Raw genomic sequence first — 91,132 nt, 5'->3', positions numbered from 1 at the left:
CTTGCCGCAATCAGCTTAATCATGTTACCACGGTGTTGCCTTTGTGTCAACACTTTTTTACTTTCAGTTTTTGGTAATTTATTATTACCGCAAACTTGTTAAAGTGTTGCCATCAGAGACAGCTTAGTTATGTTAACACGCCATTACTTTTGTGTCAACACTCAATTTCAATCCAATTTGAGGTAAATAATAATACCTTGTTGAAATTAAACTGAGGTGCCGTTTGAGACAGCTTGGTTAGTATATCACCGCCATACTTCCTTATCAACACACAACTTTGTCCAAGATAAGCCTTGAATTTAATTTACCCACTTTATTCTATATTATTCATTAGTATGCTATTTGTCACACCTAAATGCATCTACTCCGATTTTGATTTAGAATATATGCTTGTCAAAACTTGTAATTAGCAGGTAATTATTCTATAATTTGTATATCGTACAGTTTATATCTATTGAAACGGAGAAATTTATATGAAGAAGTTTATGTCTTTCATTGTTGTTTGTTTTACACTTACTTTTGTACTTAATCTGAATGTTATTGCCACTACATATATTAAGGTCTATGTTTATGAAGATTTACTGACTTTACCCGTTCAGCCTATCTCTAAAAGCAGTAACATTTTAGTTCCCTTAAAAAATATTTCGGACGCTCTCGGACTTAAATACTCTTGGGATAATAAATTGAAAAAGGCTACTGTAAAAAACAATAAGTCTAATATTTCCGTTACTGTAAGCAGCAAAAAGGCATATGTAAACGGTAAACCCAAGACTCTTGATATAGCGCCGTTAATGGCTAAAAATGTTGTGATGATTCCTTATAAATTTATACCGCAAGCCTTGGGGATTAGCGTAAAGTGGGACTCCTTAAATTCCCGTATTCTCATTGGAAAATCAGAACTTTCAAGTGATATTCATTTGAGCTATAATGGTACACCTGTAGATATTAATAATTTATATAGTGTCAATGGTACGAGTAAATATAAGGGATACCGTCAGTTGAAGGGGTATCCCTATGAATCTAAATTCTTAATCTATTTTAAGGATAGCTCAAAAGGACAAATTGTATCTTTTGAAACAGTAACTGTAGATAAAGCAAATCTTAATCAGATTATTACATGGAAGTATAACGGTAAAACTTTTAAAAACAAAAGAGCTGATATATATAATTTCTTTTCTGGTACCTCAAGATTAAGCAGTTTGGTAAATGACGGCAGTTATTCTTTAGATTGGCTGTCCAAGACCTTTGGAAAGGTTTATTACGACTGGTTATTTTATCAGAGTGTGTCCCAGGATGCATCCAAAATTGTAGAAAAATTCATTGATAAGGAAAGAGGCATTACAAATACTTTTAATACTGACGAAATTAAGATAATTGGTGAACCACCCGAAACTGAGCCGATAGACCTTGATGGGATTACAGAATACACAGAAGGACCGTTAGATAGTTCTAACGAGAAACCAAATGATAGTAATAATCAAGGCAAACAAGATTCTAATGATAATTATTCAAAATTCAGAGAGCAGTGGATAAGTGAAGATGATTTAAGTGATGAATACAATATTACTACGTGGTGGAATGGTAAAACTATTGAATTGACTCAACGCATTACCGGATTAAAATATACTGTTGATAACTCCCCTTCTTCATCTTTTGAATCAGAAAAAATATATCAGTCATCAGCCGGTATACAATTTCAGTATATAAAAACTATTGAATTTGACGGTAACAGCGTATCACTAAATAAAATTGTATTTGACAGAAAGGCTTTAGAAGCCACTTTACAATCAAAAGGCTTTAAAAAGATTAACCATTAAAAAGTACGGCTCTCTATAATTGTAGTGAACCGTACTTTTTTTGCCTTAGTATTCAGTAAGCTGTTTACACAATTTTTCCAATTTTCCATTTTTAAGCCATTCTTCAATTAAGTTAATACTAAGGAGTTTCAGTTCATGTATATTTTCCTCACTGGCATCATCCATCGCATCGCTCCCAAGCTGTGCAAGACTGGCCTGCATTCTGTAGTACCTGTCATCAGTTAATATCTGGCTGAGTTGGAAATCAACCGTTTCACTCACCCCGCTAAATACTGTACTCAGAATTGGCTTTGCCCATTTCATAAGGCCCCAGTCCTTTGCTTCATCGTACGGAATACAGCGGTTAAGTTCCCCGGTTCCAAGTGAAAGCATTAGTATATCCGGCGTATCCTTATAAAGTACTCTCGTCTCTGCATAAGCACACATGCCCGGATTGTTGGCAAAAACGCCACCGTCAATCAAGGTATAATAATCTGCACCATCCTTTTGGCCGATTTCAAGCTTATATGGCTCAAAGTATGTAGGTGCCGCGGATGTAGCTCTTGCTACCTGCCACATGTAAAAATCCTTATTTACCTTACTTACATCCTTTGCATGTACACTTTTAAAGAAGTACGGAGCCCTCAGACTCAGTTCATATGAAGGAACAATTATATCTGTCAAAGCTTCAGAGAGTTTTACATCACCAAAGTATTCCTTTAAAACAGACTCTATTCCAGTAGCAGGATATTTTTCTTCTGATATACCATCCATAGAAATAATTTTATGAAAAATACTACTGGAGAATATCTTCTTGCCATTTTCAGTATATAGCTTGATAAGGTCATTTGCTGTGTAAGCAGGCTTACCGTTATTCTCCTTTGATGGTACTGTTAGCATAAGTGACAGTATTCCCCCTGTTGAGGTTCCTGCAATTAAGTCAAACATCTCGCAAATTGGCTTAGCAGTCATTTCCTCAACCTTGGCAAGAATCATGGCAGGTATTATTCCCCTTATGCCGCCCCCATCGATTGAAAGCACCTTAATGGTTCTCATGGTAAAACAACCCCTTTATTTGTTAATAATTCATTTTACCATTATATTACTTTTCAGTCGATACCTGTTATTTTAATGAATTGCCCGTTTCTTGTGCTTTCCTCCCATTACTTCAGACACATCGTTTATAGTAACAAAAGCATTTTCATCTTTATCATATATAATTGATTTAAGCTTTGAAACCTCCAGCCTTGTTACAACTGAGTACAGTATTGTTTTTTCATTTTTTGAAAAACCGCCTTTTCCATCAAGAAATGTAACTCCTCTTCCAAGCCGGGCTGTAATTGCTTTAGCAATTTCTTCACCACTTTCGGATATAATAATCGCTGCTTTTGTTTCATCAAGCCCTTCTATTATAATATCAATGACTTTATAAGCAATGAAGTAGGCAATAAGAGAATACATTGCATGGTTCCAACCAAATACAAGACCGGCACTGCTTAAAATAAACACATTAAAAAACATAACCATTTCACCTACGGAAAAGGATGTACGTTTATTAATAATTATTGCCACCATTTCTGTACCGTCAAGAGAACCACCATACCGTATTATTATACCTACTCCAATTCCCAGAACTATACCTCCGAAAACCGAAGCAAGTAAAATATCACTTGTAAGCACAGGTATCGGATGGAATACTTGCACCCAGAAGGAAAATGATACAACTGAGAATAATGATGAAAGAACAAAAGTTTTTCCTATCTGTTTATATCCCAGAAACAGAAATGGAATATTTAATACAATTATAAATAGACTGACCGGCAGTTTGGTTAGATAACTTGTAATTATTGATATACCTACAATACCACCGTCTATGATGTTATTTGGTATCAGGAATATTTCCAATCCTGTTGCTGCTAAAACTGACCCGATAAATAGAAATATATATCTTACTATTTCTCTTTTAATATGATTTTTTCTTGTCATTGACTCACCCCTATAGTTGATTTTTATATTATGTTAACTCTGTATATAAGGATGTTTATTGTTACTCCCGTGAAAAAAATTGGGAATTGTCTGCCTTATGCTTTTTCTATGGTCAAATGGCTTGTCATTTTGTAAGGGTTTTGTAATCGAATAGTCAGAAAACATTATAATATTATTATTTAAGTTACTGACCCTAAGTGAATTTTTTGGATTTGAATAATTCTCATGCCTTTTATTAATTATATGATTAGAGATATAAAGGTTTTTAGGTAATAATTGATTATGAGAATGGAACGGAAATTTTTTATTTATGTAAATAACATTAGGAATTATTTGTAATATGAAACTTATAATTAGTATAATTAAAGCAGTTCTCCCGGCTCCCTTTTTCACCAAATAATTATCCTTTCATTTGTTTCTAATTTTATTTTCATATATTGAAACCTTTATTATTATATCATAATTATTCTATATAATTTTTAAATTATTTTTAAATTATTAAAACTTTACTCTTAAACTTATTCAAATTTAATTTTACTTATGCCAAGAGCATGGTTACTCCAAAATACATTTTTCACCATGTCGGACTTGTCTTCCCCGCATTTGATGATTAGAACAACTTCTGTAGATTTTTTACCTTCAGGTCTATTTGTATATTTTTTAGTAATAACCAACTTTATTATAAGGCCTGATATAAAACCTGCTACCAGACCTATCAACCCCCAAATTATTGGACCCCATTTGAGTAAAAATCCATAAATTGTACCCATGAGCATAAATATGGTGCCCAGTATGGCACCCAAGTCAATCAAACTAAGTCCGTCTGACTCGTGCAAAGAATCAAACACCTTTCTCTTTTCGTCCCTTTTATCCATTGGTACTGCAAGTATGTCTTCTTTTGGAACTCCACGCATTTCAATTTCCGTAATTGCTTTTTCCAGATATATAGAATGTTCAAATGTAGCAATAATGTGCATAATGTCACCCCTGAAACACCTTTTTTTACTAGGCATATTAAAATTATTACTCTGATATTCTCTTTGTACAAACTTTGATTGCTCCCAATCAAACAGCTTATTATTTTCTACAGTGTTTGTATACGCGTCATACATTGAGTACAGGTAAACTGATGAGATATTTAAAGCCCAATGAGGATCAATTGCCGGCTTTACCTTCTCAAAATCTCCCGTAAAAGTATAATGTATAGCCGGAAGTATATTTGATAAATATATAATGGCTATCCACCAAGTAATTAAAAATGCTGCCATAACAATACGGTGAATGTAAAGCTGACCCGTGCCGGGCATAAGCAGGGACCATATTGCCGAAACTATCGGTGACCTTTTATCCAGATAATTGAATTCCAAACAGCCGAGTTTGAAGCTACTAATTTGAGAATCTTCTCTTGCTGCAAGAATATAATTGTTATTGATATCAACAGTAGTACGGTAACTGTCCCAAACTGCAAATATATATAATGAGCAGTAAAGAATTAACCATCTTTTATCTAAAATACCCTTTGCTAACTCAAACCTTCCTGTAAATGAGTAAAATATAGCTGTATTGATATGAGCTTTTAGGTTTACTGTAATCTCCAATATAAACAGCAGGAACCCTCGAAGGTATTTTGATAGCAGTAAATGACCCGTGCCCGGGAATGCCACTGACCACCAGGCTATTATATATGGATTTCTTAAATGAAGCTGCGTTGTACCAAGTACACTTATATGTGCTACCTGGCGTCTGGAATTTTTTCCAATCATAGTAACTCCTTTGGTATTTCATACATTTATATAATTCCTAAGAAATTATTTTTAATTCCACATATCCATTATTTGTTTACTTAATTTCCGAATTCTAAATGGATTCATGGTTAAAATATAATTTGTCGAAGGCGAGGTGATAATAATGACTGTACAAAGCGATTTACAGAAAGCAGTTGCTGCTTGCGAATCAGCAAAAGGAACTTATAAGGTAATGGCTCAGTCTACTCAGGACCAATCTGCAAAACAGATGTATGATGAGATGAGCGGCGACCTTGAAAAGCATCTTCAATATTTAAATAGCAGATTGAATTATATAAGCCAGAGTAATGAATTAAATCAGCAGCAGTAATTTAAGCAAAAAACTCCTTTTTATAGCTGAATTATCAACCGTAAAAAGGAGTTTTTCGATTTATAAGTTTGTAATCTTGCCTAACAAATACTGTTTTAAAATTGATAAATCTAATGCATCTACTGTATTATCATGGTTTACGTCAGCAGATCTCAATGCATCTACGGATAAATTATTCAAACCTAATATATACTGTTTTAGCAGAGCATAATCAATAGCATCAACTTTTGCATCCATATTTATATCTCCGAATAGTGCATCAGGAGTATCAGATATGTCAAGTGATGCAGCCAGAGCATAAATCAATGCACCATTCCAATTAATCGCAATCTCATTGGTCTGATAACTTTCCTGTTCATCCTTCCAATCTTTGGCTCCTGGCCAACCTCCACCCACTAAATATCCGGGCCAGGGATCTGTCAGGGAATCGCCACCTGAACGTCTGTCATGAGGGTACATTGGAGGGTTTAGTCCCAGCCCTGTAACAAAGGAACGATCGTAATAGTTTCTGCCAAACAGGAAGTTCAATGCATCAAGAGATGTATTAATATACTCAGACTTTGGTGATAATTTATTTGCAATATTAAGAATCATGGTCTGGCGTGCCACGGTACCATTGCAGCCCCAGTAATAGGTAGCTCCCAATGGCCTTCCATAGCCGTGACCGTCAGCAGTAGTAACGATACTGTCTGCTGCTGAAATCAATGCACTCTTAATTGTATTATACAGTGAAGTGTTTTTTCCGCTCTTTTCAGATAACAGGTATGTAAACATTCCAAGATTATTTACATTTCCCCAATCAAAATCAACGTCAATTTTCTTTGTAAAGCTGTTTGCACTGGCTTCGAAATCTGCCAGATAACTGCTGTCACCAAGCGTTTCCCACATTTCCGCAGCCGCCCAAAGTCTGTCGTCGGTATCTGTGGTATCATAATCACCTGTACTAAAGCCGTTCAGATTAGGCTTTGTATTTCCCGGATTCGCTTTTAAACAAGCATAGCTAACTTTTGCAGCAGCAATACATTTGTCGGCATATGCTGCATCATAAGGGCGGAAAGCCCTTGAAGCCATTGCCAGCATAGCCACAAAGTCTGCTGTTGCAGCACTTCCCCATGGAGTGAAAAACCTGTCGGCAGTTTCTTTTTCAGGTAGCACAAATCCACCAAAGTCTTTTGTAGAAAGCTTATGGCTTACCTTCCCGCTTCCATCGGGATATTGCATGGTTAAAAGCCAATCCGTTTCATATTTGAGTTCATCCAAATAATCTGGCATTGAATTGTTACTCTCAGGCATTGTCAAGGAAATATCTTGTATCTGATCTTTAAACTGCTCCCAAGCAAAAAACATGGAACCTACTGTAATGCCGGCATTAACAACATATTTATTATAATCCCCGGCATCGTGCCAGCCTTTTCCGCCATCTTTTATGTTATGCTGTCCATTAATATAGTCTGTATATGCGTCTTTGGTATGACAAGCCTCATGAGAGAAAACCTTGCCGTTATATGTTGCGGAAACTGACGTTCCGCAGCGCCACAGATACATTCCAAGCATTGTTGTTTTAAAGGGATTTAAGTAAATATTCGGATCGATTTTAAAGGTTACACTCTTTCCTATTCCCGGCACAAGCAAGGTGTAGCTTCCTTCCGACCTTACCTGTGAAAAATCAGCAATACTAACCTGTTCATTGGTATCAGAATCATTAACTGTAGTAGTTTTACCCGAGAGAACTGCAGTTCCGCTTGAATTTACTATAATAAAATCACTGGATACGGCTGCAATTGTTGCTTTTTTCTCGGCTTCGGGAAGATAACCTATAGAGTTGAGACGTATGCGGGAATCCTGCTGATAATCTCCGGGAGATGTACTTGCCGCAGACACATTTTGATTGAAATTTCCAGGAATAATACCCCCGGAAGTTGCAAGAATTCCACTTATGACAAAGCATGAAATTCCTGCTTTTATTTTACGCCTTCTTTCATAACTTTTTAAACTCATTTAACCTACCTCCTAAATTGTTTTATACTGTTGTTACCTCTTGAAAGTAAAACAGCCTAAATTAAGTAAAAGCAAAGGGAGCTTCCTTAGCTACTTTTCAGTAGTTATGCAAACTCCCTTTTACATTTTTTAGTTATAATGCTTGTGTCAATATAATTTTCTTCAACTGAACATAATCAATAGCATCAACTGTACCGCTAGCATCTATATCTGCCGCTTTCAGCGCATCTCCTGCAAGAACTTTGATTCCCAACAAATGCATTTTTAACAATGTCAAATCCAAAGCATCTATAGCTTTATCACTATTTAGGTCACCCGGTTTAATTGTCGGCTCAGGAGTATTTCCTCCCGGTGTAGTTCCATCAGGCTCAACACCACCGACTAGAACGCCATTGTCATAAACACAGATATTGTCTGCCTTTTCAGGTGTACCTTTCCAGCTGTCCTCAACAACTTTTAAGCCCTGATGGCTCCAGTCATCAGTAGGATTCCAGTAATTTTGCCAAGCATATGTACCTATAGCAAACTGATATTTCTTGTTGGAATTTGCAATTACATAATTAGGCCATTTTACTTCTATATAATAAATTTTATCTTTATAGAGGTGTGGCCCTGAAATTTCAGCTGCATAATCTGTTTCTGCAGCCGTCTGGTCATACAACTGTCTCATTTCAATTTTGTTAGGGTCAAGTGATGTCATTCCTGTAGAATCGAAGTAGTATCTTACAGAAATATTTTTTGAAGTTTTAGAAACATTGGATTTTACATATAAAGTAACTTCAGTTGCTTTTGGTCCGTCAGATTGAGCTACATCCACACAGAAACCTTCCACCCAATATGCGGAACCGGAAGGGTCTTCAGGATTGTCTTCGGCTGGTGGTGGTGGGAAATTAGGTGTAACCTGCATTGTTGAGTTTCCGAAGTATCTGTAAATACCTGCACTAGCTCCGACAAAGGCAGCATTATAGTCTATAGTTACTTCATTGTACACGTAGTCTGAGGTAATATCCTTATGTTGGTCACTGGCATCAGGGCCTCCAACCAATGCACCATAAAGAACATATTTCTGAGGGCCGGTTCCTTCGGCAGTAGCATATCCAGATGCAGCCCTGTGGTGAGGATATTTTACGGAATTATCACTGTATCCTACTACATAACAGCGATTTAACGGATTGTTTCCTAACAGGTAATCCATCTGTGACTTAGCCCATTGGCTGTATTTTGATGGAGTATCGCCATGATTCTTATCATAAACAAGTGCTAGCAGCTGGGTAGCTGTATTATATCTTGCAGAACCCCATTGATTCAGGAAAGCGTATCCGGCAGGTGATATTGTAACATTTTTACCTGACATCCAACCATCTACTGTCTTTGCTATCTGACTCCAAAAATTAATTTCTTCATATGGGCTCTTATTTGTAGCAGTTTTGTATCTGTCTTCCAATACTTGTCCGTTTTTATCAATTAAGTCATCTATTTCAGCAATAATACATGCTGTACCTGCCCAAACATCGTTCCAGCAATGTGTCCAGCATGAAGGTGCATAGTAATCAAAGTTCTTTAGAGTTTCGTCAAGGTAATGGTCATCCTTTGTTGCCAAATACAGCCATGATGCAGCCCAGCAGTAATCATCCTGCCATTTTGATGATGTGTAATAGCCTTTAGGTCCGTCTGTGTTTACTGATTTGCTGGGACATCTTTCTGCAAATTGGAATAAGGCTTTAGCATATTTAAGGGATTTTTCTGCATATGCTGGGTCTTCGTCCTTAAAATTCATGTAATTAACTGCAAGTGAAGCAGCTGCTGCTGACACACAATCGGTTGAAGGCATTGCATCAGTTGCAAACCAGCCTCTTCTGAACATTTCATCAACTTCAGGTGCTTGCCAGTATGCATGGTCTACATCCCCGTCTCCAACCTGGTAGCAGAATGCTATAGCCTTACCGGTAGAATCAAGGAAAGTGCTTTTCATAAAGTAATCATTGAAATATCTTAATATTGTTTTAATATGGCTGTCTTGTCCTGTTGTAACATATTGATTCCTGAATTCATAAAATCCCCATCCGAGGGTTGAACCGGAGTATGCTTCAGGCATACCGAATTTTACGTGGTCACCTGCATCATGAAAACCACCGGAAACATCCACCATTCCGTCTCCGTCAGGGTCAAGTACACTCTTATTTTGGCTTATAAAGCTATCTGTCATATTTGTATTTTTTGAATCTAGCGGTAGTTTTGCATCGTAAATATGGCAATCATTTCGCCAAGTGTATTGGTTTTTTTCGCTAACTTCGGTACCGCACATATTTGCATCGTAAAAATATTGTGAGTACTGTAATAATTTTGCATAGTTGTAGTCTGTACCTGCTGCACTTACATTCATAACGGTGAATGAAGTTACAAGCATAGCAAGGATAACAATGCTCATTATAGAAGCTCTTGTTACCTTTAAAATCGATCCTTTTTTCATATTATATCTTCCTTTCTTTAAATAACAAAAAAATCAATTACTTTCCACTTGCGGGAAAGCTGGAAATTTCACCTGTCAGAAATTTCTTCATATATACAAAATCTATAGCATCTACAGAACCGTTACCGTCAACATCCGCTGACTTTATACTCTGATTGTTGTCTAATATACATTTTTTTAATAAAGCAAGATCAATTGCATCGATTAGTTTATCTCCATTCAAATCACCGTACATGATTGTCGGAGTATCCCCGCCTGACGGGAATGGGTAAGTTTCAAGATCAGGAAGCTCGTCCAGTGTGATACAGTAATCGCTGGTATACATTTGTTTTAGCCAATCAACCGGATTATTTTGCTCTCCTGTAAGATACCATCCGTACCAAGGGCAGAAATACAACCAGCCGGCCATCTCATTTGTAAGGTTAGAAACCTGCGGAATTGTATCATTTTCACTCATGGTCACAAGCTTCTTACCATTGGTGAGTTTAACCATATTATAGAAGGTTGAAGAAATAGCACTTCCGTTTGGCAGTCCATCCTTGGCATTGTATTTGTCATAACCAAGAATATCAACTACATCATCACCAGGATACCATTTTGAAGATGTGTCATATGTATAGGATGTCCAAACCCATATGATATTGTTTAAATGATATTCATTTGTAAATTTGTCGTATAACAGCCTGTACAGCTTAACACAATTCTCAGGGCCTTCGGCACCCCACCAGAACCATCCACCTTCTGCCTCATGGAGTGGTCTGAAAAGTACAGGTACACCTGCATTCTGAAGCTGTTTGAATTTTCCTGCCATAAATTCAATATCGTTAAGCAGCGCGGTATTTTCGGCAGTTCCCGATGTCAGAGCCTTTGATATACTGAAAGTTGTGCTTTCTGTATAGAAGTTGTTATCAGCTTTTTTGCCGATATTTCCGGGTGAAAACCAGTGCCAGCAAACTGTTGGTATACCGCCTTTATTTTTGTACCAGTCAATGACACGTTCGGCACAAAGATCATCCCATAACAAGCCATTGCCTCTGTAGTTCATAAAGTCAAACCCTCTTAATGCTGGCAGCTTACCTGTCTTGTCCTTAATATAGGTAAACTCTGCCTCTGAGCCGTCATAGTTATGAGACCCGCAAAGTTCCTGCTGTCCTGAGATGATATGCTTTCCATAAACGTCAACAAGATAGCTCATAAGTGCTTTTGCTTCTTTTGTAGCATCAGGGTTAACCAGCTTTTTTTCAACTTTCAGACCCGTAATACTTTCATCTGCAGGCTTAACAATAAGGTAGTCAAAAAAAGTGTATCCCCAGTAACTTTCAAATTCAATATTGTTAGTACCCTTGTTGAGCTTGACAATTCCTGCAGACATTTCCTTCCAACTCAGAGTGTACGGAAAGCTAACCTCTCCCTGATTGGAATCGTTGACATTGAGATACTGCACCTTCTTGGTCTTGTCATATGGTTGTGCATAGCGGACAACCAATTCGTAAAGTCCTGCCTGGTCAATGTCAACATTAACAGAAGTGCTTGTTCCCTTTTGTCCGATAAAACTACAAGTTGCACCACTTAGGTCGAATGTCAGGCCATCATCGGTTTTCCCAATATAGTCCGTATGAATTTCAGCATTATTCTGAACGCCGTTTTCAAATTCATACTTTACACCTTCTGCTGACATGGCACTTGCAGGAACATTTGCAACTGACATTAATGGTATCAGTGCTGTCAATCCCAATACTAAGAAAACCTTTAAAAAGAATTTTTTATCCATGTTTAATCCCCTCCTTTCAATAATTTAATTTTAACTACATTATGTCATTTTACATAAATGTCATAAAATAGCTTTATATACATATATTATTACATTTTCGTGCTTCTTACAATTGATTAAAAAAAGTAATTTTTTATAATAAATTAGAGGATTTTGGAAGCTAGGTGTTTAATTATATATAGTGGGTTTTTTTAACATTAAATTTTTGCCGCATAGCGGTCAAAACAGGAGGTAAAAAATGTATAGGAAGTTTGTTAATGCACTTGTTGTTGTTGCATTAGTATTAACGTCGGTGATTCCGGCCGCAAATACTTTTGCAGCGACTACAAAGACAGCCACTCCGGAAACATATGTTGCAAAGGTGGGAACTGAAAAGATTTCAAAGGAAGAATACAACTTTTTTCTTAAAGATGCCATTTCAATGATACAAAGCTATTTTAATTCATATAATGTTGATTGGAATGCAAGTATTAACAATATGAAAGCATCTGAATATGCGAAAAAACTAGCTCTTGATAACATCGTAGATTTTAAAATTCAGCTTTCAAAGGCTAATGCTACAAAAACAACATTAACTAAAAAGGAAACGGATGAATTCAACTCTAATATGAGTTCGTATCTAAGTTCTCTTGCATCAACAGCCGTAGATCAAGAAAAGGTTATTAAAAATGAGACAGGATTTACCCTTTCTCAATTCAAAAGTTTTTATAACAACGCCTACATAGTAAGAAAATTTGCATCAGAGACTCAAAATAAGTATAAATGCACCGATACTGAGCTTAAAAATTTTTATAATAGCAACAAAGATAAGTTTTACAAGGTAATTGTAGGACATATACTGTTCCTGACCACAGACGAAAACAATCAATCCACTCCCGAAAAAGACGCCGAAGCAAGAAAAAAAGCAGAAGACACCTTATTAAAAATTAATGATCCCAAATCGGATTTTGCAGCACTTGTAAAAGAGCTTTCAGAAGATCCGGGTTCCAAAGAAACAGGCGGAAAATACACCGTAATGAAAAACGACCAGTTTGTACCGGAATTTCAGAACTGGGCAATAGATACGGCAAAGAAAGTCGGAGATACGGGTATTGTTAAAACCTCATATGGCTATCATGTAATGAAGCTAATGAAAATTTACTCATTTACGCAATTAAAAGATGATATAAAAAGCAGCTATATTACCAAAAAATATGATGATGATTTAAACGCTTGGAGAAAAGACAAAAAATATAAAGTAGTAAAAAATGAATCGGTATTAAATGCAATAAAAGTGCCTTAAAGAATTCAAAAAATGGATTGTTGAAAAACAATCCATTTTTTAGTCTATTTTTTTAGTCTATCTAGTTAGTTCAGCCATGCAAATCCAAATCATCAGCATTACTATCGGAAAAACACAAATGTTGTCTGGTATCAAAGCCTAATTTATGAATCTCTGAACAGACAAAGTCAATGCGAGTTGGTGTTATTTTAATAAGGTACAAGGTGGTTGGAAGCTTTTTCAGTTTCTGGGCGGAAATATTCTTCAAAGCCAACAGCTCCATGTATTCACTTGTCCAGGGTTCCACAAGTTCTGCCACACCGTTTACCTGCATACCGCCCAAATGATCGAGCCCTGTATACTCATCGTAGATGACAAGGCAGACATTTTTATTTCCCTCCAGCCCCCTAAATTTCAGACCACCCTCAGAAAGCAGCCAGAATGTACCGTCTTTATAGGTGTATTCGATTGGCGTGCAACGGACAAAATCACTGAAGCCTGTTGCTAAGGCACAAGTATTATGTGTCATAATAAACTCCTCTACCCTTGTCAAAAGTTCATCACGGTTCATCTGAAACGCCTTTTCTTCCTTTTCGGTCCAATAGGAAGCCGCCTTATTATAATCCATAAAAACACACTCCTTATTTTATTACCCTTAATTAGCTCCTACAGCTAGAGTAACACATAAAATCTGTCAACTCAACAGCTATATGGTATTTATTTCCTTGACCCGGGCAGACATAAAGCCCCTTACCATGCTCACTAAAAAGGAGCATCGCTTACCTCTTTTAAGGTACGATGCTCCTTTTTGTTTATAGCACAGTACTACTTCATCTTAGAAAGTAGTTATTATACCTAATATAAACTTTTTCATTAAAGCGAAATCGAGAGCGTCTACTTGACCATCTCCGTTAACGTCAGCATTAGTAAGAGCTGTTCCTGAAAGTTTTGTAGCTCCTACTAAATGTGATTTTAGTGCTGCAAAGTCTAAAGCATTGATACTTCCATCAGCATTTAAATCACCTTTTACTACAGGCTGAGTTCCGCCGCCAACGTTAAGTGACATAGTAGTAATGTCCGCTTTACCGCTGCTTTGGTATCCTTCTACAACGAGTGAAACTTCATACATCTTACCCATTGTCATACCCATCTTTTCCCATGCTTTGAAGTGTTCACTTACGGATATTGTTCCGCTTGTACGTTTCGATGTCCTAACACTCCAATACTGCTCAAAAGTTGCAGTACCTTTAATTGAAGGTTGGTTTACACGAGTAGTCTCGTATACGTCATATGTAGCGCCATCAACAGTAATGGTTCCCTTTGATGTAGCTCCAGGTGGCCTCCAGCTGCCCCAGCTATCGATGATGTAATACTCTACAAGTGGGCTGCTTGTCCAACCATAGACAGCCAAGTATGAATTTCCTGATGGTTGATAGTTTGCTGCGTAATCCAATGAGATGGTTCCAAGTTGCTGATGTGTCTGAGTCTCATTGTACTTTTTACCAGTACGGAATAATGCATTATTGATATTACTCCACTGGCAGCTGAACTTGCCGCCACCATTTAAAGTCATACTTGTAGTACCATTATCCTTCCACAACTCGTAATTGTATCCGTCAATGGTTCCGGTTTGATTTTCAGTAATCGTTGTTGCTGCCTGTACATTTAAAGCAAAGGTACAACATGCGATTGATAAGCCCAAAGTCAGGGCCTTCATTATTTTCTTTTTCATTTAATATCCTCCTTTCTTATAAATTTTTTGTTACTTTTCCAATTATATCATAATTTACAATCATTATCTACTATTTGGTGCAATTTCCACAAATAAAGTTAAAAATTTTCCGTAATGTTTATGAATATTTACCATTTAATCCCACAGCTTATACGATCCTTAAATTACATTTCCATAAGTAGTTTAATATCAGCATCTACTGTTCCAATCCCTCCAATGCCAAAGTTATCTACAAGAAATTTTGTAACGTTTGGAGATAAGAATGCCGGCAGTGTAGGGCCAAGATGAATGTTCCTGACACCCAAATACAGCAAGGCAAGAAGAACTAATACTGCTTTTTGTTCATACCATGATAAATTATATACAATTGGAAGGTCGTTAATATCCTGAAGTTCCAATACTTCTTTTAATTTCATTGCAATCATTACAAGTGAATATGAATCATTACACTGACCTGCATCTAGCACTCTGGGAATTCCTCCGATGTCTCCAAGGTCTAATTTGTTATAACGGTATTTAGCACACCCGGCTGTAAGAATAACGGTATCCTTTGGAAGTTTTTTTGCGAATCGGGTGTAATACTCTCTGCTTTCCATTCTTCCGTCACATCCTGCCATTACAAAAAACTTTTTTATGGCTCCGGTTTTTACTGCATCTACTACTTTATCAGACAAAGCAAAAACTTGATTATGTGCGAATCCACCTACTATATTTCCTGCTTCAATCTCTACAGGTGGTTTCAGAGTTTTTGCAAGTTCTATTATTTTAGAAAAGTCTTTTTTACCGTCAGAATCAGTATCAATATGGATACAGCCCGGAAAGCCCGAAATTCCTGTAGTAAAGATTCTTGACTTTACTTCTTCGTTAATTGGCGGGACTATGCAGTTTGTGGTAAAAAGAATTGGCCCGTTAAAGGAAACGAACTCGTCTTCTTGCTTCCACCATGCATTGCCGTAATTTCCGGCTAGATTACTATATTTCTTAAATGCCGGATAATAATGTGACGGCAGCATTTCACTATGAGTGTAAACATCAACCCCTGTTCCCTGAGTTTGTTCAAGAAGCTGTTCCAGGTCGGTCAAATCATGGCCGGATATAAGAATACCGGGATTTTTCCTTACTCCTATATTAACTTTTGTTATTTCCGGATTACCGTACTTGGAAGTATTTGCCTCATCTAAAAGTGCCATTGCGTTAACACCTGCCTCACCCGCCTTCATGGCGAGGGTAACAAGGTATTCAATTGTAAGGTCTGTTTTCAGTGTTGCTTCCAGTGCTTCATAGATAAAAGCGTAGAGAGTTTCAAGTTCCCTCCCGAGATTCAATGCATGATAAGTATATGCAGCCAGCCCCTTTATCCCAAATAAAATAAGGTGTTTCAGAGACCTGACATCCTCATTATCCTTGGGTATCATACCGACATATGACGCTTTATACACCATATCGTTTGCGGTTGCTATTTCAAATGTGGCCGCATCATTTAGATTTTCTACAGATACTTTACTTCTTAATTCATTTCTGATACAAAGCATTTGATTAATTTTTCTTATAATAATATCATCATCAAAATTAGCATTTGTTATTGTCATAAACAAACTTTTTATAACTTCATAGTTTACATAAGATATGCTTTTAATGTCAAGCTTTCCTATTATTATAATTTCTGAAATTCCTTTAAGAGTATATATTAAAAGATCCTGCAAATCTGCAAGGTCTTCACTTTTGCCGCAAACACCACCAAATTCACAGCCTTTGTTTCTCCCAGTTTCCTGACATTGGTAGCAAAACATGCCCATGACAAATCCTCCTGAATAATAGTCTCTTGGCTTTAATACTATAATCATACAAGAAAACTATTTTCAGAGTTGTTGCAAATGCAACAAGGTCTATGATTTTGGCATTACAGATTATATACGTAATCTAATCCATTCCAATATATCTCTTATAACCTCTTGGCGTGATACCTCTCTTAAAATACTGTGCCGCAGATTTTCATATATCTTATATCGTAAATTTTTTATGCCAATAGCCGTCAACTGAGTATATTTTTCCTTTATGCTTCGGCCATATTGGCTCATGGCATCCATTCCACCACTTAAAAGTAAAATTGAACAGGAACTTGAAATATTATGCCAGTTTGCAGTTTCATTGGTTTCTTTTACAGATTTAAAAAAATCGCGATAAAACTCATTGCTAAACAAAACAAAAGTGGACGGCAACGCAAGTGATTCTTTTACCATATTTTCATCACTTGTTATCCAGTCCAAATCTGTTTTAACAGGCTCAAAGGGTTTATTAATACCTGAAAATAAAGTTTGAAATGCATCTGTACAAGGTGCTTTGAGTCCTCTTGATTCAATCTCCCTATTTACAATAGCAAGCAATTCATTAATATTGTCCAGATAAGGAATACCTGTAAGAACAAGGCCAATAAGCTGTTCACTATATTTTATAGCAAATAATTGTGCTACCAGAGAGCCTAAACTATGCCCCAGCAATACTACTTTGTTGTAAGAATTATCTCTTTTGACGGCTTGAAGTAGTTCATTTAAATCTTCCACCATATTATGCATACTGTCTTTACCGGGATTGCCACCCTTTTCTCCAGCCGTTTTACCGTGTCCTCTGGCCTCAGGAATAACCACATCAAACCCATAGCCTATTGCTTCAGTACAAAAATCATCATAATAATCTGCTGTTTCTCCAAGGCCGTGTGCTATCAGTATAAGTCCTTTTTTCTGACTTTTTATAGAATACCAGTGCTTTACATATAATGTGGTTCCATCAAAGGAAGAAAAATAAAAACTTTGTGAGTTTCCCATTGATGCATTACCTCCCTATCAAACAAAATGACAACTGACATGATGCTTTAAAGAATCGTTTCCTTCAATACATTTTAATTCAGGGACCTCTCTTTTGCATTTTTCCTTGGCTCCAGGGCAACGGCTGTAAAACACGCAGCCTTTTTCTAAAATATCTTTATCTACTTTTTCATTTAGCTCTGCTTCTTTATCCATACGTGAAAAAACAGTTGCACCTGACATTTCAGGAACAGACGAAAGCAAAACCCTTGTATACGGGTGCAAAGGCAATCTGTAAATTTCTTCTGCTTTTGCAAGTTCAACTATTCGGCCGGAATACATTACTGCTACTCTGTCACACAGATAGTAAATTACATTCAGGTCATGAGAAATAAATAAAAATGATAACTGCAGACTATCGTGCAGGTTTTTTAAGAGATTAAGTATTTGAGACTGTATAGAGACATCAAGTGCTGAAACAGGTTCATCTGCAATAATCAGCCTGGGTTTAAGCATCAGGGCACAGGCTATACTTACACGCTGTCTCTGTCCTCCACTTAGCTCTCTGGGATATCGTTCATAGTATGATGAATCAAGACCCACAATCTCCAGTATTTGGACTACTTCGTTCTTCCTTTCTCTTTTACTGCCAATTTTATGGATCCTGAGAGGCTCTTCAAGTATCCAGCCTACCTTTTTGCACGGGTTTAAGGAACTTAATGGGTCTTGAAAAATCATTTGCACTTTTTTGCATAATGTCATACTTCTTTTTTTACCTACAATTTCTCCATCAATTGCAATGGTGCCGTCTGTTTCCACTAGCCCTGCTATTGACCTGCCAAGTGTTGATTTTCCACAGCCGCTTTCTCCTACAAGACCAAAAATTTCACCATGTCTGATATTAAATGAGACATTTTTCAGAACCTTTAGTTTTGCTTTATTATAATAATTACTGAGATTATTAATTTCTAAGATGTAGTTAGATTTTTCAGTCATTTTATTCACCTGTTTCCCCAGCTAAAAAACAGCTCACCTTATGGTTATGGGTTATTAAAGTATATTCCGGCTTAGTTTTAAAACATCTTTCTTTGGCCTTTGTACAACGCTTTGCAAAATAGCAGCCTTCCTTTTTTTCAGTTATGCCGGGAACCTTACCCGGTATATTTACAAGGCTAAGACCTTTTTTGTCCTTTGTGGGAATAGAGTCAATCAGTCCTTTTGTATATTGGTGTTGGGGTTTGGAAAAAACACTCTTTGTGTCTCCTTCTTCAATTATGTTTCCGAAGTACATCACAGCTACTCTGTCGCAAATACGGCTTATAACACCTAAATCATGTGAAATAAATATAATTGCACAGCCATAGGTTTTATTTATGTCCTGCAATAAATTCAAAATCTGTGACTGTATTGTAACGTCCAGCGCAGTTGTAGGCTCATCTGCAATAACCAGTTTCGGCTTGCAGATTATTGCAGATGCTATCATAATTCGCTGCCTCATTCCTCCCGATAATTGGTGAGGATAACAGTTTACCAATTCTTCCGGATTATTAAGGCCTACTTTTTTTAATATATTAAGAGTTTCTTTTTGTATTTCATTCTCTGTTAAATCAGTGTGTATTTTTAGATTCTCAGAAACCTGCCTGCCTATCTTCATTAATGGATTCAATGAAGTCAAAGGTTCCTGAAAAACCATGGAAATATCTTTTCCCTTCATTTTTCGGAATTCCTTTTTATTTAAATTCAACAGATTAACTCCGTCAAACATTATTCTTCCACTTGAAATTTTAACGTTTTCCGGCAGAAGACCTGCTATTGAATGTGCAAGCAAGCTCTTACCACAACCGGATTCTCCAACGATTCCATAAATTTCACCTTTTTTCACACTAAAATTTATACCATCAACAAAGGTTAAGTTCGTATTTTGATTTTTTATGTCTATAGCTAGATTTTCCGCTTCCAGTAATATATCCGACATTGTCCCTCCAGTATGATATTTATCAATTAAGTCTTTTACGAATACCTTCTCCAAGAAAATTAAAGCCCAGTACAGTAATGATTATAAACATCCCGGGTACAAATGCGCTGAGAGGTGAATGGAACAAATGAGTTTGTGCTTCGTATAGCATACGTCCCCAACTTGGTATAGGTGGTTGAATTCCAAGTCCCAAATAGCTCATTCCCGATTCAGCCAATATAGCGTTGGACAGACCTACCACAATTGCCGAAAGCAGCGTAGGATAAAGATTTGGCAGAATATGAACAAACATAATTCGTAATGGTGATGCACCTATTACCTGAGCAAGCTTTACAAATTCATTATTTTTATATTGTAGCGTGCCGCTTCTTACGATTCTTGTAAAACTTGGTACAAACAGTATGCACAATGCTACAATAATAGTGTATTTACCCTGATTAAGGACAGTTACCATAACTAACGCAAGTAAAATGGCAGGGAATGAGTTTATGGCGTCAATAATCCTCATAATGATTTCGTCGGCCACACCTCCCAAATAACCGGCTGTAAGTCCTAAAATTATTCCGAACAATGTTCCAGACGATACAGTACATATTGCAACAAAAAGTGTAAACCGGGCCCCTGTTATTACACGGCTGAAAATATCCCTTCCGAAGTTGTCAGTACCAAGTAAATGTTTGATTGACACCCCGTTAAATCTATGTGATATATCCATTGTGTATGGGTCATAAGGTGTATAAAAAAAGCTGCTAACAGCTAGAGAAATTACTATACCTATTATAAAAAAGCCAAGTTTCATATCAAAATCATTTTTTTTATTCATGCCTATGTCCTTACTTTATTTTTATCCTCGGGTCAATTAACTGTAATGCTATATCAACTGCAAAATTAATAAATACTACAATAAAAGCAATATAGATGGCAAGTGATTCGATTACAGGTAAATCCCGGAAGGTTATTGATGAAATCAGTAAACGACCTATACCCGGTAATGCAAACACCTGCTCTATTACTATGCTGCCTGACAAGATTTCAACAATTATCATGCCGAATAAAGTCATTAAAGGTGCTAAAGCATTTCTGAAAACATGTCTGCACAGGACAGCAATGTCCCCGTTGCCTTTACTGTAGGCAGTTCTGACATAGTCTGCATTCATTTGACCTATAAGAGATGTCCTTAAAAATTTTACCGATATTCCTATATTTGGTATTGCAATTGCCAATGCAGGGAATATCAAATAATTCAAAAAGCCTATAAAATTTTCATGATAATCCACATATCTTCCCGGTGAAAACAATTTAAAAACAATTCCGAACAGCCATATGAAAATGACTCCCAGAAAGAAATTTGGAACTGATACACTAAACATTGTTACCGTGCTGATAATCTTATCAATTAATTTGTTTTTCCACTTTGCCGCAAATATACCAAGGGGTATTGAAAAAAGCACAATAAGTGAAAATGATATAAAAGTCAGCCATGCAGTTACGGGAAAGCTGTTGGAAATCAGCGAATTAACCGGTCTTGAATACTGAATTGAGTTTCCGGCATTAAACTTTAATAATCCTGATAACCAGTCAAAATATCTGACGGGCAAGCTTTCATTTAATCCTAACTGCGTTCTTAAAGCCGTTATTCTTTCCGGTGATGCCTGTGTTCCCAGAATTAATTCCACAGGATCACCGGGAATAATATCAAATGCTATAAAGGTTAAAACCGATACTAAAAACAGGGTCAAAAGTAGAGTTACAAATCTTCTGAGTATGTATTTCATTTTGATTCACTAGTATAATACAGGGTTGAAGCATCAAAGACATATAACGGGTATGGTGTAAATCCTGATATATTTTTTCTTAGTGCAGTCAATGCCGCAATATCCTGAATATACACACTTGCAGCATCTTTGGATAACATTTGCTGTGCCTCCTTGTACAATTCTACCCTTTTTGAAGCATCCGATTCATCTTTTGCTTTCTTGTAAATTGAATCAAACTCTGAACTCTTATAGTTTATAAAATTTGATGCATTGGTTGAAACATATCTTTCCAAGTAACTTCTGGGGGATACATTGATTCCATCTACAGAAATAATAGTAGCTTCGTATTGTCTTTCCTTATAGACCTTACTTAACCAGGTAGCCCAATCCACCTGTTTTATAGAAGCAGTAATACCAATACTTTTCAGCTGATTTACGATTACTTGTGCTGAATCCACATGAACCTGGTAATTTGATGGTACAGAGATTGTAAAGCTAAAACCGTTGGGATAACCAGCATCACTTAACAATTGTTTTGCCTTTTCTAAGTCCTTTTTATATGCATTAGTCAGGCTTGAATCAAAGTAAGTCCTTAAACCCGGTATTACCGGTGTTCCGACTCTTGTACCTTTTCCATATACCACAGTTTCTATTATTTCGTCAGGGTCCACTGCATAACTGATTGCCTGACGTACTTTAATATTGTCAAAAGGCTTTACGGCATTATTTAGATTTAATTGCTGTACCGAATTGGAATTTGCCTGTTCAATCTTAAAGGTATTGGGATCAAGCTGCTTGGACAGGGTCTGATCATTATAAACTGTTGACCCGTCTATGCTCCCTGCTTGTAATTCCAACAACAAAGCATTTGTATCAGATGCAATTTTAAAAGTTACTTTATCAAGATGAGGTAATTCTTTCTGCCAGTAATTGGGGTTTTTCTTTAATATTAAGGATTGTTGAGGTGTAAAAGAATCAAATACAAATGGGCCTGTTCCTATTGGATGGACATCGCCATCTGAATAATCCTTTGGTACAATGGAAATAGTCAGGTATGGTAAAAAATCACTATCGGCACTCTTCAGATTAACCTTTATAGTAGAAGCATCGGGTGCATCCACTGACTTAACATTATCCATACCTGCCACCGATAAGCTCATAGCCTTTTCCAGAGAATATTTAACATCGGCAGAAGTAACATCACTTCCATTATGGAATTTTAATAATTTTCTTATCTTAAAGCTATATGTAAGAGAGTCCTTGGAAACCTCATAGCTTTCAGCTACCGCAGGGATAATATTCCCATCCTTATCGGATTTGACAAGACCTTCAAAAATATTAAAAAGAATCTCACGTGTCTCTGCAGCCGATGCAAGATATGGATCAAGATGATCCGGCTCAGTTGTTATACCAAATATAAAGTTTCCTCCGTTCTTCACAGTACCTTCCGTGTTGGTGTTGGTTATCGGAGAAGGATTATTGCTGCTGCATCCTGTAACTCCTAAAAGGAAAGAAAGGGATAAAACCAAAACTAATGTACCCTTTAACTTTTTTGCTAAATACATTTTATGTTCCTCCTTTAACTTTTTTATTCTTAGCTGTTTATCCTTCAATTTTCTGCAAAAGTTCGGGTAATTCCATTAAATCGTATATTATATAATCTGGCGTGGATTGTTTAATCCATTTCGTCTTCAGACGGTTAATCCAACAGGTTTTTATTCCTACATTCTTTGCTCCGATTACATCAGAGGGACTGTCTCCGATATGCAATATTTCCTGTCTTTCAATACACGTTTCTGAAAGTACCTTTTTAAAAAATCTGTCTTTTTTATCCTGCTTATATGCTTTTAAATCCTCAGATATAAATTTCTTGTCAAATTCTATTTTAGATAACAATGGGTCAATCATTATATGATCCGCATCACTTGATATCCATAACTGACAAGAATGATTCCACTGGTTTAAAAATTCAGAAGCATCATTAAAGAAACACGCCTTTGAGTGTTCTTCCATCAAAATGTCAGCTGCTTCTTCAGCTAAATAATTGTAGTTGTTAGTATGTTTTATAAGTAAAAATACATTTGTAAAAATTGTTCTCAAGTTGATAAATTCATTTCTCTCATAAACCTTTCCCATTACTTTACTTAAAAATATGTAATAATCCTGTATGTATTTTTTTATTGAATCCGGATGGTATTCTTCTCCTAATATCGCCATCCAGATATTTTCAGCTCTTTTATCCACATTGATTAGTGTTTGAAACATATCAATGCTAATAGCAGATATTCTCATTTATATTAAGCTCCCCTTTTAACGGATATCGGCCAAATTTTCTGGCTGATTCAAGCAACGCATAAATATTTTCTTCCGGCGTATCGATTGGCATACCGCAACCAAGACCCAGTACAAATCCTTTCGGATTATCATAAGCTTTTTGTATGCATTTTTTCGCCTCAATACAAATTTCAAGAGGAGATCCTGACAACATTACCTTAGTAGGACTTATATTTCCATACAATGCAATCTTAGTGCCTATTTCATTTTTAGCAGCTTCCATATCCACCTTTTCATCAAGACTGATTATCCCTGCTCCCGTGTCTGCAATCTGTCCCAGCAATTTTGTAGTGTTTCCGCAGATATGTAATAATGGAGTTTCTTTTGTCAAATTTACGACATTTTGTACTAGTTCTTTTAGAAACGGAAATTCAAATTCTTGAAAAAACGAATCACCTATAAGAGATGCCACAGGGTCTGAAATACTAAATTCAACCCCTAGTTTTGAGGCTTCATTCATATATTCAACAGTACACCTTAATGAAAATTCAATTATTTCCTTTGCAAACTCCGGATTTTCATATAAATCAATCATTAAATTCTCTATTCCCCTCAAATTGGATGCAGTTGTCAACGGACCGGGAATTTCAGATACAATAGGAAGTTCGTTTCCCAAACATTCCAAGAGTTCCTCAAGTGCTTCTAATATAATATTTAATCTTCCGCTTTTTCGGGGTTCGGGAATCTCCAACCTCTTATAATCACCGTAATCATTAATGATATGTTCAGATATGTAAGGTGTGTCATGTTTAGGATAAATTACTTTACAGCCCACCGCTTCGGCTATACCGTTTACTACTGGTCCGGTACCGGCAGACTGTATTTCATAAACTTGTCGAGCCTGAATTTGGGATTTTACAATTTGTTTGGAAGATAAATATAAATCAGAAACACTGTCTCCCACCAATTTATATATATAATCTCCAGGACAAAGACCGCAAGGTATTCTGTCAATAGCCTGCTGATGTTTAAATGCGTACATTCTTTCCCTTGGTGTCATTTGATCCACACACACTACTCATTCCTCCCGTTTCCAATAAAATCCCTTCAACAAAAAGCAATGAACATCAGCTGATATTCTAATTTCTACATAATTAGATTTACTTTTTATAAATATTTTGTAATTATTATCCTAATTATACTTTAATTGGTTGATGATGTCAATCTGCGTCCCATACCGCTAATACAGTAACAAAAAGCCGCAAAAAACATCAAAAGATGAATTTTGCGGCTATGAATTATTTATATTTACATGATTTCTAAATTACTCTTTTTGCTCCAATATAAGTACCCCTGTATTCAGACAGCTTTTGTACACGGACTTTGCCGTTTGATGAAGATGCATGAATAAAGGTATCACCACCAATATAAATTCCGGCGTGGTCTATTTGTCCTGATGCTTTTCTACTTGAAGCATCAAAAAACAAGATATCTCCTGCCTTTAACTGAGCCTTTGATACCTTAACTCCGTTGGAATACATACCTTGTGCCGACCTGTTAAGATTGACATCGAACTTTTTGTATACGTAGCCTACAAAACCCGAACAATCAAAACCAGTCTGTGGATTCGTCCCGCCATAAACATATCTGACCCCTTCAAACTCACGGGCATACGCAATTAGTTTGCTGTTTACGGAGCCATCGTCCTCAATGGCAGCAAATGCAACTACACTTGCCGATCTGGAAGTTTTTGTGCTGGCAGATGAAATATTCACAAATTTAGATGATACATAGCCCACCTTTGAACCTATCTTAACCTTGTTCCAACCCTTTACAACACCGAGAATCTGTACGGAAGTACTCTTTTTAAGCGAGCTTATAACCTTGCCAGAAGTTCCGGCACTTTTCCTGAAATTGACACCATTTGCATTTATAACTCCATTTACAGGCTGCAACTTAACATAATTACCGTTAACCCAGCCGGTTTTCTTGTTATACGAAACCTTGTACCAGCCTTTTGAGAAGTCGGTGACAGTTACTTTTGCATTTGTCAATTTGGTAACAATTGAGGAAGATGTTGTTTGTGCCTTTCTCATTTTTACGTTTGTACCTGTTACTTTTGCAGGCATTGTAGCGGCCATTACAGCCGTAGATGCAAATGCAAAAATCAGGGCAATAATACATCCTGCAAGTGCCTTAGTAATCTTTTGTTTCATTATTCCTCCTATAGTGTGCTTCCGAAGTTAGCTGCCGGGTTCGGGTAATAGGATCACCCTACCATATAAAATGGATTAACCCCCTTTTTCTTGGTTCCTCCGTACTTCGCCATCTATAACGAAGATTCAGCAAATTTTTTTGACTGCTTCTATATAAAATAGATTTCCTTACCACCTCCTTTAATTAAGTCAAAAAATACAAGCAGTCAATATATAATTCGAATTATTGATAAGACTTTGCGGGGTCAAAGCTCTGGTAATATATGTTTATTGCTTTTTCCCCGTTTTCCACTCCTGTTCCTGCCATTCCTCAACAGTATCAAACTTACGGTTATCCATTGGCTCATAACCCTTCAGGCTCAATGAATTCGTTACTACCGATACAGAGCTGAAGGCCATAGCCCCTCCTGCAATCATTGGATTAAGTAATCCCAGTGCTGCGAATGGTATACCTATAATATTGTAGAAAAACGCCCAGAATAGGTTTTGTTTTATTTTGGTCATTGTTTTTCTTGATAGTCTTATGGCAGCTGGAATGGTTCTTAAATCCCCCCTCATAAGGGTAATATCTGCTGCTTCAATGGCAACATCCGTACCTGTGCCTATTGCCAAGCCAATGTCTGCAGTAGCTAAAGCCGGAGCATCGTTTATTCCGTCACCAACCATTGCAACTATTTTGCCTTGTGCTTTTAGCTTCTCTACTTCCTCTGCCTTGTTTTCAGGAAGCACCTCCGCCAGTACATTAGTTATTCCTACAAGCTTTGCAATAGCATTAGCAGTCCTTTCATTGTCACCTGTAATCATATATACGTCAATGCCAATATTTTTCAACTCTGCAATTGCATCCTTTGAACTTTCCTTCAATGTATCCGCAACTGCAACAAGTGCTGTCAGAATATTGTTTATAGACATCAGCATTGCTGTTTTGCCTTCGTCCTCAAGTCTTTCAATAGCAGCTTCAACACTCCCCATATCAATTCCCTGTTCATTCATAAGCTTTCTGGTACCAATATAAATGGTTTTACCGTCTATAACAGACATTACGCCTCTTCCCGGTATAGCTTCAAATTTGTCAGGGTCATTTATATTACCAAGATCTTTTTTACCATGCTCATAAATTGCTACACCCAAAGGATGCTCTGAACTTTTTTCAGTAATTGCCCCAAGCCTTAATATTTCCTTTTCAGTATAGGAAGTGTCTATAACAACTATATCGGTAACTTCCGGCTCGCCTTTTGTAATTGTTCCTGTTTTATCAAGAACTACAGCGTTTAGCTTATAAGCCATTTCCAGATGTTCTCCGCCTTTAATAAGTATGCCGTTTTCAGCACCTTTTCCGGTACCTACCATTATTGCGGTGGGAGTTGCCAACCCAAGAGAACATGGACACGCTATAACCAGAACTGCTACCGCACTTACTATTGCCTTTGTCACATCACCGGTTACCAGCAGCCATATTACAAAGGTTAATACCGCAATTGCCACAACTACAGGAACAAATATACCTGAAACCTTGTCGGCAATCTTCTGAATTGGAGCCTTTGAGCCTTGGGCATCTTCAACCATCTTGATTATTTGTGACAATGCAGTATCCTTGCCTACCTTTGTGGCTTCGAAACGGAAGGTTCCGAATTTGTTTATGGTTGCTCCAATTACAACATCGCCTGCTTTTTTCTCAACTGGAAGGCTTTCACCTGTCAGCATTGATTCATCTATGGATGAATTACCTTCTAATATTTTACCGTCAACAGGTATTTTTTCTCCCGGTCTTACAACAACAACATCACCTGGCAGAACATCTTCTATAGGTATGTCTTCTTCAGTACCGTTCCTGAGTACTCTGGCTGTCTTAGCCTGCAAGCCCATAAGCTTCTTTATTGCTTCTGAAGTTTTACCCTTTGCAACCGCTTCAAGGTATTTGCCCAATAAAATAAGCGTAATAATAACCGCTGCGGCCTCAAAGTAGAGGTCTTTCATCATGCCTTTATGAACTTCCTCAAAGAAAACATTGTAAAGACTGAAAAAATATGCAGCAGATGTACCCATGGCTATCAATACATCCATGTTGGCACTTCTGGATTTCAATGCGTAATATGCATGTTTATAAAATCTGAAACCGATTATAAACTGTACCGGAGTTGCTATTATCATCTGAAAATACTGATTATGAAGCAGCGAAAGCAAAGGGCTGCCCAGATTCAACATTCCCAGAATCATTGCAAGTACAAGAGGAGTACTCAGTACTGCCGATACAATCAGAGAAAGCTTCAAGGATTTTATTTCCTTCTCCCTTTGCTCTTTCTCAGTATCCCTGTTTACCTCCTCGGCCTTTTCCGCCCCATAGCCCAAGCCTTCAACTATTTTAATTATGTCTGAAACTTTTACCGCTGACGGGTCGTATTCAATATTTGCCTTTTCAGTGGCAAGGTTTACGGCTGCTTTAACAATTCCTTCGGTCTTATTAAGCTTTTTTTCAATTTTTGCAGAGCATGCTGCACAGGACATACCGGAAAGCTTTAATTCAACTTTGTTTCCGGATTTTGGGCTTTCTTTTATAACGCCATAACCCAGCTTTTCAATTATTTCCTGAAATTTCGCCGAATCGGTGATACTGTCATCGTATTCAACGGTTGCTTTTTCTACCGCAAAATTAACATTTGCATTATTTACTCCTTCAAGCTTATTCAGACCCTTTTCAATCCTTGCTGCGCAAGCCGCACAGCTCATACCTGTGATTTTAAGGGATTCTTTCCTATCCATTTTATCTGCTCCTTTATTGTTGTAATATTGTATACATTAGCCGCAGCACCCTCCTGCAGATGGTGTATAGCTGTTTACTTCATTCTTTATGTCTTCGATATTAATTGTATTTATATTATCTACCACCTTTACATAGCCGTGTAACATCCCCATTCCGCATTGGAAAGTAAAGTCAAGAGTCGGCGACAATTCAGGTGTTTCCTTTTCACTTTTCAAATCCATCTGTGCCTGATACTCCGGAAATACAACTATGCTATTGCATATGTTTAATTGTTCTGTATTAAACTTTATTTTTGCAGGTATTCCTTTTTGCAAAACAACAACCGCAGGTGAATACCCATAATCGTTTACTGTTACAGTTACCTCCTGTTTATCCCCGTTTACCTTTGAAATGGCTACCTCGTCAGTAGGAATCTTCCCGTTTGCAAATTTAGTAGCCTTCGCGGCTGCTCCGCAACACCCTCCTGAACCGGAAACAGCCCCCTGAGAATCGGTGTCGCCTGTTATGTCTTCATCACTGAGGGTCGACAAATTGCTGACAACCTTTATATTGCTGCTAATCATTCCCATCCAGCAGCTGTATACAAATTTTCCTTCACTGTCCGGGGTAAATTCAATAATATTTTCTCCGGCCTTCAATGGCATATTCTCAATATTGTATTCAGGTATGTTTATTCTGTTGTTACAGCCGTTTATATCACTTGAATCAGCTGTAATTGTCCATTTTACAGGGATACCTTTTTGAACCGTTATAGGACTGTACCTGCCGGAATCAAGCTTTGTAGTAACTACCTGAACATTTCCCTCTATTTTTGCAACTCCTCCTTCAGAAGATGATGCACCAAGGACTACGCTTGTATTGAATCCAGAAAGTGAAAGCCCTCTGTTTAACATTATAATACCAAGAATCAATACCAGTACAGCACTTACCTTCATCATTTTGTGTGTAAATTTGCTGCTGAGGAATGAGCTGACAGCACCAAACCCAAACATCAGGGGAACCGTCCCAAGACTGAATAGAAACATTGATAAGGCTCCTGCCATAGCACTTCCCGTACCCAGGGCATATAGCTGCATTGCCTGTAAAGGTCCGCAGGGCATAAGTCCATTCAGCATTCCAACCAACAAAGGCCCACGGCTTCCGCTGCTTTCATGTACTTTTTGGGCAAAGATCTTAGGCATTCTGGGATTCAATTTTCTAAGTACAGGGAAAATATTCAACATATTTATACCCATTATAACCATAAAAATACCAGAAAGAATTGCAACTACACCCTTAGCAGAACCTGAAAAACTTACAACTGAGCCTATTCCTCCAACAATTCCACCTACAATGGTATAGGAAATTACACGTCCCAAATTATATAATATGCTAGGTTTTAATTTAGCTAGCCCCGAAACACCTGATACGGGTTTGTATTGGACACATACCGATAGATTTATTCCTCCGCACATGGCTACACAATGCAGTGATGTCAACAGCCCTATAAAAAACAGAATTCCGTACCCCATTGACTGGTTCACTTCAGGTACAAAATTAAAACCAATCGTATTTTTTATAATTACATAAAGGGCGAGTATAATTACTGCTATTCCTGCAATTTGCCCTACTCCCGGCCACTCCGGATTTTTATCGGGAGTATTTGAAGTCTGTATGTTATTTGACATATCTTTGGGCTTATTTTTTACAGTATAATCCAGTCTTTCAACTGTTTCTATTATTGTATTCAGCTTAACGGCATCTGCATTGTAGGTTACGTAAACATTTGAACTACTGTAAATTGCTTTAACATTTTCAATTCCGTCCAGTTTTTTAACTGCATTCTCTATTCTTGTTTCGCAGCCCATACATGTCATGCCTTCTACTTGAAGAATTATATTCATCATATTTCCTCCTTCATTTCATATCTGCTTTTTTACCTTTTAGTAGCATATCATTTCTATGTGTAGATTTTATGGAGGAAAACAAATTGATTTTAATAATATTTTTTAATAGATTTACAGAGTATATCTTATAGAATTAAATTTTGCAGTTGACGGGGGTAGTTTATGAAAAAAGACTAATAATGGGTTTATTTACTGTATTTCTTCTGATTTCATTGTCCTTTAACTGTTTTCATGCAGAAGCATCAGAAAAGCCTTTTACTATGGTATGGCTTTCCGACCCTCAGTACTATGCCGAAAGCTATCCTCAAATTTATGATTGTCTTGGGGATTGGTTTGTAAAAAATTACAAGCACAACTCTTTTGGGTATTTGATTGTATCAGGTGATATTGTAGACACTGCAAGCTGTGTAAACCAATGGGAAGTTGCAAGTCGAAACTTTCAAAAACTAGATGATGCAAATGTTCCTTATGGTGTGCTGGCTGGTAATCATGATGTCATAACCAATGGACTTAATTACAGCATATTTAAAAGTTATTTTGGTGCTTCCCGATATATAGATAAGCCTTGGTACGGAGGCAGCATGGATGATAACCGAAACCACTACGACCTGATATCTTTTAGCTCTCACGACTTTATTATACTATATCTGGGTTTTGGTAGTGAAACTTCTCTTGAAACAACTACTTGGGCAAATAGCGTTCTTGAAAAGTACCCCAACAGAAATGCCATTCTTGTTTTGCATGAATACCTTGATACCGATGGAGAGATGACAGAAAAGGCCAAGATAGTTTCTGACAGTATTGTCCTTAAAAACGACAATGTCTTTATGGTCTTGTGCGGACATTATCATGGTGCACAAAAAAAGTTTAAAATGGTTTGCAATTCTGATGGGACTACAAGAAAGGTTCTGGAGATTCTATCTGATTACCAGAAGGCCCCAAATGGAGGTAATGGATTTTTAAGATTTCTCAAATTCTGTCCCCGCTCCGGCACCCTTAAAGTTTCCTTGTATTCTCCATTTACCAAAAAGGACAGCTATTTGGGAGAAGGTATTGATAATTTTACTGAGACAATTGAATTAATTGATTAATATTCCTAAACTCTATGAGGCAGGCGTGGATACCTTACTGGATTCATTTAAATATTGTTCTACTCCTTTTGATATTGATTTTGCCAGCTCTTGTCGAAAGGAGTCCTTTACTAATTCCTGCTTTTCTTCCTCGTTTGAAATAAAACCAGTTTCAACTATAACACCGGGTATATCGGTATAGTCAAGAACATAGTATTTTGCCTGTACCGGGTCATGGGTGCTTCGTTTTTTTCCGTCTACAACCATGTTGTTCAATTGGCGCTGAATGCATAATGCCAGAGTCTTATTTTGCTCGTACTTTTTGCTGAAAAAGACTATTGCACCATTAGTAGCAGGCTTTTTTAAATTGCAGTTAACGTGGATGCTGAGAAACAATTGGGCATTGCTGTTATTAATAATATTTGCCCTAGCAGTTAAATCCCTCATATGTCTTGATTTCTGGCTATTATCCAGACTTTCAAGAGAAACATCCTCTTCCCTAGTCATAATTATTTTATATCCTTGCTTTACAAGAATGGATTGTAGCTTTTTAGCTATATCAAGATTTATTTCTTTTTCCAATACTCCGTCCCTGCTTGTTCCCCCGTCGATTCCTCCATGGCCCGGATCAATTACAATTACGCCACTTTTGGGATCTGTAAATGTATCTGAGCTAGACATTTCTATTAACAAAATAATTGGTACAGTTAATATAGCAATTATTAAAATTGCTGCAAATAATAAAAACTTTCTTTTTATAAAAATAACATTAAATTTTTTCATTCAGTTGGCTTCTTTATATTTGTTCTCTCCTTCAATATACTATATTGGAAATAAATATATGTTAAAAAGTTTTAGCTGTATCCAAACGCCAGAATACTTAATTCTTTGTCTTCGGAACCCTTTGACATTTTGATTTCTATTTTATGAATTGCAGGCTTTTCACTGTTTAATAATAATTTAGCTACCGGATTATTCCATCCCGAGCTGTTAAAACCATTTACAGTTAGTACAAATATATCATCAATATGGATATCGGCTGAACCTGTGTCTGTGTTTTTTGACTCCTTGTACACAATAAACAGATTCTTGCAATATAAATTAAAAGAGAACTTTTCCGTCTTAGCTCCTGCTTTATGTGTCCATCCATTAGGAAACTGATTGATGGTAATGTCCGAAGAAAATCCGCCTGAATCTTTTACCCGTATAATTGTATTATCCAGCATCTTCAGGGTTACAAACTCATTACCGACTACAGGGGTTTCTGAAATTTTGTAAACTCCATTCAGAACCTCATGACTGACTTTATTCAGATAATATATTATAAGCTCCGTAATAAGTTCATGTCCATTCTCATGAGGGTGAATATAGTCATCGGAATAATCCTGCCAATTCATTGTTCCCCCAACAAACTCAGGTACTATTGCGTCCTTTATACTAATCATAGCCAATTCATAATGTCTCCCGATTTGTGCCATCTCATTTTGACAGGAATAGCCGGATTCTGATATTGTAAATATTAATACAACGGCAGGTTGAGATTCTGAACTCAAAATTCTGAGTAGAAGACTTTCAAAAGCAGCCATATTTGTTTTGTCCTTTGTATCATTAACGGAAAATTCGACGAATACAATGTCGGGTTTATGGATTAATATATCCTTTTCAATCCGTATTAATCCCAATGTCGAAGACGTTCCTGCCATTCCTGCATTTATGTAATTTATGTTATTGCCTTTACAAAAGTTTTGTGCAAAGTAGTCGCAGGTTAACTTTGCAAAGCACTTATCAGGGCCACCGTTGTATCCTTCCGTTATTGATCCCCCAAGATAAGCTAAAGTTACCTTCTGGCCCTTTTCTGCCTTCTCCATGGCCTTTTTCATTCTGTAATTATTTCCCGTACTAATTAATGATCGTTCTATAATTTTGGAATGGCTTCCTTGAGCATTTTTCATATTTTATATACTCCGATTTTTTTAATACTTTACATAACAACATGTGTACCGGACTGCAATATATAATAATAGTATTTTATATTGAAATAATCTGATAGTTATAGTAGTATGGATATTATAAGTTTTGGCTTATAATATTTTATATATGGAGAATAATTTGTATGACATCCCAACAGTTGGAATATATTATCGCACTTGCTGATGAGAGAAGCTTTTCAAAAGCTTCTCAAAAACTTCTTATCTCCCAGCCGGCATTAAGTCAATTTGTAAAAAACCTTGAAACTGAACTGAATGTGCAATTGTTCGACAGAAGTACAACTCCCATAAAACTCACATATGCAGGGGAACTTTATGTAAGTGCTGCTCGTAAGATACAAACTATCCTGACGGAATTGGATAATGAGCTTAAAGACCTGACAATCCTTCATATAGGCAAGCTCACTATAGGTACTATTCCCTTCAGGGCCTCCTGTATGCTTCCGAAAAGTATTGTATCCTTCAAGAAAAAATACCCCGGTGTTGATATACATATTGTTGAAAATGAAGAAGCTAATCTTGAATCATTACTTACCGATAGCCGTTTGGATTTATGCATTTTATCAGGTTTTATTCATAATAAGCTCCTTCAAACTGAAGCTCTGGCTCAGGAACAGCTTTACCTTGCAGTTCCTAATTCTAGTCCTTTTAACAATGGAAAGGGAGCTTATCAGCTGAGTGCCAATGACATAATCTATGACAGTTCTACATTATTCCAGACACCACCCATTGACTTGTCTGACTGTGTAAAAGAGAATTTTGTTCTTATTCAGAATGACGATACTATAGCCGGTGAGCTATCTCAGTTTCCTGAGTTTCGTCGTCAAAACACAATGTACACAGATCGTATTGAAACTGCTTTTTCTTGGACACTAGCCGGTATTGCATGTTCTTTTATTCCAGATACCCTTATACGGTACGGGAATTATCAGAAACATCCTGTATATTATAAATTAAATACTTCTTTTGCTAAACGTGACATTTTGGTTGCATATAAGAAAAATAGATATTTGCCCAAGGCTGCGTCCGAGTATATTCTGCTTTTAAAACAGTTAATCGGATGTGGAACCTGGCTTTCCCCAAACGAGTAACATGTGTAATACAAAAATAAAGAAATGGCTGCCGAAAATCTCCGGCAGCCTATTTTATTACTTACCCAGAACCTTTGCCTTTAAAAGTGCAAAGTCAAGGGCATTTATATCTCCATCTGAATTCATGTCAGCATTCTTTAAGTTTATCTTTGGGTTTGAACCAAGTATATACTGCTTCAATACAGCTATGTCCAAAGCATCAATGTTCTTGTCATCGTTTACATCTCCAACAACAGGCTCAGGGTCTACGATAATTGGTCCATCACCGTAATACTCTCCAAGAGACATTCCGTTTTTACCGAGAGGAATCTGATGGTCAAGTCCGATAAATTTGCCGTTTGTTTGCCACAATGCTGGCTTCAGCAATCCATATTTTTCTTCGTCCCATGTTGACCAGTCATTTCCTATCAATCCGCCTGTATCACCTGAGTTCGGATTCAAGCACCAGAAGGTATGGTTGATACGGTTCTTAATCATGTAATCTCTTAGTAGAGTCATCCACTTCTGGTTCTTTGCGCCGTCCATAAATCCTCCCCATTCACCGATAAGAAGAGGAGCAATTTTTTGATCGTCTATGTATGCCCATGTATCATACCAGTAATCATCAAGAAGGGTTTGTGTTGTAAAATCCTTATCAAACCATGATTGATTATATACAGAAGGACCATAGTCATGAGGTGAATATACTATCTGGCTGTTTAATGAGCCTAGGTTGATAGGATAGTCTTTAACACCTCTTAAGTTTCCACCCCACCATCCGCCGTGCCATGGAGCAGCGTCGCCGGTAGCTCCCCAGACATCAGGTGTATCAAATGTGTAGCCCTTTTCTGTTTTCGGATATTGCTCAATACCTTCAATCATTATTAACAACTTTGGATTTACAGCCAATATTTCTTTTGAACACCTTTCAGCCGCATATTTCCAGTTGTTTTCATCTGTAGTGTTATCCCATTTTGCTATATCAGTTGGTGCCGCAGCAGTATATCCTCTTTTACCGTGAGGTTCATTTTTCAGGTCTATGGCAAGTATTGTATCATCGTTCTTATATTTGTCTGCAAGCCATGTTAATGTGTCTATCCACTTATCTGTAGTAATCATTCCTGCTGTTGTTGTTTCAAGACCATACCACAATGGATACATGTGACCGGAGTTGTTGGCGTCAGGGCTGTGTACATCTATCATTACCTTGATTCCCAACTCTTTGCAATACTTCATTATTATATCGAATATTTCCATACTGTTTTTAGGCCCATCGGTTGCAGGGTTATAAAAATCAGGATTTACAACGGTATATGGAGGATTGTTGCTGGCTGTAACACTAGAAACCTTGTTTGGTTTACCAACCATCCAGCTGTATAAAAGTTCAGTTGAAATCGGTACTCTTAAAAATCCTATTCCCCTGTCTGCAACGCTGGTCAATATATTCTTTACATCGTACCAGGCACCATGAAATACATTTTCACTGCAGTTAAAACCAAACCAGTTTGCACCGGTAAGCCAGACTTCACGTCCGTTTGTATCATATATTTTGTCACCAACACAATGAAGCCAGTCATCATTATTTGTATCTACTGCAGCTGATGCAGTAAGACCGTGGTTGGACAACATCATAGTTGAAACCATTGCTAATGCCATAAGCATTGAAACTATTCTTTTTTTCATATTTTTTCTCCTTTTTAATTTTCGGTAGCCAGTCATTTGTATACATACCCACAGCAGCATATACCCTGTTTGCATCTACAGCTGCGAGGCTATCTATTCCATAATAGCTGTATACTATTCCGGGAATAAACCTCCTCCGCCGCCTATTGTTACATTACGCCAGTTATATGACTGCTGAGAAACGACAGCATAAGATTGAGCCGGCAGAACAACACTAATAGTCAGGCATTGTTACTAAAAAAATTCCCAAGCAAAATTTTCTTTAATGTTACAAGATCAAGGGAATCAATCTGTCCATCTTTGTTCAGATCCCAAATATTCATATCAGTAGAACCACTCTGATTAAGTAAATACATCTTCATTTTTGCAAAATCAAGTGCATCCACACTTCCATCCCCGTTAAGGTCACCCGGAGTAACAGGTATAACCGGAATATCCTGCGTCATTTTTTCCGCATGAGGTGCAAATACACTTTTTAACAACGGATCACCATGGGTGAGGTAGAATCCCCCTGAATAAGAAGCATAAGCCCAGAATAAGTCACCGGAAGCATTCAATTTTTCAATCTGCTCATACATTGCGTTCCAGTATTGCTCTTTATTGTTATGGGTATTAAATTCCTCCATAACAAAAGGCTTTTTAACTATGTTGTGAGATTCATTAATCCATGTTGCAACAAGTTTTGCTGCCTGTTCAGGATTTAACCCTGCCCAGCCTTCATCCGGATAAGGATGCGCGGTGGTAAAATCAATGTATGGAGACTGATGTATATATACAAATGGATTACCGGCGTTAGCACCATAGCCGTATTTTGCAGCCTGGCCTTCGAGCCCGGTACTAACCATATGGTTTGGATCAAGCTCCTTTATGAGTTTACCCATTTCATCTACCCATGCTCTTAGTGTTGTTCCATTTAAATTCTCTTCTTCGCTTACATCCTGATATCTTGGTTCATTCATCAGTTCCCACGAGAAAATTGCCGGATCATTTTTATAAGGTTCATTCGTATAATGGTTTATTCTTGTTACAAAATGCTTTACATAATTTTTATACTGTTCCTTACAACCTGCGTTTGTAAAGAATGCGGCACGGTTGGGATGAGTTATTCCCGGAAGCCCTTCCCATTTTAACCTTGTGTCAATTCCTCCATACGCTTCCCAATAGTTTTCCAAAACAATAATTACCTTGATATTGTGCTTCTTTGCAGATTCCAGAATATAGTCAAATAACATGAATTGTGCTTCATTATAAACACCTTTCTGGCTTTCAAATCCATGCCAGGTTTCATGAGAAAATCCCCATGTCCTTACAACCTTTATTCCGTCAGAGGCCATATTACTCATCATTTCATCAATTCTGGCCTTGTTCATAAATTTTGTTTCAATATCATCGGGAGTGGCATCATTTGACCCGTCTCCATATGTAAACAAATCATAATTATTGCATCCGGCAAAGCGAAATACTTTTCCGTCAAGGATAAAAGAAGTTCCGTTTGTTGTCACAATACCGTTTATTGTTGTTGAGGCGGCGCTGATTTTCATACTTGGGATAAAGCACACTATCTGGAATATAATAATAAAAGATAATATAATGAATGATTTTTTATTCATTTTATACCCTCCAATCGGCAGGTACAGATATAAGATTTAAGTAGCCGTATCAATGCTTTGCAATTCTTTGGTAGTATGCAAAGCATTGAGGCAGCTAATATAACTAATTAAAAAGTAAAAACCTCTTTAGAGCTGATAAGTCAAGACATTATCCCAATAAAGCCTTCTTTAAAAGAGAAAAATCAATTGCATCTATGGAACCGTCACCGTTCATATCTGCATTATTTTTATCAATATTTCCGTTTTGGGTAAGAATATAGTTTTTACAGAGAGCAAGGTCGATAGCATCTACAAATGTATCATTATTCAGATCACCTTTTTTAGCAGGAGGAGTAATAATTGTACCCCCAAAGAACTTAACAGCTCCTGCAAGTACACCAACAAGACCTGCATTATAGTCAAGGGCTACCTCTGTATACTGATACTGGTTTGCATCGTCAAAAAACTTGTCATTCTGATCCGGTCCGCCTACCAACGCCCCGGTCAATAAGTGTTTAGCCGGTTTTGCGTTATCCCCGTTTGCATAGGTGTAACCGTTTGCTGCCCTGTGATGAGGATGAATACACCAATTGCTTCCGTAACCAATTATATATGACATATTGGCAGGATTATCACCTAAAATATAGTCTACTTGTTTTTTAGCTAAATCCAAAAGTGATTGATCGTTGTTTTGCTTGCAGTAAATAAGCATAACCATGGATTCTGCAGCTGCATATCTGAGGACACCCCAGTTGGAAAGCCACTTTAGTCCTCCGGGAGTAGTTGTTACCTGAGTCTTCCAGTAGTTGAAATTGAATTGTACGGCATCCTTATATACCTGCTTTCCTGTAATCTGAGCCAATCTCAAAGCAGCAGGAACATACATGTCATCCCAGCACATGGTCCATTTATCTTGCATCTTGTTTTCATTCATTGTATTGCCCAATGTTATAAACTGTTCAGCATCAGTTATGTAAGCACTATCATTGGTTGCAGTGTACAACCATGTAGCTGCCCAAGCCAGGTCATCACCAAAGCTGGTAGCCTGATAAAAGGACTGACCATTGCCAACACCTTGTTTTGCCTTACCCATTGCATAAAGTTCCTTCGCTGCATTGAGGCACTTGGTTGCATAAGCGGAATCAATATTCTTGTAATTGAGATACATCAGAGCAAGTGCAGCAGTTGTCTCACCTAGAATATCTGAAGCAGGAGAGCTTGGATCAGCCTTGTATAATGAAGGTCTTTCACCTGTTTGCTCCTCTGGCGCACCCCAATATGTATGATCGGCATTTCCCTCTCCAACCTGATAGTAGAATGTGGTTGAGTTCGGATGTGACTTAAGGAAATAGTCTGTAAAATATTTCAGCTGTTGCAGCATTTTTGTAGTGTTTCCGGTTGCATCAAAGGAATCCTTGAATTCATACAGTGACCAACCTAGAACTGCTGCCGAATAGCCTTGAGGCAGACCAAACTTTACATGATCTCCCGCATCATGATAGCCACCTGTTAAATCAACACCCACATCGCTTCCGTCAATTGTATGGCATGCACCTCTCCAATCAAACACATTATTTTCTCCTGCTTTAGGGCCACATTTATTTGCATCATAGAAAATGATTGAGTCCTTTAATGCAGTTGAATAATCATGTGTACCTGCGGCAAATGTCGTACCAGTGCTAACAAACGAAGTTGTTAACATCACCCCGGAAATCATCAAAGCACCTAATTTACTTAACTTATTTTTCAAAAACTATCCCTCCCTTTTTTATATATGTAAAATTCTGTCCGGCAGAAAATGTCCTCTACCGGACAGGTTACCAATACTGTATTAAATTTATTTCACTACGTCCGGATGCTCTGCTGCAAAATCAATAAAGTTGTTTCCAACATAAGGTTTGCAGTCAAAAGCCCCATCATTCCATGACCAAAGCATATATCCGGCATAACCGTTCTTATATATGGCATCCAGCACCTGCTTGTGTGTCATTTTTAGTGAAGAACCTTGGGTATCAGGCATCATCTCACCTATTATCACCGGTTTATCCAGTTTCAGACTTGAAGCTGGTGTTGTTACAGGGTTAAAATATGGAGTCGCCCAGTCATACCAGTGAAAATCGTAGAAATCAAGACCCAATCCGTCCCATAAATCATACTGTGCACCCAGCCACTTCATATTTGCACTTCCGAAGCTTACTGGCTGCTTTGCATACTGGTGTATAAATTCACATGTAGTTTTTATGTAGTTCCTCATTGCGGAAAGCGGGAAGCTTTCTCCCTTATTGTTTGGCTCACCGTTGTCTTCTTTGTTTATAATCCATTCCGGTTCATTGATAATATCCCATCCCAGTACGCCAGGATGTGTACCCAATGTTTGCAGTATAGGCTTCATGGCATTGTCAAGAAAGCTTTGAAGCACTGTTGGATTATCAATGATGTCGTCATGGTCAACGGAATCATCTGCCCTTGCACAATCAAAGCTGGTTATTGTCCAGTAAATCTTTATACCCTTTGAATATGCATAATCGCAGGTTTCCTTCATATGGTCAACCCATTTTGCGGGGAGACCTGTACAAAGGCTGCCTTCATTTGCACCTGACCATAGCGGGCCATACGCCAAGTCTGGGAATACCCACCATCTTAGTGAATGAATTCCCTTTGTGGACATTGTGTCTAAGTCACTCTTAATTCTTGTAAAGTTGGAAGTCCAGTTGTTATCGGAAAACTCATATGACCAGTTATACCATGCATAGTTAACTCCAACAGGATACAGGGTATTTCCGTCCATCCAAGTTATTCCGACTCCAGATGGCTGTTGTTGTTCTTCTCCGGAGAACTTTGTAATCATACCGAGAAGAAATTTTTTTAGCTCTGCTAAATCCAATGCTTCAATCTCTCCGTTGGCATTTACATCAGCTGCTTTAAATGCCTCACCCGTCAAGGTTTTTTTCCCAAGTATGTGCTGCCGTACAGCCGCCAAATCAAGGGCAGTAATTTGAGTATCATTGTCAACATCACCAAGTTTGTAAGTAGTCGCAGCCGAAGCAGGCGACGGCATTGCTGTCAGGAATACAATTGCTGCAGAAAGTGCCAGACTAACAATCTTTTTCATAGTAAACCCTCCTACTTCTTTTGAATTAAACAGACTTGTATTAACCAAGTAAAGTCTTCTTTAATAAAGCAAGGTCAAGTGCATTGATTTCACCATCTTGGTTCATATCCCATACACCGAGGTCAACGTCTCCTGTCGGCAAAAGAATGTATTTTTTCATTATTGCATAGTCGAGAGCATCTACGCTTCCGTCACCATTTAGATCTCCCAGTTTGGTTCCTACATTGCCTTTTGGCGGTTCATTTCCATACACTTTTACATTCCCCCTATATACAGAAATATTCTTATTTATAGAATATTCCTTTCCTATATCTTTTCTGCTCCAGTCATTGGTTGGGTCCCAGTGGGACTTCCAGTTGGAGTCCAAACCTTCAACCAGTCCAAAGTGGAATTCTCTGTCTCCGTAGAAGGCATTTCCGCTCCAGTCTATTTCAACGTAATATATTCCCTTTTCAGCGTCCCAGGCAAATGGCCCCTTGATTGCTGTTTCCTTGCCGTCGCTGGCTTTACCTTCATCATACATAACCGCAACAGTTAAATCATCTATAGTTTGGCCTGCCGCAAGCATTTCAGATATGTTAAAGAAATATCTGGCTTTTAAACCATCTACAAATTGAGGTGGCCTACTGGTTTCGTTATGAATGTTTATGGTAACCTGAGTTCTTTCTGTATTCTCCTGTTCAAGCTTTGATTCAGCATAGAAGTCATCAGAAGCCGGTTCCTTTGGAGGGAAATTCTCCAATGGTTTCATGCCTTCTCCGTAGTATTTGTACAATCCGGCAAGTGCGCCCACAAAGCCTGCATTGTAATCTATCGCAACCTCGTTGGATACAAAATCTGTAGTTTCATCATTATGATTATCAGTTGCATCAGGGCCCCCTACCAATGCTCCCCATAATGTATGCCTGTGTTCAACAGGATCATTCATGCTGAGAGTTTTTGATCCGTGTGCCGCACGGTGGTGAGGATGCTTTGCAGAGATATCGGAGAATCCTACTTCATAGCTTCTCTTCATGGGGTTATCACCCAGAATATAATCCATCTGTGACTTTGCCCATTCAGTAACATCCATCTTGTCTTTATATTTTGTATACACAACCGCACACAGTTGAGCTGCTGAATTATATCTTGCAGAACCCCAAGTGTTTACAACCTTGAATCCTCCGGGAGTTGCAGCCATAAATGTTTGATCGGTTGTATTTTCATGAGGTATACCTGACCAATATTCAAGGTTCCATCTGAATAAGTACCAATGCATAGGATCATTTGTTATTGGAGCCAACTTTGCAAAAACTCCTCCCCACACTACATCCCATGAATGTACCCAGATATTCTGCCAATTATCTTGAGTAGATTTAATAATTTTACTCATATAACCGGTGTATTTCCCATCAGAAACAGCAGTAATATCATTTATATATGATTGTTCTCCTGTTGCAATATTCAGCCATACAGCTGCCCATGACAATTCATCCTCATCATACGCTGAACCGTAGAACCCACCTGAATCACCCAGACCACGGTTTTTTACGGCAAACCTGTATAAAGCTTTTGCTGTGTCCAAGCATTTCTTTGCATATGTTGGATCTGAATCCTTGAAATTCAAGTAGTTTATTGCCAATGAAGCTGCTGCTTCTCCGCATTGGTCGCTGGCAGGAGTCTCAGAGGTTGCAAAGTACGCCGGCCTTGGTACATCTTGTTTTTTATTAAGTTCCGGTGGCTGCCACCAAGCATGATCCACAGTTCCGTCACCAACTTGAAAACAAAATGCAACTACTTCTCCTTTATTGTCCATAAATGTGGAACGTAAGAAATAGTCATTTCCCCACCGGAGTATATCCTTCATGTGATCTTCTTCATTGATTTTTGTAAAGGAATCCTTAAATTCATAGAATCCCCATCCCAGTGTTGAAACAGCATAGCCCTGAGGCAGACCAAATTTAACATGGTCTCCCGCATCGTGGAATCCCCCATGTAAATCAAGGCTTCCATTCCCATCCGGGTCAAGAAAAGCCTTGTTTTTATCAATAAAAGCCTGTGACATATTAGTTCCTACATGATCTTTCATAGGAACCAATGGAAGCTGACAGTCTTCCACATGACAGTCACCTCTCCATTCAATCTTACCACCTGTTACACCAGGGCCGCATTTCTCAGCATCATAAAAATACAGTGATTTTTGCAATGCTTCTGCATAGTTGAAAGGAGGTGTTGTTGAGCCCGCATAAACACTGCTGCTCAAAAACACTGATGATACAACCGCCATTGCTGTAGCAAAAGCCGTTGTTTTTCTGACGTACTTCCTAAAATTCAAAATAATACCCCCTTTTTATAATTTTGGTGATTTAAGTATCTTGAATATATTCTTACTTCAGTAATGTCATTACCTGGCAAATACATTTGTCGGGCAATGGACAATGACTTTAGTGTATATATGTTGATTGGTAAAAAGGATGTTATTGGGACAGAAGAGCTTTCTTGAGTAGTGCAAAATCTAGAGCATCAATATTTTTATCAGAATTCATATCTGCTGCTGAGATATCATATTCCAAGCTGTTGCCCAGTAAATATTTTTTTAAAAGAGCAACGTCCAATGCATCAATATTTCCATCTTTATTAATATCACCAGCTATAATAACCGGTTCTTCACTTCCACCTGCCGGCTCATTCCCGGCCAGTTTTTTAAAACTGTCACCTTCATACATTGGAATATTCGGAGCATATTTTCTTGTACCGTTTATGTATGTTGCATCCCAGTTTTGATATGACCAATCATTTGATACATCCCATGTATTGGAAGCTGAACTTATTGTAAAATCAAGTTCAGGCCCTCCTGCATCCCAGCCATAACCGGGATATATATTTTTACCTGACAAATCAATTGTATAGTAATATACTTTTTTCTCCGTATCCCATGCTGTTGGGCCTGTTACTTTAACCCATGTAGGAGCCTTTATGCTTATATCACTTATATCCTTGGCATCAAGGGTAAAGAAGTAACGAATTTTTAATTGGTTACTTGGACGGGCCGGCCATGCAGAACGGTTTTCTACTGTCAATGTAAACTGGGTACCACTTGTACCATTAAAATATGTGTTTGCAAATACAGGCCATTCATCTTTTGGCTGATAGGGTTTATCAGGTAATGGAAAACTACTGTCCGGTATAGGAGTTCCGCCGAATTCAGAATACATTCTTGCAAGAGCCCCGGTAAGACCGGCGTTATAGTCTATGGCTACTTCATTGCTTACGTAATCACTTATGGCATCATTGAATCCATCTGTTGAATCAACACTACCAACCAGTGCACCGTATAAAGTATGACGATGTTCCGGCGGGTTGTCCATCTTCTGTCCCCATGAGCTGTGAGCTGTACGGTGATGAGGATGTTGAGGATAATTCTGACCAAAGCCTACAATGTAGCTTGATTTACGAGGATTATCACCTAAGATATAATTTATTTGCTTTACTGCAAAGTCATGGTAACGTGCTTTTTTTACAGTATCACTTAGTTTATCGGAATAAACAAAAGCAAATAATGCTGTTGTGGAAACATATCTGAAAGAACCCCAGCTGTCCAACTTGGCATGTCCACCCGGAGTATAAGAAATCTTGGTGCCGTCGGCATTGTTCTCTGTACCGCCCACAGTCCACCAGTTTAACCAACGTTCTGCATCTTCCCTGTACAAGCTTGTTTCAGGGTCAATCTGAGACATGAGAATATAACATCCAAATGATTGGTCATCCCAACAGTGTGCCCATTTATACTTATGAACCTGTTGATTTGCTTCTTTACCAATTCCATTATAATATTCTTTTGCTTTTGCAAGGTAATCAGAACCGCTTCCTGAAGACTTGGCTTCCATAGCCTTGTAAAGCCAGATTGAACCCCATACCAATTCATCATTATAACCACTGTGTGAGGTATAAGCAGCTGCACCTTGGGGGTCAACTTTGCTTATTACATCGGAAAAAACACCTCTGTATTTATCTCCGAATTCATATAACTGCTTTGCATGCTCAAGCAATTTATCAGCATATGTCGGATCGGTATTTCTGAAAACAATAGATGAAGCAGCCATTGCCGCAGCTGTTCCCATGGCTACTTCCGTTCCCGGATGTTGTTCATCCAGCTTTATTGCTGTTCTGTCGTTCATTAAATGTGTAACTTCAATCGGAATCCAATTGTTATGATCATTTGCCGTCATACCAACCTGAGCCCAAAAAACATTTGGCTCGGGATGACACTTAATAAAATAATCATTAATCCATTTCAACTGGTTCTGAAGCCATTTCGTCTGACCGCTTTTTTCATATGCATCTTTATATTCTATTGCACCAAAAGCGAGTAAACTTGTTGTATAAGCACATGTTATACCAAACTTGATATTATCACCTGCATCTACCCAGCCTCCGGTAAGGTCTAAGCCTTCCTTCTGTCCGTCTGTTAATTGAGAATTTCCACGCCATAATAATCTGGTCGGAATATTTGATGTAGATAATGAACCTGACCTCTGTGCTTCATAAAATAAAACAGATTTCTGCAAAGCCTCTCCATAGTTAAAAGTGGCTGTTGCAGAAGAACATTCATACTTAAAATTAAATTGAGTTATGGTTATTACTATGGCAACGATAAGGGCATATGTACTTACTCTTTTCATTTTATCCATATTTACACACTCCACGCATGAATCAGTTATTTAACTGTTATCTCACCCTCAGTGAATACAGGATTAATCTTCTTAAGTGCAGTATCTCCAAATGCACCTGAAGTACCTTGTGAAATTTTAATTGATCCCTTCTTAGCATTATCCTTTATTTTGAAAGTGATATTTGTGATAACTCCCGGCTTAGTTACAGCATCCTTTCCACTATTGCTGCTTGTATAGAGAAAACTGACCAGACCGGTTGTGTCAATAACTGTATAATCAAAATTGGAATTGTTACCTCCAAAAATTTCACCTGGTTTTACCTCAACAACTTCAAGAGCATCTGTGTCATACTTAATATTAAAATTAAAGCTTCCAATACCTTTTTCAGGTAAGTTATTAAGCTTTACAGGGATTGTTACAGTTGAACCTGTAGCTCCGCTTGCTTTTCCGATTGATATTTCTGCCTCTCCGCCCGGAGTTTTATCTTTTGGATTACTCTTTGTATCTTTACTATCCTTGGCGGCTGTTGATTTAGTAGATTTGGAATCTGAACTTTTTGATGATGAAGATGTGGATACCGAAGCAGATGAAGATGATGATGTTGGAGCTGTACTACTTATTGTTGAAGTTGATGTTTCTGAATCAGATGTAAAATGGTTTACCCCAAATATTACTGCAGCAGTCACGCAAACAATTATTAATATTGCCAATATTACTTTTTTCATGGCTTTTCTCCTTGTTTATTCAATATATTTATTACTATAAAATGACTATAGACATTTTAATTAAAGGAAATAACATATCCGTTCGAACACTTGATACTATAATAGGATAGGAACAATAGGAATGCATAAAGCATTCCTATTGTTCCATATATTACTTCTAAATTACAGTGTTATTTTTCCTAACAAGAATGATTTAAGTAATGCAAAGTCAACAGCGTCAACAGCGCCGTCTTTGTTTATATCAGCATTTGCAACATTTATTGTAGAATTATCCTGAGTTAACAGGGCTTTCTTCAATAGTGCGAAGTCTATTGCATCCTTGTTACCGTCAGCATTAACGTCTCCTAAATTAACTGTAGAACTACCGCCAATCTTTGGTCCTGCTTCAGCAAGGTAAGCTGACATCCATGCAAGAGGAGCATTCCAGTTGATGGTTATTTCGTTTGTTGACCAAGATTCGATATTATCCATAAAGCACATTTCAGCAGGTCTTACACCTGGCTGCCAACCTGAACCCTTAACCCATGGATCCTGTAATCCGGAGTTAGGTCCACCTGACAAACATCCTGCAGGTGGGTGTGGGAATGAGTTGTCTGCCTGATATGACCAGAAACGGTGATGAGGATTTTCAAGTGGGTTATCACCATAACCGGTTATATAGCTCTGAACATTTGGGTTACGTCCGAGGATGTAATCCATTGCTGTTATAGCACCATTGATATATTTATTATTTTTTGCGCCATTAACATTGCTGAATTCATAAGCATATGACATAACAATTGCTTCATTAATAACGAATGAGTTTGATCCCCAAGGGAAACCTGAAACTGTGGATTGATCAAATGGAGAAGAAATTACTTTTTCTTCTATTGGAACACCATAACCCTGTGCATTTTCTATTGATATAAACTTATCAGCTGCTGCCTGAATATTAGCTTTAGCCTTTGCAACATCAGTAGCCGGAAGTTTGTTAGGAACAAGTGCTAGTGTTATTGTTCCCATACCTGCTGTACAACCCCAGTCAAAAGCTCCTGTAAGACCATTATCCTCACCGCCTGTTAATTCTGTAGGCATTTCGAGGTAATGCTTTGAGCTCTTTATGTAGTTCAAATACTTGTCACTGCCTGTAGTAGCATACAATTCACATGCTGCCCAGTAGAAGTCATCCAGAACATAGTTGTCTCCGTATGCTCCACCACCTGCACCCTGTTCCATTGTTGCATATATTGCAGGATGTGCTACAGCTGCATCCCATGCAGTTTCTGCTGCAGTTAAGCATTTAGTTGCGAAAGCAGAATCATACTGTTTCCAGAGACGTGAACCTTGTGCAGCAATAGCAGCAAGATTTAATGTAGCTGCTGTGCTTGGAGGTTGCAACCAACGTTTCATTGTATCCTGGTCAGGACGTGTAGCAAGTGCTGTCCAACGTTCATCATGAGCTTTGTGATGAGCCATACCGGCCAATTCATTTCCCGCTGGAACCTGCATATTCAATAATGTTTTCAAATTGTAACGAGTTTCATCCAGTATGTCTGGATAGCCATTTCCGCTTTCAGGTATATTCAATGAACCGTCTTTAAATGGAGCAACTGAAGTGTCTCCTCCCAAGTGAAGTGCACGCTCATATGCATTCATTACAGTCCATGTTGAAATACCACCATTAACAACATACTTACCATGGTCACCTGCATCATACCAACCACCTGTAACGTCAAGTGTGTAGTTAGCCTTGTAATCCTTTGTAGGGTCTGGAGAAAGTATATCACTTGTGTGTCCTGCTGGACGAGCCCATTGTGCTTGATCACAGTATGGCATTTGTATTGGAATAGCACTTCTGTTGTGATAGAAATACTTCATTGAATCGTATTTCATTTGTGTATAAATGTCATTTCCAATATTGAACTTCATACTTTCATTGTCACCAACAGTTGTTACCGGAACATCTGTTACTATCTTATAGCCGGTACCAACTGTTTTGTAACTTGAAAAATCAATGATATGAACATTGTCACCAGATGCATGGTCAGCACCTTTAATGGTTGATTTACCGGTTAAAACTGCTGTTCCTGCACTATTTACCAACTGCCAGTTAATTGGAGTTGTTGAACTTGTTTTTACTGTTGCAATCTTATCAGAATTAGGATAGAATCCTTCCTGATTTAAGCGTACAACATTAGTTGGTTCTGGTATAGCTTTTGGATATCCTATAAATTGAGGATCCTTAATATACATGTCATCAAAAGTATAAGTAATTGGCTGGAAGCTGTCCGGATTATTTGCTTCAGATGTACCTTTTTCTGGAGCAAGGTGGAAAGCAAACTCTACATTACTCTTATCTACCTTCTGCTGCCATTGCGCAGTTATAGTTTTTGCTACACCTGCCTGCAATTCCACGAAATCCCATTTACCTTGATCTATATTCATATGCCAGTATTCAGCATATGGATCACCCTGATCACCTACTTTAGGATAAATCTTACAAGCTCTACTTGCAGTAACAGTAAACTGTACAGTATAAGTATGGCCCTGCTGTAATGTAAGACCTCTGTGACGGAACTGTATATCCCATCTCTCACCTGTACCTGCTGGTCCAATCTTATTAGCTGTTATTTTGTACTTACCATCTGTTGTGATTTCGAAATCAGCTTTTGCAGGATATGATTCAACCACGTGCCATGGAAGTCCTATCCTGTTGTCAAAGGTATGGTTTCTGATTAAGTCGCCAGCACCTTCATACTCGACGGCAAATGCTTGTCCTATTAAAGAAGATAGAACCAGCACCATTGCGATAAGCATCGCAACTTTCTTTACTAACCTTTTTTTCATATTTACCTCCTAGTAAAAATTTTTTATTTTTTAAAGCTCGCATTTTAAAAGTAATGCAAGCATTAAAAACTTCTTATACCTACAAAAGTTCCTTCTTAACCCTGAGGCAATGTAGTAATCGTCCCCAACAAGAATTTTTTCAAAGTAGCCATATCTATGGCATCAATGTTTCCGTCCTTATATGTATCTGCAGCCTTAACATCTATACTGGAACTGCCACCAAGTAAATATTTCTTTAATGCAGCAAAGTCCAGTGCATCTACATTCTTGTCACTGTTTACATCGCCATACAAGATTACAGGATCAGGGTTTTCCGGTCCACCTGCAGGTTCGTTACCGAAAACTTTTACACCGTTATCATAAACAGGTATGTTGGTAACTGTATCTACAGTACTGGTGGATGGTAATCCATTATATGAGAAGTCATTCTTAGGATTCCAATAGGTTGTTCCCTGTGGTGCTGCAATTCTGAACTGAACTTCTCTTCTGCAAGCAGACTGACCGCCTGGGTAGATATTTTCTCCTGTCAAATCAACATTTACATAGTAAATATTATTTGAAACATCCCATGGCAATACGCCGGAAACCTTAGTATTCTTCCCTTCAGCATAATTTGAACTGGTTGTGAGGCTTAAAGGATCAATTCCTGCTGCTACGATTTCAGACAAGTCCATAAAATATTTAAATGAAATCTTGTCTGTAACTCTTGCAGGCCATCCAGTCTGGTTATACACAACAGCCTTGATTTCAGTGTAGTTAGGGCCGGTTGAATTCAAACCTGCCTTTATAATAACTTCATCGTTGGTTATTTTTTCGATAGCCTTGAAGTTTGGAATCGGATCTCCGCCAAACTGCTTGTACATTTTTGCAAGTGCACCTGTAAATCCGGCATTATAATCACAGGCTATTTCATTATTGACATAATTGTTTATTTCGTCAGTATAGCCGTCAGCATTATCCGGCCCTCCTACCAACGCACCATAAATAGTATGCCTGTGGTATGTTGGTGAAGTCATTTGATCTGTCCATGAACTGTGAGCAGTTCTGTGATGCGGATGTTGTGGAGGATTTACTCCATATCCGACAACAAAACTTCTTCCGGTACTTCCAAGTGCATAATCGATCTGACTCTTGAGAAAATCCTTATACACAGATACTTTGGATGGCGTACAGCCTGCCCAATCAGCATAAACACCGGCTAAAAATGCCTGAGTTGTCGCATGTCTTAATGAACCCCATTGGAATAACCATGCCAAACCCTTTGGTGTGTAAGAAACACGTGTGCCGTTAACACCGGTTGTCCAGAAGTCAAGATTCATTTCTATACTGTCCTTATATAACTGCTTGTTAGTAAGCCTTGCAAGAAGAAGTTCAGCGCCATAATGTACATCATCCCAGCACTGTCCCCACTTGTAGGATATAATATCTGTCTGCTGTTCTTTACCCCAATTCGGTACATAGGATTCTGCTTTGTCCAGATATGTACTGTCATTAGTTGCAAGATATAACCATACTGCAGCCCATGAAAGATCATCATAAAAACCACCTGAGCTGTAGAAACCTGAAGCAGCTGTGTAGCCGGCATCGCTCTTCGCTTTGTCAGCCATCGTAAACAAGTTTTTAGCATGACTTATGCACTTTTCAGCATAAGTAGGATCACTGTTTTTAAATACTACTGCTGCAGATGCCAGAGAAGCTGCAGTGGAAGCACATACTGCAGAACCGGGATGAGAAGCGTCAACTTTATAAGACGGTCTTTCCATCTGCATTACTTCAGCCGGGCCCCACCATGAGTGATCCTTGCCTCCGTCTCCTACCTGATAGTAATATACATCAGATGTGGGATTACATTTAATAAAGTAATCATTAGCCCATTTGATGTCGTCCATTATATATTTGGTCTGGCCGCTTTTATCATAAGCATCTTTATCCTCATATAAAGACCATGCAAGCATTGCAGCGGTGTATGACATAGGTAGGTTAAACTTTACATGATCACCTGCATCGTACCATCCGCCTGTAAGATCAACTCCTACATCAGAACCGTCTTTCATACCGGAGTCGCCTCTCCAGTTGTCACGCTTATCAGCCGGAAGGTCACCTGAACGCTGGAATTCGTAAAACATTATTGATTTCTGGAGTGCTTCTCCATAATTATATGTTCCTGCAGCATATGTGTTTGTTTGAGGTATAATCGATACCAAAGAAGACAAAACCGAAATCGATAATGCAACACCAATAGCTTTTGTCCATTTTCTTTTAGTCTTAAGCAATTTGCAATCACTCCCTAAAATTAAATTTGACATATTTCCTTTAAAATAGTTAAGTTCTAATTAAGCAATTTAACTTTCAGCTGAGCAAAATCAATGGCATCAATATTTCCGTCACTGTTCATATCAGCATTTGTTAAATTAATATTAGAAGTAGTTTGAGTTAAAATAGCCCTCTTAAGCGCAGCAATATCAAGTGCATCTATAGCACCATCATTATTGACATCGCCTTTTAAACCTGTTTGTGGTTGAGAGCTGAAGCTGTATAGATTTGGGAAGTTACCTGTAGTATACAGAAGAATCATCATCCTTAAAGTATTCCCGAAATAGGTGTAGTTACCTGAATCTTTTACTTTAACACACTCATTATAGATGTTCTTTGCATATGTAGCGTCAGTACCTGTCATTGCAGCAGCAGCAGCACAGCTGACAAAAGTAGCGGTATGATTTGCACTTATCTGACTTCCTGATATTGTGTAGCCATCTTTTATGTTTGCATACCCAATATTCTTAAAGAAGTTTGAGATAGTGTCACAATGTGTTTTAGCTTTTGCAGTCCCGTACCAACTGTAATCAATAGCTGCTCTCCACTGATAACGGATAGCATCATACTTGAAATCAAAACCTTGTCCTGTAGCCGGGGTACCATTTGCCGTACACCAATCAGGAACAAGTCCTGTATTGCTGTTTCTTGCTTTATCCGCTATTTCATAACATTTATTTGCTACATTGATCCATCCGGAATTACCTGTAAAATCTGCAAAGATTCTATACCAAGCAGGAGAAAAATATGATGGATTAGTAACATCAGACCCTCCCCACGTATCTCCTGCCTTTATTACATATGTGCCCGGTTCTACCATTTTATTGTATATATTACTTATGTAAGTTTTAGCTTCAGATTGGTAATTAAATCCGCCACTTGTTCCCCACTTTTTGTGAGCAAACACAAGGGATACTGCGATGTCTTCATCTGCATCTGTTGCGGCACCAATACTGTCTTTTCCCATTATATTTCCGCTGGCGTCAATATGCCAGGACATAAGTCCATTCGTATTTAAAAATAATTTAACATAGTGATATAAGTCGTCAAATAATTGTTGATCTCCAAAGTAAACTGCAAGCAGCATACCGTATCCAAGGCCTTCAGAAACCGTATCATAGCTTGTAGATGCGTCTCTCTGAACCCTGCGGTAGCCCTTTGCTCCGTTTGATGTAATATGTGCACTTTTCCACTGTTCCCATTCACTGCGAACTAAATTATCTCCGGTTGATTGACTATCCGCCAGGCAACTGTAAGCTCCATTTGGATATTTTGCGTCATATGGGAAAGGAATTTGATCAGCTGCACTTGAAACGATAGCAGTTGAGATTATTGAAGCACTGAATATCGCCACCATTACTAGTGATTTAATTCTTTTTAAGCTTGAACTTTTGATCATGTTCTTACCTTAATCCTTTTTCCTTATTTTTCTTTGTAACTCATAAGCCCGGACAGTACAAGAATGAATAATTTAATCACATCAAATACCGTCCGGACTTTAAGGTTACATATGCGTTATAGCATTAATTAAATACTATTGATTAGCCAAGAGTGCTTTCTTTAAAAGAGCATAGTCAATAGCGTCAATTGCAGTATCACCATTCATATCTGCATTTGCAGTAACTATTGTAGTACTGCTGTTTAACAGATATTTTTTAAATAAAGCAAGGTCGATAGCGTCTATAGCACCGTCGCCATTTAAATCACCCTTAGTAACGGTAATATCTTCTGGGAAGAGTACTGCATAAACACCATTTGCAACTGCAAATTCACTCTGAGCCCAGAAACGGTGTAATCTCTGTGTAGGAACCTGTCCTGCCTGCAATGCAGCAACCATTGTCTGCCATTCAGGATCCTGCTTGTACTTGGAACGAATGTCTATAAACTTGATACCAGGTTTGATTACATCGCCGTTAGGCATTGTTCCAGTCCAACCAGCTGGTACATAAACTTCCTGGTCAAGGAATCTGTGGTAATCATTACGTTGTTCAACAGCTGATATACCCTTTGAATCGCTGTAATTAGTCCACATTGCGTCAAGAAGCTTCTTAGCGTTTTCTTTAGAAGTTGTATCTCCTGATTTAGCAGCATAGTAAGCCAATGTGTTTGCAAGTGAAGAAGCACAACCAAGGTCAGTACCATAGTTAACAACTTTAACATGTAAGTTTGGATTTCCAGTATAGCCTTGAGTCTTGTCCCAAGTATCTGGCTGTCCATCCCAATCAATTGTGCTAGGAATCTGGAATGTTCCGTCAGCATTGAACTTGATTTCACTGTTAGCCCATTTTGCCCATTTGTCTAAGAGTTTCTTAGCTCTGGCATCGCCAGTCTTATAGTACAATTCAGCTACACGCTGCATTGACCATACCTGCATACCAAACCAAGTGTTACTGCCTGGGTCAGCATATACAGGGTTTTCTACATAACCCATTCCGTAGAATGTTGAAGTACCTGTAGGAAGTGATTCATAACGTCCATTCCATGAGTTTGTAGCACCACCGGCAATAGCACCTTCTGATGACTGCAACCACTGATAGAATTCAAGCTGTCTGTCCAAACTCGTTGCCCAGTCAGTTGCACCATTTGATGATTTAGGCTTGAAGCTTGCATCTGTTGAAAGTACCCAAGCTGCAAATGGATTCTGGTAACCGAAATGGTTATGACTGCTACCGATTATCCAAGACCAGTTGGCTTCAACTCCACCACCCCATGCATAGTACCATGAAAGCAGATAACTAGCTGCATCATATCCTGTACCAGCCTGAGAAGATTGTCCGATCTTTCTGAAATATTTATCGAAGAATGAATATCTGAGATAATCACCCATCTTTGATGCCTTACTTACGTCTGTACTTACGCTCTTACCCTGTTCTTTTGCCCACTGGTCAGCCCAGTAAGTTGCTTGAATTGCACGAGCATCAGCATCTGGAGCATTAGTGTACTTAAATTGTTTTGAATATGAACTGTCCCCGGTAAAGAGATCGAGGAATCCGTTCTTTCCTCCAAATTTCATTGCATCCCAGCATGGTTGAGGTATAGTTTCCCAAGTGGACTCCTGCTCACCTCTTTGGAAGGTATTGATATATGATGGCTTTGATGTTCCATCTCCTCTTTGTCCAAATCCGTACCAGTTATCAACGTCAAGTATCCAGTGCATTCCATACAGCATGCTTGTTCCGTATGCTGAAGTCAATTGTGAGTTAATTGGATCTTTACCAACAGGTTGGCTAGAATCCAACTTAGCTGGATATTTGCTTGGGTCTTGGAATTCCGGAGCATATGTAGCAGGCTTGTTAGGATCATACTTGCTCATACTTGCATTAGGCTGATCCTGTTCTGACGGAATCAAATACTTTTCAGCAGTTGTCCAAGATTTATCAAAGCCTGTAAAATCTCCTGTAAATCTTCCGTGCATTGCTTCCAACCACATATAATAGGACATAGCTTCACTTGTAGTAACATGTCCATAGTCAGGAGCTTCAACCATTAGTGTTTCTACTGAGTGGTACGGAATTCCCTGTTCACTGAAATATCCGTTTGAAGTATCTTTGATCTTGCTGTACATGGATTCAAAACGATCCTGGTACACCTTGTTTACTGGACTTGCTGCTGCATTTATGCTTGTTGTTGTCATTATTGATAATGACATTGCAGCAGCAACTGCAACTGCTCCTACTCTTTTAAAATTCTTACTCATTTTACACCTTCCTTATTATTTGAATTTTATGACAGTAAAACTGCCATAAGTTTTTTAAAGCTCCATACTTTATGGCCTTTCAGCCATAAAGTATGGAAAATTTAAATTCAATAATTAATTAAGTTTTGCGTTTCCGCTTGTGAATGTGATATCAGAGATTTTTGCCATGTTACCATTACCAAATGCTCCACCTGCTTTAAAAGCAATAGGAGTTGTTGCGCTTGAAGTACCTAATACTTTGAAAGTAAGGTTTGCAATTACGCCATCAGTAGTGATAGGCTGATCAGTTATAGTGTTATCTAGGAAAAGAACACTGATTGTACCTGTAGTAGCGTTGATGCTGCTTGAGAAGTTAACAGGTGCATTTATTACTATATCACCAGCTGTTGCTGATACTGCCTGCAACAAGGTTGGATCGTATGTAACATAGAAATTACATGTTCCTACATTACCTGATTTAACAACATTACTCAGGGTTATAGGTACTGTTATAGTATCACCAGTTTTTCCTGCTACTGAAGCAATCTTTACTCCAAGTCCTGTAACAACAGGTGTAGAGTCAGTGATTGATAAAGTCAGAACTGGATTATTTGTAACACCGAAATCAAATGTGAGTGTCTTTGAACCAACTGCTAGAGTGCTCAAATAGCTCGGTAAGATTGTTACAACATTATTTGATACTGTGTAGTCAGTACCTGATGTCAAACCGGTGATACCTTTGAAAGTATTTCCGTTTGGTGTAAGAGTTACACTTACATTTGCAGGAACATACTTATCAAAAGATGCAGTTGTAGGAGTGATAGTTGGGTTTACTGGAGTAACATCTCCAACATCAATAGTTACACTACCGTTTGTCTTAGTAACTGTAGCTATCTTTGCCATATTACCGTCACCAAAAGCTCCGCCATCTTTGAATGCTACAGGAGTAGTAACCTTTGATGTAGTGCTCTTTAATTTAAATGTAATTGTAGCAAATGTTCCATCAGTCTTGATTAATTGGTCAGTAATTGTATTGTCCAAGAACAAGAAGCTGATTGTTCCATTACTGATACTGCTTGAGAAGTTAACAGCAGCATTTGTTACTATTGAACCAGGTGTAACTGATGTTGCTTCCAACAGACTTGCATCATATGTAACATAGAAGTTACAAGTTCCTACATTGCCTACAGTTGCTACATTTGCAAAAGTTACAGGCACTGTTACAGTGTCTCCAGCTTTACCTGCAGCTGTTCCTATTGCTACCTTAAGTTCCTTTGTAGGTGGAGGAGTTGTATCAACAATCGTTAATGCTAAAGTAGGATTGTTTGTAACACCAAAATCAAATGTGAGTGTCTTTGAACCAACTGCTAGAGTGCTCAAATAGCTCTTTGAGATTGTTACAACATTATTTGATACTGTGTAATCAGTACCTGATGTCAAACCGGTAATACCTTTGAATGTACTTCCGTTTGGTGTAAGAGTAACACTTACATTTGCTGGAACATACTTGTCAAAAGTTGCAGTTGTAGGTGTAATAGCTGGGCTTGGATTACCAATATCAATAGTAACACTACCGTTAGTCTTAGTAACTGTAGCTATCTTTGCCATAGTTCCGTCACCAAAAGCTCCACCATCTTTAAATGTTACTGGTGTTGTTGTTTTAGCTGTTACGCTCTTCAATTTGAATGTGATATTTGCAAATACACCATCTGCAGTTATCAATTCATCTGTAATTGTGTTATCCAAGAACAGGAAGCTAATTGTTCCATTGCTTGCACTGCTTGAGAAGTTAACTGCTGCATTCTTAACTATCGGACCTGCAGCTACTGATACTACATCTAACAGACTTGCATCGTATGCAAGATAGAAATTACATGTTCCTACATTACCTGCACTTGCTACGTCAGCAAATGTAACAGGTACTGTTACTGTATCGCCTGCGATACCAGAAGCTGTTCCCACTGCTACTTTAAGTTCCTTTGTAGGTTGAGTACCAGGATTTATAGTTACACTACCGTTTGTCTTAGTAACTGTAGCTATCTTTGCCATAGTACCGTCACCAAAAGCTCCACCATCTTTAAATGTTACTGGTGTTGTAGTTTTAGTTGTAACGCTCTTTAATTTGAATGTGATATTTGCAAATACACCATCTGCAGTTATCAATTCGTCTGTAATTGTGTTATCCAAGAACAGGAAGCTGATTGATCCATTGCTTGCACTGCTTGAGAAGTTAACTGCTGCATTCTTAACTATTGGACCTGCAGCTACTGATACTACATCCAAAAGGCTTGCATCGTATGCAAGATAGAAATTACATGTTCCTACATTGTTTACTTTTGCTACATCAGCAAATGTAACTGGAACTGTTACTGTATCTCCAACATTACCTTCAGCTGTTCCTACTGTTACTTTAAGCTCATTTGTAGGTTGAGTACCAGGATTTATGGTTACACTACCGTTTGTCTTAATTACTGAAGCTATCTTTGCCATAGTACCGTCACCAAAAGCACCACCATCTTTAAATGTTACTGGTGTTGTAGTTTTAGCTGATACGCTCTTTAATTTGAATGTGATATTTGCAAATACACCATCTGCAGTTATCAATTCGTCTGTAATTGTGTTATCCAAGAACAGGAAGCTGATTGTTCCATTGCTTGCACTGCTTGAGAAGTTAACTGCTGCGTTCTTAACTATTGGACCTGCAGCTACTGATACTACATCCAACAGGCTTGCATCATATGCAAGATAGAAATTACATGTTCCTACGTTGTTTACTTTTGCTACATCAGCAAATGTAACTGGAACTGTTACTGTATCTCCAACATTACCTTCAGCTGTTCCTACAGTTACTTTAAGAGCATTTTGGGGACCAGGACCGATAACAACACTACCATTAGTCTTAGTAACCGCTGCTATCTTTGCCATTGTACCATCACCGAAAGCTCCTCCGTCTTTGAAGGTTATTGGTGTAGTACCTGCTGTAGCAGTACTCTTGATCTTAAATGTGATATTTGCAAACACACCATCTGAAGTAATCAATTCGTTGGTAATTGTGTTATCCAAGAACAGGAAGCTGATTGTTCCATTGCTTGCACTGCTTGAGAAGTTAACTGCTGCATTCTTAACTATTGGACCTGCATCTACTGATACTACATCCAACAGAGTTGCATCATATCCAAGATAGAAATTACATGTTCCTACATTGTTCATTTTTGCTACATCAGCAAAAGTAACAGGAACTGTTACAGTATCACCAGGGGCACCATTAGCTGTTCCTACTGTAACTTTAAGAGAATCACCGTTTGGTAAAACAGTAATAGTTAATTTAGGATTTTTTGAACCTACACCGAAATCAAATGTAAGAGTTTTTGTACTATTTGCTGGAAGTGAATTCAAATAGCTTGCCAATATTGTTACTTCATTTGTTCCTTTTGTATATTGGCTGCTCTGCAACTCAGTAATTCCATTGAAAGTATTACCGTTTGGTGTAAGAGCTATTTTAGTGTCTGCAAATTGTCCTGCTTTTGCAGTAATAGAAGTAGGATTGATTGTAGGATCCTGTGTACTACCTCCTAATTCTGAACCATAAGCTAGAGTTCCGCCTACGTATGCACCAATTTTCTGCCAATCCATGTATGAACCAGCTGGAGTATATGACCAGTCATTTGATTGATCAAAATTAGTCCAGTCGTTTCTTGCAAATCTGGTTTGAATCTCTATGGATCCTCCAGCTGGAAGACTTCCTGCATCACTACTTAATGAAACTTCAAGATAGTGATCTGCGTTTGTAACCGCAGGGCTTACTTCTTTAAATGCACCAGTTACTTTTGAAGTAGCATCTATGTAACTGCTACCGTTCATATAACCTGCATGGTCACACCAGAATGTTACAGGCTTATTTTCATCCTGAGTGTAATAATATCTAAGTTTCAAATCTGCCAAGTTGATTGGTGAACCAGTTGTGTTTGTAACTTTAAATCTAGCGTATATGGAATTTGATGATGCCGCTGAATTGCCATTATTAAATTGAACTGATACGACACCAGTACCTGCCGCAAAAGCTGTAAGCTGAGCTCCTAATAATGTCACCAACATTGTTAGTGCTAACAAAAATGCTAAAGACTTTTTACGCATTTGTAAACCTCCTATTTTTTATTTTACATGAAAACCATTTGGCCTTCTGACTATAGGTTTTATCACCAATATTCAGCTGCTTATCAGTTTAAGGCAGTAATTAATAAAAGGTACTTTATTTAAAAAAGATGCTTTTAAACCGCCTTACTTAAAAATGTTTCATTTTTAGGCACACTGATATAACTGAATAAATATTTTCACCTCCTTAATCTTTATTGGCTAAGTGGTTTTTCATAATTTAAATTAATTCAGAAATGCTTAAAATGTTTATAAAAATTCTCAAAACATTACCGTATTACCGTAGTTATCTATTACGATTATTTTGATACTTTTTATAATCACTTTTTATTAGATTTTTAAATAACGATAACTTTTTCTGAAAAGAAGGTACTATTCTGTCATAATGCTTACAGCTAAATATAACCAAATGATTCGTAGACGTAATTGAAAATAAGATATAATGATAGTTAGAAAGAATATAACTAAGAGAATTAATACTTATAAAAGCGAATCTTACAGATATTTGAAATGAATATGTTTAAGCCGTTTACCTTAGGTGCTTACCATTATCAAATTTTATCATTTTTTGTTTTAATAATTAATAATACATTACCCCTTTAAACGCTTTTTTCATATTTTTCGTATAGCCATAAATGCCTCAAATCCATATTACCATTTATGTAATTAAATGACAAGTATTTTTTTAACATTTTTTCAACAGGATTTTTGGTTATTTTTTATAAAATTGGTCCTTCTATTTTTTTGTTTTTTGTGCTATTTTTCTACATATCATAAGGTAAATATTTACTGCTTTATGTTAATTATTTACCTCTTTTGTAATATTCTAGATATAAAATTACCATAAATAATAACAATATGCAACATAAGAATTTACTTTTATAACTTGTCCGCAGTTACAAGTTGAATGGATAAACTATAATTTATGATTTTTTTGTCGTTTTTAATAAACTTTACATGTAATTACTTCTTTACATGATATCAACATAATTAATTTATTAGCTTTTTTGTTTTCAGTATAATATAAATAATTACTAAAAATGCAAACAAAGTTATACTTCCTATCAGCCCTGATATCTGTCCAGGATATAAAGGTGATGTGGCAAATACAACTACTATAAATGTTACTGCTATAAAATTTATTAAAGGCCATCCGGGAACTTTATATTTAAGTCTGTCAGGCTTCTCTTTTAGTGTCTTCCTTCTATAGAAAAAGTGTGTAATTGAAATTGTAAGCCAGTTAACAAGTGCAGTAAACCCGCTGGCTGCCGCCAGTATTTCAAATACCTTGGATGGTACTATATATGAAATAACAGCAGTCATAAGCAGAACAATACTGCTGAGTCCCAGTGCATAAACAGGAACACCGTTTTTATTTTTGATTAAAAATGTCTTGGGGGCCTGTTTACCCAGACTTAGTGAGTTCAGCATCCTTGAAGCACTGTACATCGATGAGTTAAGTCCGGAAAGTGCCGCTGTCAATACAACGAAGTTTAATATATCACTGCCAAAAGGCACACCTGCCCTGTTTAAAATTTCAACAAAAGGACTTTCTGAAGTTGAGAATGCCTTCCAGGGCATTAAACATATAATAAAAAATATTGAAAATGTATATAGAATTATTACTGTAATGGTTATTGTATAAATAGCAGGAGGTGCATCCTTTTCAGGATTTTCTGATTCAGCAATGGCAAGCCCTATTATACCAGTACCCGTAAAAGAAAACATCACCATAATCATCGATGCAAAAATGCCTCTAAATCCATTTGGCATAAAACTGTTGACAGATTGAAAAACAGGAAGTGGCTTAATGCCCCCAAAGGACGTTATACCAACTATAGTAGTAATACCGAATACAATAAAAACAACAAGAGACAAAACTTTAATCGAAGCAAGAAAACTCTCAATTATACTCAATCCTCTGGCATCCTTTAGATTTATTCCGGTCATTACTAATGCATAAATAACACAGAACACCCATAGTGGAATACCGGGAAACCACAAACCTGTAAAAATTGCAGCAGCAGCAACTTCACTGGCCATTCCAAGAACACCGCTGAACCAAAACATCCAACCGTTTACAAAACCTATCCAGGGCCCGAATATTTCTGATGCATGTACCCTGAAAGAACCCGGTGCAGGATTAATAATTGTCATTTCAGTTATAAACATTACTTCCATTACCATAATAATACCGCCAAAAATGTAGGCCAGAATTGCCCCCGGGCCAGCAATTGAAATTACTGTCCCGCTACCGAGAAATATGCCTGAGCCGATTATATTTCCGAGTGCCATTATAATGAGATGGTTTCTGTTAAATCCTTTTTTTATAGATTTACTGCTCAATTAAATTCTCCTTGTTTAATATATTTATTCCTTCTAAAGAATAGGATAATCAGCACTAAACCGATTATCCTATTCTAGGTTATACTATATCAAGTTTTCTCTTTAAATGTTGTGCAGCATGTCTCATCACTTATACTGGCTTTGGCTCCATCCATTGAGTTTACTTCAAGTGCATTGGCATAGCACATTTGACCTTCATTGTAGGCACAGTTTGTGACGCCACACTTAACTTTCATACAAGGTGCATCCATTCACAATCACCTCCCAGTATTATTTTTCTGTAATGCTGTACTAAAAGATATTATTTTCACATTATAAATAATTAAACTAAGGAATTTTTAACATTATTCAAATTATTCGTTATCTGTACTTACACTTTTTTTGGACTTTTTAACTTTGTAGAGGATAAATCCTACTATAATCAAGGATGCTAAAACAATTACGGATAAAATGTTAAAATATGATAAAAACCTGTTTACCATGGAAATATTATTACCTATAAGACGTCCTATAACCATATATATAACCTGCTGTATTAATATTGAAATAAATATATATGAAAAATATACTCTCTTTTTAACGCGAAAAACTCCTGAAAATAAAACCATTATAGTGCTTGTCCCCGGAATGAATTTACTTAGTATTAATCCATATTTACCATATTTATGAAATACCTTTTCAGAACGTTTAATATGTTTTTCATCAATATACTTTAATACTATCTTATACCTTAAAACTTCATTACCCTTTTTATACCCGAACCAATAAACAAGAACTGAACCAACAAGGCTCCCCAATATTGAATTAATTAATACCGGTGCAAAATGGAATTGCCCTCCTAATGTTGTCAGATAACCTTCAAATACAATGATAACATCTGAAGGAAAGGGCGGAAAAATCAACTGAAGTATTCCGGTTAAAAAGAAAAATAAATATGTAACTATAACATTATTATTTATTACATGATGTATCAAATTAAAAATAAAATTTTGCATTACTTTTAGGAGCCTCCTTGGTAAACATATATCTATTATACCCAATAACTCATAGTTTGTCTGAAAAAGACAAAAAGCTCATTGCACATGACTTGTGAATGAGCTTTTTGCAATTTGTATTTTTTATATTATTTTTGTAAGTCTTTCTCTGCGTAACTCTCTACATAATTGTAAATCTTTTTTGATAATGTAGCTTCATTCTTGCAGGCCGTTCCAAAATCCACATTATCCGCCATAATCGAAAGTACATATGGATGGGAGGCAAATACTATACCTACATCATTGGCGGTTTTTACCTGATTACCGATTTTATGGGCAACTTTTACACCTGTAAGCTGGGCATCAATCCTGTCATGCCAATCTGTATTTTCAAGATTATTTATAAGTTCTCCATAAACAGCTTCATTTTTAATATAGTGTTTGTACAAATCCTGTGCTACTAATGCCATATCGTATGGACATGAACGATGGTGATTATCGTAATAGACCTTTCCACCAAGGTCAACCAGATATTGCCGGACATTTTGAATATCCAGAAGTCTGATTAACATATTGACACCGCAATTATCACTTTTTGTTATTGCCAGCTTTGATGTTTCACGAACGGTATACTGGGTTCCGAAAGCAGATTTCTGTATTATTCCCGTACCGGGTTCAACGTCTTCCTTTTGATAAGTAAGCATATCGTCCAAATTAACTTTTCCGGCCTCAACATTTTTATACAAAAGAACATTAATAGGAAGCTTCGAAGTACTTGCTGCTATATATCTGTCAGTATCGTTAACATTGACCATCTCTCCGGTAGCCAGATCAATAAAGGTAACTCCGTACTTTCCGGAAAGCCCTGCGGTGTAGTCAGTTATTAATTTTTTTAATCCATCCATCTTACCGCTTTTTTTAACAGATCCTATATTAGGAAGAAAGCCGTGATCCTTTGTATTGACTCCGTTTAGAGTATTGTCGGAAGTTGATGTTGCCGGTGCCGTGGAATCAGATGGTGTTGGTGTAGTTGTGGATATACTGGTTTGTGCAGCAGCAGACTTTGATGAATCCGTGGGAGAGGTAGCCGCTGTTTCCCCCTTGTTCATGAACAGGTAACCTGCCATAGCTATAGCGATTATTCCTAACACACCTATTGTAGTAATAAGTGCACGTCTTTTTTTATTACTTTTTTCTATTTTTAAAGTAGTAAGAACCCATTTTTATCCTCCGTATAAGATTACATTTGCTTCTATCATTATAGTAGAATTAATGTAATCTGTAAAATATATCTGTTATTTACTATTTTCAAACAATAATCTGCAGTTATCAGCCCTGTATTTTGATATTATATACTCAACAGGCTGACCGCTTTTTGAAAGTAGTGTATTCTGAAGCTTAATAAGTGGCTGACCCGGCTGAACTCTCAGAAGTGGCGAGTCATTTTGGTCTGCAAACACTATTTCCAGTATACTCCTGCTCTTATCAGGAATTAAAGGGTATTTCCCTCTTAAAATATCTATAGAAGATTTTCCATCTTTTAATTGGGAAATAATATCAGGGAAAAGACTTAGGGATATATACGACTTATTGAGAGAATAGACTTCATTTCTCTGATTATTTATAAATGACAAATACGTTATTTCTGCAATTGCCATACTTGAATTGTAGTTAAATATTTCATTAAGCTGACCTATCGATGAACTTTCTATTTCTTGCAAATCAATAATATTCTTCTCGGCAGGAGTCTGGCAGTCAAGTATTGAATCTGTAAACCCGCTGTAATCCTTAATATCAATTACGTTTTTTCTTCCATATACAAATGTTCCCCTTCCCTTTTCCTTATAAAGATAACCGCTGTTTGTCAGCTCACTGACAGCCTGTCTCACAGTAGGCCTGCTTATGTCATACATCTGGCATAAATCCTGTTCGGAAGGTATTTGGGAATTTGCAGGAAATTCATTGTTTTCTATTTTTTTAATTATTAAATCTTTTAATTGCAAATATAGCGGTATGCTGCTAAACTTATTTATCATTGAATCACTCCCAGAATATGATAAAAGATAGGATGATGTATAGACATCCTATCTTTATAATTATAACAACATAATATTAAACTTCAACATAAATATTCTAAACTTTCAAATCAACCTGAATATCAGCTAGATATTCTGTATCCAGTATCGGCTTAACTTCATTTGCTATGAATTCAACAACCTGCTCAGGACTTCTTCCTATATAGTTCTTTGGTTCAAGGACTGAATTCAATTCATTAAGTGTCATTCCAAAACGTGCATCTCCGGCAATTCTTTCAATAAGATCGTTTTTCTCACCGTCAACTTTTACACGCTTGCCGGCTTCCATTGAATGAGTTCTTATCAATTCATGAAGTTCTTGTCTGTCTCCCCCACGCTTAACGGCTTCCATCATTATATTTTCTGTAGCCATAAAAGGAAGCTCATCCATAACGTGTTTTGTAATTACTTTAGGGTATACTACCAGTCCGCTTGCTACATTAATATATATGTTAAGTATTGCATCTATTGCAAGAAAAGCTTCTGGTACAGAAATTCTCTTGTTTGCTGAGTCATCCAGTGTTCTTTCAAACCACTGTGTAGACGCTGTAATAGCCGGATTTAAAGCATCAACTATAACATATCTTGCAAGGGAAGAAATTCTCTCGCATCTCATAGGATTACGCTTGTATGCCATTGCTGACGAACCTATCTGTTTTTCCTCAAAAGGTTCCTCGATTTCCTTCATGCTCTGTAACAGTCTCATATCATTACTGAATTTGTAAGCACTTTGGGCAATTGCACTTAATACACCAAGAACTCTGCTGTCAAGCTTTCTTGGGTAAGTCTGGCCGGAAACGGCAAATACATTTTTAAAGCCCATCTTTTCAGCAATTAATTTTTCAAGTTTCTTAACCTTTTCGTGATCACCGTCAAACAGATTCAAAAAGCTTGCCTGTGTACCGGTTGTACCTTTTGAGCCAAGGAGTTTCATGTTTTCAATTACATGCTCCAAATCTTCCATGTCCATCAGAAGTTCCTGAATCCACAAGGTAGCTCTTTTACCTACTGTAACCAGCTGTGCAGGTTGATAGTGAGTGAAACCTAAAGTCGGCAGATCCTTATACTCCATTGCAAAGTCAGAAAGTTTCTTAATAAGAATGAGCATTTTACTTTTTACAAGTTTCAATGCTTCATACATTACTATAATATCAGTATTATCTCCTACATAACAGGATGTTGCTCCAAGATGAATTATAGGCTTTGCGTCGGGACAAAGCTCACCAAAAGCATGAACATGAGACATAACATCATGTCTGAACTCTTTTTCATACTTTTCGGCAACTTCATAATTAATGTTATCCTGATTTTTCTTCATTTGCTCAATTTGAGCATCGGTTATATTCAATCCCAGTTCCTTTTCAGCTTCTGCCAGTGCAATCCACAGTTTTCTCCAAGTAGTAAATTTCATATCCGGTGAAAAAATCTGCTGCATTTCACTGCTTGCATATCTTGCATTAAAAGGACTTTCATAAACGTTTTTCATTCAACTAATCCCCCAACTAACAAAATATTTAATTTAATCATATCTCATGTCACTCAAATATTATACAACATATACCGAATATTTGCATCAATAAATTTAAAAATGTTCGGATTTCAAAGTTGCAAAAAAAAGTGCGGGATTCTATCCCGCTTTAGACATTTATGAATATGAGATTGTAATTTACATTACAATTCTAACTCATGGAATATTATAGCTTGAAAAATGCACCTGTTCAAGCTATTTATAAAATAATTATTGATTTAGCAGTTTTGTAGCACTAACCAGCTGAACACAGATTGCCAGAACTTCTATTGCCTTCTTCAATTCCTCAACTGGAGGCATTGTTGGAGCTATTCTCAAGTTTCTGTCCCTTGGGTCATTTCCATATGGGAATGTAGCACCCGCTTTTGTTAATGCCACACCTGCCTCACCTGCGAGCTTAGCAACCTCTTTTGCACAATTGTCCATAGTATTGAGGCTGACAAAGTATCCGCCGTTTGGCTTATTCCATGATGCAATGTCCTTGCCTCCAAGTTCTTCATCCAGAATTTCAAGAACTGTATTGAATTTTGGTTTCAATATGTCGGCATGCTTTTTCATGTGAGTATTAATACCCTCAAGATTTTTAAAGTACTTTGCATGTCTTAATTGATTTATCTTATCGTGCCCGATTGTTTGTATAGTAAGACTCTTTTTGATTCCTTTTAAATTTTCAGTACTTGTTGCCATTACCGCAACCCCTGCACCCGGGAAGCTTATCTTTGATGTTGAACTGAAAATATAAACCATATTCTCATTTCCCGCATCCTTGCATTCTTTAAGTATGTTCTTTAATTTATCAGGATTTTCAGAAAGATGATGTACGCAATATGCGTTATCCCAGAATATTCTGAAATCCTTTGCCTTTGGCTTCAGGTTAGCAAACCTGTTAACAACCTCGTCAGTATAAGTGATTCCATCTGGATTGCTATATTTGGGAACACACCATATACCCTTTATACTTTCGTCTTCAGAAACAAGTTTTTCAACAGCGTCCATATCCGGTCCGTCCTGTTTCATATCTACGGTAATCATTTCTATTCCAAATAATTCACATATAGCAAAATGTCTGTCATATCCAGGACTCGGACAAAGGAATTTTACATTGTCCAGCTTTGACCATGGAGTACTTCCCATAATACCAAGTGACATAGCTCTTGCAATAGCATCATACATTAAGTTCAGACTGGAATTGCCTCCAACCATAATTTCATCTGTACTTACTTCCAGCATTTCAGCAAAAAGTGCTTTTGCTTCCGGAATACCGTCGAGAACCCCATAATTGAAGCAATCTGTACCATCCGCAGCCTTTCTGAGTTCTTTGGCAGGTATATCAAGTATATCCATACTTATATCAAGCTGTTCAGCACAGGGCTTACCTCTGGTCATATCGAGTTTAAGATTCTGTGCTTTAAATTCATTATATCTTTTTTCTAATATTTCAATTTCATTTTTTAATTCTTCTTTGGATAAATCTTTATAGCTCTTCATAATTATCTCCTCCGATTGCCATTTTGACCTGTAACAAACATATATCAATTTTAATACATATTATTAATATTTGCAAGTTTTATGTTCTTACCAATTCAAAAATTATAACCTCTAATATTCTTTAAAAGACTTTTTTTAGTAATTATGCAGGAATTCAAAAAACAAACTGCAGTTAATTTTCTAAATGACTTTTTGTGTTGAAATATAGCAATTAAAGGCTATTATAGCATCTCTATAATTCAAGGGGAAATACAGTAACAAAGACAAATATTACATCTTTCTTGTTAATTGACATTACTCTATGTACTTTGTATAATAATTTACAGAATATAATATTATGTAAACCAAAATAAAGACATAAGTTCATGTTTGGTTATCTTACATAGGTGCCAGCGTAACCTGTGCCTTATTTTCAGGCTAAATCAGCTGGAAACAGAATTATTTAAAGAAACCTTCCATCTTATTTCTGAAAAATAAAGAAGCCTCAGGCTTCCACATCAAATCTGAATGCCTTCGAAAGGCATTATATAAGCCGCTAATACTCCCCTTCCTGTCAGTTGAGATTAGCGGCTTGTAAATTATTAACTACATAACTACTGTTTTTATCACTCTTAAGAAATTTTCTCCTGCAATCTTATTTATAAGTGATTCACTATAATTCAATTTCAGCAGTTCATTGATTAAATCCGGAAAGCATTGTACTCCTTCGAGCCCGGCAGGCGTTTCATCTATTCCGTCAAAATCAGCTCCAAGTCCCAAAGTATCCTCACCTGTAAGTCCTACAATATGTTCAATATGAGATATGACATGTTTTATTTCAGCTTTCCCATCATTGATAATAAAAAATGGGTATAAATTTATACCTGTTACCCCTCCGTTTTTTTTCAATGCAAGAAGCTGTTCGTCGGTTAAGTTTCTACTGTGACCGCAAATCTTTTTAGCATTGGAATGGGAAGCTATTATCGGTGCCGACGAAAGATTTATTACATCCCAAAAACCCGCCTCTGACAGGTGGGATACATCTACCATCATTCCCAGTCTGTTCATCTCAGCAACTACTTGCCTTCCGAATGGTGTTAGCCCTCCATTGGTAACTTCGTCAGCTACACCATCAGCAATCTGGTTTCTGAAGTTCCAAGTAAGAGTTATTGCCCTTACACCCAGTTGGTAGAGCATACGCAATACAGATAAACTTCCTTCAAGTGCTTCCCCGCCCTCAATGGTCAGAACGGCAGCGACTTTACGACTACTTATTGCATTTACTATATCGTTGTAATTACGACATAACATTATATCATTATTATTAATTTCAATTTCTCTGTAAAGTTTGTCTATAATATCAAGTGTCCGCCTTAAAGCCCCCATTTTTGCCTGTTCAGGAGCAATAAATGCTGCAAAGAACTGAACAAAACTATCATACTTTTTTAATCTGTCTAGATCAATATGACCAGTATTACTTTTCAAGGCTCCGCCTGTTTTCATTATAGTTGTAATGGTATCACAATGTGCGTCAACAAAAGTCATGCTGTCATCTCCATTTTAATAATATAAATTTCTCACATATTTAAAAGGCATCTTTAATAAGGTTTATACTTTTTACGCTTTTTGCACTTCCCATCGATTTATCCATTAATATTTCAATAACATCAAATCTCACCTTAGTATCCATTTTTCTTGTGTTTGTCAGGTAGATAGATGCTATTTGGCGAATCTTCTGCTGTTTTACCCGTGTCACCGCTTCCCCGGGTGTTCCAAAGGTACTTGTTCTTCTGGTTTTTACCTCTATAAAACAAATGTATTCATTTTCATGGGCAATTATATCTATTTCACCCAAACGTCCTACCCTGTAATTTGTTTTCAGAATAGTGTATCCGTTTCTTTGAAGAAATTCCGCGGCTTCCTTCTCACCGGCTGCTCCAATTTCCCTTTTATTTGTATCAGTCATCATTCAAATCTCCATAGCTTTCATCTACACAGCCTATAAATATAAGAATCTCTGCTACCACCTCATATATTTCCGGAGGTATTTCATCCCCTATGCTTAAAGACGAGAGGGTTTGGGCAAGATTACTGTCCTGATATAACGGAACATTACTTTCCTGTGCCTTCTGAATAATTCTCTCTGCTATTTGACCCTTGCCCGCCGCAACTATTTTAGGAGCCGCGTCAGTATCAGGTGAATACTGCAGGGCTGCTGCATGTTTTATTTGTTTTTTTACGTTATCTTCCTTCAACCGGCATCTCCACCATTCGTATTTTTTGTTGTTGCTGTATCTACACTAAAATATCTATGTTATTTGGCGTTTTAATAAACTCTTTTTTTGCTTCTTCTTCAAAATTTACAATACTGATTGGGTCTTCTAAAAGCTTGTAAGTAAAATCCACCAACCTATAGCCTTTTTCAAGCAGTGAATTGTACAGCATCTTGTGGCTGTCCTTTAATATATTGAAAACTCCGCTGTCTTCTAGCCTGAAATTTGTGCTGACATCCTTTTCTTTTATGCTTAGTAAGGTATCTATCCTTCCGATATTGTTAGTTTCCAATGAAAGAAGTACCGTTAAATTTGACGGGTCCAGCTTTTTTGCCTTGGAACCTTTTTTAAGCATATAAAGTTCACCGGTAGTGTTTTTGTTGAATATACTCAGAGGAAGCTGAACGTATGAACTGTAATTATTCAGTTGGTTTATAAAATTAACATTGCTTTCCAAATTATTGACTATGTTTACAGCGGTTTCCCTAACTAGAGAAGGCAAATGCTGTATGGCATTTTTTACTACTGTTAATGAGCTTTCCAACTCATTGTAAAGCTTTACAGGATTAATTTCCTCGTTGTTCTGACGGTCTATTCTGACAATAAGGTTCTTAAGAGTATTAACCGCATCCTTTATAATATGCTGCTTACCTGCATCAAGGTTGAAGTTATCCAATTCCTTCTGTCTCAATCCTATTTTGTCAATAGTATTGCTAATTTCCTTGGCAATATATTTTATAGCCGTGAATTGTTCTTGAGTAAGTTTTTGTTCTTCTGCAATTGTTTGAAGTTGGTTTCTTAGTTCCCTGAGTACAGGCAGGTCTGCCTTTGAAAGCGGTGCCGGAGTTGTACTGTTATCTATGTCAAAACCATTCTCTGCACGTAATAACTGATTAATTTCAGTTTTAGCCGGACTGTTTTGAATATTTTCCGTATTTACCTGATTTGCAGATGCAGCAGAACTTTGTACAACTGTAGTCTGGCTGTTCCCGGTCAAGAGTGCTGCTCCTGATTTTCCAGCAGAACTATTACTTGCACTGCTTCCCTCAACTATGCCCTCAGCATTTCCAAACTTCATTTTAATAGTGGAAGTAAGCCTTTCAAGGAGATTATCCATAACGGCTGCTTTTACAGGTACATTTTCATTATTTTCCTTTACGATACTTGCAAGTCTGTTAACGATTTCTTGTGGCGTTTTAGGAGTTTCAGTTTCCCCTGCACCCTCCACAAGCTTTATAAGGCCACTTATGTTATCTGTTATTTTTAAACGACCGGAAAGCAAATTTTGCAGCTTTTCTATATTATTTATATTATCAGATAATTTTGAAGCTATAAGAAAAGCAGCTGCATCAGCTTTTAACCCTTTGTCTGCGATTGTCAATTGTTCCATTTTTAGTAAGGATTCATTGGTTACAGGTACATTTTGTTTAAGTAAGGCCATTGCCATTTCTATATTTTTGTCTGACATGGGCAGATTAATTAAAGCTAATGCACTTTTAGCATTTACAAGAGCCTCATTAACAGGTTGCGCCATGTTAGTGCCTAAAGATTCAAGAACAAGCTTACCACCCTCTGTTCCCTTGAAAACAAAGTTAACAAAGTCTCCTTCTTTCGCATTTATGGTTGTCAAGGCATTTGCATGTACCTCAGAACCGTCTGAAAGCTTTATGGTCAGTTCTTCTCCGCTGTTTTCAAGTATCTGTGCCCTGATTACGTCACCCTGTTTAAGCTTATTCAGAATATCCGTATTGTTATTCGAAATATTTATTTGACCTACTGCTAACCCATCTATTCTCAATCTCTTATCCTCCAGCCATACAATAAATTGCTATGCAAATCCCTGAAGAATATGTATTATTCCACGAAATTTTTTACAAAGCTTAATCTATGTATCGGACAAAGACCGAATTTTTTAATAGCAGAAATATGTTGGGGAGTTCCATAGCCCTTGTGTGCAGCAAACCCGTATTGGGGATATTTTTCATCGTATTCTGTTAAAAGCCTGTCTCTTGTAACCTTTGCAAGAATTGAAGCTGCTGCAATGGACAGACTCAGGCTATCTCCCTTAATAATAGGAACTTGCTTTGTGCTTGTATTGTCCAGCCTTACAGCATCCAAAAGAATACAGTCGGCAATGGGATCAAGCTGGTTTAATGCATCGGCCATTGCCATTTTGGTAGCATTTAAAATATTAACCTCGTCTATGTATTTTTCATCAATGACCGAAATCCCATAAGAAAGAGCTTTTTCTTTTATTTCATCGAACAATTTTTCTCTTTGAACCTCTGAAAGTTTTTTTGAATCATTTACACCTTCTATTGTCAGCCCCTTAGGTAAAACAACAGCAGCCGCAACTACAGGGCCAGCCAGTGGTCCGCGTCCTGCTTCGTCAACACCTGCAATATAATTAAAGCCTTTACTTATAGCTTGTCTTTCAAAGAAGAGCATTTTATGAAGTCGTTCCATTTCCTTTTCGTGCTTTTCTTTTAGTTTATAATACTTTTCCAACAGCTTATCTACTTTAAAACCCGTGTTATGTAAAGACGACAAGTACTCAATTGCTTCTTGAACTGAAAGCTTTTGAGCCTCTTCCTGAATTTGCTTAAGTGTTAAATTTCCCATTTTTTTATTCTCCAATATATCCAATATAATAAATGCATTTACTTTATTATATATTATTTGTAATGGCTAGTGTTATAACGAAATGGTTCTTACCATAAAAAGGCTGCCCCGAAGGGCAACCTTTTTATTTTTATTCTGTCTTTGTTTCAGCCCTGTCACCTGGCTTCTCAAGGGTTATCCGTCCTATCTTCCCACCCCTGAATTCATCCAGAACTATTGCTGAAATTCTCGAATAATCTATTTGACCTTTTGAAACAATACACCCTCTTTTTCGTCCAACCGTCTCCAATAATTCAAGAGGCTCTATGTCTTTTATAGCTTCAGGATCAAGCTTGAATCGAGTACAAAGCTCGCTATTGTATGTTTTAGATAACCTGTAGAGAAGCTCCATGGCAACTTCACCGGTGTCCATAATATCATCCTTAATGGCTCCGGTAAAAGCAAGGTTCATACCCACTTCCTGATCCTCAAATTTGGGCCAGAGTATACCGGGTGTATCAAGAAGCTCCATTTCTGAGTTTATTCGTATCCACTGTTTACCTCTGGTCACACCGGGCCTATCACCGGTAACCGCTGTTGCCCTACCAACAATCTTGTTTATAAAGGATGACTTACCCACATTGGGAATACCCACAACCATGGTTCGCACAGGGGTAAATAGCTTTCCCTTTGCCCTGTTACGCTCTATTTTTTCAGACATTAATTCCCTAGCTCTGGCTTTAATTTCATTAAGTCCTCTGCCATTAATAGAATTAATCAGAATACAATCAATTCCCTGATCAGCATACCACTTTATCCACTGCCTTGATATTCTATCATCTGCAAGATCGGATTTATTGAAAGCAACCAGTCTGGGCTTATTATTTATTAATGAATTAATTTCAGGATTTCTGCTGCTAAATGGTATTCTTGCATCAAGAAGCTCAATAATAACATCAACAAGCTTTAAATTCTCGGCTATTAACCTTCTTGTTTTTGCCATATGCCCCGGGAACCATTGAATGTTCATAATTTCTCCTTTGTATATGAAGTTATGTTATTTTAATCCGCCAAATTTCGAAAAAGGCCATATCCTTACTACAGCGTGTCCTATGACAGAATCAATATCAACCGGACCTATTTGTCTTGAATCAAGACTCTGTTCCCTATTATCACCCATTACAAATAACTTATCCTCAGGCACTTTATAGGGAAGCTGCATTCCATGTGAGTCTGTAAGCCCCTTTGCGTAAGGTTCATCTAACTTGACAAAATCCTTATCTCCCGATGCTTTTCTCCAAACGTAACCATCCCTAATGTCAATTTCATCTCCCGGTACTCCGATTACTCTCTTTATATAATCAACTTCCCCGGGGTTTGCTACAGGCAAATATTTAAGCAAGCCTTTGAACTGGCCTTCTTCATGTGTAAAAACTATTATCTGCCCATGCTTTGGCTGACTGAAAAAGTAACCTGTCTTATAGACTATTACATTATGGCCTTCAAAAAGTGTATTTTCCATCGATACCATATTAACCTTATAGGTTGAAAATACGAAAGCCTTTATTACCATGGATATAACTAATGCAGCTACAATCACCAAAAACCACTCAAAAATCTCTCTGCCTACAGAGTTCTTTTTTTTGACTGTACCTGCTTCTTCTTTAACACCTTCAGTATTATCAGAACCTTCTGCGTTATTTTCCAAAATGTTTTTTTCCAAGTTCAATTGATCCTTATCGTCCATATTCTGGTTTTCCATTGAAACACCACCTTAAAATTTATATAATCAAGATTTCCAAATTTCCATTTAGAACGTTACTATTATATATAAGTATAACACTTTTTTCAAATGCGATTTAGATAAATATTATAACATAAAACTTTTATATAACTAAAAACCTAGGAACAGTCGCCCCTAGGTTTTTGTCTCTTAATCTTAATTTCTGTCAAGTCTTTCCTTAACTTTAGCAGCCTTACCAACTCTATCACGGAGATAGTACAGCTTAGCTCTTCTAACAACACCTTTTCTAACCACATCAATATGGTCGATTCTTGGTGAGTTAACAGGGAATACTCTTTCAACACCTACACCGTAGGATACTCTTCTAACTGTAAAAGTTTCCTTTAATCCGGAACCTTTTAAAGCTATAACAGTACCTTCGAATACCTGTATTCTTTCCCTGTTTCCTTCCTTAATCTTAGCATGAACCTTGATAAAATCACCAATTTCCAATTTAGGAAGGTCAGTTCTTATTTGTTCATTTTCGATTGACTTCAATATATCCATTATTTGTTTCCTCCTCCCTCTCATAGATGTTCGTGCATCATAAGTGCAGAGGACCATCCGTATTACACACGAGTGATATTATAACATAAGGAAATATATACTGTAAAGTAAAAATTCTAAAACAGAATATTCATTTAATACCCATCCTTTATAATTTTCTTTTCTTCCTGCCTTCTCTTCTTTTTATTTCTCATATTGTTTTCCTGAACTCTGGTTCTGGGGTTTATAACCCAGCTTCCACGTATCTCTTTCATATAATCAAAAGTAGTTTTCTTTTTTGACATTGTCATCACTCCATTTAAAAATTTTAACTTTTTCGCAACTCTAAAAAGCAGGCAAAAAACCCGCAGACAACGACCACCTGCGGGTATAAAAGCATTTTACAATACAAAAATGTAATAAAAAAACACGCTACTTAAATGCGTGCCGACACATAACTGTATATATACACGATATAGGTTGCTCGAAAGAAGCTGCACGGTAAAACCAATTAACCTTAATTTTATACAAAGGCCCTTGAATATATACCTGTGCCAGTATTTAATTAATAGAAAAACACCTCAACATTTTTTACAGACATTAAAACAACTCCTTTCATACTTATTATCCGTACATTTCCAATTATACAAGGCATCTCAGTAATTGTCAATTGAGTCTTAAATTTGATTCTTAATAATAAAAAATATAAAAAGGGGTATATGGTTTACAGCCGTGTATACCCCTTTTTGTGGAGGGTGTAACGCTTTCATTTAAAAAATATTTTTACTTATATACCGGTCTCCCCTATCAGGAAAAATTACTACCACACTTGCATGTTCCACTCTTTGCGCAATAACTCTTGCAGCATACATTGCAGCTCCTGAAGAAGTTCCTACAAGCAAACCCTCTTTTTTGGCAAGGAGTTTCACCTGTTCAAGTGCCTGATTGTCATCAACTTTTATTACTTCATCAATGAGTGATAAGTCCATGGTTTCAGGCATAAACGTATTTCCTATTCCTTCTATTGAATAACACCCGGGTAATCCTCCACCCATTGTCGAACCAACCGGGTCAGCCAGAATTCCCTTTATGTTTTTATTCCGCTCCTTCAAGTACTTCATTACTCCTGATATTGTACCGCCACTACCTGCTCCGGCTACTACGTAGTCTATCTTTCCGTCAAGATCATTATATATTTCAGGTCCTGTAGTTTCATAGTGAATCTTTGGATTTACCGGATTTGTAAATTGACTAAGGCATACAGAATTCTTAATATCTGTCAGTAGTTCTTCTACTTTTTCAAATGCACCGTTCATTCCCTTTTCAAGAGGAGTATGTATTATTTCAGCTCCCAAAGCCTGCATTATAACCAGTTTTTCATGTGAAAATTTCTCTGGAACTGCAAAAATAATCCTGTATCCTTTGTTTAATGCAGCTAAGGCTATCCCGATACCGGCATTTCCGGCTGTAGCCTCTACAATTGTATAACCTTTTTGTAAAATTCCTTTGTTCTCTGCATCTTCTATAAGTGCAACTCCCATTCTGTCTTTTACGCTGCCACCGGGATTAAACAGCTCTAATTTTGCATAAATATTTACTCTTTCCTTTATATCGGAATGATTAAGTTTTAGAAGAGGTGTGCCGCCTATAAACTCTTGAATATCATTATAATATCTCATAAACAACCTCACTTTCCAGCTTTTTTAAAAGCATTTTCAAGGTCATTTATAAGGGTCTCCCTGTCTTCAATCCCAACAGATAGTCTTATAAGGTTGTCAACTATTCCCACCTTCTGTCTTACCTCATAAGGAATGGAAGCATGAGTCATACTAGCCGGATGGCTAACCAGAGATTCGACTCCGCCCAGGCTTTCACCAAGGGTTATTACTTTTATATTCCTGAAAAATTCCTTTATATCATAATCATCTGACAATACAAAGGAAATCATTGCTCCCGGGCCAAAAGCCTGCTGTTTATGAACTGAATACCCCTCATTTTCAGGTAGCCCCGGATAATATATTTTTGTGACTCCGGCATGGTTTTTCAGAAATTCAACTAAATACCGGGCATTCTCAATATGTCTATCCATACGAACCGTCAACGTCTTTATCCCCCTAATAAGGAGCCACGAATCAAATGGAGAGAGAACACCACCTGTAGCATTCTGTATGAATTTTAAACGTTCCCCTGTGGTTTTGTCCTTTGCCACAACCAGCCCTGCAATTACGTCACTGTGCCCTCCCAGATATTTTGTGGCACTATGCAGTACTATATCTGCGCCCAGTTTTAGTGGCCTTTGCAGATAAGGAGTCATAAAAGTATTATCAACTATTACCAGAGCACCGTGTCTGTGGGCGATTTCTGAAATACCTCTTATATCTGTTATTGTAAGCAGAGGGTTTGCAGGACTTTCTATCAGTACTGCCTTCACTTTTGGATTAATCCGTTTTTCTACCTCTGTTAGGTCAGATGTATCTACTATCTCATATTCTATATTGAAATTTTTAAAAATCTTGTCAAGTACTCTGAAGGTCCCGCCGTAGATATTACTTGGTATGATAACACTATCACCGCTTTTAAGGAGCATTAATACCGCAGTTATAGCTGCCATTCCTGAGGCGAATGCCAGACCTGTCGTTCCGCCCTCCAGTTCATTTATAAGTGTTTCTATGGCCTCTCTTGTAGGGTTACCCGTTCTTGAATATTCGTACCCGCTATTTACACCAAGCTCCTGCTGTCTGTATGTTGATGTCTGATATATCGGTACACTTACGGCACCGGTCTTTTCATCTCCGTCTGTCCCACCATGTATTACCAGCGTACTAATTAAGCTTTGCATGTCTGCTTCTGTCATCATGTCGCTTTCCATATTAAATCCCCCTTTGGATGTTTCATTAATTAATTCAGTCCACCTTACCTGTATGTGTTTAAAACTCTGTCATATATATCCTCAATTGCCCTGAGGCCTCCTCTGTAACCTGCATAACCGCAATTCAGAATCAGACGGTATGTAACAGGTGCACTGACAATAAGGAGGTCGGCTTTTATGTCGTTTGCCAAATCTCTGTCCCATCCGCTCCCCAGAATCAAAGCTCTATTTTTTTGTTGTTCCTGCCGGATTTCCTTCTGAATTTCGCCCCCGTCTATTGAAAAGGATACTGATGAAGTCCTAAAGTCCGATATTTTTAAAAACTGTTGTTCAATCTGTTTTCTGTATATTTCGGGAGTATCATCAATAATAAATTGTTTTGCGGGAATTATTCCAAGCTCATTGAGCAGAAACTTTGAGAAACCCAAAGAATATGATGCATCAAGTATGGTATAGAACCTCCTTGGAAGGCCGTACCTGAATTCCAGCATAAAATCTGCTGTTCTTTCAATAAATGAATAGTATTTTTCTTCTTCACTTTTTATAAAGACCTCTGCCTTTGTCTTGTCGAGATTCCCAAATTCGGCAACTTCTCGTAAAAATCTTGTTGTCTCTATACCTCCAATGGGTATATATGGAAAATGTAAATAGGGTGTCTCGTATTTTTCTTCCAGATGCTTTACTATTCCAAGGCCAGTCCAAGCACCTGCAAGTATGTTAAATTCCGCTTGGGGAATTGTTTTCCACTCACTAACTCCCTTGGACTCATTTCCGAAAAGTATGTTTACTTTAAGGCCAATACCTTCAAGGATTCTTTTGAGTTCTTCAAGATTGCCATTCCAGTATGGGTCCTGATAAGGAACTGTTGTAAAAACATTTACCAGATTTTTTTGGGTCTTTTCCCCTTTATAATTAATATCTACATACTGGTCAATTATTGCATTTACTACTACTTCATGACTTACATAATTATTGCTCTTGAAACCTCCTGTTTCAGCAAATACTATTGGCTTTCCTTGCTGTTGATACTCTGCCGTAACTCTGCCCACATCGTCCCCCACAATATCAGAGGTACATCCTGTAAGTACAACATACAGATCACCGTCCATTACCTTTAATGCTCCGTCAATTACATTTCTCAGTCTCTCTTCTCCCCCGTATACCACATCTGCTTCACCGGTATTTGTACATGGAATGTTATTTCCTCCTGCATAGCCTTCTCCTTGGCCGATTATATCACTTACCTTGGCGCTGCAGCCCGGGCCCGCATGCAAAATGGGAACACCTCTTTTAATGGCAACAACTGTCTGCTGAGCTCCTATAGCACATGAGTATCTTGGCTGTTCAATAAACTTCAACATGTACATTACCTCCGAGAAATGAGAATGGGCTCTGGTCAAGCCACCATTTTGTATAAGGCATTGAGCTGTGTTTAGCTAAATTTGAAACAAATTCCCTGTTATCAAGTGTTTCTAATATTCTTTCAGCGTAATTAAGAACCCCCTGATATCCGAAGCCAAATTGTTCATCGCCTATGAGTAATGTAGGTATTCCCAGCTTTGCCCCCCAGAGCGTCATACCCCCGTGTCTTGCAATCATAATATCCGGCCTTATCCTGTTTAAAATATTTACAAGTTCAAAAGCCTGCTTATTGCAGACATTGTAATTATGCACATCCCCATATGTATTTATTGTATGTAGCAGCGTGTCAGAATCAGGCTCACCATTATCATAAACAGGGTCATGGTGGAATATGGCAGCCCCCTGCACAGATAACCCAAGCTCTCTTAAGAGAGCAATCAAAGCATGACCATGGGATGCTCCTGCTGTAACATAAGCTGTTTTACCGTTAAACTTATCCCTGTATTCCTCAAGAATTGGAATAACTCTTATATGCTCCTTGACGATTATTTTTTCTACTTCTTCCTGTCTGCCCAGTACTTTTCCCAATTCTCTCATCCAATCGTCAGTACCGCTAATACCATATGCCGGAGGTGCCTTAATTTCAGGTACCCCGTATATCTCCTCTAAAGCAGCCCCGAAATAAGTTCCCAGAGTAGGGCATATCTGAATGGTTGCAGCCGCCTCCGAAATGTATTCCAAATCGGCAATTGTTGAAAATGGTACTATATAATTAGGTTCGTAGCCCAGCGGCTTTAAAAGCTCGTCAAAAATATGAGAACCCCAGAAATTGATTATGTTGACCTTATTGCTCTTTTTTCTGGGTGGTTTTACTATTTTGCGAACTATAGAATGGTAGGCAGAATCAAAGCCCGTAGTCCATATTTTAGACCGGAACCCTTCGCAGAAACAAGCTACTACAGGAATTCCAAGTTCATCAGTCAAATTGTTGGCAACTGACTCCACATCATCCCCTATAATGGAAGATGCACAAGAGGTAGTTATAAAGACAGCATTTGGCTTAAGCCTTGAATATACCTCTCTTATAGTTGCTTCAAGCTTTTGGGTAGCCCCGAAAATAGTATCCTTTTCTTCGATATTTGTATTAAAGTATCTGCCTATAGCGGGAGGCAGATTTCTTTCCATCTGCCCTACCCGATACGTGAAATTGAAGCCGAAAAAATCCCCGGAGCAACCTACTGGTGCATGATTAATAACAACTGCATCTTTTATCATTGACAGTTGGCAGAATGCATTTCTGGAGCTGCAGCCCATACACTGGCTGAAGCTTCTTGATTTATCCTGCAAATTGCCTGCTCTGGCACACCTTACAAGCTCCCCGGCTGTTCCTTCAAATCCGATTATAGAACCTAACCGCACTTCTCTTATCTGAACCTCCGGGCTTTTTATATTTATGTTGCTCAATTTTTCCAGTCCCCTTTATTATAGATTTCCTGCTGCTTCCGTCCTGATTTCACCTGTTTCAAGAGCCAGCAAATAATCGCCCCATCTTGCAGCCCAATTTCTGAGTTCCTTCACATCCAAGGGTGATGGCACCTTTGACTCCTCATGTCCTGCAATTTTTGCAGCTAAAGCTTTATATATTTTTGCCTGTTCTGAGTCAGGAGCAGCCTCAATGGTGGTTTTCCCCTGTAATTCGCTTTGAGTGACTGTTACCGACCTTGGTACATATTCAACTACCTGGGTATGAGTCTGTTTTGCAAAATCATCAATAATATCCTTTGCATAAGGTGCATTTATAGAATTTGCTATGACACCGCCAAGTAAGGCTCCTCCTGAATTTGAATACTTATGTATACCCTTAAACAAGTTGTTGGCAGCGTAAACTGCCATAAAATCAGCCGACGAAACCGTGAAAACATGTTCTGCAATTCCTTCTCTTATTGGAACGGCGAAGCCGCCGCAAACAACATCACCAAGAACATCATATATAACAAAATCCAAATCAAGCTCTTCAAAAATATTCTGCTGTTTGAACAGCTGAACCGCTGTAATAATACCTCTTCCAGCACATCCAACACCCGGAGCCGGACCGCCTGCCTCTACGCAGTAAATTCCGTTAAACCCCTCAAAAATAACCTCGTGAGCCTTTACTGTGTTTTTTTCTCTAAGAGTGTCCAAAACTGTGGGGATGTAGTTTCCGCCCCTCAGTGTATTTGTTGAATCACTCTTGGGGTCGCAGCCAAACTGCATTACCTTGTATCCTGCTGCCGAAAGAGCGGCACTTATATTTGAAGTTGTAGTTGATTTGCCAATGCCACCTTTCCCATAAATTGCAATTTGTTTGATTTTTTTAGCCATTTTAAACCTCCCAATATTAGCTTTCTGTCTTTATATTTAAAGTTTCATTAACTTTTTCAAGAACCTGTTCTATGAGACCTACAGCGCAAAAGGCCCTTATTTGCATCAATGTCAGAGCCTGAATGGCGCCTAAACCTATTTGTGCAGCCGCCACAGCCTTACAGTCTTCAAGTAGTGTGACAACATACTGCATAGATGCTTCACTATGCTCTCCCGCCTTGCAAGCAGGGAACGTGTCTCTTCTTTCAACAAATTTCCATCTACCCGTATCATCATTCTCAAATATCAAAAACTGCCTGCAGTGGCCGAAATGCTGATTTACTACCTTACCGTCACTGCTGGCTACTGCTATTTTATAAGTCATATTAGCCTCCCGATTAGTTGTTTACTCATTAGCCATGGGAAAAGGTTTCCATGGGAAAATCATAGAGCAGATTGCCAAGCTCCTTGCCTTTGCCGGGAATACCACATGCATCTGCCCTGCATTGCCTGCAATGTCTGAAAACATTCAGATATTTTCCTGCCCACTCTCTGGCATTGTTTAATTCATTGCAATCAGGTGGTCTGAAACTTTTCATTTCATGCTGCGGAATAAGCGGAATTATATTTATAATGGATGCTCCGGCTTTCGAAACCACCCGTGCAATTTCTTCCATATGTCCGTAATTCAAATCCGGTATCAGTACAGTATTTACCTTCACGGCTATGCCTTCGTTGCTCAGTTTTTCTATCCCCTTTAATTGTTCTTGTATGAGCTTTTCAGCTCCCTCATAGTCTTTTAGATAACTGCCATTCCAGAATATTCCTGTACAGATGTTCTGTAGAATATCCGGCTCAACAGCATTTACTGTAACCGACACCGTTTTTATACCTGCATTAATAATTCTCTCGGAGTATTTGTCTAGCATAAGACCATTTGTACTAAGGCATTTGATTAAATCAGGGTATTCAGTTCCCAACATTTCAAAAGTCTCCAGAGCATTATCTGTAGCAAGTGTTTCTCCGGGGCCTGCAATACCCACCACACTTATTTCAGGGCAAAGTTCCAAAGCTTTAGCTACTATTTTAACCGCTTCCTTGGGAGTAAGTACTTTTGCTGTAACTCCCGGTCTGTTTTCAATTTTATTTATGCATCTTTTGCAGAATTTACACTGAATGTTACATGTAGGACTAACAGGCAAATGTATTCTTCCGTATTTAAAATGTGCCCTTGCACTAAAGCACGGGTGTTTTCCCAAAAGATGATTTAATTTTTGATGAGTTTGAACTTCTTCGGTTTCAACCTTGCAGCAATCTGTCATAATGCCGCCCCCTTTATGTTTATATACAATAAAAAAAGCCAAGCAAAACCAACAATGGTTTTAACTTAGCCTCTAATTTTTTAGTCAACTAAATCTATATCATTAAAAATAAGTATGTAATGAAAAATATTTTTTATTTTACCCTGACTTTTTCATTTTTTTCCAGTTGTATCAGATTTCCATCCTGAAAAACCAGAGTGATTGAGCCATACCTTAGAGATTTGGCCATATCATATAGCTTCTGAATATCCTGTTCTGAGATTGGTACTTTCGATTGCTCAATATTTTGCTGATGTTGACTCATAATAGCACCACCTTCTTAATTCAATTAAAAAATATCAAATCCTAGTAAATTTATAATTCATATATGTTTGATATGTTATTGATAGTATATTACGACTTGAATTATTTGTCAATAGATATATCAAATTATTCAAAACAAAAAGCATTCCTCTTAATTATAAGGAATGCCTATACGCCTATATATTTCATTATGTTATATTATTTTTTAAATTTCTCATATAAATCAGGTCTCTTTTCCCTGGTTCTATCCAATGACTGCTGTATCCGCCATTTCTCTATATTTGCATGATGTCCTGACAACAATACGTCAGGAACCTTATTTCCATTGTAATCTGCGGGTCTTGTATACTGAGGATATTCCAGCAGTCCGTTAAAATGTGACTCGTCACTAAAAGAGCCTTCTGTCGACAATACTCCGGGGATAAGCCTGCTTACGCAATCAATAAGTACCATAGCCGGCAGCTCGCCGCCTGTCAGTACATAATCGCCAATAGAAATTTCTTCGTCAACTATTTCTTCTATTATACGTTCATCTATGCCTTCATAGTGTCCGCATAAAAGAATCAGATGCTCCTGGGTTGACAGCTCCTTGGCCATTTCCTGAGTTAATACTTTTCCCTGTGGACTCATGTATAATACTTTAGGCTTTTGCCCCATCCCTTCTGTTATGGCTTTGTAGGCATCTATAACAGGCTGGCACATCATTACCATTCCATTGCCTCCGCCAAAAGGATAGTCGTCCACTTTCCTGTGCTTGTCTTTTGAATAGTCCCTGATATTTACCGCATTTACTTCAACAAGGCCGTTTTTCTGTGCACGCCCGATAATGCTTTCTCCCATTACGCTAACAAATAATTCCGGAAACAGCGTCAGTACGTCAAATTTCATTAATCAAGCAATCCTTTCGGTAAAATAACTGATATTTTTCCTTCTTCAATGGAAATTTCTTTCACAACACTCTTTAGTGCGGGTATTAGAATTTCTTTTGATTCAGAATCTCTTACCACATATACATCATTACTGCCGGTCTGTATTACATCCCTTAATTCTCCAAGAAGTTGATTGTTTTCGTCATAAACCTTCAGACCGATAATATCAGTTATAAAAAAGGAATTCTTAGGCAGTTTTACAGCATTTGCCCTGTCCACCTTAATGTAAAAGCCCTTTAGCTTTTCAGCTTCTTCAATGCTGTCGATGCCCTCAAATTTTATTATAACTAACTGCTTAAAAAATTTAACACCGCTTATATTGTACTTTTCAAGACTGCCATTTTTATCTATATAAACCCATTTTAGTTTTTTGAACCTCTGAGGATCATCAGTCTGGGCTGTTGCCTTTAGTTCTCCCTTTACGCCATGGGTATTTACCAATTGTCCTACAATCAAATATTCCAGCATATTATCTCCTTGCCTTTACTGAAAATATAACTTTTTAAACGCAAGTAAAGGGGCTTTATGCCCCTTATCTTACTGAATGATATCAACAACTACTCTTCTGTTATCTTTGACTGCAGCAGCCTTAACAACAGTTCTGATTGCTTTGGCAATTCTGCCTTGTTTGCCGATAACCTTGCCCATATCGTCTTTTGCAACTTTAAGTTCAAGAATTATAGACTTTTCATTCTGAATTTCGTTTACAAAAACCTCATCCGGAAAATCCACAAGGGCTCTTGCAATACTTTCAAGTAATTCTTTCATCATATTAGCCTCCATGAGCCTAAAGCGGCTTTCGAATTGTAACTAAATGAATTCCTTTATTCTCAGTATGTAAGAGAATAAAAGAGGCTAACCCAGCCAAATAAAACACAAGGGCCTTTTAGCCCCTTTGTTTTATGCTTTAGATAATTATTCAACAATACCTTGCTTCTTAAGAAGTGACTTAACTGTATCTGTTGGTTGAGCACCGTTCTTTATCCATTTTTGAGCCTTTTCAGCATCAATTTTAATCTGAGCTGGTTCTACAACAGGATTATAAGTACCGATTTCCTCGATAAATCTACCGTCTCTTGGATATCTTGAATCAGCAACAACTACTCTGTAAAAAGGGTTCTTCTTAGCACCCATTCTCTTTAAACGAATCTTTACTGCCATTTATTTTCACCTCCTTCAAAGGATTATAATCAAAATCATTTATCAAAAAGGCATCTTAAACTTTCCAAGCCCGCCTTTTTTACCTTTCTTGCCCATGTCACTCATCATTTTCATCATTTTTTTCATCTGTTCAAACTGCTTTAAGAGTGCATTTACTTCCTGTATGGTGGTACCGCTTCCCGCAGAGATTCTTTTCCTGCGGCTTCCGTTTATAATTGACGGATCCAGTCTTTCTTTTCTTGTCATTGACTGGATAATAGCCTCCGTACGTCCCATCTGCTTTTCATCAATATCTATATCCTTCAAAGCCTTTGAGTCCACACCCGGCATCATACCAAGCAAATCGCCGATAGGTCCCATTTTCTTTATTTGCTGCATTTGGTCTAGAAAATCCTCCAGCGTAAACGTCATGGTACGCATTTTCTTTTCCAGTTCTATAGCCTTTTTCTCGTCATATGCTTCCTGAGCTTTTTCTATGAGGCTGAGAACATCGCCCATTCCAAGTATTCTGGATGCCATTCTGTCAGGGAAAAATGGCTCTATATCATTGAGCTTTTCACCCATTGCAGCAAATTTTATAGGCTTACCTGTAACAGATTTAACAGAAAGAGCAGCACCGCCTCTTGTATCACCATCAAGCTTCGTAAGGATTACTCCGTCAATACCCAGCTTTTCATTAAAGGTTTCAGATACGTTTACTGCATCCTGACCTGTCATTGAGTCAACAACCAAAAGTATTTCGTGGGGTTTAACTGAATTCTTTATATTTAACAGTTCATCCATAAGCTTTTCGTCAATATGGAGTCTTCCCGCCGTATCAATTATAACCAGATCATGCTGTTTCATTTCTGCAAATGCAACAGCTTCTTTAGCTATTTGAACAGGATTCTGATTGTTCTCCAGTGTAAATACAGGAATATTCAATTGATTTCCCAAAACCTGAAGCTGCTTTATAGCTGCCGGACGATATACGTCACAAGCAACAAGCAAAGGGTTTTTACCCTGTTTTCTCAAGAGATTTGCAAGTTTTCCTGCCGTAGTGGTTTTACCTGCACCCTGAAGTCCTGCCATCATAAAAATTGTCGGAGGTTTTGGTGCAAATGTAACCTTGCTCTGCTCCCTGCCAAGCAATTCTATCAGTTCTTCATGAACTATCTTAACTACCTGCTGTCCCGGTGTAAGGCTCTCCAACACATCAGAACCTACCGCTCTTTCAGATACTTTGCTTATAAATTCCTTAACAACCTTAAAGTTTACATCGGCTTCAAGCAGAGCCAGCTTGATTTCTCTCATCATATCCTTTACATCTTTTTCGGATACTCTGCCCTGTCCGCGAATTTTCTTTATTGTTTCCTGGAGCTTTCCTGACAAACCCTCAAAAACTGACATCTAAAAACCTCCAATCTGCTAAACAAAAGCCTGTATTATATATTATTTGCCAAATCTTCTATTTCAGTAATTACTTTCTCAATAATATCTACGTTATCTTTGCCCAATTTATCAAGTTTAAGTTTCTTCATCATCACAAGCACATTCTGTGCCTTTTGTTTTTGCTGTGAAAATTTCCCCAGCAGTCCCAGTTTGTTTTCATACTCTATGAGCTGCGCCCTTCCGCGCTTTTCATTATCATATACACCCTGTCTGCTGATATTCAGCTGTTCTGCAATCTCTGTCAGAGTAAAATCATTGTTATAATGCAGATCAAGTATTTCATACTGCCGCTCTGTCAGAAGCTGTCCGTAAAAATCAAGCAGCAGTGAAGTTTCGTATATTTTATTCATATTAACCTCCATTAATTGAATGCGGGGTTAATCAATTTCATTGTCAAGTATTTTTACTTTACAGCTTATTTTAAAACAATCATAGTATATTGTCAAGTATTTTTACTTTACAATCTAGTCTGTACGTTTACTTTTGTTTCTGACGTAAATGTGTTTAATTTTAGAATTGTTAGTATCGCGTTCTTCTATTTCAAATTCTTTAAGCTTTCTTATCAAATGCGTCAGCTTGTAAAAGCCAAAGTTTCTGGGGTCAAAGTCAGGCTGCTTCTTGATTATAAGATTTCCTACATCCCCTAGAAAAGCCCAGCCGTTTTCGTCCTCAACATCATTAATTGAAACGGATATTAAATTAATAATATCCTTACCAATGGATATAGTACCGCTTCTCTGTTCCTTTTCGGTTATTTCTTCTTTTTTGGCACCACTTTCAAATGTCCTGCTATTTTGAAGTGAGGCACTTATTATTTCTATATATGTAAACTTGTCACAAGCTGCGATAAAAGGACTTGGGGTTTTTCTTTCCCCTATGCCATATACTTTTTTACCTGCTTCACGCAGTCTGGTAACCAGTCTGGTAAAGTCACTGTCACTGGATATTATACAGAAACCTTCTACCTGATCTTGATATAAAATATCCATTGCATCAATAATCATAGCCGAATCAGAAGAATTCTTACCTGATGTATAGCTGTACTGCTGTATTGGCGTTATTGCATTCTCCAGTAGCACATTTTTCCAACCCGACATGGTAGGTTTTGTCCAGTCAGCATAAATCCTTTTTATTGTAGGTGTACCATGCCTCGCAATTTCCTCCATAATCCCCTTAACATTGCTATAAGGCACATTTTCTGCATCTATCAATACTGCAAGCCTCATTTCATCAGGACTCATTTTTCACTCTACTCCTTTCATTTATAAAATCACTTAACTTAATACTAGCACATTAAGCCCTTGTTTTGTATATAAAGTTGACTATTGCCTCTATTTTTCCCAAAAAATAATAATTACTCATTTTTTAAGATTGCACTGGTTTTTCTTATATGGTATCATATCTTATCAGCTGGTATTCATTATGAAACCAGACATGTTTTAATTAATTATATTTAATTCGACTTATATCCCATTAGGGAATGAGAACGGGGGTTGATTCTATGATGTACTTCATATCTGTTTTTCAAACTTAAATCTTTCTTTTCAAAAATTATGTAAACGCAATATTTTATTATTTTAAGGAAGTATCAGCTTTTGTTACTTCTGTTTTTTGATGCTGTTTAAGCTATGAATAAATGGCATAAAACTTGTATACCATGTTTACTGAATGAGGAGGAGTTTAATTTTGAATAATCGGGAAAGAAAGTTTATGGGAGTCGAGCAATTGTCACTAAGGAGTTTGATAATCGGCTCTCTGGGTTCTTGTGTTATAACTGCAAGTTCCATGTATGTTGCTTTGAGAATGAGTGCACTTCCATGGCCTACAATTTTTGTAGCGGTATTGTCAATGGGACTTCTGAAGCTTTTTGGAAAAACTACAAACAATGAAATTAATATAACACAGACCGCAATGTCTGCTGGTGCAATGGTAGCAGGTGGGCTTGCCTTTACACTGCCGGGCTTATGGATTATGGGTATCTGGAAAGGCTCTGCAGGTTTTTCATCAAACTATGTTAAAGTATTAGCAATAGCTGTGGCAGGTATGCTTTTAGGAAGCGTTACTTCCTACATTCTAAGGTACAGATATATTGTAAAAAATGCTCTGCCCTTCCCTATCGGACAAGCTGCGGCAGAAACTATAAAAGCAGGTGACGAAGGCGGTAAAAAATCCGTAGTTCTTTTTGGAACAATGCTTACTTCAACGGTTTATACATTTCTAAGGGATCAGGTAAGACTAATTCCTGATGCATTTATGTTTAATAAAAACTCCACTCTTGGTGTATGGAATTCTCCTATGGCAGTCGGTATGGGATACATTCTCGGAACACTTTATACCGGGGTTTGGTTTCTGGGAGCATTATTCTCCAACGCATTTATAATTCCATTTGGCCCTAAACTGGGGTTATTTACTGATAAAACAGCTGCCTCCTCATTTACAACCAGTGCAGGTATTGGACTTCTGGTAGGTACAGGCCTCGGTGTTTTAGTGGGGATAATATATTCATATATTAAAAAGCTAAAAGGTAAACAAAAGGGTATTTACTCAGAAAAGACCGAAACCTTTAAAAATAAAAAGAACATTTTCAATCCCAGCAGAATTCTAATTGTATCAGGTACCGTCATTGCCTTCATTTTTACAGTTGCCAGCGGAATCCCGGTGTTGCCTTCTGTTTTACTGATTGTAGGTATTTATGTTGTTTCCTTAATGGCTGCAACTATTACGGGTCAGACAGGTATTAATCCAATGGAGATATTTGGTATAATTGTACTTCTGGCTGTAAGGACTTTTGTTAAAATTGATGCCATGGATGCACTGATGATTGCGGCTTGTACTGCAATTGCCAGTGGCTTCTCCGGAGACTTGTTCAATGATTATAAGGCAGGGCAGGTGTTGGGAACCAACCCGAAAGCACAGCTTATTTCCCAGATAGTCGGAGGCGTTGTGGGTACTGTAGTAGCCTCCCTTGCTTTGTTTGCTATTATCAATCAATTTGGTGAGGTAGGTTCTAAGACTGCTTTACCCGCAGCTCAAGCGGTAGGAGTTTCAGCTATGATTAATGGCATAGGTAATCCCATTGTTTTTGGTATTGCAGTGGGCATCGGGGCTGTACTATATCTTTTTGGTCTTCCAACTGCTACTCTCGGTATAGGAGTCTTCCTTCCCTTTACAATCTCATCTGCAGTATTTATAGGTGGAGTAATAAGGTTTATAGCAGACCGTGTAAGAAGTAAATCAGCAGATGATGACGCAGGTACTGTTGCGGCCTCCGGTCTTCTTGGCGGTGAAGGTATAACAGGCGTGGGTATTGCTTTGGTAAAAATGTTTACAAGAGGATAATTTATTAATGAGGAGTGGTTTTGTGGGTAAGGTAATTGGAATAGACCTTGGGGGAAGTACTACCAAGATTATGGGTTTTGACGGTAAAACAATGATTAGTCCTTTTCTCGTTCGTGCTAATGACCCAATTGCATCTGTTTATGGGGCGTTTGGCAAATTTCTTAGTGTAAATTCATTTAAAATAGAGGACATTGAGAGGATTATGGTAACAGGTGTAGGCTCATCGTTTGTTGACAGCAGACTTTTTGGCATCCCAACAGCTAAAGTCGACGAATTTATGGCTATTGGATTGGGCGGCCTGTTTCTAAGTAATTTGAAAAAGGCCATCATCGTAAGTATGGGAACAGGTACCGCACTTGTTAAAGCCGAAAATAATACAGCTGTACACTTGGGAGGAACCGGTATCGGCGGAGGTACACTCCTGGGTCTTTCCAACAGAATGTTGAATGTCCGACATTTCGATGAACTTATTGAGACAGCCGCCGGAGGCGATTTGTCAAACGTTGACTTAACGATTGGTGATATATCAAAGGAAGCTCTTGAAACCCTACCCAGCGAAACCACTGCATCTAATTTCGGAAAAATCAGTGACCTTGTAACAAAGGCAGATTTAGCACTGGGAATTATAAACCTTGTTTTCCAGACAATAGGTATGGTATCTGTATTTAATACAAGGATTGATAATATCAAGGATGTTGTTCTCACAGGAAACCTTACAAACGTCCCCCAGGCTCAAAACATATTTAATCAGCTTAGCGTATTGTACAATGTTAACTTCCAAATACCTGAACACGCAGAATATGCAACTGCAGTGGGTGCTGCAATATGCTTTAATACCGAAGGAATTTCAATGCGTGAAGTGTTGTAGATATACTCATACTAAAAAAG

General features: G+C 37.6%; 71 protein-coding genes, 1 pseudogene and 1 riboswitch. Of the genes and pseudogenes, 7 read left to right on the top strand and 65 right to left on the bottom strand.

What is annotated here, in order from left to right; translation table 11 throughout:
- Positions 1 to 473: 473 nt before the first annotated feature.
- On the top strand, positions 474 to 1,817 hold the full coding sequence (locus L323_RS24970) for a copper amine oxidase N-terminal domain-containing protein (RefSeq protein ID WP_020814378.1): 1,344 nt from the start codon (positions 474 to 476) through the stop codon (positions 1,815 to 1,817).
- Positions 1,818 to 1,862: 45 nt separating this feature from the next.
- Here the strand turns inward: L323_RS24970 and L323_RS24965 are convergent, their stop codons facing one another.
- The 3 genes from L323_RS24965 to L323_RS24950 form a co-directional block, all read right to left on the bottom strand.
- Positions 1,863 to 2,852: a CBASS cGAMP-activated phospholipase gene (locus tag L323_RS24965; protein ID WP_020814377.1), complete on the bottom strand. Its 990-nt coding sequence runs from the start codon at positions 2,850 to 2,852 to the stop codon at positions 1,863 to 1,865.
- Positions 2,853 to 2,924: 72 nt separating this feature from the next.
- The gene (locus L323_RS24960) at positions 2,925 to 3,782 is read right to left on the bottom strand and encodes a YitT family protein (RefSeq protein ID WP_020814376.1); all 858 of its coding nucleotides are present in this window, start codon (positions 3,780 to 3,782) and stop codon (positions 2,925 to 2,927) included.
- 518 nt (positions 3,783 to 4,300) lie between these two features.
- Complete coding sequence (locus L323_RS24950) at positions 4,301 to 5,545, bottom strand: hypothetical protein (RefSeq protein WP_020814374.1); 1,245 nt, start codon at positions 5,543 to 5,545, stop codon at positions 4,301 to 4,303.
- A gap of 145 nt (positions 5,546 to 5,690) precedes the next feature.
- Here L323_RS24950 and L323_RS24945 point away from each other — a divergent pair, with 145 nt between their 5' ends.
- Positions 5,691 to 5,897: a DUF1657 domain-containing protein gene (locus L323_RS24945; RefSeq protein WP_020814373.1), complete on the top strand. Its 207-nt coding sequence runs from the start codon at positions 5,691 to 5,693 to the stop codon at positions 5,895 to 5,897.
- A 60-nt stretch (positions 5,898 to 5,957) separates the two neighbouring features.
- On the opposite strand, the gene L323_RS24940 is transcribed toward L323_RS24945, so the two are convergent.
- The 3 genes from L323_RS24940 to L323_RS24930 form a co-directional block, all read right to left on the bottom strand.
- Positions 5,958 to 7,895: a glycoside hydrolase family 9 protein gene (locus tag L323_RS24940; RefSeq protein ID WP_020814372.1), complete on the bottom strand. Its 1,938-nt coding sequence runs from the start codon at positions 7,893 to 7,895 to the stop codon at positions 5,958 to 5,960.
- A gap of 133 nt (positions 7,896 to 8,028) precedes the next feature.
- Positions 8,029 to 10,365, bottom strand: a complete 2,337-nt coding sequence (locus tag L323_RS24935) for a glycoside hydrolase family 9 protein (RefSeq protein WP_020814371.1) — start codon at positions 10,363 to 10,365, stop codon at positions 8,029 to 8,031.
- Positions 10,366 to 10,402: 37 nt separating this feature from the next.
- On the bottom strand, positions 10,403 to 12,136 hold the full coding sequence (locus L323_RS24930; protein ID WP_020814370.1) for a glycosyl hydrolase: 1,734 nt from the start codon (positions 12,134 to 12,136) through the stop codon (positions 10,403 to 10,405).
- 238 nt (positions 12,137 to 12,374) lie between these two features.
- On the opposite strand from L323_RS24930, the gene L323_RS24925 reads away from it, so the two are divergent.
- Positions 12,375 to 13,418 carry a peptidylprolyl isomerase gene (locus L323_RS24925; RefSeq protein WP_020814369.1) on the top strand — a complete coding sequence of 348 codons (1,044 nt, stop codon included), beginning with the start codon at positions 12,375 to 12,377 and terminating at the stop codon, positions 13,416 to 13,418.
- A gap of 70 nt (positions 13,419 to 13,488) precedes the next feature.
- Here the strand turns inward: L323_RS24925 and L323_RS24920 are convergent, their stop codons facing one another.
- The 14 genes and pseudogenes from L323_RS24920 to L323_RS24855 all read right to left on the bottom strand — a co-directional run bounded on the left by L323_RS24920 (position 13,489) and on the right by L323_RS24855 (position 30,799).
- Positions 13,489 to 14,025 (bottom strand): pyridoxamine 5'-phosphate oxidase family protein, encoded by a 537-nt coding sequence (locus L323_RS24920; protein ID WP_020814368.1) that lies wholly within the window; start codon positions 14,023 to 14,025, stop codon positions 13,489 to 13,491.
- Positions 14,026 to 14,235: 210 nt separating this feature from the next.
- Positions 14,236 to 15,129 (bottom strand): annotated as a pseudogene (locus L323_RS24915) (glycoside hydrolase family 11 protein); the annotation flags it as partial.
- A gap of 164 nt (positions 15,130 to 15,293) precedes the next feature.
- Entirely contained in the window at positions 15,294 to 16,925 is a 1,632-nt protein-coding gene (hcp, locus tag L323_RS24910; protein ID WP_020814366.1) for a hydroxylamine reductase, read from the bottom strand.
- Positions 16,926 to 17,036: 111 nt separating this feature from the next.
- On the bottom strand, positions 17,037 to 17,951 hold the full coding sequence (locus L323_RS24905) for an alpha/beta hydrolase (protein WP_020814365.1): 915 nt from the start codon (positions 17,949 to 17,951) through the stop codon (positions 17,037 to 17,039).
- An 18-nt stretch (positions 17,952 to 17,969) separates the two neighbouring features.
- Positions 17,970 to 18,926 carry an oligopeptide/dipeptide ABC transporter ATP-binding protein gene (locus tag L323_RS24900; protein ID WP_031341793.1) on the bottom strand — a complete coding sequence of 319 codons (957 nt, stop codon included), beginning with the start codon at positions 18,924 to 18,926 and terminating at the stop codon, positions 17,970 to 17,972.
- 1 nt (position 18,927) lies between these two features.
- A complete protein-coding gene (locus L323_RS24895) occupies positions 18,928 to 19,905 on the bottom strand; it encodes an ABC transporter ATP-binding protein (protein ID WP_020814363.1) in 978 nt (325 codons plus the stop codon).
- 22 nt (positions 19,906 to 19,927) lie between these two features.
- Entirely contained in the window at positions 19,928 to 20,728 is an 801-nt protein-coding gene (locus tag L323_RS24890) for an ABC transporter permease (protein WP_020814362.1), read from the bottom strand.
- Between the two features lie 10 nt (positions 20,729 to 20,738).
- Positions 20,739 to 21,680: an ABC transporter permease gene (locus L323_RS24885; protein WP_020814361.1), complete on the bottom strand. Its 942-nt coding sequence runs from the start codon at positions 21,678 to 21,680 to the stop codon at positions 20,739 to 20,741.
- Positions 21,677 to 23,227 carry an ABC transporter substrate-binding protein gene (locus L323_RS24880; RefSeq protein ID WP_020814360.1) on the bottom strand — a complete coding sequence of 517 codons (1,551 nt, stop codon included), beginning with the start codon at positions 23,225 to 23,227 and terminating at the stop codon, positions 21,677 to 21,679. Before L323_RS24880 ends, L323_RS24885 begins: the two co-directional genes overlap by 4 nt.
- A gap of 37 nt (positions 23,228 to 23,264) precedes the next feature.
- The gene (locus tag L323_RS24875) at positions 23,265 to 23,954 is read right to left on the bottom strand and encodes an HAD family hydrolase (protein WP_020814359.1); all 690 of its coding nucleotides are present in this window, start codon (positions 23,952 to 23,954) and stop codon (positions 23,265 to 23,267) included.
- Complete coding sequence (locus L323_RS24870; protein ID WP_020814358.1) at positions 23,935 to 25,011, bottom strand: uroporphyrinogen decarboxylase family protein; 1,077 nt, start codon at positions 25,009 to 25,011, stop codon at positions 23,935 to 23,937. The genes L323_RS24875 and L323_RS24870 overlap by 20 nt, the downstream gene beginning before the upstream one ends.
- A 244-nt stretch (positions 25,012 to 25,255) precedes the next feature.
- Positions 25,256 to 26,152: a C40 family peptidase gene (locus tag L323_RS24865; RefSeq protein WP_020814357.1), complete on the bottom strand. Its 897-nt coding sequence runs from the start codon at positions 26,150 to 26,152 to the stop codon at positions 25,256 to 25,258.
- A riboswitch (cyclic di-AMP (ydaO/yuaA leader) is annotated at positions 26,153 to 26,294 on the bottom strand.
- Positions 26,295 to 26,419: 125 nt separating this feature from the next.
- Entirely contained in the window at positions 26,420 to 28,912 is a 2,493-nt protein-coding gene (locus L323_RS24860; RefSeq protein WP_020814356.1) for a heavy metal translocating P-type ATPase, read from the bottom strand.
- A gap of 36 nt (positions 28,913 to 28,948) precedes the next feature.
- Entirely contained in the window at positions 28,949 to 30,799 is a 1,851-nt protein-coding gene (locus L323_RS24855) for a sulfite exporter TauE/SafE family protein (RefSeq protein ID WP_242835238.1), read from the bottom strand.
- Between the two features lie 179 nt (positions 30,800 to 30,978).
- On the opposite strand from L323_RS24855, the gene L323_RS24850 reads away from it, so the two are divergent.
- On the top strand, positions 30,979 to 31,890 hold the full coding sequence (locus L323_RS24850) for a metallophosphoesterase (protein ID WP_031341791.1): 912 nt from the start codon (positions 30,979 to 30,981) through the stop codon (positions 31,888 to 31,890).
- 12 nt (positions 31,891 to 31,902) lie between these two features.
- Here the strand turns inward: L323_RS24850 and L323_RS24845 are convergent, their stop codons facing one another.
- Positions 31,903 to 32,652, bottom strand: a complete 750-nt coding sequence (locus L323_RS24845; protein ID WP_020814353.1) for an N-acetylmuramoyl-L-alanine amidase family protein — start codon at positions 32,650 to 32,652, stop codon at positions 31,903 to 31,905.
- A 71-nt stretch (positions 32,653 to 32,723) separates the two neighbouring features.
- A complete protein-coding gene (locus tag L323_RS24840) occupies positions 32,724 to 33,821 on the bottom strand; it encodes an SGNH/GDSL hydrolase family protein (RefSeq protein WP_020814352.1) in 1,098 nt (365 codons plus the stop codon).
- 161 nt (positions 33,822 to 33,982) lie between these two features.
- On the opposite strand from L323_RS24840, the gene L323_RS24835 reads away from it, so the two are divergent.
- A complete protein-coding gene (locus tag L323_RS24835) occupies positions 33,983 to 34,948 on the top strand; it encodes a LysR family transcriptional regulator (protein ID WP_020814351.1) in 966 nt (321 codons plus the stop codon).
- Positions 34,949 to 35,005: 57 nt separating this feature from the next.
- On the opposite strand, the gene L323_RS24830 is transcribed toward L323_RS24835, so the two are convergent.
- The 43 genes from L323_RS24830 to L323_RS24635 all read right to left on the bottom strand — a co-directional run bounded on the left by L323_RS24830 (position 35,006) and on the right by L323_RS24635 (position 88,146).
- Entirely contained in the window at positions 35,006 to 36,583 is a 1,578-nt protein-coding gene (locus L323_RS24830) for a cellulase family glycosylhydrolase (RefSeq protein ID WP_242835239.1), read from the bottom strand.
- Between the two features lie 248 nt (positions 36,584 to 36,831).
- Entirely contained in the window at positions 36,832 to 38,220 is a 1,389-nt protein-coding gene (locus tag L323_RS24825) for a dockerin type I domain-containing protein (RefSeq protein WP_020814349.1), read from the bottom strand.
- A gap of 148 nt (positions 38,221 to 38,368) precedes the next feature.
- A complete protein-coding gene (locus L323_RS24820) occupies positions 38,369 to 39,949 on the bottom strand; it encodes a glycoside hydrolase family 9 protein (protein ID WP_020814348.1) in 1,581 nt (526 codons plus the stop codon).
- 87 nt (positions 39,950 to 40,036) lie between these two features.
- Positions 40,037 to 41,311 carry a dockerin type I repeat-containing protein gene (locus L323_RS24815; RefSeq protein ID WP_020814347.1) on the bottom strand — a complete coding sequence of 425 codons (1,275 nt, stop codon included), beginning with the start codon at positions 41,309 to 41,311 and terminating at the stop codon, positions 40,037 to 40,039.
- Between the two features lie 40 nt (positions 41,312 to 41,351).
- Complete coding sequence (locus tag L323_RS24810) at positions 41,352 to 43,625, bottom strand: glycoside hydrolase family 9 protein (RefSeq protein ID WP_020814346.1); 2,274 nt, start codon at positions 43,623 to 43,625, stop codon at positions 41,352 to 41,354.
- Between the two features lie 142 nt (positions 43,626 to 43,767).
- Positions 43,768 to 45,981: a glycoside hydrolase family 9 protein gene (locus L323_RS24805; RefSeq protein WP_020814345.1), complete on the bottom strand. Its 2,214-nt coding sequence runs from the start codon at positions 45,979 to 45,981 to the stop codon at positions 43,768 to 43,770.
- Between the two features lie 26 nt (positions 45,982 to 46,007).
- Complete coding sequence (locus L323_RS24800; RefSeq protein ID WP_020814344.1) at positions 46,008 to 46,688, bottom strand: cohesin domain-containing protein; 681 nt, start codon at positions 46,686 to 46,688, stop codon at positions 46,008 to 46,010.
- 162 nt (positions 46,689 to 46,850) lie between these two features.
- Entirely contained in the window at positions 46,851 to 49,514 is a 2,664-nt protein-coding gene (locus L323_RS24795; RefSeq protein WP_020814343.1) for a glycoside hydrolase family 9 protein, read from the bottom strand.
- Positions 49,515 to 49,609: 95 nt separating this feature from the next.
- Complete coding sequence (locus L323_RS24790; protein ID WP_020814342.1) at positions 49,610 to 51,787, bottom strand: glycoside hydrolase family 9 protein; 2,178 nt, start codon at positions 51,785 to 51,787, stop codon at positions 49,610 to 49,612.
- A 56-nt stretch (positions 51,788 to 51,843) separates the two neighbouring features.
- Positions 51,844 to 53,226 (bottom strand): glycosyl hydrolase family 8, encoded by a 1,383-nt coding sequence (locus L323_RS24785; RefSeq protein WP_020814341.1) that lies wholly within the window; start codon positions 53,224 to 53,226, stop codon positions 51,844 to 51,846.
- Between the two features lie 135 nt (positions 53,227 to 53,361).
- Positions 53,362 to 55,524, bottom strand: a complete 2,163-nt coding sequence (gene celCCF, locus L323_RS24780; protein WP_020814340.1) for a cellulase F — start codon at positions 55,522 to 55,524, stop codon at positions 53,362 to 53,364.
- A 114-nt stretch (positions 55,525 to 55,638) separates the two neighbouring features.
- Complete coding sequence (locus L323_RS24775) at positions 55,639 to 59,637, bottom strand: cohesin domain-containing protein (RefSeq protein WP_020814339.1); 3,999 nt, start codon at positions 59,635 to 59,637, stop codon at positions 55,639 to 55,641.
- Positions 59,638 to 60,645: 1,008 nt separating this feature from the next.
- On the bottom strand, positions 60,646 to 62,001 hold the full coding sequence (locus tag L323_RS24770) for an amino acid permease (RefSeq protein ID WP_020814338.1): 1,356 nt from the start codon (positions 61,999 to 62,001) through the stop codon (positions 60,646 to 60,648).
- An 89-nt stretch (positions 62,002 to 62,090) separates the two neighbouring features.
- The gene (locus tag L323_RS40745; protein WP_020814337.1) at positions 62,091 to 62,252 is read right to left on the bottom strand and encodes a DUF1540 domain-containing protein; all 162 of its coding nucleotides are present in this window, start codon (positions 62,250 to 62,252) and stop codon (positions 62,091 to 62,093) included.
- 102 nt (positions 62,253 to 62,354) lie between these two features.
- Entirely contained in the window at positions 62,355 to 62,996 is a 642-nt protein-coding gene (locus tag L323_RS24765) for a DedA family protein (protein WP_020814336.1), read from the bottom strand.
- A gap of 128 nt (positions 62,997 to 63,124) precedes the next feature.
- Complete coding sequence (locus tag L323_RS24760; protein WP_242835237.1) at positions 63,125 to 64,084, bottom strand: serine hydrolase; 960 nt, start codon at positions 64,082 to 64,084, stop codon at positions 63,125 to 63,127.
- Between the two features lie 186 nt (positions 64,085 to 64,270).
- Entirely contained in the window at positions 64,271 to 65,011 is a 741-nt protein-coding gene (locus L323_RS24755) for a GntR family transcriptional regulator (RefSeq protein ID WP_020814335.1), read from the bottom strand.
- A gap of 97 nt (positions 65,012 to 65,108) precedes the next feature.
- Positions 65,109 to 66,536, bottom strand: coding sequence for an adenylosuccinate lyase (gene purB / locus L323_RS24750; RefSeq protein WP_020814334.1), 1,428 nt, complete (start codon positions 66,534 to 66,536; stop codon positions 65,109 to 65,111).
- A 252-nt stretch (positions 66,537 to 66,788) separates the two neighbouring features.
- The gene (locus L323_RS24745; RefSeq protein ID WP_020814333.1) at positions 66,789 to 68,066 is read right to left on the bottom strand and encodes an aminotransferase class I/II-fold pyridoxal phosphate-dependent enzyme; all 1,278 of its coding nucleotides are present in this window, start codon (positions 68,064 to 68,066) and stop codon (positions 66,789 to 66,791) included.
- 585 nt (positions 68,067 to 68,651) lie between these two features.
- A complete protein-coding gene (locus L323_RS24740) occupies positions 68,652 to 69,590 on the bottom strand; it encodes a dipeptidase (protein ID WP_020814332.1) in 939 nt (312 codons plus the stop codon).
- A gap of 40 nt (positions 69,591 to 69,630) precedes the next feature.
- Complete coding sequence (locus L323_RS24735; RefSeq protein WP_020814331.1) at positions 69,631 to 70,011, bottom strand: YraN family protein; 381 nt, start codon at positions 70,009 to 70,011, stop codon at positions 69,631 to 69,633.
- Complete coding sequence (locus tag L323_RS24730) at positions 70,004 to 70,300, bottom strand: EscU/YscU/HrcU family type III secretion system export apparatus switch protein (RefSeq protein WP_020814330.1); 297 nt, start codon at positions 70,298 to 70,300, stop codon at positions 70,004 to 70,006. The genes L323_RS24735 and L323_RS24730 overlap by 8 nt, the downstream gene beginning before the upstream one ends.
- Before the next feature lie 40 nt (positions 70,301 to 70,340).
- The gene (locus L323_RS24725; RefSeq protein WP_020814329.1) at positions 70,341 to 72,116 is read right to left on the bottom strand and encodes a hypothetical protein; all 1,776 of its coding nucleotides are present in this window, start codon (positions 72,114 to 72,116) and stop codon (positions 70,341 to 70,343) included.
- A 56-nt stretch (positions 72,117 to 72,172) separates the two neighbouring features.
- Positions 72,173 to 72,940, bottom strand: a complete 768-nt coding sequence (locus L323_RS24720; protein ID WP_020814328.1) for a ribonuclease HII — start codon at positions 72,938 to 72,940, stop codon at positions 72,173 to 72,175.
- Positions 72,941 to 73,070: 130 nt separating this feature from the next.
- Positions 73,071 to 73,949, bottom strand: coding sequence for a ribosome biogenesis GTPase YlqF (ylqF, locus tag L323_RS24715; protein WP_020814327.1), 879 nt, complete (start codon positions 73,947 to 73,949; stop codon positions 73,071 to 73,073).
- A gap of 27 nt (positions 73,950 to 73,976) precedes the next feature.
- A complete protein-coding gene (gene lepB / locus L323_RS24710; RefSeq protein WP_020814326.1) occupies positions 73,977 to 74,681 on the bottom strand; it encodes a signal peptidase I in 705 nt (234 codons plus the stop codon).
- A 177-nt stretch (positions 74,682 to 74,858) separates the two neighbouring features.
- Positions 74,859 to 75,209, bottom strand: a complete 351-nt coding sequence (gene rplS / locus L323_RS24705; RefSeq protein ID WP_020814325.1) for a 50S ribosomal protein L19 — start codon at positions 75,207 to 75,209, stop codon at positions 74,859 to 74,861.
- Positions 75,210 to 75,343: 134 nt separating this feature from the next.
- Positions 75,344 to 75,493: a hypothetical protein gene (locus tag L323_RS41255; protein WP_020814324.1), complete on the bottom strand. Its 150-nt coding sequence runs from the start codon at positions 75,491 to 75,493 to the stop codon at positions 75,344 to 75,346.
- A gap of 465 nt (positions 75,494 to 75,958) precedes the next feature.
- Positions 75,959 to 76,867 (bottom strand): PLP-dependent cysteine synthase family protein, encoded by a 909-nt coding sequence (locus L323_RS24700; RefSeq protein WP_020814323.1) that lies wholly within the window; start codon positions 76,865 to 76,867, stop codon positions 75,959 to 75,961.
- 8 nt (positions 76,868 to 76,875) lie between these two features.
- Positions 76,876 to 78,057 carry a trans-sulfuration enzyme family protein gene (locus tag L323_RS24695; RefSeq protein WP_020814322.1) on the bottom strand — a complete coding sequence of 394 codons (1,182 nt, stop codon included), beginning with the start codon at positions 78,055 to 78,057 and terminating at the stop codon, positions 76,876 to 76,878.
- A gap of 44 nt (positions 78,058 to 78,101) precedes the next feature.
- Complete coding sequence (locus L323_RS24690) at positions 78,102 to 79,418, bottom strand: nitrogenase component 1 (protein WP_020814321.1); 1,317 nt, start codon at positions 79,416 to 79,418, stop codon at positions 78,102 to 78,104.
- Entirely contained in the window at positions 79,402 to 80,883 is a 1,482-nt protein-coding gene (locus tag L323_RS24685) for a nitrogenase component 1 (RefSeq protein WP_020814320.1), read from the bottom strand. Before L323_RS24685 ends, L323_RS24690 begins: the two co-directional genes overlap by 17 nt.
- A gap of 18 nt (positions 80,884 to 80,901) precedes the next feature.
- Complete coding sequence (gene nifH / locus L323_RS24680) at positions 80,902 to 81,780, bottom strand: nitrogenase iron protein (RefSeq protein WP_020814319.1); 879 nt, start codon at positions 81,778 to 81,780, stop codon at positions 80,902 to 80,904.
- Positions 81,781 to 81,796: 16 nt separating this feature from the next.
- Positions 81,797 to 82,144 (bottom strand): NifB/NifX family molybdenum-iron cluster-binding protein, encoded by a 348-nt coding sequence (locus tag L323_RS24675; RefSeq protein ID WP_020814318.1) that lies wholly within the window; start codon positions 82,142 to 82,144, stop codon positions 81,797 to 81,799.
- A gap of 28 nt (positions 82,145 to 82,172) precedes the next feature.
- Positions 82,173 to 83,081 (bottom strand): radical SAM protein, encoded by a 909-nt coding sequence (locus L323_RS24670; RefSeq protein ID WP_020814317.1) that lies wholly within the window; start codon positions 83,079 to 83,081, stop codon positions 82,173 to 82,175.
- Between the two features lie 133 nt (positions 83,082 to 83,214).
- Positions 83,215 to 83,385 carry a YezD family protein gene (locus L323_RS40740; protein WP_020814316.1) on the bottom strand — a complete coding sequence of 57 codons (171 nt, stop codon included), beginning with the start codon at positions 83,383 to 83,385 and terminating at the stop codon, positions 83,215 to 83,217.
- Between the two features lie 197 nt (positions 83,386 to 83,582).
- Positions 83,583 to 84,272: a tRNA (guanosine(37)-N1)-methyltransferase TrmD gene (trmD, locus tag L323_RS24665; protein WP_020814315.1), complete on the bottom strand. Its 690-nt coding sequence runs from the start codon at positions 84,270 to 84,272 to the stop codon at positions 83,583 to 83,585.
- The gene (gene rimM, locus L323_RS24660) at positions 84,272 to 84,781 is read right to left on the bottom strand and encodes a ribosome maturation factor RimM (protein WP_020814314.1); all 510 of its coding nucleotides are present in this window, start codon (positions 84,779 to 84,781) and stop codon (positions 84,272 to 84,274) included. The genes trmD and rimM overlap by 1 nt, the downstream gene beginning before the upstream one ends.
- 69 nt (positions 84,782 to 84,850) lie before the next feature.
- Positions 84,851 to 85,081 carry a KH domain-containing protein gene (locus L323_RS24655; protein ID WP_031341788.1) on the bottom strand — a complete coding sequence of 77 codons (231 nt, stop codon included), beginning with the start codon at positions 85,079 to 85,081 and terminating at the stop codon, positions 84,851 to 84,853.
- Positions 85,082 to 85,228: 147 nt separating this feature from the next.
- Positions 85,229 to 85,474, bottom strand: coding sequence for a 30S ribosomal protein S16 (gene rpsP / locus L323_RS24650; RefSeq protein ID WP_014313372.1), 246 nt, complete (start codon positions 85,472 to 85,474; stop codon positions 85,229 to 85,231).
- Between the two features lie 42 nt (positions 85,475 to 85,516).
- Complete coding sequence (gene ffh / locus L323_RS24645) at positions 85,517 to 86,863, bottom strand: signal recognition particle protein (RefSeq protein ID WP_020814313.1); 1,347 nt, start codon at positions 86,861 to 86,863, stop codon at positions 85,517 to 85,519.
- A 35-nt stretch (positions 86,864 to 86,898) separates the two neighbouring features.
- The gene (ylxM, locus tag L323_RS24640; protein ID WP_020814312.1) at positions 86,899 to 87,255 is read right to left on the bottom strand and encodes a YlxM family DNA-binding protein; all 357 of its coding nucleotides are present in this window, start codon (positions 87,253 to 87,255) and stop codon (positions 86,899 to 86,901) included.
- Positions 87,256 to 87,369: 114 nt separating this feature from the next.
- On the bottom strand, positions 87,370 to 88,146 hold the full coding sequence (locus L323_RS24635; protein ID WP_020814311.1) for an NYN domain-containing protein: 777 nt from the start codon (positions 88,144 to 88,146) through the stop codon (positions 87,370 to 87,372).
- Positions 88,147 to 88,591: 445 nt separating this feature from the next.
- On the opposite strand from L323_RS24635, the gene L323_RS24630 reads away from it, so the two are divergent.
- Both L323_RS24630 and coaW read left to right on the top strand, forming a co-directional pair.
- A complete protein-coding gene (locus L323_RS24630; protein WP_020814310.1) occupies positions 88,592 to 90,244 on the top strand; it encodes an OPT/YSL family transporter in 1,653 nt (550 codons plus the stop codon).
- A gap of 22 nt (positions 90,245 to 90,266) precedes the next feature.
- Positions 90,267 to 91,112 carry a type II pantothenate kinase gene (gene coaW / locus L323_RS24625; protein WP_031341785.1) on the top strand — a complete coding sequence of 282 codons (846 nt, stop codon included), beginning with the start codon at positions 90,267 to 90,269 and terminating at the stop codon, positions 91,110 to 91,112.
- The last annotated feature ends 20 nt before the right edge of the window (positions 91,113 to 91,132 follow it).

The sequence above is a fragment of the Ruminiclostridium papyrosolvens C7 genome, from assembly GCF_000421965.1.
Lineage (GTDB): Bacteria > Bacillota > Clostridia > Acetivibrionales > DSM-1351 > Ruminiclostridium > Ruminiclostridium papyrosolvens_A.
This window is presented reverse-complemented; position numbering and strand designations above follow the sequence as displayed.

Excerpts from the sequence above, each read along its gene's own strand:
- L323_RS24970 (WP_020814378.1), top strand. The coding sequence starts at position 474 with ATGAAGAAGTTTATGTCTTTCATTGTTGTTTGTTTTACACTTACTTTT.
- L323_RS24965 (WP_020814377.1), bottom strand. The coding sequence starts at position 2,852 with ATGAGAACCATTAAGGTGCTTTCAATCGATGGGGGCGGCATAAGGGGA.
- L323_RS24960 (WP_020814376.1), bottom strand. The coding sequence starts at position 3,782 with ATGACAAGAAAAAATCATATTAAAAGAGAAATAGTAAGATATATATTT.
- L323_RS24950 (WP_020814374.1), bottom strand. The coding sequence starts at position 5,545 with ATGATTGGAAAAAATTCCAGACGCCAGGTAGCACATATAAGTGTACTT.
- L323_RS24945 (WP_020814373.1), top strand. The coding sequence starts at position 5,691 with ATGACTGTACAAAGCGATTTACAGAAAGCAGTTGCTGCTTGCGAATCA.
- L323_RS24940 (WP_020814372.1), bottom strand. The coding sequence starts at position 7,895 with ATGAGTTTAAAAAGTTATGAAAGAAGGCGTAAAATAAAAGCAGGAATT.
- L323_RS24935 (WP_020814371.1), bottom strand. The coding sequence starts at position 10,365 with ATGAAAAAAGGATCGATTTTAAAGGTAACAAGAGCTTCTATAATGAGC.
- L323_RS24930 (WP_020814370.1), bottom strand. The coding sequence starts at position 12,136 with ATGGATAAAAAATTCTTTTTAAAGGTTTTCTTAGTATTGGGATTGACA.
- L323_RS24925 (WP_020814369.1), top strand. The coding sequence starts at position 12,375 with ATGTATAGGAAGTTTGTTAATGCACTTGTTGTTGTTGCATTAGTATTA.
- L323_RS24920 (WP_020814368.1), bottom strand. The coding sequence starts at position 14,025 with ATGGATTATAATAAGGCGGCTTCCTATTGGACCGAAAAGGAAGAAAAG.
- hcp (WP_020814366.1), bottom strand. The coding sequence starts at position 16,925 with ATGGGCATGTTTTGCTACCAATGTCAGGAAACTGGGAGAAACAAAGGC.
- L323_RS24905 (WP_020814365.1), bottom strand. The coding sequence starts at position 17,951 with ATGGGAAACTCACAAAGTTTTTATTTTTCTTCCTTTGATGGAACCACA.
- L323_RS24900 (WP_031341793.1), bottom strand. The coding sequence starts at position 18,926 with ATGACTGAAAAATCTAACTACATCTTAGAAATTAATAATCTCAGTAAT.
- L323_RS24895 (WP_020814363.1), bottom strand. The coding sequence starts at position 19,905 with ATGTCGGATATATTACTGGAAGCGGAAAATCTAGCTATAGACATAAAA.
- L323_RS24890 (WP_020814362.1), bottom strand. The coding sequence starts at position 20,728 with ATGAATAAAAAAAATGATTTTGATATGAAACTTGGCTTTTTTATAATA.
- L323_RS24885 (WP_020814361.1), bottom strand. The coding sequence starts at position 21,680 with ATGAAATACATACTCAGAAGATTTGTAACTCTACTTTTGACCCTGTTT.
- L323_RS24880 (WP_020814360.1), bottom strand. The coding sequence starts at position 23,227 with ATGTATTTAGCAAAAAAGTTAAAGGGTACATTAGTTTTGGTTTTATCC.
- L323_RS24875 (WP_020814359.1), bottom strand. The coding sequence starts at position 23,954 with ATGAGAATATCTGCTATTAGCATTGATATGTTTCAAACACTAATCAAT.
- L323_RS24865 (WP_020814357.1), bottom strand. The coding sequence starts at position 26,152 with ATGAAACAAAAGATTACTAAGGCACTTGCAGGATGTATTATTGCCCTG.
- L323_RS24860 (WP_020814356.1), bottom strand. The coding sequence starts at position 28,912 with ATGGATAGGAAAGAATCCCTTAAAATCACAGGTATGAGCTGTGCGGCT.
- L323_RS24855 (WP_242835238.1), bottom strand. The coding sequence starts at position 30,799 with ATGATGAATATAATTCTTCAAGTAGAAGGCATGACATGTATGGGCTGC.
- L323_RS24850 (WP_031341791.1), top strand. The coding sequence starts at position 30,979 with ATGGGTTTATTTACTGTATTTCTTCTGATTTCATTGTCCTTTAACTGT.
- L323_RS24845 (WP_020814353.1), bottom strand. The coding sequence starts at position 32,652 with ATGAAAAAATTTAATGTTATTTTTATAAAAAGAAAGTTTTTATTATTT.
- L323_RS24840 (WP_020814352.1), bottom strand. The coding sequence starts at position 33,821 with ATGAAAAATGCTCAAGGAAGCCATTCCAAAATTATAGAACGATCATTA.
- L323_RS24835 (WP_020814351.1), top strand. The coding sequence starts at position 33,983 with ATGACATCCCAACAGTTGGAATATATTATCGCACTTGCTGATGAGAGA.
- L323_RS24830 (WP_242835239.1), bottom strand. The coding sequence starts at position 36,583 with ATGGCATTAGCAATGGTTTCAACTATGATGTTGTCCAACCACGGTCTT.
- L323_RS24825 (WP_020814349.1), bottom strand. The coding sequence starts at position 38,220 with ATGAATAAAAAATCATTCATTATATTATCTTTTATTATTATATTCCAG.
- L323_RS24815 (WP_020814347.1), bottom strand. The coding sequence starts at position 41,311 with ATGAAAAAGATTGTTAGTCTGGCACTTTCTGCAGCAATTGTATTCCTG.
- L323_RS24805 (WP_020814345.1), bottom strand. The coding sequence starts at position 45,981 with ATGGATAAAATGAAAAGAGTAAGTACATATGCCCTTATCGTTGCCATA.
- L323_RS24800 (WP_020814344.1), bottom strand. The coding sequence starts at position 46,688 with ATGAAAAAAGTAATATTGGCAATATTAATAATTGTTTGCGTGACTGCT.
- L323_RS24795 (WP_020814343.1), bottom strand. The coding sequence starts at position 49,514 with ATGAAAAAAAGGTTAGTAAAGAAAGTTGCGATGCTTATCGCAATGGTG.
- L323_RS24785 (WP_020814341.1), bottom strand. The coding sequence starts at position 53,226 with ATGATCAAAAGTTCAAGCTTAAAAAGAATTAAATCACTAGTAATGGTG.
- celCCF (WP_020814340.1), bottom strand. The coding sequence starts at position 55,524 with ATGAGTAAGAATTTTAAAAGAGTAGGAGCAGTTGCAGTTGCTGCTGCA.
- L323_RS24775 (WP_020814339.1), bottom strand. The coding sequence starts at position 59,637 with ATGCGTAAAAAGTCTTTAGCATTTTTGTTAGCACTAACAATGTTGGTG.
- L323_RS40745 (WP_020814337.1), bottom strand. The coding sequence starts at position 62,252 with ATGGATGCACCTTGTATGAAAGTTAAGTGTGGCGTCACAAACTGTGCC.
- L323_RS24765 (WP_020814336.1), bottom strand. The coding sequence starts at position 62,996 with ATGCAAAATTTTATTTTTAATTTGATACATCATGTAATAAATAATAAT.
- L323_RS24760 (WP_242835237.1), bottom strand. The coding sequence starts at position 64,084 with ATGAACAAGGGGGAAACAGCGGCTACCTCTCCCACGGATTCATCAAAG.
- L323_RS24755 (WP_020814335.1), bottom strand. The coding sequence starts at position 65,011 with ATGATAAATAAGTTTAGCAGCATACCGCTATATTTGCAATTAAAAGAT.
- purB (WP_020814334.1), bottom strand. The coding sequence starts at position 66,536 with ATGAAAAACGTTTATGAAAGTCCTTTTAATGCAAGATATGCAAGCAGT.
- L323_RS24745 (WP_020814333.1), bottom strand. The coding sequence starts at position 68,066 with ATGAAGAGCTATAAAGATTTATCCAAAGAAGAATTAAAAAATGAAATT.
- L323_RS24740 (WP_020814332.1), bottom strand. The coding sequence starts at position 69,590 with ATGACTTTTGTTGACGCACATTGTGATACCATTACAACTATAATGAAA.
- L323_RS24735 (WP_020814331.1), bottom strand. The coding sequence starts at position 70,011 with ATGACTGATACAAATAAAAGGGAAATTGGAGCAGCCGGTGAGAAGGAA.
- L323_RS24720 (WP_020814328.1), bottom strand. The coding sequence starts at position 72,940 with ATGGGAAATTTAACACTTAAGCAAATTCAGGAAGAGGCTCAAAAGCTT.
- ylqF (WP_020814327.1), bottom strand. The coding sequence starts at position 73,949 with ATGAACATTCAATGGTTCCCGGGGCATATGGCAAAAACAAGAAGGTTA.
- lepB (WP_020814326.1), bottom strand. The coding sequence starts at position 74,681 with ATGGAAAACCAGAATATGGACGATAAGGATCAATTGAACTTGGAAAAA.
- rplS (WP_020814325.1), bottom strand. The coding sequence starts at position 75,209 with ATGGATATATTGAAGTCAATCGAAAATGAACAAATAAGAACTGACCTT.
- L323_RS41255 (WP_020814324.1), bottom strand. The coding sequence starts at position 75,493 with ATGTCAAAAAAGAAAACTACTTTTGATTATATGAAAGAGATACGTGGA.
- L323_RS24700 (WP_020814323.1), bottom strand. The coding sequence starts at position 76,867 with ATGAGATATTATAATGATATTCAAGAGTTTATAGGCGGCACACCTCTT.
- L323_RS24695 (WP_020814322.1), bottom strand. The coding sequence starts at position 78,057 with ATGGAAAGCGACATGATGACAGAAGCAGACATGCAAAGCTTAATTAGT.
- L323_RS24690 (WP_020814321.1), bottom strand. The coding sequence starts at position 79,418 with ATGTTGAAGTTTATTGAACAGCCAAGATACTCATGTGCTATAGGAGCT.
- nifH (WP_020814319.1), bottom strand. The coding sequence starts at position 81,780 with ATGGCTAAAAAAATCAAACAAATTGCAATTTATGGGAAAGGTGGCATT.
- L323_RS24675 (WP_020814318.1), bottom strand. The coding sequence starts at position 82,144 with ATGACTTATAAAATAGCAGTAGCCAGCAGTGACGGTAAGGTAGTAAAT.
- L323_RS24670 (WP_020814317.1), bottom strand. The coding sequence starts at position 83,081 with ATGACAGATTGCTGCAAGGTTGAAACCGAAGAAGTTCAAACTCATCAA.
- L323_RS40740 (WP_020814316.1), bottom strand. The coding sequence starts at position 83,385 with ATGAGTCAACATCAGCAAAATATTGAGCAATCGAAAGTACCAATCTCA.
- trmD (WP_020814315.1), bottom strand. The coding sequence starts at position 84,272 with ATGAAATTTGACGTACTGACGCTGTTTCCGGAATTATTTGTTAGCGTA.
- rimM (WP_020814314.1), bottom strand. The coding sequence starts at position 84,781 with ATGCTGGAATATTTGATTGTAGGACAATTGGTAAATACCCATGGCGTA.
- L323_RS24655 (WP_031341788.1), bottom strand. The coding sequence starts at position 85,081 with ATGAAAGAATTACTTGAAAGTATTGCAAGAGCCCTTGTGGATTTTCCG.
- rpsP (WP_014313372.1), bottom strand. The coding sequence starts at position 85,474 with ATGGCAGTAAAGATTCGTTTAAAGAGAATGGGTGCTAAGAAGAACCCT.
- ffh (WP_020814313.1), bottom strand. The coding sequence starts at position 86,863 with ATGTCAGTTTTTGAGGGTTTGTCAGGAAAGCTCCAGGAAACAATAAAG.
- ylxM (WP_020814312.1), bottom strand. The coding sequence starts at position 87,255 with ATGAATAAAATATACGAAACTTCACTGCTGCTTGATTTTTACGGACAG.
- L323_RS24635 (WP_020814311.1), bottom strand. The coding sequence starts at position 88,146 with ATGAGTCCTGATGAAATGAGGCTTGCAGTATTGATAGATGCAGAAAAT.